103 protein-coding genes and 4 pseudogenes (2 of these 107 running past the window's edge) are annotated in these 113,033 nt (G+C 71.3%); 50 read left to right on the plus strand and 57 right to left on the minus strand.

All coding sequences use genetic code 11. The features are described 5' to 3' along the window. The 4 genes from OG823_RS01060 to OG823_RS01075 all read right to left on the minus strand — a co-directional run. Positions 1-108 carry the 5' portion of an STAS domain-containing protein gene (locus tag OG823_RS01060; protein ID WP_371476613.1) on the minus strand. The gene continues 309 nt to the left of window position 1, outside the view, so only the first 108 of its 417 coding nucleotides appear in the window; it begins with the start codon at positions 106-108; the stop codon falls past the left edge of the window. A 216-nt stretch (positions 109-324) separates the two neighbouring features. Beyond that, positions 325-732 (minus strand): DUF2267 domain-containing protein, encoded by a 408-nt coding sequence (locus tag OG823_RS01065; RefSeq protein ID WP_371476614.1) that lies wholly within the window; start codon positions 730-732, stop codon positions 325-327. Next, a complete protein-coding gene (locus OG823_RS01070) occupies positions 729-1,142 on the minus strand; it encodes a DUF2267 domain-containing protein (protein ID WP_371476616.1) in 414 nt (137 codons plus the stop codon). The genes OG823_RS01065 and OG823_RS01070 overlap by 4 nt, the downstream gene beginning before the upstream one ends. Positions 1,143-1,312: 170 nt before the next feature. Beyond that, positions 1,313-1,750, minus strand: coding sequence for an Hsp20/alpha crystallin family protein (locus OG823_RS01075; RefSeq protein ID WP_371476618.1), 438 nt, complete (start codon positions 1,748-1,750; stop codon positions 1,313-1,315). Between the two features lie 113 nt (positions 1,751-1,863). Between OG823_RS01075 and OG823_RS01080 the strand changes: the two genes are divergently transcribed. Both OG823_RS01080 and OG823_RS01085 read left to right on the plus strand, forming a co-directional pair. Continuing rightward, positions 1,864-2,547, plus strand: coding sequence for a type III effector protein (locus tag OG823_RS01080; RefSeq protein ID WP_371476620.1), 684 nt, complete (start codon positions 1,864-1,866; stop codon positions 2,545-2,547). Next, positions 2,522-2,764 carry a hypothetical protein gene (locus OG823_RS01085; protein WP_371476621.1) on the plus strand — a complete coding sequence of 81 codons (243 nt, stop codon included), beginning with the start codon at positions 2,522-2,524 and terminating at the stop codon, positions 2,762-2,764. Before OG823_RS01080 ends, OG823_RS01085 begins: the two co-directional genes overlap by 26 nt. Before the next feature lie 531 nt (positions 2,765-3,295). On the opposite strand, the gene OG823_RS01090 is transcribed toward OG823_RS01085, so the two are convergent. Together OG823_RS01090 and OG823_RS01095 are read right to left on the minus strand one after the other, a co-directional pair. Continuing rightward, on the minus strand, positions 3,296-3,670 hold the full coding sequence (locus OG823_RS01090) for an STAS domain-containing protein (protein ID WP_371476622.1): 375 nt from the start codon (positions 3,668-3,670) through the stop codon (positions 3,296-3,298). A 151-nt stretch (positions 3,671-3,821) separates the two neighbouring features. After that, positions 3,822-4,103, minus strand: coding sequence for a MerR family transcriptional regulator (locus OG823_RS01095; protein WP_371484264.1), 282 nt, complete (start codon positions 4,101-4,103; stop codon positions 3,822-3,824). Between the two features lie 1,235 nt (positions 4,104-5,338). On the opposite strand from OG823_RS01095, the gene ddaH reads away from it, so the two are divergent. Beyond that, entirely contained in the window at positions 5,339-6,178 is an 840-nt protein-coding gene (gene ddaH, locus OG823_RS01100; RefSeq protein ID WP_371476623.1) for a dimethylargininase, read from the plus strand. 114 nt (positions 6,179-6,292) lie between these two features. Continuing rightward, positions 6,293-7,318, plus strand: coding sequence for an iron-containing redox enzyme family protein (locus OG823_RS01105; protein ID WP_371476624.1), 1,026 nt, complete (start codon positions 6,293-6,295; stop codon positions 7,316-7,318). Between the two features lie 117 nt (positions 7,319-7,435). On the opposite strand, the gene OG823_RS01110 is transcribed toward OG823_RS01105, so the two are convergent. Beyond that, entirely contained in the window at positions 7,436-7,636 is a 201-nt protein-coding gene (locus OG823_RS01110) for a CDGSH iron-sulfur domain-containing protein (RefSeq protein ID WP_371476626.1), read from the minus strand. 22 nt (positions 7,637-7,658) lie between these two features. Next, positions 7,659-8,312 (minus strand): HemK2/MTQ2 family protein methyltransferase, encoded by a 654-nt coding sequence (locus OG823_RS01115; protein WP_371476628.1) that lies wholly within the window; start codon positions 8,310-8,312, stop codon positions 7,659-7,661. A 229-nt stretch (positions 8,313-8,541) separates the two neighbouring features. Here OG823_RS01115 and OG823_RS01120 point away from each other — a divergent pair. Both OG823_RS01120 and OG823_RS01125 read left to right on the plus strand, forming a co-directional pair. Beyond that, a pseudogene (locus OG823_RS01120) lies at positions 8,542-8,824 on the plus strand (catalase); the annotation flags it as partial. 696 nt (positions 8,825-9,520) lie between these two features. Then, positions 9,521-9,916 (plus strand): hypothetical protein, encoded by a 396-nt coding sequence (locus tag OG823_RS01125; protein ID WP_371476629.1) that lies wholly within the window; start codon positions 9,521-9,523, stop codon positions 9,914-9,916. Between the two features lie 76 nt (positions 9,917-9,992). Here the strand turns inward: OG823_RS01125 and OG823_RS01130 are convergent, their stop codons facing one another. Then, positions 9,993-10,973: a GlxA family transcriptional regulator gene (locus tag OG823_RS01130; protein ID WP_371476631.1), complete on the minus strand. Its 981-nt coding sequence runs from the start codon at positions 10,971-10,973 to the stop codon at positions 9,993-9,995. Positions 10,974-11,086: 113 nt separating this feature from the next. Between OG823_RS01130 and OG823_RS01135 the strand changes: the two genes are divergently transcribed. Further along, a complete protein-coding gene (locus OG823_RS01135; RefSeq protein ID WP_371476632.1) occupies positions 11,087-12,082 on the plus strand; it encodes an NADP-dependent oxidoreductase in 996 nt (331 codons plus the stop codon). 237 nt (positions 12,083-12,319) lie between these two features. Further along, a complete protein-coding gene (locus OG823_RS01140) occupies positions 12,320-12,766 on the plus strand; it encodes a heme-binding protein (protein WP_371476633.1) in 447 nt (148 codons plus the stop codon). A gap of 28 nt (positions 12,767-12,794) precedes the next feature. Here OG823_RS01140 and OG823_RS01145 read toward each other — a convergent pair whose 3' ends face one another. Beyond that, positions 12,795-13,445, minus strand: a complete 651-nt coding sequence (locus OG823_RS01145; RefSeq protein ID WP_371476634.1) for a TetR/AcrR family transcriptional regulator — start codon at positions 13,443-13,445, stop codon at positions 12,795-12,797. Positions 13,446-13,608: 163 nt separating this feature from the next. On the opposite strand from OG823_RS01145, the gene OG823_RS01150 reads away from it, so the two are divergent. Further along, positions 13,609-14,571 carry a zinc-dependent alcohol dehydrogenase family protein gene (locus OG823_RS01150; protein WP_371476635.1) on the plus strand — a complete coding sequence of 321 codons (963 nt, stop codon included), beginning with the start codon at positions 13,609-13,611 and terminating at the stop codon, positions 14,569-14,571. 196 nt (positions 14,572-14,767) lie between these two features. Here OG823_RS01150 and OG823_RS01155 read toward each other — a convergent pair whose 3' ends face one another. Further along, positions 14,768-16,045 carry a hypothetical protein gene (locus OG823_RS01155; protein ID WP_371476637.1) on the minus strand — a complete coding sequence of 426 codons (1,278 nt, stop codon included), beginning with the start codon at positions 16,043-16,045 and terminating at the stop codon, positions 14,768-14,770. A 317-nt stretch (positions 16,046-16,362) separates the two neighbouring features. Here OG823_RS01155 and OG823_RS01160 point away from each other — a divergent pair, with 317 nt between their 5' ends. After that, on the plus strand, positions 16,363-17,274 hold the full coding sequence (locus OG823_RS01160) for a S41 family peptidase (RefSeq protein WP_371476638.1): 912 nt from the start codon (positions 16,363-16,365) through the stop codon (positions 17,272-17,274). A gap of 68 nt (positions 17,275-17,342) precedes the next feature. Here OG823_RS01160 and OG823_RS01165 read toward each other — a convergent pair whose 3' ends face one another. The 4 genes from OG823_RS01165 to OG823_RS01180 all read right to left on the minus strand — a co-directional run bounded on the left by OG823_RS01165 (position 17,343) and on the right by OG823_RS01180 (position 20,943). Continuing rightward, entirely contained in the window at positions 17,343-17,699 is a 357-nt protein-coding gene (locus OG823_RS01165) for a hypothetical protein (protein WP_371476640.1), read from the minus strand. 8 nt (positions 17,700-17,707) lie between these two features. Continuing rightward, positions 17,708-17,890 (minus strand): hypothetical protein, encoded by a 183-nt coding sequence (locus tag OG823_RS01170; RefSeq protein ID WP_371476641.1) that lies wholly within the window; start codon positions 17,888-17,890, stop codon positions 17,708-17,710. Between the two features lie 70 nt (positions 17,891-17,960). Continuing rightward, entirely contained in the window at positions 17,961-18,839 is an 879-nt protein-coding gene (locus OG823_RS01175) for a hypothetical protein (protein WP_371476643.1), read from the minus strand. A gap of 361 nt (positions 18,840-19,200) precedes the next feature. Beyond that, on the minus strand, positions 19,201-20,943 hold the full coding sequence (locus OG823_RS01180) for a hypothetical protein (protein ID WP_371476645.1): 1,743 nt from the start codon (positions 20,941-20,943) through the stop codon (positions 19,201-19,203). A gap of 205 nt (positions 20,944-21,148) precedes the next feature. Between OG823_RS01180 and OG823_RS01185 the strand changes: the two genes are divergently transcribed. The 6 genes from OG823_RS01185 to OG823_RS01210 all read left to right on the plus strand — a co-directional run bounded on the left by OG823_RS01185 (position 21,149) and on the right by OG823_RS01210 (position 26,485). Further along, positions 21,149-21,568, plus strand: coding sequence for a hypothetical protein (locus tag OG823_RS01185; RefSeq protein ID WP_371476646.1), 420 nt, complete (start codon positions 21,149-21,151; stop codon positions 21,566-21,568). Between the two features lie 1,017 nt (positions 21,569-22,585). Further along, positions 22,586-23,221 (plus strand): dihydrofolate reductase family protein, encoded by a 636-nt coding sequence (locus tag OG823_RS01190; protein ID WP_371476647.1) that lies wholly within the window; start codon positions 22,586-22,588, stop codon positions 23,219-23,221. Between the two features lie 406 nt (positions 23,222-23,627). Beyond that, positions 23,628-24,296, plus strand: a complete 669-nt coding sequence (locus OG823_RS01195) for an NAD-dependent epimerase/dehydratase family protein (protein WP_371476649.1) — start codon at positions 23,628-23,630, stop codon at positions 24,294-24,296. Positions 24,297-24,416: 120 nt separating this feature from the next. After that, positions 24,417-25,109, plus strand: coding sequence for a hypothetical protein (locus tag OG823_RS01200; RefSeq protein WP_371476651.1), 693 nt, complete (start codon positions 24,417-24,419; stop codon positions 25,107-25,109). 127 nt (positions 25,110-25,236) lie between these two features. Beyond that, the gene (locus tag OG823_RS01205; RefSeq protein WP_371476652.1) at positions 25,237-25,617 is read left to right on the plus strand and encodes a hypothetical protein; all 381 of its coding nucleotides are present in this window, start codon (positions 25,237-25,239) and stop codon (positions 25,615-25,617) included. 286 nt (positions 25,618-25,903) lie between these two features. Then, on the plus strand, positions 25,904-26,485 hold the full coding sequence (locus OG823_RS01210; protein ID WP_371476653.1) for a hypothetical protein: 582 nt from the start codon (positions 25,904-25,906) through the stop codon (positions 26,483-26,485). A 137-nt stretch (positions 26,486-26,622) separates the two neighbouring features. Here OG823_RS01210 and OG823_RS01215 read toward each other — a convergent pair whose 3' ends face one another. Then, the gene (locus tag OG823_RS01215) at positions 26,623-27,093 is read right to left on the minus strand and encodes a hypothetical protein (protein WP_371476655.1); all 471 of its coding nucleotides are present in this window, start codon (positions 27,091-27,093) and stop codon (positions 26,623-26,625) included. 93 nt (positions 27,094-27,186) lie between these two features. Here OG823_RS01215 and OG823_RS01220 point away from each other — a divergent pair, with 93 nt between their 5' ends. From OG823_RS01220 to OG823_RS01230, 3 genes are all read left to right on the plus strand, one after another. Then, a complete protein-coding gene (locus OG823_RS01220) occupies positions 27,187-27,930 on the plus strand; it encodes an arabinofuranosidase catalytic domain-containing protein (RefSeq protein WP_371476657.1) in 744 nt (247 codons plus the stop codon). A gap of 397 nt (positions 27,931-28,327) precedes the next feature. After that, a complete protein-coding gene (locus OG823_RS01225) occupies positions 28,328-28,591 on the plus strand; it encodes a hypothetical protein (protein ID WP_371476658.1) in 264 nt (87 codons plus the stop codon). Between the two features lie 177 nt (positions 28,592-28,768). Beyond that, complete coding sequence (locus OG823_RS01230; RefSeq protein WP_371476660.1) at positions 28,769-30,514, plus strand: ricin-type beta-trefoil lectin domain protein; 1,746 nt, start codon at positions 28,769-28,771, stop codon at positions 30,512-30,514. Between the two features lie 301 nt (positions 30,515-30,815). On the opposite strand, the gene OG823_RS01235 is transcribed toward OG823_RS01230, so the two are convergent. Further along, complete coding sequence (locus tag OG823_RS01235) at positions 30,816-32,858, minus strand: SpoIIE family protein phosphatase (protein ID WP_371476662.1); 2,043 nt, start codon at positions 32,856-32,858, stop codon at positions 30,816-30,818. A 337-nt stretch (positions 32,859-33,195) separates the two neighbouring features. On the opposite strand from OG823_RS01235, the gene OG823_RS01240 reads away from it, so the two are divergent. After that, positions 33,196-33,840, plus strand: a complete 645-nt coding sequence (locus OG823_RS01240) for a LysE family translocator (RefSeq protein ID WP_371476663.1) — start codon at positions 33,196-33,198, stop codon at positions 33,838-33,840. Between the two features lie 104 nt (positions 33,841-33,944). On the opposite strand, the gene OG823_RS01245 is transcribed toward OG823_RS01240, so the two are convergent. Then, positions 33,945-35,189 carry a cytochrome P450 gene (locus OG823_RS01245; protein WP_371476665.1) on the minus strand — a complete coding sequence of 415 codons (1,245 nt, stop codon included), beginning with the start codon at positions 35,187-35,189 and terminating at the stop codon, positions 33,945-33,947. A 101-nt stretch (positions 35,190-35,290) separates the two neighbouring features. Between OG823_RS01245 and OG823_RS01250 the strand changes: the two genes are divergently transcribed. Further along, a complete protein-coding gene (locus OG823_RS01250; RefSeq protein ID WP_371476667.1) occupies positions 35,291-35,959 on the plus strand; it encodes a TetR/AcrR family transcriptional regulator in 669 nt (222 codons plus the stop codon). Positions 35,960-35,986: 27 nt separating this feature from the next. Here OG823_RS01250 and OG823_RS01255 read toward each other — a convergent pair. Together OG823_RS01255 and OG823_RS01260 are read right to left on the minus strand one after the other, a co-directional pair. Further along, positions 35,987-36,343 (minus strand): annotated as a pseudogene (locus tag OG823_RS01255) (Uma2 family endonuclease); the annotation flags it as partial. A gap of 280 nt (positions 36,344-36,623) precedes the next feature. Continuing rightward, on the minus strand, positions 36,624-38,189 hold the full coding sequence (locus OG823_RS01260; RefSeq protein ID WP_371476668.1) for an ATP-binding protein: 1,566 nt from the start codon (positions 38,187-38,189) through the stop codon (positions 36,624-36,626). A gap of 754 nt (positions 38,190-38,943) precedes the next feature. Here OG823_RS01260 and OG823_RS01265 point away from each other — a divergent pair. Then, positions 38,944-39,915 (plus strand): zinc-binding dehydrogenase, encoded by a 972-nt coding sequence (locus OG823_RS01265; RefSeq protein WP_371484266.1) that lies wholly within the window; start codon positions 38,944-38,946, stop codon positions 39,913-39,915. A 386-nt stretch (positions 39,916-40,301) separates the two neighbouring features. On the opposite strand, the gene OG823_RS01270 is transcribed toward OG823_RS01265, so the two are convergent. From OG823_RS01270 to OG823_RS01300, 7 genes are all read right to left on the minus strand, one after another. After that, positions 40,302-41,300 carry a polysaccharide deacetylase family protein gene (locus tag OG823_RS01270; RefSeq protein ID WP_371476670.1) on the minus strand — a complete coding sequence of 333 codons (999 nt, stop codon included), beginning with the start codon at positions 41,298-41,300 and terminating at the stop codon, positions 40,302-40,304. A gap of 603 nt (positions 41,301-41,903) precedes the next feature. Beyond that, positions 41,904-45,071: a lantibiotic dehydratase gene (locus tag OG823_RS01275; RefSeq protein ID WP_371476671.1), complete on the minus strand. Its 3,168-nt coding sequence runs from the start codon at positions 45,069-45,071 to the stop codon at positions 41,904-41,906. Further along, complete coding sequence (locus OG823_RS01280; RefSeq protein WP_371476672.1) at positions 45,068-46,390, minus strand: lanthionine synthetase C family protein; 1,323 nt, start codon at positions 46,388-46,390, stop codon at positions 45,068-45,070. The genes OG823_RS01275 and OG823_RS01280 overlap by 4 nt, the downstream gene beginning before the upstream one ends. Continuing rightward, a complete protein-coding gene (locus OG823_RS01285) occupies positions 46,390-46,773 on the minus strand; it encodes a hypothetical protein (protein ID WP_371476674.1) in 384 nt (127 codons plus the stop codon). The genes OG823_RS01280 and OG823_RS01285 overlap by 1 nt, the downstream gene beginning before the upstream one ends. A gap of 608 nt (positions 46,774-47,381) precedes the next feature. Beyond that, positions 47,382-49,052 (minus strand): ricin-type beta-trefoil lectin domain protein, encoded by a 1,671-nt coding sequence (locus OG823_RS01290; protein WP_371476675.1) that lies wholly within the window; start codon positions 49,050-49,052, stop codon positions 47,382-47,384. 430 nt (positions 49,053-49,482) lie between these two features. Next, positions 49,483-50,910 (minus strand): PP2C family protein-serine/threonine phosphatase, encoded by a 1,428-nt coding sequence (locus tag OG823_RS01295; protein ID WP_371476676.1) that lies wholly within the window; start codon positions 50,908-50,910, stop codon positions 49,483-49,485. 547 nt (positions 50,911-51,457) lie between these two features. After that, complete coding sequence (locus tag OG823_RS01300; RefSeq protein ID WP_371476678.1) at positions 51,458-51,919, minus strand: nuclear transport factor 2 family protein; 462 nt, start codon at positions 51,917-51,919, stop codon at positions 51,458-51,460. A gap of 104 nt (positions 51,920-52,023) precedes the next feature. Here OG823_RS01300 and OG823_RS01305 point away from each other — a divergent pair, with 104 nt between their 5' ends. Continuing rightward, on the plus strand, positions 52,024-52,614 hold the full coding sequence (locus tag OG823_RS01305) for a TetR/AcrR family transcriptional regulator (RefSeq protein WP_371476680.1): 591 nt from the start codon (positions 52,024-52,026) through the stop codon (positions 52,612-52,614). Positions 52,615-52,859: 245 nt separating this feature from the next. After that, positions 52,860-54,341 (plus strand): RICIN domain-containing protein, encoded by a 1,482-nt coding sequence (locus tag OG823_RS01310; RefSeq protein WP_371476682.1) that lies wholly within the window; start codon positions 52,860-52,862, stop codon positions 54,339-54,341. Between the two features lie 288 nt (positions 54,342-54,629). On the opposite strand, the gene OG823_RS01315 is transcribed toward OG823_RS01310, so the two are convergent. After that, on the minus strand, positions 54,630-55,526 hold the full coding sequence (locus tag OG823_RS01315) for a carbon-nitrogen hydrolase family protein (protein WP_371476684.1): 897 nt from the start codon (positions 55,524-55,526) through the stop codon (positions 54,630-54,632). Between the two features lie 362 nt (positions 55,527-55,888). Here OG823_RS01315 and OG823_RS01320 point away from each other — a divergent pair, with 362 nt between their 5' ends. Further along, positions 55,889-56,164, plus strand: a complete 276-nt coding sequence (locus OG823_RS01320) for a hypothetical protein (RefSeq protein WP_371476686.1) — start codon at positions 55,889-55,891, stop codon at positions 56,162-56,164. Between the two features lie 183 nt (positions 56,165-56,347). On the opposite strand, the gene OG823_RS01325 is transcribed toward OG823_RS01320, so the two are convergent. Continuing rightward, positions 56,348-56,629, minus strand: coding sequence for a hypothetical protein (locus tag OG823_RS01325; RefSeq protein ID WP_371476687.1), 282 nt, complete (start codon positions 56,627-56,629; stop codon positions 56,348-56,350). A 595-nt stretch (positions 56,630-57,224) separates the two neighbouring features. Between OG823_RS01325 and OG823_RS01330 the strand changes: the two genes are divergently transcribed. Further along, positions 57,225-59,018 carry an adenylyl cyclase gene (locus tag OG823_RS01330; protein WP_371476689.1) on the plus strand — a complete coding sequence of 598 codons (1,794 nt, stop codon included), beginning with the start codon at positions 57,225-57,227 and terminating at the stop codon, positions 59,016-59,018. Here OG823_RS01330 and OG823_RS01335 read toward each other — a convergent pair. The 3 genes from OG823_RS01335 to OG823_RS01345 form a co-directional block, all read right to left on the minus strand. Beyond that, positions 58,976-59,242 carry a hypothetical protein gene (locus OG823_RS01335; RefSeq protein ID WP_371476690.1) on the minus strand — a complete coding sequence of 89 codons (267 nt, stop codon included), beginning with the start codon at positions 59,240-59,242 and terminating at the stop codon, positions 58,976-58,978. The genes OG823_RS01330 and OG823_RS01335 overlap by 43 nt on opposite strands. A gap of 118 nt (positions 59,243-59,360) precedes the next feature. After that, complete coding sequence (locus OG823_RS01340; RefSeq protein ID WP_371476692.1) at positions 59,361-60,026, minus strand: hypothetical protein; 666 nt, start codon at positions 60,024-60,026, stop codon at positions 59,361-59,363. Positions 60,027-60,350: 324 nt separating this feature from the next. Then, positions 60,351-60,722 (minus strand): winged helix-turn-helix transcriptional regulator, encoded by a 372-nt coding sequence (locus tag OG823_RS01345; protein ID WP_371476693.1) that lies wholly within the window; start codon positions 60,720-60,722, stop codon positions 60,351-60,353. 92 nt (positions 60,723-60,814) lie between these two features. On the opposite strand from OG823_RS01345, the gene OG823_RS01350 reads away from it, so the two are divergent. Next, positions 60,815-61,654: an SDR family oxidoreductase gene (locus OG823_RS01350; protein ID WP_371476695.1), complete on the plus strand. Its 840-nt coding sequence runs from the start codon at positions 60,815-60,817 to the stop codon at positions 61,652-61,654. Positions 61,655-62,018: 364 nt separating this feature from the next. Here OG823_RS01350 and OG823_RS01355 read toward each other — a convergent pair whose 3' ends face one another. Further along, on the minus strand, positions 62,019-62,609 hold the full coding sequence (locus OG823_RS01355; protein ID WP_371476696.1) for a choice-of-anchor C family protein: 591 nt from the start codon (positions 62,607-62,609) through the stop codon (positions 62,019-62,021). A gap of 114 nt (positions 62,610-62,723) precedes the next feature. Here OG823_RS01355 and OG823_RS01360 point away from each other — a divergent pair, with 114 nt between their 5' ends. Further along, positions 62,724-62,870 carry a hypothetical protein gene (locus OG823_RS01360; protein ID WP_371476697.1) on the plus strand — a complete coding sequence of 49 codons (147 nt, stop codon included), beginning with the start codon at positions 62,724-62,726 and terminating at the stop codon, positions 62,868-62,870. Positions 62,871-63,223: 353 nt separating this feature from the next. On the opposite strand, the gene OG823_RS01365 is transcribed toward OG823_RS01360, so the two are convergent. Then, a complete protein-coding gene (locus OG823_RS01365; RefSeq protein WP_371476698.1) occupies positions 63,224-63,877 on the minus strand; it encodes an aminoglycoside phosphotransferase family protein in 654 nt (217 codons plus the stop codon). Positions 63,878-64,251: 374 nt separating this feature from the next. Here OG823_RS01365 and OG823_RS01370 point away from each other — a divergent pair, with 374 nt between their 5' ends. After that, the gene (locus tag OG823_RS01370; protein WP_371476699.1) at positions 64,252-64,716 is read left to right on the plus strand and encodes a DUF2199 domain-containing protein; all 465 of its coding nucleotides are present in this window, start codon (positions 64,252-64,254) and stop codon (positions 64,714-64,716) included. Positions 64,717-65,002: 286 nt separating this feature from the next. Here OG823_RS01370 and OG823_RS01375 read toward each other — a convergent pair whose 3' ends face one another. Continuing rightward, positions 65,003-65,440: a glutaredoxin domain-containing protein gene (locus OG823_RS01375; protein ID WP_371476701.1), complete on the minus strand. Its 438-nt coding sequence runs from the start codon at positions 65,438-65,440 to the stop codon at positions 65,003-65,005. Positions 65,441-65,685: 245 nt separating this feature from the next. Then, entirely contained in the window at positions 65,686-66,303 is a 618-nt protein-coding gene (gene thpR, locus OG823_RS01380) for an RNA 2',3'-cyclic phosphodiesterase (protein WP_371476703.1), read from the minus strand. Positions 66,304-66,764: 461 nt separating this feature from the next. Between thpR and OG823_RS01385 the strand changes: the two genes are divergently transcribed. Next, positions 66,765-67,040 carry a hypothetical protein gene (locus OG823_RS01385; RefSeq protein ID WP_371476704.1) on the plus strand — a complete coding sequence of 92 codons (276 nt, stop codon included), beginning with the start codon at positions 66,765-66,767 and terminating at the stop codon, positions 67,038-67,040. 211 nt (positions 67,041-67,251) lie between these two features. Here OG823_RS01385 and OG823_RS01390 read toward each other — a convergent pair whose 3' ends face one another. Genes OG823_RS01390 through OG823_RS01400 form a run of 3 tightly spaced genes read right to left on the minus strand, consistent with a single transcriptional unit; the run spans position 67,252 to position 72,343 of the window. Beyond that, entirely contained in the window at positions 67,252-67,740 is a 489-nt protein-coding gene (locus OG823_RS01390; protein ID WP_371476706.1) for a hypothetical protein, read from the minus strand. 5 nt (positions 67,741-67,745) lie between these two features. Continuing rightward, positions 67,746-71,624, minus strand: coding sequence for a DUF6531 domain-containing protein (locus OG823_RS01395; RefSeq protein ID WP_371476707.1), 3,879 nt, complete (start codon positions 71,622-71,624; stop codon positions 67,746-67,748). Then, entirely contained in the window at positions 71,621-72,343 is a 723-nt protein-coding gene (locus tag OG823_RS01400) for a WXG100 family type VII secretion target (protein WP_371476709.1), read from the minus strand. The genes OG823_RS01395 and OG823_RS01400 overlap by 4 nt, the downstream gene beginning before the upstream one ends. A 439-nt stretch (positions 72,344-72,782) precedes the next feature. On the opposite strand from OG823_RS01400, the gene OG823_RS01405 reads away from it, so the two are divergent. Continuing rightward, positions 72,783-73,340 (plus strand): DUF3291 domain-containing protein, encoded by a 558-nt coding sequence (locus tag OG823_RS01405; RefSeq protein ID WP_371476710.1) that lies wholly within the window; start codon positions 72,783-72,785, stop codon positions 73,338-73,340. A 326-nt stretch (positions 73,341-73,666) separates the two neighbouring features. Here the strand turns inward: OG823_RS01405 and OG823_RS01410 are convergent, their stop codons facing one another. Both OG823_RS01410 and OG823_RS01415 read right to left on the minus strand, forming a co-directional pair. After that, positions 73,667-74,341, minus strand: a complete 675-nt coding sequence (locus OG823_RS01410) for a carbohydrate-binding domain-containing protein (RefSeq protein WP_371476712.1) — start codon at positions 74,339-74,341, stop codon at positions 73,667-73,669. A 9-nt stretch (positions 74,342-74,350) separates the two neighbouring features. Next, positions 74,351-74,419: pseudogene (locus OG823_RS01415) on the minus strand (carbohydrate-binding domain-containing protein); the annotation flags it as partial. Here OG823_RS01415 and OG823_RS01420 point away from each other — a divergent pair. Continuing rightward, on the plus strand, positions 74,404-74,664 hold the full coding sequence (locus tag OG823_RS01420; protein WP_371476713.1) for a flavin reductase family protein: 261 nt from the start codon (positions 74,404-74,406) through the stop codon (positions 74,662-74,664). The pseudogene OG823_RS01415 and the gene OG823_RS01420 overlap by 16 nt on opposite strands. 112 nt (positions 74,665-74,776) lie before the next feature. Continuing rightward, positions 74,777-75,094: a hypothetical protein gene (locus OG823_RS01425; protein WP_371476714.1), complete on the plus strand. Its 318-nt coding sequence runs from the start codon at positions 74,777-74,779 to the stop codon at positions 75,092-75,094. Positions 75,095-75,308: 214 nt separating this feature from the next. On the opposite strand, the gene OG823_RS01430 is transcribed toward OG823_RS01425, so the two are convergent. The 4 genes and pseudogenes from OG823_RS01430 to OG823_RS01445 form a co-directional block, all read right to left on the minus strand. Further along, positions 75,309-75,599 carry a GlsB/YeaQ/YmgE family stress response membrane protein gene (locus tag OG823_RS01430; protein ID WP_371476716.1) on the minus strand — a complete coding sequence of 97 codons (291 nt, stop codon included), beginning with the start codon at positions 75,597-75,599 and terminating at the stop codon, positions 75,309-75,311. A 104-nt stretch (positions 75,600-75,703) separates the two neighbouring features. Then, the gene (locus OG823_RS01435; RefSeq protein ID WP_371476717.1) at positions 75,704-76,849 is read right to left on the minus strand and encodes an IS630 family transposase; all 1,146 of its coding nucleotides are present in this window, start codon (positions 76,847-76,849) and stop codon (positions 75,704-75,706) included. Next, positions 76,738-77,052, minus strand: a pseudogene (locus OG823_RS01440) (helix-turn-helix domain-containing protein); the annotation flags it as partial. The gene OG823_RS01435 and the pseudogene OG823_RS01440, both read right to left, overlap by 112 nt. Before the next feature lie 176 nt (positions 77,053-77,228). Continuing rightward, complete coding sequence (locus OG823_RS01445; protein WP_371476719.1) at positions 77,229-78,122, minus strand: hypothetical protein; 894 nt, start codon at positions 78,120-78,122, stop codon at positions 77,229-77,231. Positions 78,123-78,601: 479 nt separating this feature from the next. Between OG823_RS01445 and OG823_RS01450 the strand changes: the two genes are divergently transcribed. Then, positions 78,602-79,327, plus strand: a complete 726-nt coding sequence (locus OG823_RS01450) for a hypothetical protein (RefSeq protein WP_371476720.1) — start codon at positions 78,602-78,604, stop codon at positions 79,325-79,327. Positions 79,328-79,982: 655 nt separating this feature from the next. On the opposite strand, the gene OG823_RS01455 is transcribed toward OG823_RS01450, so the two are convergent. After that, positions 79,983-81,560 carry an MFS transporter gene (locus OG823_RS01455; RefSeq protein ID WP_371476722.1) on the minus strand — a complete coding sequence of 526 codons (1,578 nt, stop codon included), beginning with the start codon at positions 81,558-81,560 and terminating at the stop codon, positions 79,983-79,985. A gap of 96 nt (positions 81,561-81,656) precedes the next feature. Here OG823_RS01455 and OG823_RS01460 point away from each other — a divergent pair, with 96 nt between their 5' ends. From OG823_RS01460 to OG823_RS01475, 4 genes are all read left to right on the plus strand, one after another. Continuing rightward, positions 81,657-82,397 (plus strand): TetR/AcrR family transcriptional regulator, encoded by a 741-nt coding sequence (locus tag OG823_RS01460; protein WP_371476724.1) that lies wholly within the window; start codon positions 81,657-81,659, stop codon positions 82,395-82,397. Next, a complete protein-coding gene (locus OG823_RS01465) occupies positions 82,390-82,722 on the plus strand; it encodes a DUF6204 family protein (protein WP_371476726.1) in 333 nt (110 codons plus the stop codon). The genes OG823_RS01460 and OG823_RS01465 overlap by 8 nt, the downstream gene beginning before the upstream one ends. Before the next feature lie 236 nt (positions 82,723-82,958). Further along, positions 82,959-84,533: an adenosine deaminase gene (locus OG823_RS01470; protein WP_371476727.1), complete on the plus strand. Its 1,575-nt coding sequence runs from the start codon at positions 82,959-82,961 to the stop codon at positions 84,531-84,533. A 440-nt stretch (positions 84,534-84,973) separates the two neighbouring features. After that, positions 84,974-85,417, plus strand: coding sequence for a hypothetical protein (locus tag OG823_RS01475; RefSeq protein ID WP_371476729.1), 444 nt, complete (start codon positions 84,974-84,976; stop codon positions 85,415-85,417). A gap of 979 nt (positions 85,418-86,396) precedes the next feature. On the opposite strand, the gene OG823_RS01480 is transcribed toward OG823_RS01475, so the two are convergent. Continuing rightward, positions 86,397-86,834, minus strand: coding sequence for a hypothetical protein (locus tag OG823_RS01480; protein ID WP_371476731.1), 438 nt, complete (start codon positions 86,832-86,834; stop codon positions 86,397-86,399). A 523-nt stretch (positions 86,835-87,357) separates the two neighbouring features. Further along, a complete protein-coding gene (locus OG823_RS01485) occupies positions 87,358-87,732 on the minus strand; it encodes a hypothetical protein (RefSeq protein WP_371476732.1) in 375 nt (124 codons plus the stop codon). Between the two features lie 809 nt (positions 87,733-88,541). Between OG823_RS01485 and OG823_RS01490 the strand changes: the two genes are divergently transcribed. Further along, the gene (locus OG823_RS01490) at positions 88,542-89,348 is read left to right on the plus strand and encodes a hypothetical protein (RefSeq protein WP_371476733.1); all 807 of its coding nucleotides are present in this window, start codon (positions 88,542-88,544) and stop codon (positions 89,346-89,348) included. Between the two features lie 318 nt (positions 89,349-89,666). Here OG823_RS01490 and OG823_RS01495 read toward each other — a convergent pair whose 3' ends face one another. Further along, positions 89,667-90,407, minus strand: coding sequence for a class I SAM-dependent methyltransferase (locus tag OG823_RS01495; RefSeq protein WP_371476735.1), 741 nt, complete (start codon positions 90,405-90,407; stop codon positions 89,667-89,669). Between the two features lie 858 nt (positions 90,408-91,265). On the opposite strand from OG823_RS01495, the gene OG823_RS01500 reads away from it, so the two are divergent. Beyond that, positions 91,266-91,661, plus strand: coding sequence for a transglycosylase SLT domain-containing protein (locus tag OG823_RS01500; protein ID WP_371476737.1), 396 nt, complete (start codon positions 91,266-91,268; stop codon positions 91,659-91,661). Positions 91,662-91,942: 281 nt separating this feature from the next. On the opposite strand, the gene OG823_RS01505 is transcribed toward OG823_RS01500, so the two are convergent. Beyond that, a complete protein-coding gene (locus OG823_RS01505; RefSeq protein ID WP_371476739.1) occupies positions 91,943-92,785 on the minus strand; it encodes an alpha/beta fold hydrolase in 843 nt (280 codons plus the stop codon). 398 nt (positions 92,786-93,183) lie between these two features. Here OG823_RS01505 and OG823_RS01510 point away from each other — a divergent pair, with 398 nt between their 5' ends. The 3 genes from OG823_RS01510 to OG823_RS01520 all read left to right on the plus strand — a co-directional run bounded on the left by OG823_RS01510 (position 93,184) and on the right by OG823_RS01520 (position 95,707). Then, positions 93,184-93,570 carry a MerR family transcriptional regulator gene (locus OG823_RS01510; RefSeq protein ID WP_371476740.1) on the plus strand — a complete coding sequence of 129 codons (387 nt, stop codon included), beginning with the start codon at positions 93,184-93,186 and terminating at the stop codon, positions 93,568-93,570. Next, a complete protein-coding gene (locus OG823_RS01515) occupies positions 93,567-94,550 on the plus strand; it encodes an aldo/keto reductase (protein ID WP_371476741.1) in 984 nt (327 codons plus the stop codon). The genes OG823_RS01510 and OG823_RS01515 overlap by 4 nt, the downstream gene beginning before the upstream one ends. Before the next feature lie 761 nt (positions 94,551-95,311). Then, positions 95,312-95,707, plus strand: a complete 396-nt coding sequence (locus OG823_RS01520) for a hypothetical protein (RefSeq protein ID WP_371476743.1) — start codon at positions 95,312-95,314, stop codon at positions 95,705-95,707. Between the two features lie 229 nt (positions 95,708-95,936). Here the strand turns inward: OG823_RS01520 and OG823_RS01525 are convergent, their stop codons facing one another. The 3 genes from OG823_RS01525 to OG823_RS01535 form a co-directional block, all read right to left on the minus strand. Beyond that, positions 95,937-98,321 (minus strand): chitobiase/beta-hexosaminidase C-terminal domain-containing protein, encoded by a 2,385-nt coding sequence (locus tag OG823_RS01525; RefSeq protein ID WP_371476745.1) that lies wholly within the window; start codon positions 98,319-98,321, stop codon positions 95,937-95,939. Between the two features lie 424 nt (positions 98,322-98,745). Next, entirely contained in the window at positions 98,746-100,083 is a 1,338-nt protein-coding gene (locus OG823_RS01530) for a glycoside hydrolase family 16 protein (protein WP_371476746.1), read from the minus strand. 242 nt (positions 100,084-100,325) lie between these two features. Continuing rightward, complete coding sequence (locus OG823_RS01535; RefSeq protein ID WP_371476748.1) at positions 100,326-100,580, minus strand: hypothetical protein; 255 nt, start codon at positions 100,578-100,580, stop codon at positions 100,326-100,328. A gap of 639 nt (positions 100,581-101,219) precedes the next feature. On the opposite strand from OG823_RS01535, the gene OG823_RS01540 reads away from it, so the two are divergent. The 5 genes from OG823_RS01540 to OG823_RS01560 all read left to right on the plus strand — a co-directional run bounded on the left by OG823_RS01540 (position 101,220) and on the right by OG823_RS01560 (position 106,557). Then, a complete protein-coding gene (locus OG823_RS01540) occupies positions 101,220-102,515 on the plus strand; it encodes a glycoside hydrolase family 16 protein (protein WP_371476749.1) in 1,296 nt (431 codons plus the stop codon). 148 nt (positions 102,516-102,663) lie between these two features. Then, positions 102,664-103,569, plus strand: a complete 906-nt coding sequence (locus tag OG823_RS01545; protein ID WP_371476750.1) for a DUF5819 family protein — start codon at positions 102,664-102,666, stop codon at positions 103,567-103,569. A gap of 149 nt (positions 103,570-103,718) precedes the next feature. Further along, positions 103,719-104,852, plus strand: coding sequence for an HTTM domain-containing protein (locus tag OG823_RS01550; protein WP_371476752.1), 1,134 nt, complete (start codon positions 103,719-103,721; stop codon positions 104,850-104,852). Positions 104,853-105,154: 302 nt separating this feature from the next. Then, a complete protein-coding gene (locus OG823_RS01555) occupies positions 105,155-105,676 on the plus strand; it encodes a SigE family RNA polymerase sigma factor (RefSeq protein ID WP_371476754.1) in 522 nt (173 codons plus the stop codon). After that, entirely contained in the window at positions 105,673-106,557 is an 885-nt protein-coding gene (locus OG823_RS01560) for a hypothetical protein (RefSeq protein ID WP_371476756.1), read from the plus strand. The genes OG823_RS01555 and OG823_RS01560 overlap by 4 nt, the downstream gene beginning before the upstream one ends. Before the next feature lie 152 nt (positions 106,558-106,709). On the opposite strand, the gene OG823_RS01565 is transcribed toward OG823_RS01560, so the two are convergent. From OG823_RS01565 to OG823_RS01580, 4 genes are all read right to left on the minus strand, one after another. Beyond that, the gene (locus tag OG823_RS01565; protein WP_371476757.1) at positions 106,710-107,528 is read right to left on the minus strand and encodes an inositol monophosphatase; all 819 of its coding nucleotides are present in this window, start codon (positions 107,526-107,528) and stop codon (positions 106,710-106,712) included. A gap of 177 nt (positions 107,529-107,705) precedes the next feature. Further along, positions 107,706-109,427 (minus strand): dolichyl-phosphate-mannose--protein mannosyltransferase, encoded by a 1,722-nt coding sequence (locus tag OG823_RS01570; protein WP_371476759.1) that lies wholly within the window; start codon positions 109,425-109,427, stop codon positions 107,706-107,708. 88 nt (positions 109,428-109,515) lie between these two features. Beyond that, positions 109,516-109,908, minus strand: a complete 393-nt coding sequence (locus tag OG823_RS01575) for a hypothetical protein (protein WP_371476760.1) — start codon at positions 109,906-109,908, stop codon at positions 109,516-109,518. A gap of 11 nt (positions 109,909-109,919) precedes the next feature. Next, positions 109,920-110,429, minus strand: a complete 510-nt coding sequence (locus OG823_RS01580) for a SigE family RNA polymerase sigma factor (protein WP_371476761.1) — start codon at positions 110,427-110,429, stop codon at positions 109,920-109,922. A 562-nt stretch (positions 110,430-110,991) separates the two neighbouring features. Between OG823_RS01580 and OG823_RS01585 the strand changes: the two genes are divergently transcribed. Together OG823_RS01585 and OG823_RS01590 are read left to right on the plus strand one after the other, a co-directional pair. Next, complete coding sequence (locus OG823_RS01585; protein ID WP_371476762.1) at positions 110,992-111,867, plus strand: hypothetical protein; 876 nt, start codon at positions 110,992-110,994, stop codon at positions 111,865-111,867. Between the two features lie 738 nt (positions 111,868-112,605). Then, positions 112,606-113,033, plus strand: the 5' portion of a protein-coding gene (locus OG823_RS01590) for a hypothetical protein (RefSeq protein ID WP_371476763.1). Its footprint extends 97 nt past the window's final position; the window shows 428 of its 525 coding nt (coding positions 1-428); the start codon lies at positions 112,606-112,608; its stop codon lies off the right edge, out of view.

Genomic DNA, 113,033 nt, shown 5'->3' on the forward strand with positions numbered 1-113,033 from the left:
GTGCAGGTGTGGGGCGCCGTCGAGGTCGAGTTCGCCGGCGGCTTCCAGGATCGGCCCGGTGGGGCCGGTGCGGAGGGTGACCGAGAATGCGGGTTCGGTGGTGGGCATCGGGTGACTCCCTCCGGGTGTCTTCGGGGCGGACGCCGCCACCGTACGACGGCGCCGCTGTCGCGTCTCACGCGCCGTGGAGGGTGGTGCGGCGGGGCGGCTCTCCCGTGTCCAGGGACGCCGCCGTCCGCGCATCCGGGGCGCCGGCCTGCTCCTTTCGATCCAGCAGGGCAGCATTCGTCGGTCCGGTCGGGCGCCGCGGTGACGGCACGCGGGTCAGGCGGCGGTGGCGAGTTGGGCGCGGCCGAACAGGAGTGCGTAGCCGTTGGGTAGTGCGGCGAGGAGGCGGTCGGTGGGGCCGGGGCCGGTCAGGTCGGCGAGGGCGGTGAGGGCGGTGAGGGCGGTGGAGGTGTGCCAGCGGGCGGTGGGGGTGGTGGTGGCGAGGTGGGTGGCGACGGCTTCGACGAAGCCGGGTGCGGTGAGGGGCTGGGTGTGGGGGATGTGGTGGGTCAGGGGGGTGCGGGCTTCGGGGGGCAGTGCGGTGGCGAGGTGGCGGCGTTCGTCGTCGGCGAGTTGGGCGGCGAGGACGGTCAGGACGGCGGTCAGGACGGTTTCGGCCTGCCGCGCGTCCTCGTAGCGGCCGAGGGAGCGGATGTGGTCGAGGAGTTCGTCGTGGCGGGTCATGGCTGGGGTGACCTTTCCGAGGGGTCGGGGCGGCCGAAGAGGAGGTCGTAGCCCGGGGGGAGTTGGAGCAGGATTCGTGTGGTGAGGTCGTCGCCGGCGGCGTCCGCCACGACGCTGAGGACGGCGCCGATGTCCCAGGTGGCGGTGGTCTCGCTCGCGCCGGGGATCCAGGCGGCGGTGGCCCGTACGAACCGCTCGGCGTCGAGCGGTTGGGCGGCCTGCAGGGGGTTGAGGAGGACCAGGGCGAACGTCTCGGGCAGGCGGGCGGCGAGTTCGGCCCGGTCGTGGCCGGCGATGTGGGCACCGAGCAGGGCCAGGACGACACGGGCGGCCTGCTCCGCCTCGTGAGTCGTGGAGTATTCACCGCGTTCCTGGACCTGCGCCAGGAACGCCTCGCATCTAAGGGTCATCGCAACTGCCTCCCCGGATCAGAGGGCGGGTGGGCGCGGGCGAGCACGGGGTTTGTGCTGGGTCCGCCGGGCGGCGGTTGATGAGACAGGACGTCGGTGTCCTGGCTCGCCCGCGAGGTGCCGCCCTGCGCGGCCGGGGGCGGTGCGGCCGACAGGGCGGCAGTCCCGGGTCAGGCGCGGATCTGCTTGCGATCCGTGCTTCGGGCGGTGATGGAGATCTTGCGGGGCTTGGCCTTCTCCGCTACGGGGATGCGCAGGGTCAGTACGCCCGCGTCGTAGTCGGCGCTGATGCCCTCGGGGTCGAGCGTGTCGGAGAGCATCACCTGGCGGGAGAACACGCCCAGCGGTCGCTCCGAGAGTTCCATGCGCGCCCCCTCGGCCTCCGGGCGCGGACGCCGCTCGGCCTTGACGGTCAGCATGTTCCGCTCGACGTCGATGTCGATCGCCGACGGGTCCACCCCGGGCAGGTCGAACGCGATGACGTAGTCGTCGCCGGTCCGGTACGCGTCCAGCGGCATCGGGGCCGGTGTGCTCCACGTCCCGCTCCGGGCGAGGAACTGCTGAGTGAGACTGTCCAGCTCGCGGAAGGGATCGGTGCGCATCAACATCGCGAAACACCTCCAGTGGTCCAGGCAACCAAGGCCAATGCGCTTCACCTGACACCGTTGTAGCATGTCATTCATCCGATGACAAACCCCAAAGTCTCCGAAAGGGTGACAGCGTGAAGGAACGCCCGAACACCACCACCGCGGACCCCGCACAGTCCGGCGAACCCGCCTCGTTCCTCGCCGCCGCGGCCGCCCTCGACGCGATCGACACCGCCCTGCGCGCCGCCCAGAAGCCCACACCCCCAGGGCCCGGGCCCGGACGCGGCGACAACCCCGAACACGCCCTGGCCGCCCTCCTGCTCCTACGCGAACTGCGCACCCGACTCGCCGCCTGGGAAAGCCCCCTCGTCGAAAACGCCCGTGCCGCCGGCGCCACCTGGGCCGACCTCGCCCACCCCATGGGCGTCGCCAGCCGACAAGCAGCCGAGAACCGCTACCTGCGCCTGCGCCCCGGTACGGACGACGCCGCCACCGGCGCCCAACGCGTCAAGGACATCCGCGACCGCCGCGCCGCCGACCGGGCCATCACCGCCTGGGCCCGCGACAACGCCACCGACCTGCGCATCCTCGCCGCCCAGATCACCGCCCTCACCGACCTCCCCACCACCGCCCGCCCCCACCAGACCCGCATCCGCACCGCCCTCGGCCACCACGACGCCGCCCGACTCATCACCCCCCTCACCGACATCCGCCCCCACCTCGACCCCGACCGCCACGCCGACCTCACCGCCCGCCTCGACACCCTCACCACCCGCACCGAGCAGCTCTGCCATGACAGCAACCACAACCGCACCTGAAACCACTCACCCGAGCAGCCCCGGCCCCTCCCCCACCCCCGATGCCGCAGCTCGCCGGCGCCACCTGAAAGAACAACTGGCCCACACCGCAGCCCACCTGCAGGCCGAACTCAACGCGGCGATCACCGACATGGACCGATGCCTCGCCGAACTCCACGCCATCGAACAGCGCCTGGCAGCCGGGCACCTCGGCGGCAATCCCATCGGGCCGGCGTAGTCCGCCCCTCAGCTTCAGAGCTCGTCAGCGCCCCCTGTGCCGTCGCCGACGTCGGTGCAGTACTGCCGGCGAGCAGGCGTCCTGGTCCGATACGAGTCGGAGGCGCCGATACGGCTCGGAGCCGCTCGGCTACCCGCCGGTGGCCGCGTGGTGCGCCGAGAGCCGCCAGCGGGGCGGAGCGGGAGGTCGCGCTGCCTGCCCTGGCCGGGACCGGATAGTCATAGGAATCCTCCCGGCGGAAGCGGGCAGGCGACCGGCTGCCAGGGAAAACAGGGAAACGACGTACCGACGTGACGAGATCGCGATGAGCGCGGGCGACAAGATCGAGAGCACCGGCGGAGTCCTGCGCCAGTACTTCCCGATCTACTCACCACCTAAAACCGGGCGGTTTTGCAACGACCGTTGGAACCCGAGGTTCCGCGGTCGGGCCCCCACCGTGTGCGCGCTGCGATCCCCCGGGCGACCTCGCGCGGGAGTCGCCGATCAGTGTCGGCGAGGGGTCGACGTGAGGACGGGGTGCAGTACGGAGTGTCAGGGCGCCGGCTCGACGAGCGCGGCCGCATTCGGATGCACCCGCAGCACCTGGTCCACCCCGGTACGTTGGAACAGGGCAGTCACCCGGGCGGTCGGGTGCACGACGTGCAGCACCGCCCCAGCCCCTTGGACTCGCAAGTGAGCACGGATGACGGCGTTGAGACCGCCGGAGTCGCAGAACCTCACCCCGGTCAGGTCCAACACCAGCTCGCCGGCCGCCCTCGCCGCGGCCATCACCTCGGCCACCACCGCGTCCAGCACCCCGCCCGAATCCTGGTCCAACTCACCCACCGCTTCCAGCACCGGGACGCCCGGACCCGGGCGGGGTCGGACGCTGAACGTGGGTGGGTCGGCCTGCGTGGCAGCGGTCATCGGGTACGTCCCCTCCGCCACGGTGTTCGCGGCCGGCGGTGCGCCCGCGAACCGGACGCATCCGTCGGCCGGCGTTGCGGGGCGGATCTCTCACAGTAGTGCCCGCGCGACCCACTGTGGCCGCAGCGCGGACGATGGCTTCGGCCGGGTGTCAGGTGTCGGCGGCGGGCGTGGGTCCGCCTTCGGGTCGGCGTAGTAGTTCGTTGAGGCGCAGGGCTTCCTCGAGTTGGTCTTCGAGGATGACGATGCGGCAGGCGGCGTCGATGGCGGTGCCCTGGTCGACGAGGTCGCGCGCTCGCATCGCGATCCGCAGCTGGTAGCGGGAGAAGCGGCGGTGGCCGCCCTCCGAGCGCAGGGGGGTGATGAGTCCCTGCTCGCCGAGGGAGCGCAGGAAGCCGGCGGTGGTGCCGGTCATCTCCGCTGCGCGACCCATCGTGTAGGCGGGATAGTCGTCGTCGTCGAGAGTGTCAGGGGTGTGGGGTCGGATGGTGGTCGTGGTCACTGCACCTCTTCTTATGTGGGGTCGGGGACGCGGCGAGGGGCCCCGGCGCCATAGCGGCTCCGGGGCCCCGAAGGGATACATCACCATCTACCGGCCCTGGGCCGGTCCTTGTTTCCGCACTGCCCCGGGGGAAGGGGCATGCGGGGATCGCGTATGCGTGACCGGAAACCACCGTCCTTCGTAACTGGGGGGTCTGCGGTGTCCGCCCGGACTGAAGACCTCACGGGCCGGGCGATCCTGATGGCGCTCTGTCCCTCCGTTCATCCTCTGTGTGTACTGACCGAACTTCGAACTACTTCGGGTACTGCTGAACTACCAACTACCTCGTACTGCTCCGGCCCTCGCGGACCGTCCGGTCCGGCAGCCAGCCCCGTCGCCCGTCCCGCTCACCTGCTTTGGCTTAGAACCCCACTGCCAGACTCCCCGGCACGCGCGCCCGCAGCCCTGACGCCTTCACCGGGATACCTCGTACAACGACTGCCGATACCGCTCGACTTCACCTGCCGGGTACTGCACCTGCTCTTGCCGCGGTACCGCGTGTGGCGGCCCCTCATCACTGCGGGCCACCCGGCCCGGCCACCGATCCCGTCGCCGCACTTCACCAACCTGGCTTCAGAACCCTGCAACCGTGCCGACCTGCGAACCTCTCCCGCCAGTTCGTGTCTGGCGAGTACCTCTCGACTGCTCGCTACGAGAGAAACACTAGCCACGACACCATGCGATGTCTACTCCAACCAGTACAGATTTTTTCGTGTCCAACGCGAACGCAGTCTTCGCCCCGCGGCCGGGCCGACACGCTCGCAACGGAGGGCCACGCCGGCCCGCCCGCAACGCCGGCGATGAGCGCGACACCACGAGGGGAGCGGTCGATGGAAGGGCCACGGGCCGATCCTGCGATACGCGCACCCGAGCCGCACACAGAGGCATCCACTGCTCGCCGCCCTCATCGAAGCCGTCCGCGACCGCAACGAACACGTCCCTGGGACACCGGTCCGCCACTGATCTCCCGACCGACGCACGGCAGGCAGCGCTGATGGAATGCGTGCTCCTGGGCCCTGTCCTACCGTGATGCGGGAGAGAGAGCCTCACCGAGAGACGCGCCTTGCGCCGACAGCTCCCGACCCTTCGGCCGGGCCACAGGCTGGGCAAGCGGCAGGAGGACCACCATGGGCACGCAGTCCACCGAAGCCCGCGTCCGTCACTACCTCATGTGCCCTCCGACGTACTTCGACGTGGAGTACTCCATCAATCCCTGGATGGATCCTGGCCGCCGTCCCGACCGCAGCCGGGCCGCGCGCCAGTGGCAGGCACTGCAGGATGCGCTGTGCGCGCTCGGGCATGTGGTGGAGGTCGTGGACGCGGCGCCAGGACTGCCGGACATGGTGTTCGCCGCCAACGCCGCCGTTGTGATCGAGGGGCGGGTCCTCGTGGCGACCTTCCGTCACTCTCAGCGCGCCGGAGAATCGCCGGCTTTCGAGAAGTGGTTCCGGAGCCGGGGATTCGAGCAGGTGCGCTGCGCGGAGAACATCAACGAGGGTGAGGGCGACCACCTCCTGGCGGGAGGCGTCCTCCTCGCCGGAAACGGCCCACGCACCTCGGCGTCGGCCAACGCCGAGAGTCACCGGTACTTCGGCCTGCCGGTCGTGGGCCTCACCCTCGTCGACCCGCGCTTCTACCACCTGGACACCGCGCTCGCCGTCCTGGACGACGGCGACGTCATGTACTGGCCGGGGGCCTTCAGCGAGACCAGCCGCCGAGAGCTGCGGCGGCTCTTCCCCGACGCCCTGCTGGCGGCCGAGGACGACGCGGTCGCCTTCGGAATGAACGCCATCAGCGACGGCCGGCACGTCGTCCTGCCCGCCGCCGCGCATGCGCTCGCCGCCAAGCTCTCGGTACGGGGCTACCGCCCACTTCCGGTGGACCTCTGCGAACTGGGGAAGGCCGGCGGCGGCCCGAAGTGCTGCGTACTCGAGCTGCGCCGTCCACCCCCGCAAGCAGCCGCCTGAAGCACCACGCCCACCGGCTCCCGGTGGGTGGCCCGCGCAGAGGTCTGCTTCGCATCGGCCCCGGTGGGTAGGCGCGCGGTGACCGACGGATCAGGCCGATCAGGAGATTCACTCATGGGTGTCAGCACCGCAGCCTCCCAGCCGCATCTGCCCGGCGCCCGGGGGCCGCTCTCCCGCGCCGTGATCGAGCTGGTCACCTCCCAGGCACCCCCGTCCACGGCGCCGGTGCCCGCCGGTGCCCTGGATGACGGGTGGGACGAGGACCACCAGCTGGCCCTCTACCTCTGCTACGAACTGCACTACCGCGGCTTCGCAGGAGTGGACGCCGCCTGGGAGTGGGATCCCGGACTCCTGGGCCTGCGCGGGCAGCTGGAACAGGCGTTCCTCCGATCGCTGCGCGCCGAGCTCGGGAGCGTTCCGCCGCTGGCTGACCAGCTGCGCGAGCTCCTGGTGGAGCCCGTGGACGGCGACGGCCCCTCGTACTTCCTCCTGCGCGGAGGCCAACGCTGGCAGGTCCGCGAATACCTGGTCCACCGGTCCCTGTACCACCTCAAGGAGGCCGACCCCCAGGCCTGGGTGATCCCCCGCCTGCACGGCGCGGCCCAGGCTGCGCTGGTGGCGATCGAGTACGACGAGTACGGCGGAGGGCGCCCCGAGCGCGTCCACTCGCGGCTCTTCGCCGAGATGATGACGGACTTCGACCTGGAGCCGGGGTACGGCCACTACCTGGACGCCGTGCCCGCGCCCGCGCTGGCGGTGGTGAACCTGATGTCACTGTTCGCCCTGCACCGCGCGCACCGCGGGGCGCTGGTGGGGCAGTTCGCGGCAGTGGAGATCACCTCGTCCCCGGGCTCGGCCCGGCTGGCGGCAGCGTTCGAGCGCCTGGGCGCGGGGCCGGCCGGAACGGGGTTCTACCTGGAGCACGTCGAGGCGGACGCCGTGCACGAGCAGCTGGTGCGGCACGGAGTCATCGAGGCGCTGCTGAAGGACGAGCCGGAGCTCGAGGAGGACATCGCCTTCGGACTGGCCGCCTCCACATTGGCCGAGGAGCGCCTCGCCCGGCACCTCCTCAGCTGCTGGGAACAGCAGCGCAGCTCCCTGCTCGCACCGCTGGACGACGCTCCGGCGCTGCTGCCCTGACTGTCGACCGGCTGCCGCCACGCTCCAGCGCCCTGCTCACCCCGGGCGTAACGCGTCACGACGGCCCCGGGGGGAGCGCTGCAGAGTGGCGGCGCGGGTCCTGCGGCCGGGGCGGCCCTACTCGCCGCCGGCTCCGGCGCGCCGGTCGGTCGGCGGGAGGGAGCGACGGCGGTGGCTGGTGTCGCAGAAGGGGTAGCGGTGGCTGCGCCGGCACAGGCACAGCGCCACCACGGGGCGATCGCTCGTCACGGCCGTGCCGTCCGGGAGCACCACCTCCACGGGGCCCTCCACCAGGGCGGGGCCGATGTCGCCGGGCATGGTGACCCGAGTGGGTGGGCGGTCAGTGGGGCCGGACACCGCGGATCACCACCAGGTCCTCCTCGCGCTCGCCGGGGGCGACCAGGCCCTGCTCTTCGAGCCAGGTGGCCCGGCCGCTCATGACCGGGCCGAAGGGGATCCTTCGGCGGGCGATCACCTCGGCGTCGAGTCCGGCCTGCTTCAGTTCCGCGAGGGTTTCCTCGGTTCCGCAGAGAGAGGAGTGCACCATCAGCAGCGTTCCTCCCGGGGTGAGGACGGCGGGTGCCTGGCGGCAGATGCGGTCCAGCAGGGCGCGGCCGTCGTGCCCGGCGTCCCATGCGCGGGCGATGCCTCGGGTCGGCAGGGACGGTGCCGCCGCGGGAACGTAGGGCGGGTTGGAGACGACCAGGTCGAAGCGCCGGCGGCGTACCGGCTCCAGGAGGTCGCCGTGCAGCAGGTGGATCCGGCGACGGTTCAGCGCGCTGTTGAGCCATGCCGTCGCCAGTGCCCGACGGGAGATGTCGACGGCGGTCACCCGGGCACCGGTGCCGGCCGCGACCAGTGCCACCGCCCCGGTTCCCGTTCCGAGGTCCAGCACCTCGTCCCCGGGCCGCAGACGCTCGTGGGCGAGGCATTCGACCAGGAGTCGGGTGTCTTCCTGCGCCCGGTAGACACCGGGGGGTTTCATCAGCCTCATGCCTCGCGTCTGCCCCTCTCGCCGCGAGCGACACGTCACCGGCGTCGAGCCGGCCGGCCTCCGCTCCAACCCGGACAGCTGCCCCCACATCGCGGCCCGCCGCCCGGAGCCCGATGCCGAGGACACCCGGCCACCCTCGGAAGCGGAGCGGTGAAAGCCGAGCGTGTAGCGACTGTGTGATCGCGCACGCGGGCGCCGACCGGCCACCGGCCCCTCCTGCGGCGTGTCGCTGCGGGAGAAGATCACCCACTTCGACCACGAGCGGATCCCGGGCGGGTGGTGCACGCCCGGGGCGCCGCCGCCCGCGGTGTCTTCCGGGGCTACGGCACGGCCGGAGAGGTGTGCCGGGCGGCCTTCCTCGCGGACGGCGTCGAGGCCCCGGTGTTCGTGCGGTTCTCCACCGTCCTGGGCTCGCGCGGGTCCGCCGACACGGTACGCGACACCCGCGGCTTCGCGACGAAGTTCTATACCACCGGGGCGTGTTCGACCTCGTCGGCAACAACATCCCGGTGTCAGCTGGGGCCGGCCGGGACGGCGGGCTTGGGATGGGCAGCGTCCTCCGACCGTGGTTGGCCCGGTCGGCCGGCCGTGCTGTTGACCGAGCTGTTCCTGGAGAGCGGCCCGCTCGACCGCGAGTGGGCGGGCCCGGTCGTCGGCCTGAACGGGCACATCGACGGGCCGCCCGGAGACCGGGCGGTACGACGGACGACGATCAGTGCTCACAACGGCCAGTCTTCCAGCCCGGCGACTGCGGACTGGCGGCCCGTCAGCGGGCCTCGGCAGGAGCCCCGACCCGCAGGCGGAGAGGCAGGAAGGGCAGTGCCGGACACACAGTGGATTGCTAGGGTGACCACCAGTCAGGACGGCTCAACGATGGAGGATCCGTGAGCTCGCAGTCTGGAAGTGACCGACCCTACAGTGAGCCGCAATCTCCGCCTGTTCCACCCGTTCCTCCTCATCTCTCCGCTCCTCCTGGCGCGCCCGTCCCGCACCAGCCGAGGTGGGCATGGTGGGTGGTGGGGATCGCGGTCCCACTGGTCGGCGTCCTCGTCACCGTGCTCGCGAGCCGTCCCGGGGGCGGTCCCACGGCTACCCCTGGTGGTCCCGCCGGCCCGGCGTCCTCGGCGAACACACAGGTGGCTTCGAACGACCGGCCCCCACCATCGGCGACCAGGTCGGCAGAGGCCAGTCCGGCCCCACCGGCGCGGGTGTTCTTCGGACCGAAGGAGGTGGTGGTCGATCCGGCGGACAGCAGCTGGAGCACCGGCAACATCGTCCTGGACTCCGCACCGCCCTTCGGGACTACCGGCCCCGGGTCGGACGTGTCCATCGAGTGGGCCACCGGCACCCCCTCCCTCGGCAACTGGAGTTCCGGCCCGACGCTCGCCCCGTGGCCCGGTGACGGCCCGGACCCCGATGCGAGCCAGTGCGCCGAGCAGGTCCGCAAGCACGGCACCTACGACGGCGGCTCGATGCCGAAAGGCGCCCGCTTCTGCGTCCAGACCAGGGAAGGACGAACCGCCCTCCTCCGCGTCACGGTCAGCCCGATCGGCCGTACCCCCCTCCACCTCCAGATCACCGTATGGGACCTGCCCCAGGGCTAAGCCGGCCAGCGGGGACCGTTCCGGCACGACGATCGCTCCGCTGGACGACGGGTGGGGCGTGGTGACGGTCGGGTGGTCAGCGTGCCGTCATCGGCTCCGGTGCGGTGTGGGCGCGACGGTAGGCCAGCGGTGACAGGCCCAGGTACGTGTGGAAGTGCTTGCGCAGGGCGACGGGGTCGCCGAAGCCGCAGGCGGTGGCGACCCGTGCGACGGTCAGGTCGGTGGACTCCAGCAGCAGGCGCGCGTGTGCCAGCCGCCGCTGCGCCAGCCATTTCAGCGGGCTGCTGCCCACCTCGCCGCGGAACCGCCGGGTGAACGTGCGCACGCTCATGTGCGCGTGCTGGGCCATGTCCTCCAGTGTGACCGGCTCGGCCAGCCGGGCGAGCGCCCACTGCCGGGTCGCCGAAGTGGAACGGTCGGTGTCCTGCGGAACCGGATGCTCGATGAACTGCGCCTGCCCGCCCTCGCGCCACGGCGCCACCACGCAGCGCCGCGCGGCGGCCGAGGCCACCGCCGCCCCGTGGTCCAGACGGACCAGGTGCAGGCACAGGTCGATGCCGGCCGCTCCGCCGGCGGACGTCAGGACGCGTCCGTTGTCGACGAACAGCACGTCCGGATCGACCTCGACGTCGGGGAACAACCGCGCGAGCGCGTCACACAGCGCCCAGTGCGTGGTGGCCCGCCCACCGTCCAGCAGACCGGCCGCCGCGAGCAGGAAGGCCGAGGTGCACAGGCTGACGATGCGGGCCCGCGGCCCTATCCGGGCCAGCGCCGCGGCGAGTTCAGCAGGCAGCGCGCCGGTCGTGAGCAGGTGCTCGCCGGGCTCCTGCGTGGCGAGCACGACGGTGTCCGCGGTCTCCAGCAGCGACTCGTCGTGGTCGACGACGATCCGGTAGTCCTCGTGCGTGCGTACCGGCCGGCCGCCGAGGGAGCAGGTGCTGACGGAGTACAGACGAGTCCCGTCCGGTTCACAGGCCTCGTTGAACACCCGGGCCGGGATACCCAGGTCCAGCGGCAGGACTCCGTCGAGGGCGAGAACGGCGACACGATGTGGCATGGCTGGAATGGTACGACAGATGACCTCCCGGCCACTCATCCGCCTCCGGCAGCGCACGCCACTCTTGCTTTCACCGGGATCACCGTCCCGGCGAAGGAAACAGTGAGACGGACATGAGCGAGGACGACATGAGCGAGCACACCGTGAGCGAACACACCATGCGGGCTGTCACCGTCAGGGAGTTCGGCGGGCCGCAGGTGCTGACCGTCGAGGAGGTCGCACGCCCCGAGCCGTTGCCGACCGAGGTGCTGGTGCGGGTGCACGCGGCCGGCGTCAACCCGGTGGACTGGAAGACCCGCGAGGGACAGGGCATGGCGGGGCTGCAGACGTTCCCGCTGACCCTGGGCTGGGACGTCTCCGGCGTCGTCGAGGAGGTCGGCTTCGGCGTCACCACCCTCGCGCCCGGCGACGAGGTGTACGGCATGCCGTGGTTCCCGCGCGCCGCGAACGCCTACGCCGAGTACGTGACCGCCCCGGCCCGCCAGTGGGCCCGCAAGCCGGCCACCCTGGACCACGTGCACGCGGCGGCCGTGCCGCTGGCGGCGCTGACCGCCTGGCAGGCCCTGGTCGACACCGCCCACGTGCAGGCCGGCCGGCGCGTCCTCATCACGGCCGCCGCCGGCGGCGTGGGCCATTTCGCGGTCCAGTTCGCCCGGCACCTGGGCGCCCACGTGATCGCCACCGCCGGCGCCGCACGCCACCCGTGGCTCAAGGAGCTCGGCGCCGACGAGACCGTCGACTACACCACCACCCGCTTCGAGGACGCCATCGAGGACGTCGACGTCGTCGTCGACCTGGTGGGCGACGCCCATGACCGGACCAGCACCCGCTCGCTGAGGGTCCTGCGTCCGGGCGGTCTGCTGGTGGCCGTCCCGGCCGGTGTCTCCTCGGAACTGGCCGCGGCCGCCGAGGCGGCGGGAGTGCGGGTCACTCCGTTCCTGGTCGAGCCGGACGGCGCGGCGCTGACCACGATCGCGGGCCTGATCGACGCCGGCGAGGTCGCCGTCGAGGTGGCGCAGACGTTCCCGCTGGAGCAGGCCGGCGCGGCCCACACCCGGGGAGAGACCGGCCGCACCCGCGGCAAGCTGGTCCTCACCGTCGCCGACTGACCACCCTCACGAGAAGTTCGAAGTCGCAGCGAGTATCACGAGATCCCCCGCCACCAGGCGCGGCCCGGGCTCCGCGAGGAGCGGGTGCGCCACCTGGAGGACGCCGTCATCCTGTTCCGAGCCTCCGAGAAGGCCGTCCTCGCCCGCGTGGTCCCCACCCCGGCGTCACCGCTGCGGTGGCCGGCCCCGGGCCGCTTCATCCGCCAGCCGCACAGACACAGCGACGAAGGACCTTTCATGAACACCCACACACTCCGCAAATCGGCCCCCGCCTCGTCGGTCACCCAGGCCGCCGCCGGCGCACTCATCGCGGCGGTCCACACCGTCGCCGCCCGGATCGGCTTCACGGCGGCCGTCGCCGTCACCGACCAGGCAGGACATCTGAAGGCGTTCGACCGGGCCGACGAGGCGCCCTTCCTCACCGCCGAGGTCGCCCTCGACAAGGCCTGGACAGCGGCCTCCTTCCGCATCCCCACCCATACGTGGAACGACTACCTCGCCGACCCCCAGGTCGCACCACTGGCCGGCCACCCTCGCCTGACGGCCGTCGGCGGCGGCTATCCGATCTTGGAGAACGGCCGGTGCATCGGGGGGCTGGGAATCTCCGGCGGCAGCTACCAGCAGGACCGACAGGCCGCCGAGGAGGCCCTGACCGCCCTCGGGTTCGAGCTGTCCGGCCATTGACCGACCACCGGAGCCCCGGTCGGCCGCTCTACGGCGTGCTGGGCGAGCGGGTCAGCCGCAGGTGTGGCGCCGGCGGCAGCGAGGTGGGCGCTGCCGCCTCCGGTGCGGTGCGGAACGCCTCGATCACATAGGCGGCGAAGCGGCGGGAGGCCGTGACCCGGGCCGCACGCGGCGTGTCCTGGAGGCCCCGGTGGGCCATGAGCATGAGGACCAGGTCGTCGACGACGAAGTCGGAGCGCAGTTGGCCGGTCTTCTGGGCACGGCGGGCCAGCTCGCCGACGGCGCGCAGTGTCTGCTCCCGGTCGGCGGCGAAGTCCATGGCCTCGGGGAAGGCCGTCATGAAGGCGTCGGCGAATCCGCGGCTGTGCGCGTGGAGTTCGCAGATCCGCTCGACCAGGCTCCGGAATCCGTGCCACGGGTCCGACTCCGAGTCCGCAAGAGCGTCGCGAACGGCGCCCTGGCAGCTCCGACGCTGCTCGGCGAAGGTCTCCACGACCAGTGCCTGCTTGGTCGGGAAGTGCCGGTACAGCGTGGCGGGGCCGACGCCCGCATGCCGGGCGACCTCGCGCATGGGTGCGCTCAGGCCCTCGTCGCCGAACACCGCGCGAGCGGCGGCCAGGATGCGGGCCCGGTTGTCGCGGGTGTCGGAGCGCACGGTCCGAGGCAATTGGTCGGTCATCGTTTCTCACTTTAGCCAAACGGACGGGGCTGCCCGCTACGGTCCGATGGCGGTGCTGCCACCGCGTCCCGGTCCCTCACCGGTGCCGGCCGGCTTCCGGGGCCGGCTCGACGCCCTCGGCCGCGGCACCCGCGAACCGCCCCGCAACCGACCAGGAGCAGAGATGAAAGCAGTCGTGATCAGGACGTTCGGCGACCCCGAGGGCTTGGAGGTCGTCGATGTGCCCGCGCCCGTTCCCGCCCCGGGGCAGGTGCGGATCGCCACGGAGGCGATCGGGGTGGGCGGCGTGGACGCCGTGATCCGCCGGGGAACGCTCGCCGCCTACGGCTTCCGGGAGGGCCACCTCCTTGGCAGCGAGGTCGCGGGACGGGTCGCCGCGGTGGGAGCGGGCGTGGACGCCTCGTGGATCGGGCGGCGGGTGTGGGCGTTCACCGGCCTGTCCGGTGGGTACGCCGAGCAGGCCGTCGCCGCGGTTGAGCACGTCCTCGCACTGCCCGACGATCTGACCGGCGCCGACGCGGTGACCCTCGGCGGCTCCGGCGTGGTCGCCCACTTCGCCCTGGAACGGGCCCGCTTCACACCGGGAGAGACGGTGCTCGTCCGCGGTGCGGCGGGCAGCATCGGGATCACGGCGGTCCAGCTCGCCGCCAGGGGTGGCGCGAGCGCGGTGGCGGTCACCACCTCGTCGGCGGACCGTGGCGCCCGCCTGCGGGAGCTGGGCGCCACCCATGTCCTCGACCGCACCGGCGAGGGCGGCCCGGACGCACCGGTGGGCTTCGACGTGGTGATCGATGTCGTGGGAGGCCCCCAGCTCCCCCTTCTCCTGGACAGGCTGAACCCCAACGGGCGGTTCGTGGCTGTCGGTGTGGTGGGCGGGCAGCCGCCGGCGGACTTCGGCATGCGGCTGATGGACGCCTTCCGAAAGTCGTTGTCGTTCGCCACTTTCAGCTCTGACACCGTGCCCGGTCCGGACCGGCAGACCGTGCGGTCGGCCCAGTTCGCCGACGCTGCGCGCGGGGACCTGCGCACGGTCGTGCACGAGGTGTTGCCGCTGGACCAGGCGGCGCTGGCACACCACCGGATGGACGCGGGTGAGGTGTTCGGCAGAGTCGTGCTGGCGCCCTGAACCGGGCCTCGGGTGAACACGGACGTTCCACCGACCAGCGCGGCGCCACTCGGGTGAGGCCCGCCCCCCGGTGTACCGGAGCGGGCCTCACCGCTTCAAGCGCTCGCGCTGTGCCGCACCGGGGCACCAGCCGGCGTCTCGTCGCCGGTGGGCGGCCTCCGGGCCGTTCCCCACCGGCGGCGGGTCACCTGGCGGATCACTCGGCCGCCGTGAAGTACCCCGTGAGGTCGGCGATCGCGTGCGTCCAGCCGGAGTTGTTGTAGACGTCGAAGGCGCCACCGCCCAGCTTGGTGGTCACCGAGTTGGTCGTGGTCTGCCACGGCACGAAGTTGAGGTTCGAGGTGATCGGCTTGGCCTCGTCGTCCGCGAACACCGTGAAGTGGCCGTAGTCCGAGGGCGCGGTGGCCGTCACGTTGACCGCCACGGCCACGGCGTCGGCCGGAGCCCCGCCACCGGCGGCGATCCGGCGGCTGGAGAACGGCATGAGCTCCTGCGACGGGCGGCCTTCGTACAGGTTCGGGCGGGTGTCGTACAGCCGCACCGGCACCTTCAGGGCGCTGAAGAGCCCCTGGCCGCTCGGGCCGTAGAAACCCACGATGTCGACGATGACGTGCTGGGAACCGATGTGGTTGAAGACTTCGATCTTCCCGTCCGCGCCGACCGGAACGACCACCTGGTTCGGGACCGTCCGGCCCGGCTTGACGTTGAGGTTGGAGCCCCATTCCGGCCGCTGCCGGCCGGCCGGATAGACCGTCAGGAAGGTGTCCCCGGTGCCCCCGGTGGCGGTGACGTTGAGGATCACCGCCCGGGCGTCGGCGGTGCCCAGCTCCGGCTTGGCGACCTGGACCGTACGGACCCCGCCCTCGCCGATCGGGTTGCCGTCCGTACGGCTGTCGACCAGCCGCGTCGGGGGGAGCGAACCGTACTTGTCGGTCGCGCCCGGAGCGTAGTAGCCGACCACGTCGAGCACGACGTGGGTGTAGCTGCCGTTGTTGTAAATGTTGATCGCCGGGACGGTGCCCGGGGTGACCGCGACGGTGACCAGGTTGGCAACCGTCTGGTGGGGCGCGAAGTTGATGCTGGAGGTGGCCGGGACGGTGCCCGCGGTCGGATCGGCGGTCAGGGTCAGGTAGCCGTTGTCGGTGGCGTCGGCGACGGTCACGTTGACCAGAACCGCCGTCGCGTCGGCCGGCACCGCCGGGACGATCTGCGGCGGCATGTGGCCGACGACCTCGGCGAGCTCCGCCCGGTAGTTCTCCCCCGGGCTGAACGGGCCGTCCACGCCGCTCGGGTTCCAGTAGCTGTTGCGGGTGTCGAGCACCCGGGTCGGGGCCATCCCGACGAAGCCCGCCGGGGCGCTCGCCTCGACGGCGGCGGCGACCGGAGCCGCCTGCGCCTGGCCGACGGACAGCACGGGAGCGGTCAGGGTGATGGCCGCGAGCACGGCAAGGCTGGAGAAAGTACTGGTACGCATGGTGAGTTGTTCCCCCCTGGTGATGGCACCCTCCGGTCGCCGCCGGAGAGGTTCGTATCTGTATGACGTCTGGAACTCCCCCGGGTTGCAACCTGGTTCGGAGAAATTTCCGGGCGCCTGAACCGGGGCGGCGTCAGGCCGGACGGGAACAGCGTGCGACCTCCCGCTAGTTCGACGACCAGGCCCCGGTCCCGGTGTCGTCCTGGTCCTCGTCGTCCCGGCAGGGTTCGCGTCCGCGCTCGGCGGAGACTCACCGCCCTGATCGCCCGGCCGACGCCGGGGGCGCCGTGGACCGGGTCGTCTGATCTACTCCCCCCATGACCTCCACCACATCGCAACCTGCGGCGGACGCCGTCGCCGTCGTCGAGTCGATCGCCGCCCTGGTCTGCGAGAACTACGTCTTCCCCGAAGCCGCCCGGCAACTGGCGGCCCTGCTGCGGCGCCGGAGCGCCGAGGGCGGCTACCCAGCCGAATCCGCCCAGGAATTGGCCGAAGCGGTCACCGCCGACCTGCGGTCCGTCAACGGCGACCTGCACCTGGCCCTCAAGTACCACGCCGTGCCGGTGCCGCGTGAGCAGGGCGCAGCCGCACTCGCCGCGATGCGGAGGGAATTCGACGCCTCCCTGGGCGGTGTGCCGCGCGTGGAACTCCTCGACCGCGGCGTCGCGGTCCTGGAGCTCGCACCCAAGATGTTCCCGCTGGACTGGGCGGCGCAGCCGCTGGCCGCGGCGCTCTCACTGGTGGCACCCGCCCGCGCCCTCATCCTGGACCTGCGCCGAAACACCGGTGGCGACCCGGACACGGTCGCCTTCGTCTGCGGCTACCTGCTCGACGGCCGCACGCACCTCAACACCATGCTCTCGCGCCAGGGGGAGGTGGCCGAGCAGTCCTGGACGCCCCCGTTCGTGCCGGGCGCCCGCTTCGGCGGCAGCAAGCCGCTCTCCGTGCTGACGAGCGCGAACACCTTCTCCGCGGGCGAGGAACTCGCCTACGACCTGCAGCAGCTCGGGCGCGCCGAGGTCGTCGGGGAGGCCACCCGGGGCGGCGCGCACCCGCGCGAGGGCTGGACGGTGCACCCGCACCTGGAGCTCAGCGTGCCCGTCGCCCGCGCGGTCAACCCGGTCTCGGGCACCAACTGGGAGGGCACCGGCGTCCGGCCCGATGTGCTGTGCGACGCCGAAGCGGCGCTCGACCGCGCGCTGTCCCTGGCCGTGGCGCGCCTGACCTGAGTGAGCGGTAGGCGCCCGTACCGTCACGGGGCATCCTCCCGGAGTTTCGGTGGGATGCCCCGTGAGCTTCATGGGGACCGGGGCTCATCCTGTGCCCATGCGGGCTTGGGCAGGAAGTGGGGCCAGTCCGGACGGTCGACCCACTGGCTGGCGGTCCCGGCGAGGGCGTCCCAGCAGGCTGCGATGGTGCGGGGGTCGGGCGCGGCGGCCCTGGTCAGCTGGTGGAGGAGGATACCGCCGAGGTAGGTGGTGGCGGTGTACAGGGCGGTCTCGATCCGCCGGGCGCTCTCGGTGTCCGTGTTGGTCGGTGCGTCGGGGGCGTTGGTCGGTGCGTCGAGGGCGAGGAGCTTGTCGCGGTCCGCTCGGGCGTGCTGCTGGATGAAGGTGACGGCCGCTTGGACTTGCTCGGCGGTGGGTCCGGACACGGTTGTCCTCACTGCTCGGCGGTGCGGCGGTTGTGCGGCCGGCCGTGCTCGCCCAGGACGCGGTACAGCCGGAAGGGCGGCTGGCCGGCGACGACAGCGATGGCCGCCCGGCCTTCGGAGCGTGCGTCCTTCGCGATGTCCGCGGCGTTGCCGATGGCGGGCAATGACAGTAGCTGCGACAGTAGCTGCATCCCACCAGCTTGACGGGTTTTCAGGGTTTCCGCCCGGCGTTTCCTCCACCCCCGAAGGCTTCGGTGCGTCTCAGCTCCGCTGGGCTGCTGCCAGCCATCGTTCTGCGCGGCCCTGCTTGTCGGGGTCTCCGGAGCGGCGGGCGTGCGCCAGCAGTCGGGCACGCAGCGCTTCGGGCAGGCCGGCGACGTCCCGCTTCTGGCTCGGGCGGGTCTTCCAGCCCACCAGATGCCGTACGGCCCCGGCGTCGTGCCGCTCCTCGGCCCGCGGATCGGCCAGCCCGGCGAGCAGGTCGGCGATCGACACCCTGCCCAGCAGCTCGCCGGGCACACCTTCGTGGACGGGGTGGCCGGAGCAGCGGCCGCTGCCGGAGCCGTACCAGTCGAGCAGGGCCAGTACCCGCTCCACCGGGTCGGGGAAGGTCAGTTGCAGCCGGTCCGTGAGCTCCGCGAGCAATGCCGGGGAGGGCCTGCCGCCGGTGCGGGAGAGGTCGAGGATCCGGTTGGCGGTCCCCTCCAGCCCCGTGGGCATCGCGGCCAGCCAGTTGCGCTCCTCCTCGGCTCCCTCCTCCACTCGTAGCCGGTCGGCCTCGAACTGCCGCAGGGGCCCGGGCATGCCGTGCCCGGCCAGCCACGCCAGGAGCCGGCGGCCGTCAGCGAGGACGGCGTCGCTCTCCCACTGCCCCCACCTCAGTGTCGCCCCGTGGTGCAGCACGACGATCGCAAGCCGCCCACCGTCCCGGTCCGACACCTCGAAGCGGACGTCCCCGAGGCACATGCAGTGGAAGCCGGGCAGCGAGTCCACGGCCATGGCCCTCCGGAGCTCGGCCGACTCCGCCGGATCGGAGAGGTCGACCCGGTGCTCCCCGTCCACCCCGAGCCCGTTCACCGAGCTCACCCGCACCACGTGGGCCTGCTGCAGCACGCTGTCCAGCGCTGTCGTGCCGTTCAAGAACCGATCCCTCCCGACCGGGCCGCAGGTGAACGGCCCGCCCGATTCCACCGCAGCTCCCGGCTGCCTCGCAACCCGGTTCCCCCAAGCGCCCTGATTCCGGCTCCCACGCCGACAGGCGGACCCTCGGGGCAAGGCGAAGCCCTCCGTGAAGAGGGTGCCGCTGTCCGGGCCTTCCGGGCGCGAGGCCCGGAAGGCCCGGACGAACCTGTCCCAAAGGTGGAAGCAGCGCAGGGTCTCATCACGTCGGTCGTCGCGTCGGCCGGGCCCGAGCCGCCGGTCTCCGAGCGGCTCGACCGGGTGTCCTGGTTGCCGGTCGGCTCTACTGATCCGATCCGCTCTCAGGCTGCCGAGCTGTGCGTCAGCCGGCGGTGAAGTAGCCCGAGACGTCAGCGATCACGTCGGTACTCCCGACGTGGTTGGCGAAGATCACCCCGTCGCCGACGCTCGGCGTCACCGCGTTCGCGATCGTCTGGCCGGCGCTGAAGTTCAGGCTCGACGTCGTGGGGATCGGCCAGCCCGGGCCGGTACCGTAGACGGCCAGGAAGCTGCTGTCCGTCGCGTTCGTCACGGTGACGTTCAGCGCCGCACCGGTGACCCCGTACGGCGGGACTCCGTTCGCCCAGCGCCCGACCGTCAGCGCGATGGCACTGGGACCGAGCCTGCCCTGGAAACCGCCGGTCCCGTTGCGGGTGTCGAGAGCGCGGGCGGGTCCGGTGGGTACGAAGACGGATCCGGAGGCGGAGAAGTAGCCGCTGACATCGGCGACCAGGTCGACGGCGCCGATGTGGTTGTAGAGGTCGATCCTGCCGTCCACCACGGGGACGACGACCTGGTTCGGGATGCTCTCGCCGGGCGTGAAGTTGAGGTTCGACGCGGTGGGCCGGCCGGTACCGTGCGGGTACGCGGTGACGTAGCTCTCGTCGGTGGGGTTCGTGACGGTGACGTTAAGGATCACCGCGGTGACGCCTTCCGCCGGGACGCCGCCCCGGCCGGCCACCTGGACGGTGAGGGAGCTGTCGGGGCCGAGCTTGGCCTTGGCGGACCCGGTGCCCGCGCGGGTGTCCAGCAGACGGGCCGGGGTGGGCAGAGCGGTGTACCGGGAACCCGCGTCACCCGGGGTGTAGTAGGCGCTGACATCGGCGACCAGGTCGACGGTGCCGAGGTGGTTGTAGAAATCGATCCTGCCGTCCACGACCGGGACCGTCACCTGGTTCGGGATGGTCTCGCCGGGCGTGAAGTTGAGGTTCGACGCGGTGGGCCGGCCGGTACCGTGCGGGTACGCGGTGACGTGACTCGCCTCGGTGGGGTTGGTGACCGTGACGTTGAGGACGACGGCGCTGACTCCCGTGAGGGGCAGCCCGGCGCGGCCGGCCACCGTCAGGGTGAGCGTGCTGTCGGGGCCGAGCTTGGCCTTGGGGGCGCCGGTGCCCGCGCGGGTGTCCAGCAGACGGGCCGGACTCACCGGCACCAGGGTGCTGGGATCACCGAGATGGATGCTTCCGCCGTCGCCGACGTAGTTGATAGAGACCGGCTTGGTGAGCTTCTCCGGGAGGCCGTCCGCGGTCAGCTCCAGCAGGCCCTGGAGCAGCACGGACTTCACCGACGGCGCACCCGAGATGTAGAGGTCCACCATCCCCACACCGTCCGGCCAGTTCGAACTGTCGGTCACCGGGAAGTCGTGGGCCGGAAGGTCCAGCGTCAGGGAGCCGTCGCCGTTCACCACCCAGCGACGACCGGCCGCCCGGTCCGTGACACTGCCGGCGAAGTAGTAGCTCCTGACCGACAGCCGCTGTGCGAGCTGCTGGGCGGAGTAGCCGGAGTCGGCGACGGACTGCGCCGATATGGTCAGGCCCAGCTTCACGTTCTTGGCGCCTTGCGCGTCAGCGCCGAACTGGACCCGGCACAGCGCTCCGGCATCATCGCCGGCCTGCACCTTCAACGGCTGCGTCTGCCAGTCGAACCACGTGTTGACGGGCTGGTCGCACTGCGCGCTGTTCAGGTAGATGTGCGCCTGGTCGGCAGCGGCCGACTGCAACGGCAGCGCCCCCGCGACGACCAGAACGCCGGTGCCGACGACCACGGCGCTTCGCAAGCTCTTCATGTGACCCCCCCTACACTGCCTCGCGGGCAGCGGAAACCTACGACCGGCGCGATCAGATCCGCCCGGAGAGAGGCCGGCGCTCCACGCCGGCCGAACGGATCATATGCCTACCACCCAAGGCAGACCTGACGCCGCTTGTTCCGCGCCGGTCGGGGAGAACGGGAACTCCTTTGCGCCGGAGGTCCATGGTTGCGATGGTTCGGGCATGTCCGCACGAAACCGACGGCTGCCCCGCCACCTCGCATGGCCACTGACGACCACCGACGTCCGCGACGCTCTCGGCCCCCTGACGGACGAGGTGAGAAAGGTGCGCTTCCTCACCGGCCTGGGGGCCGACAGGACCGAGCCGCCCCTCGTCCTGGGCGTCGAGTGGCTCGCCCCGCGGCCCGGCAACTACGCCGGTGGCACCCACCCGGACTCTGTGGGCTTCTACATCGACATCTGGCCCGTCAACAGCGGCGACCGGGGCTCCGCACGCACACTTCTACGAACACAGGCCCTGCCGCAACTGCACGAATGGATCACCGGGGCCCTGCACGCCGACGACACCTGGCGCCGACGCACGCACCTGCACCACTGGCACTTCACCGACGGCCACCTCAGCCGTAGCGATGAACCGTCCTGACGCCGGCAACCGGCCCAACGGCGATGTCGAACGTGCAGAACGCACCGGCCGACAAGCTGGTCCGGGGCGGCTTCCTGCTGGCCCTCCGGACGGCGCAGCCGGTCGCCCTTCGACGAGCACACCCGGCCGCAGTGGGGTTTGCCTCGTACAACGGCGTCCAGGAAGGGGCGGGTGGCTGCGGCGCCGGTGTTCGGGCTCCTGGTGCGGCCAAGGGCGCCGACTGTCGAGGGCGCGGGAGGCAGGTACAGGGGACCGTCCATGAAAGGGCGCAGCCACCGAGCAGGAGCCCGGCCGCTGATGGCCGGGCGACGAACAGATGCGCGTCGGCCGCCGACCGGGGCGCTCTGCTCCGCGGCCTTCAGTCGCTCCTCCAACTGCCCTACCCGGCTGGAGAGTTCCGGACGGCGGCGGTCAGCACGCCCTGCCCGTCGACGATGTCGATGGTGGTGGTGCGGGTGCCGTAGCCGAAGGCGGCGTGCCGGTACTGGGCCATCGGAGCGATGTGCGGTGCATCCGGGTCCCAGTCGTAGCGCCACTCACTCTTCAGGTCGCCCTGGGCGGCGGTCAGGGCCTGGTCGAAGGCGTCGGTGACGAGTCCGGAGGCCAGGCGCCCGACCCGGCTACGGCCATCGCCGAGCAGGCCGCGCTCCTGGCCGCGCCGCCCACGTCGAGGACCTGGTCCGACGCGGACCGACCACCCCGGTCCGGCACCCGATCGGCACCCGGGCCAGGCCGCCGTACGGCTGACGGAACCTCAGAGGTCGCCCGGGTGAAGGACGGGGGCGGGTCGGGCTCCAAAGTGTCCGGGCCGCCCTCACCAGTGCTCGGCCTGTGACGCTGTCTCGTGCGGCCTGGCCGCCCAGGTGTCGGGGCGGGCTTCGGCGTGGCCGCCGAGGTATCGGCCCACCTCCTGGGTGACCATCGAGGTGACCGGCCGGGCGGCGGCGCAGCGATGCGGCCGTCCGTCCCGCCCCGTCTTGATCCCCGACAGGACAACCGACTCACCGGGAGCACACCATGGGCCTCATTCACATCGAGCTGTTCACCACCCTCGACCACGTCGGGCAGGCGCCCGGCGGTCCGGACGAAGACCCGGAGGGCTTCCCCTTCGGCGGCTGGCAGGCCCCCCTGATGGACGACGTAGCCGGGGCACAGGTCGACGCCGCGTACGAGGGCACGGACGCCCTCCTGCTCGGCCGACGCACGTACGACATCTTCGCCGCCTACTGGCCGCAGGTCGAGGACAACCCCTTCGCCACGCTCTTCAACAGCATCCCGAAGTACGTGGCCTCCCGCGGCACGCCCGACCTCCCGTGGGCGAAGTCCACGCAACTCGGACCGGACCTGCCCGGTGCGGTGCGCGAGATCCGCGACCGGCACCAGCACGTGAAGGTCGTCGGAAGCCTCGACCTGGTGCAGACCCTCCTACGCGAGAAGCTGTTCGACCGCCTGGACCTCTGGGTCCACCCGATCGTCCTCGGCATCGGGAAGAAGGTGTTCGACGAAGGCGCGGTCCCCACCAACGTCACGCTGCTCGAGCCGCCCGTCGCCAGTCCTCGCGGCACCGTCCTCCTGCGCTACGGGCTGGCCGACGGCATCCCCGCCACCGGCGACATGAGCGCGCCCCGCCGCGACGCCGGGGGCGAGGGCTGAGGCCGACGGGGCTCGACCGAGAGCGGGCCGGGCACCGACGTGTCCCGCCCGCCCCCGGATGCTTCGACCGGTGACGTCGTGTCGTGTGACCAGGCCGCCCAGGTAACGGCTCAGGTCTCGGGCCGGCCATCAAGGTGAGCGCCTTCGGTCCCACTGGTACGACGGTCCGGCCATCGCCGGGAGCGGCAGTGAGCCGGCGGCGGAACGGCTCGCTCTCGCCTGGCCGCAGCGTGCTCCGGACCGGCAACCCGTGGCGTCGCAGCAGACCAGCCCGGCCCATGGAGGTGGCCGCTTCCCTGCGACAGATGCTCGCCACCCTCACCGCGGGCGCGCTCGCCCGCACCACACTCCGACCCCTCCCCTTCCGTCCCCTCCCCTCCCCATCTCCCACCCCCCTGGAGCAGCTGTGCGCGTCATCGTCTTCGGAGCGTCCGGAATGGTCGGGCACGGCGCACTGCGCGCCTGCCTCCTCGACGACACCGTCACCGAGGTCCTCGCCGTGGTCCGCCGCCCGCTCCCGCTGACCCACGCCAAGCTGCGGCAGATCGTCCACACCGACTTCACCGACTACAGCGCCGTCCAGGACCGGTTCAAGGACCTGGACGCCTGCCTCTTCTGCCTCGGCGTCTCCGCCGTCGGACGCGGCGAGAAGGAGTACACCCGCATCACCCATGACTACACACTCGCCGCCGCCCGCGCCCTGCACGCCGCGAGCCCCTCACTGACGTTCGTCTACGTCTCCGGCGAAGGCACGGACAGCACCGGCAGGAGCCGCCAGATGTGGGCCCGCGTCAAAGGCCGCACCGAGAACGACCTGCTCGCCATGCCGATGACCGCGTACATGTTCCGCCCCGGCTTCATCCAGCCGGCCGACGGCGCCGCCTCCCGAACCTCCCTCTACCGCGCCCTGTACGGCCTCACCGCCGGCCTGTACCCCCTCCTGCGGCGCGCCTTCCCCCGACACGTGACCGACACCCGCAGCGTCGGACACGCCATGCTCGCCGCCACCCGACAGAACGGCGCCGGCCCCACGGTGCTGCGCAACCCCGACATCAACCGCCTCGCCGCCGGCTGACGACCGTCCGGGCTCCGGAGCGTAGGCCGTCACCGAAGTGGCGCCCGCTTCGCGGACTAGGCTATGAAGGTCCCTCACGAGGGCCGCGATCACGTGGCCCGCACACACGGGGGACGTCACGTGAGGCCCATCGACAGAAGTCGCAGCACAACGGTCCTGGCCGCTCTGACCGCGGTCGGCATGCTCGCCCTGACCGCCTGCAGCGGCGGCGGGTCCGGATCGAACAACGCGGCCGCCGCACCCGTCACCACCCCGACGGCCACACCGACCGCCACCGCGATCAGCGCGCCCACCGTCACGGCCCCCTCGATCACGGCGGCCGCACCGACGAGTTCCTCGGCCGCACCGGCACCGGCGGTTTCCGGCCCCGCCCCGGGCACCACCGTCAAGATCGGCGACGCCGTCCGGCTCCCGTTCTCCTTCGGGGGCTCCGAGGGCGCCATCGCGCTCACGGTCACCTCGATCGAGAAGGGCGACCCGGCCGATCTCGCCTCGCTGAAGCTCGACGACAACACCAAGGGCCTGGTGCCGTACTACATCCACTACAAGGTCACCAACATCGGCGACACCGACCTCTCGTTCACCAACCTCAGCCACATCAAGGGCCTGCTCGCGAACGGCACCGAGGCCCCGGACCTGATGGTCTTCGGGACCTTCGCCAGGTGCAACGACGGCTCGATGCCCAACGAGTTCACCAACGGCAAGTCCGCCGACTTCTGCATACCGACGATGTCCCCCACGACGTCCAGGGTCGCGGCCGTCGAATACTGGGACGACCCGTACACGCTCGACAACGGCATCATCTGGAAATGATCCACGAGGAGACCGTCGTCGAAGGCTGGTGCCCGGGCACCTCAGCGGTGCGGCCGGACCACGGAGCGGCGGCCGGTCGCGGCACGGCCGCCACTCCGGTCGGCGGTGGACCCGCGAAGATGGGCGCATGACTGAACCGCCCGTCTTCGAACCCCGTCCGCTGAACGCCTCCGAGCGAGCTGTGCTGGAACACCTCCTGGCGGCCGACTTCCCCGGTGCCCCGGCGTTGCGCGGCCGGCTGGAGCGGACCGAGGTGGTGGGCACCTGGGGAGCCGGGTCGGTGAGCGTCGACCTTCGGGTGCGCGGGCTGGTCCAGGATCCAGCCGCGACGCACACGCTCCTGCCGGTCGGCGCCGGCGTCTACGACCGCTCCGGCGAGTACATCGGCGATCTGCTGCTGTGGGCCGAGGGCGGCACGGCACTGTCGGCGCTGGAGTACTCCTGGGTCACCGACGAGATGCCGACTTCCCTCCCGTCCGTCGACCAGATCCGACTCGCGGTCCAGTGACCTCTCGGGTGCCGGTCGAACTGTCTTGAGACGGGCCGGTGCCCCGGGTGCTTCGCCTCGGCGAGGCCCTTCCCTCTCGACCTGAAGCGTCCGCGCGGGCCGACCTCCGGCCCGTGAGGGTCCCTGCGGACGGCACCCGGGCGACAGCAGCGTGGCACCGAAGCCCCGGCCCGGTCCGCCTCCCGAAACCATGTGACGGACGGCCGGACTCCTGTGCTCTAATGCGCTGTCACACCGTCCACGCACGACCTACGTGCAACCTCAGAAGCGGGAGCAGCACCGGCCGATGAACGCTGAATGCCCCCAGTGCGCCGAGTCCGACCAGACCGTGAACGTGCCGCACGCGTTGGCCGATGCCGTCCACCCGCTCGGGGAGCCGGAGCGCGGCCGGCTCCTGCCGCCGCCACCCCCGCCGCCGACAGCAGCGGCCGGGCACAGCAAGCCCGCCATCGCGCTCTACGCCGTGGCAGGCGTGATCACCGTCCTCTGGCTGATGAACATGGCCAACGGCCTCCCGGACCTGGAGGACGCGGACACCTCCTACCGCATGGGCTACCTCCTCGGCCCGCTGGTCTTCTCCGTACCGTTGGCGCTGGCCGGGCTGGTCGTCCAACTGGCGACGAAGCAGCGGCGGATCCGGCTCGCCGGGGACAGTGCCGGGGCGTGGCACACGGCCTGGGAACGACGTCACTGGGTTTGGCAGACGGCCTGGCTGTGCCGACGGTGCCGAGTGGCGTTCTTCCCGCACGGGGCGATCAGCCCGGACTACCCCGCCTCGCCGGCCATAGCGGTGGCACAGCTTCCGACCTGGGTGACCACGACGGCCGAGCGCGCGTTCGGCGTACCGGAGTCCGCCGCTCCCCGCTGAACCCGCACCGGCCGGAAGATCCCGCAGCGTGTCCTCCCCCGCCCGCGCGACCGCCGGGCTGCTCGGACGTGGCGGAACCGTCAGGCGGGAGGCACGAGGACGGTCGCCGTGCCGGCGCAGCGGTGGGCGCACCCCGATCACGGCAGCGTGGCCGCCTTGCGCAGCAGCACCGACTGTTCGCGGGTGTTGCGGCTGAGGCGGGCGGCGAGTTCGAGTTCGGCCCGGGCCTCGCCGGTCCGGCCGAGCCGGAGCAGCAGTTCGCCGCGCACGCTCGGGAGCAGGTGCGAGCCCGAGAGCCGGTCGGTGGCGACCGGTTCGTCGACGATGGCGAGCGCCTGCTGCGGCCCGGTCGCCATCGCGACGGCGACCGCCCGGTTGAGCTCGACGACGGCGGAGGGGGCCACCCGGCCCAGCCCCTCGTAGAGCAGCACGATCCACTCCCAGTCGGTCCGCGCCGCCGAGGGGGCCGTCGCATGGCAGGCGGCGATCGGCGCCTGCAGCCCGTAGGGCCCCAGGCCGCGTCCGGCGGCGGCCCGGCCGATCGCGGGCCAGGCCGCGGCGGATGCGGAGCGGTCCCACAGGCGCCGGTACTGGTCCTTGAGCAGCACCGGTTCGCCGTCCGGGCCGGTGCGGGCGGCTGCGGGCGGGAAAGCGCGCTGCCGTCAGTTCACACGTGGGTCGAGGCGGACCTCGAAAGCGGCATGTTCCAGGGAAACAACGGCTCCAACACCGCGAACACCGGAGACAAGAGTGCGTTCGTGACGGCCGTGCTGAAGAACGACGGGCAGACCACCTACGCCCTCAAGGGCGGCGACTCACAGTCCGGCGGCCTGACGACCTGGTGGAACGGCGCGCTCCCGACCCGCCCCGGCTACCGACCCATGCACCAGGAGGGCGGCATCATCCTGGGCACCGGCGGCGACAACAGCAACTGGAACAGGGGCACCTTCTTCGAAGGCGTCATGGTCGCCGGACTCCCGTCCGGCACCACAGAGAACGCGGTGCAGGCGAACATCGTCTCGGTCGGCTACTCCGGTGAGACCAACGTCCCCAACGGCCCGCAGGGCCGGATCACCGGACCGGGCGGCAAGTGCGCCGACGTCGCCGGCGACGACACCGCCGTGAACGGGGCGGCCGTCCGCCTGTGGGACTGCCAGAACTACGCCGAGGACCAGTACTGGACCCAGCAGTCCGCCGGCTCGCTCAGCACCATCGGCCGCTGCCTCGACATCACCGGCAACGAGACGACCAACGGCACCCTGGTCGAGCTGTGGGACTGCAACGGCGGCGCCAACCAGGTCTGGAAGCAACAGTCGAACGGCTCACTCCTCAACCCCCGGTCCGGCCGCTGCCTCGACTCACCCAACGCCTCCACAGCCAACGGCACCCGCCTGGAGATCTGGGACTGCAACGGGACGAGCGCGCAGACGTTCACCCTCCACTGAGCCCCGCACGGCGCAGCGCCGGCGTGGATCCCGGAAGGCCGTCCCGCGGGTCCACGGCGGCGCTGCGCCGTGCATCGTCTCGATGCTTCTCAAAGTCATGTGCATCGACGCGGCGTCAGCAGCAATCGGCAGCTCCAGGGCCGGGTGTGTCCGGTGGACTCCCCGTACAGGGACGCCGGAAAGCGCTGCGCTGGTCACCTCGGGGACAGGAAATGGGTCGGGGCGTCCCGGTCAACCGGTGGGTCTGCGGTACCAGTGGGCTCGTCATACCGGTTGGAGATGGGGTCCGGCGGCTGTCGTGGATGTGGTGCGCCGCAGGTGGCGGGTGGAGGAGGACTTCCAGCTCGCCGAAGGAGTTGCCGGCTTGACCAGGGCCAGACCACCTGCCGGAACTCCTATGCGCTGGACCCGGATCAGCATGGTCGCCGGCACCGTCCTCGCCGTCACGCGCGCCCGCACCGCCGCCGCGGCACCCTCGGGCCACCGGCTCATCCCGCCCCGCGTCCGCGAGGTCCTGCGATTGCTCCGGATCACCGCCCTGCCCCGCCCGCGACGCGACCGCGCCCACGTCCTGCACTGGTCCCCCTGGCGCCACCACCAACACCAGGGCGCCCGAGCCCACCGCCGCTGGAACAACATCCCTGCCACAGCAACCACTTGACCAGCAACGGCGACCCGCCAACCAACGAACTACAGCCGCCGCGTCAGTCCGGAGCTGAACGGATCTGTTTGATTGAGTTCACCTTGGTAGATGTATTGACACTCAATCGAACACTAGGGCTCAATACGGAACAGCATGAACCCTCGAACGTGAAGTGATTCGACTCGAAGGAGAGTCATGTACAAGCGCGCGCTCGTCGCGACGGTTGCCCTGGCGTCGTCTCTGTTCATATCCACCCTGTCGGGCTCGACGCCCGCGCAAGCCCAGGACAACGGTGCGTCGCTGACGCCGCCGATGGGGTGGAGCAGCTGGAGCTCCATCAGAAGCAGCCCGACCGAGGCCAAGATCAAGGCCCAGGCTCAGGCGATGCACGACTCGGGCCTGATGTCTGCGGGTTACAAGTACATCAACCTGGACGACTACTACATCAAGAACCCCGGCACCACCGTCGATCAGTACGGTCGCTGGGTCGTCGACAGCGGCAAGTTCCCGGACGGTATGAAGAACCTGGGCGACTTCATCCACGGCCTGGGTGAGAAGTTCGGCATGTACGTGACGCCGGGCGTCTCGAAGGCGGCGTACGACCAGAACACCCCGATCGAGGGCACGTCGTACCACGCACGGGACATCGTCTCGAGCACGTCGACCTTCGAGTCGAACTACGGGGGGTGGGGCAATGTCATGTACTTCATCGACTACAACAAGAACCCCACCGCGGCACAGGCGTTCGTGAACTCATGGGCGAACCTGTTCGCCTCCTACGGGGTCGACTACATCAAGATCGACGGCGTGCACACCAGCGACCAGAACGACGTCATCGCCTGGTCGAAGGCGCTGAACCAGACCGGCCGCACCATCCACTACGGCCTGTCGAACACCCTGGACATCAACAACATCAAGACCTGGCAGCAGTACGCCAACAGCTGGCGGACGGGAGGTGACATCGAGTGCTACTGCTCGACCCTCACCAACTGGAGCAACGTCGGGCCGCGTTGGGCGAACCTGGCTCAGTGGGGGCAGTACGCCGCTCCGGGTGGCTGGAACGACCCGGACTCGATCGAGGTCGGCAACGGTGACCACAATGGTCTGACCGTGAACGAGCGGCAGAGCGTGATCACTCTGTGGGCGATCACGCGGTCGGTGATGATGCTGGGGAGCGACCTGACCAACCTGGACGCCGGTGACCTCAACATGCTGAAGAACGCCGAGGTGACCAACGTCAACCAGACCGACTCCGTGGTGGCCAGCCAGATCTCGAACAACAACGATCTGCAGGTGTGGGCCACGAAGCAGAAGAACCCGGACGGCAGCTACACGGTGGCGTTGTTCAACCGTTCCGACCGGGCCGGCAACGAGACGGTGACGGCCAACTTCTCCGACCTCGGGTTCAGCGGTTCCGCCACGGTGCGCAACCTCTGGGGCAAGTCGAACGAGACCCTCACCAACTCCGTCAGCCGGAGCCTGGCCCCGCACGAGTCCGCGTTGTTCAAGGTCACCCCGTCCGGCTCCTCGACTCCGGTCGGCGGCGACCTGACCAGTGGCCTCTCCGGCCGCTGTGCCGACGACCCGAACAGCACCCTGGTGAACGGCACCCAGCTGGACGTGTGGGACTGCAACGGCGGCGCCAACCAGAAGATCACCTACAGCTCCTCGGCCAAGACGCTGAAGGTGCTGGGCAAGTGCTTCGACGCCCACGGCGGCGCTACCACCGCCGGTACGCACGTTGAGATCTACGACTGCAACGGCGGCACCAACCAGCAGTGGAACGTCAACTCCAACGGCACGATCACCGGCGGTCCGTCCGGGCTCTGCCTCGACGTCACCGGGGCCACCAACCCCAACGGCGCCGGCCTGGAATTGTGGAATTGCACCGGAGGCGCCAACCAGAAGTGGACCCTCGGGTCCGGCGTCAAGGTGGCCTGACGAACCGAGTCGTGACCATCGTTCCTGATTGAACGGGCTGTTCGCACGGACCGACTCCTGGTCCGTGCGAACAGCCGGGTCTCTGGACAAGTGGGGCTGCTGAGAGGCGTCTTGGAAACCGCCGTCGGGGCTTTCCCCTTGATCGAGGACACCGGGTGTCATGCGCGATGGCCGGCGTAGTTGATCGCTGTTCGTAGGTGATCGGGCTCTGCCGGCCGAGGGCGCAGTGCCGCCGTCTGGTGTTGTAGCGACCGGTTGAACCCAAGGACGGTGGTCATGGCGGGCGCGGCCCCCCGGCCCGTCAGCCGGCTCCACCGCCCTCCAGGAGCTGTTCCGTCCAGATGGTCTTGCCGGCCGCCGTGTACCGGCTGCCCCAGCGGTGGGCGAGCTGCGCCACGAGGAACAGGCCGCGGCCGCCCTCGTCGACGAGCTGCGCCCGGCGCAGATGCGGCTGCGTCTGGCTCGGGTCGGAGACTTCGCAGATCAACACGCGGTCCTTGATCAGCCGCAGCCCGACCGGACCGCCTGCATACCGGATCGAGTTCGTGACCAGCTCGCTGACGATCAGCTCGGTGGTGAAGACGAGATCCTCCAGTCCCCAGGCGCTCAGCTGGTCCGAGGCGAGTTCGCGTGCCCGCCCGACGAGGGAGGGGTCGGCGGGCAGCTCCCAGACGGCCGTGGCATCGGCGGGCACCTCCCTGACCCGTACCACGAGCAGTGCCAGGTCCTCGTCCGGCGGCTCGTTCGACAGGGTGCCCAGGATGCCGCGTCCGATCTCGGTGACCGGCAGGCCGCTGTCGGCGCCGTCCCGCACACCCGCCCTGACCGCCTCCAGCTGCCGCCGCGACCGGTCGGTTCCCTCGGCGAGCGCCCCGCCGTAGAAGGCCAGTACATCGCCGGGCTCCAGGCACAGTTCGACGGTTTCGAACGGCTGGCCGCCGGTGCCCAGGACCGGCCCGGGGCGGTACGTGCTCGTGGCGCTCCCGGTGTGTCCCCTGGCGGCCAGCACGGGCGGTGGGTGGCCGGCCCCGGCCAGCACGCAGGTCCGGGACACCGGGTCGTACGTGGCGTAGAGACAGGTGGCGCCGGTCAGCGCGCTCGGCGCGCTCGCGTCGGGCTCCTGGCGGTCGTCGTCCTCGATGAAACGCACCACGAGGTCGTCGAGGTGCGCCAGCAGTTCGTCCGGACCGAGGTCGAGATCGGCCAGGGTCTGCACGGCCGAGCGCAGACGCCCCATCGCGGCCGTGGCGTCGAGGCCGTGTCCGGCCACCGTTCCCATCACGAACGCGAGCCGCGTCGACGGAAGTTGGATGACGTCGAACCAGCTTCCGCCGATGGCCTCGGTCGTGGCGGCGCGGAGGTGGGCACCGGAGGTCTCGGCGCCGGTGACGTCCATGACGGGCCTCGGCAGGAGACTGCGCTGCAGGATTTCCGCCGTACGTCGCTCACGGGTGTACCGGCGGGCGTTGTCCATGCTGAGAGAGGCCCGGGAGCCGATCTCCTCGGCGAGAACCGCGTCCTCCTGGTCGAACGGGCGGCGCTCCGCGGTACGCCACAGAACCAGGGCGCCGAGGACCGAGCCACGGGCCTGCAGCGGAACCAGCATGAACGAGGCGGCCTGCGGCGGAAGGATCAGCCGTACGCGCTCCTCCTCACCCGCGATCACCCCGCGCAGCTCATGGAGGTCGGGGAGGAACACCGCCGCTCCCCCGCGCAGGTGGACGCTCTCGATGCTCTGGAGCCGGACGGTGTCGCCCACGGCGTAGCTCCCCGCCGGCCACCGGCCGTCGGAGGCCCTGACGGCGACGCGTCGCAGCGGCGCTCCGGTGACGAGCTCTCCCGGCTCTTCGCCGCGCAGCACGGGTTCGGTGAGATCGACAGCCACGAGGTCGGCGAACGCGGGGACGAGCACCGCCGCCAGTTGCTCGGCGCCGCGTGCCATGTCGAGGGAGCTGCCGATCTCCGCGGCGGCCGCGTTGAGCAGCGCCAGCCGCTCGGCGGCACGCTGGTCCGCCGGCGGCGAGGGCGCCGCCCGGCGGACGTCACCGGCGACGGCGACCGGTACGGGATGATCCGGATCGGAGGGACGCAGGCGCAGCAGGACGCGCGCCGACGAGCCCTCCATCAGGCTGATGATGTCGACGTCGGCCTCCAGCCGTCCGCCGTCCAGCATCAGCAGCCGGGCCCGGGCGCTGCGCCGGGCACCTCCTACGGATCCGGCGACGAGGCGGGCCCACAGGCCGGGGTCCTCGAAGAGCAGTTCCGCGTCGAGCTGATCCGCTCCGCGACCACCGATCGCGCCATGAGCACCCAGCAGCGCCGCGGCCGAACGCGTGCACGTCAAGACCTTGCCTGCTGCGTCGAGTACCAGAACCGCCGTGGGGAAGTCTGCCGCCGCGACGGGTTCTCCCGGGCCGTTGTCGCTCACTCGTGTCTCACTCCGGCAGGATCGAGAGCGCTCCTTCGTCTCATTGAACACGTCACGCGAGGCCGGCGCGCGCCGGTGGCGGACATCACGCGGGCAGGGGGACAGCGGCGCCCCGGGGCACTGGGCACTGGGCACTGGGCACGGCTTCGTAGGCGGGGACCTTCGTGGGCGAGGACCGTCTCCGGCCCCGGCGGCACAGCTCTGGGGCCCCCGGGGGCAGTCTTGCGGGTGGCCGACGCTATGGTCACGTGGTATGGGAACCGCAACGGCATTCTGGTCGTTCGCCGTGGTCGTGGGTCTACTGACCCTCACCCCCGGCCTAGACACCGCCCTCATCCTGCGGACGGCCGCCGCCGGCCGCCGCCGCGAAGCCTGGGGCGTCGTCCTGGGCATACAGACGGGCACGATGACCTGGGGGGCCCTGAGCTCCCTCGGCGTCACCGCCCTGCTCGCGGCCTCGCATGCCGCCTACGACACGGTGCGCCTGGTGGGTGCCGCGTACCTGCTGTGGATGGGCGCGCGGATGCTGTGGACAAGCATGCGGCGCGGCCATGGCGTGGCGGAACCCACCGCCGAGGAGGAGCGCCCCGCGCCGACCTCCGGGCTGTTCCCGGGCTGGCGGCGCGGGGCGCTGACGAACCTGCTCAACCCCAAGATCGGTGTCTTCTACGTCGCCGTGCTGCCCCAGTTCATTCCGGCGAACGCTCCTCACCTGGCCATGGGTGTGGCGCTGACCTGTGTGCATGTCGTGGAGGGCCTGCTCTGGTCGGCGACGCTGGTGGCATTCGCCCAGGTCCTGCGCGGGTGGCTGCGGCGTCCCGTCGCGCAGCGGGTGTTGGACCGGATCACCGGCACCGTCATCGTCGGCTTCGGTGTCAAACTCGCGATCGGGGACTGACTGCGCAGGGTCCGACCGCGCGCGACAAGGCTACCCACCACCAGCCGTGCCGCGCTGACAGGACGAGCGATGGCAGGCCGTCGACGCCCGGGCCCTCCGGTCCCTCAGTCGGCGATCCGCACCGGCAGGCTGCGCACGCCCCTGAGCAGAACGCTCGGGCGGCGTTCGAGGTCTGCCGGATCGGCGGCCAGGGTGAGGCCGGGGCAGCGTTCGAACAGGGCGCGGATGGCCGTCGCGGCCTCGGCACGGGCCAGCGGGGCACCGAGGCAGTGATGGATGCCGTGACCGAAGCCGAGCTGACCGGCCGACCTGCGCCGGATGTCGAACCGGTCGGGGTCGGGGAAGTGACGGGGATCCCTGGAGGCGGCGGCAAGCGACACGAGCACGCAGTCGCCCGCCTCGACCAGGGTGCCGCCGATCTCCACGGGCTCGGCCGCGAACCGGAAGGCAGCGGCACCGACAGGGCCGTCGTAGCGGAGCATCTCCTCGATCGCGCCGTCGATGAGGGCCGGGTCCGCGCGCAGGGCGGCGAGCTGGTCGGGATGGGTGAGAAGAGCGAGCACCCCGCCCGAAATGAGGTTGACCGTCGTTTCGTGGCCCGCGACGAGCAACAGGAAGGCCATACCGAGGAGTTCCTCGGACGAGAGCGGCGCCGACGCCGGCTCCGGCGCCCCGCCTGCGGGTGTCGCAGCGCCTGCGGGTGTCGCGGCGGCGACGAGGGCACTGAGCAGGTCGTCGCCGGGGTTCGCCCGCTTGTCCTCGATGAGGGCGGCAAAGTAGCCCGTCATGCCGGCGACCGCTGCCTCGGCCGCCTCCGCCGAGGTGGGTGCGACGATCTCGCTCGACCAGCCGTGGAAGGTGCCGTGGTCGGCGGACGGTACCCCGAGCAGTTCGCAGATGACGGTCAGCGGGAGCGTCAGGGCGAAGGAGCCGACGAGATCGGCGGATCCGGTGCTGACCACGGTGTCGAGCAGGCCGTCGACCAGACGGTCGGCGAGTTCCTCGATCCGGGGACGCAGCGCCTCGATCCGGCCGGGGGTGAACTCGCGGGCGACGAGAGCCCGCAGCCGGGTGTGCTGGGGCGCGTCGGTCTGGAGCATGTTGAGGCCGATTGCGTGGCCACCGTCCGCCGTCCATGAGGAGGAGAAGCGGATGTCGTTGCGCAGTCGGGGATCGGTGAGGGCGGCGCGGGCCTCGTCCCGGGCCACGATCAGCCACACCTCACCCGATCCGGGGACGAGGACGCGGTGCACCGGCCCCTTCTCACGGAGCGCGGCGTAGACCGGATACGGATCGACGGCGACGTCGAGGCCCGCCGGGGCCAGGTCCTGAAGTGTCGTTATTTTCACGGCAGTTCCCTCCGGTCAGCAAAACGGACACTCTTGTCCGTTTCATCGTCCGACCGTACCAGGAAACGGGGACCCCTCCCCGATGGGAGTAGCGTCTCCCCATGACCACCGACGGAGCCGAGCCCCCCAGTCGACGGCGCGACGCTCGTCGCAACCGCGAACTGCTGATCGTCGCCGCCCACGAGGTGTACGGCGAGCAGGGCGTCGACGCGCCGCTCAACGTCATCGCCCGACGCGCCGGCTTCGGCAACGCCACGCTCTACCGCCACTTCCCCGACCGGGCGGCGCTGGCCGAAGCGGTGTTCCGCGACACCCTCGCCGCCATCACGGAAGCGGGCGAGCAGGCCCGCCTCGCCACCGACCCCTGGAGCGGCCTCACCGGCTACCTCGACCAGGTCTTCACCCTGCTCGCCACCGACCGGGGGGCCGGCGACCTGATGACGACGGGCCTGGCGGGCCTGCCCTCACTGGATGCCCTGCACCCGCACAACCGGGAGACGACCGCGATCCTGATCGGCCGGGCACAGGCGGACGGAACGGTGCGTGGCGACGTCACGCCCGAGGATCTGCTGCTGGCACTGGCCGCACTCGGCCGAACCGCCCCGGCGCTGGAAGCCGTGGCGCCCGGCGCCTGGCGCCGCAGCCTCGCCCTGCTCCTCGACGGCTTCCGCACACCGACGGCCCCACCGCTCCCCGCACCCCCGCTCACGAGTACTCAGCTCGGAAGCTTCCTGCAGGAACTGGGCAGGCGCACCCGCACGACCACCTGACCCTCCCCGGGTCGGCGGGCCCGACGGTCAGCACCGGCCGGTGTCGAGCTGCAGGTCGAACGGTGCGGGGAGGTGAACCGGGGTGCCGAAGGGGTGCGGTCCGTGCACAGCCTGGTACCCCAGGCGGCCCGGTTCGGAGAACACGGTGCACTCGCACTGCTGCCGGTCCACCAGCAGGTAGACCGGGGCGCCGTCCTGGCCGTACCGGCGCCGCTTGGTGGTCCGGTCCGTCTCACGGTTCGAGGGCGAGGTGACTTCCACCAGCAGCAGGGTCTGGTCCGACAGCAGCGCACCCTCGGTCTTCGAGGCCAGCTCGGCCGGCACCACCGCCAGGTCCGGAGTGAACCAGTTCTCGGAGCCCGGCAGATCGAGATTCCCGGAGCCTGCTCATGGACGCGTCTTCTGTGCTCCCGCCCGATTCTCCTCCGGCCCCCGCCGCTCGTGGTACGCCCCGAGGGGCGTTTTCACCATGTCGAGGCTGATGTTCACCGCAGTACCGGCGGTAGCCGACCGATCAGCCGGCCACCGCCGGTACTGCGGACACCCTTCGGAGGCCGCCGGAAGCTACCGGGGTAACGGCGAGCACGGCTCGACCACGGCGGCCCTCGCCGAAGCCCGCCCAGGATCTCCGGGCACGGGGCGGGCAGGCCGTCCGCCGCCGTGCTCAGTCGTGCGAGCGAACCAGAACCGTTCGAGCGGGAGGTGTCGGTGAGCCCGGCAGTTTCACGGTGGCCACCGCACCGCCCGTCGTCCCGTCCGGTCCGGGCGCCGCGGAAGCGAGTGACACCTCGCCGCCGACGTCGCGGACCGCCTGGGCGACGATCGCCAGTCCGAGACCGGAGCCGGGCAGTTGCCTCGCGAAGGGCGAACGCCAGAACCGGTCGAACACGTGCGGCATGTCGTCGGGGGCGATGCCCGGCCCGTGATCACGAACCGTGAGAATGCCGGCTGTCAGCGAGACATCGACGGCTCCGCCGACCGGGCTGAACTTCACCGCGTTGTCGAGGAGGTTGACCACGGCCCGCTCCATGGTGTGCGCATCCGCTCGCACGTACCAGGGTTGAAGGTCGACGTCGAACACCAGGGAAGGCCCACTCAGCCTTGCTCGGTCCAGCGCGCGGGAGACGACGTCGTGCAGCCCCAGCGCCGCGGCGCACGTGGCGCCCGCGGCCGGCGCGGGACGGGAGAGAACCAGCAGATCGCCGATGAGGGTCGACAGCTCCAGCATCTGAGCCTTCATGTTGACGAAGAGCCGTGCCCGCGTGCTCTCGGGCAACGGCCGCCCGGTCTCCTCGCTGCGGACCAGGAGGTCTACGTTGGTGCGCAGGGAGGTCAACGGTGTACGGAGCTCGTGTCCGGCGTCCGCGATGAGCTGCGACTGGCTGTCGCGGGAGTTCGCCAGTGCGGTGCTCATGGCGTTGAACGATCGGCCGAGGCGGGCGATCTCGTCCCCTCCCGACACCGCGATGGTCGTGCCCGGTTCCTGCGTCCGTGCGATGTGCTCGGCAGCCCGGGTGAGGCGGTCGACCGGTCGCAGGGCGGTGCGGGCGATCCACAACGCACCGGCGGCGGATGCCGCGATGACGAGGGCCGCCGCACCGGCCGCGATGAAGGCGAGCCGGGACAGGGCGTCCTGCACCGGTTCCAGAGGCTGGGAGAGAGCCACGGCCGCGGTGGTGCGGGCCCCGTTGAACACGACGGGGCCGTAGCTGACGACGTACACCCGAACGGCCTCACCGTCCGTCAGCCGCCCGTGCCTGGAGCGGGAGTCCGCGCCCGCTCCGGACGTGCCACTCCTCGCGACCGACAAGTCCTCCGGAACGACCTTCACGGCCCGCGCGTCACTCTGCGGGCAGGAGGTCCCATCGGCGAAGATCACCGTCGGGACGGTGTCGCTGGTCGTCCACGGCTGCGCGACGGCCCCCTGGCACCAGTCGTTGAGGGCCCTGAGCCGGGCTTGCGGGGGTGTGTGGGCGTTGGGTGCCCAGGCGTGCGCCAACGTCTTGTCCACCTGGGTCGTCATCTCGTTGCCGGCGACGAGCCACCCGGTCAGCGCGCTCATCACCACGGCCAGGGACACCGCGGTCGCCGTGAACAACGCCAACCTGCCGCGCAGGGTCATCCGGCCGAACCACCGGCCGTACCGACGGAACCCCGTAGAAGCGGTGCCCCCTGCTCCGCCTCCCGGGGATGAGTCGCCCACCGGCGCCCTCGACATCGTTTCGGTCATCGCTGCTGCCTCCCCCGACGTTCGCGCGTACTTGTCCGAATGGAGCAGCCGGCCGGGCCGCTGACCGATGGAACCCGACGGCGCCAGGCGCTCTGGACCACCCCCGCCCAGGCCCCGCGCCGTGTCATGGGGATGTCGGTGGGTCAGAAGCACGCTGTGCAGGCGGTTCCACGCCGTCCGCCGGCGACTCGGCGAGCTGTGGAGCAGGCAGGGAACCCGGAGGGCTGCTGATCATGACACCACGGTCGGGCCGCAAGCTGAGAGTTGTCTGACAGTCAGCTGAGACGTTCCTCAACGGTCGGGTCCTGGCCGTAGCGGGTCCGTCCCGGAGCTCCGCGACCGGGTTCACCACGCGCGGAGTCGTCCCGCGCTTCGGCGCTTGACCTCAAGTCGGCTTGAAGTTCTACCTTGGGGCCATGAACCTCACCGACGCCGAACCGGCCTACTTCCAGACGCAGCGTCCGGGCCGCCTCGCGACCCTCGCGGACGACGGCAGCTGCAGAACGACGCGGTCTGCCACCACGCCGCGGCAGCGACCACGCCAGTGCCGGACTGATCCGGATCCGCCCTCGCACGATCTTCACCTGGGGCATCGAACCCGACGCCGCCGGTATGACGCGTCGATCCGCAGGATTCGACGCCGAGGGCCGGAACCGCGTGTGGTGAGCCGCAGGAAGGTGGCCTCGACTCTGCTTGAGGTCCGGACATCAGTGATGTCGGAGTCGTCAGTCAACCGGACAGGAGAGTGATCGGCATGCGGATGGTGCAGGCGGTGCGTTTCGGGGGTCCGGAGGTTCTGGTTCCGGGCGAGGCGCCGGAGCCGGTCGTCGGACCGGGACAGGTGATGGTCGAGGTGTCCGTGGTGGGCATCACGTTCGTCGAGACGCAGATTCGCCGTGGCGTCGACCAATGGCATGTCAAACCCGACCTGCCGTACGTGCCGGGTGGCATGGTCGCCGGCCGGGTGAGCGCGATCGGGGAGGGGGCGGATCCGAGCTGGATCGGTCGGCTCGTTCTGGCCGACGCCGGGGCGACGGGTGCCTTCGCCGAGCGGGTGGCGGCCGATGCGGAGGTCCTGATCCCGGTGCCTGAAGGGCTGGGCTTGCGCGAGGCCGCGGCCCTGCACACGGACGGCAGCACCGCGACCGGCCTGGTCGAGGGAGCCCGGATCGCTTCCGGGGAGTGGGTGCTGGTCGAGGCGGCGGCCGGCGGTGTCGGCAATCTGCTGGTCCAGCTGGCGCAGGCAGCCGGCGCCAGGGTGATCGGGATGGCCCGCGGGGCGCGGAAGCTCGACGTGATCCGTGGCCTGGGCGCCGAGGCCGCCGTCGACTACTCCGCACCGGACTGGACCGAGCAGGTCCTCCGGGCGACCGGCGGCGCGGGAGTCGACGTCGTGTTCGACGGCGTGGGCGGGGAGATCGGCCGGGCCGCGTTCGAGCTGACGGCCCGCCATGGCCGATTCTCCGTGCACGGGGCCTCCAGTGGCCGGCTGACAGTGATCGATCCTGCGCAGGCGCAGCGGCGCGAGGTCGAAGTGATCGGAATCGAGCAGCTGTACGGCTTCCGGCCCCGGATGCGCCGGTGGGCCGAACAGGTGATGGCAGAGGCGGTCGCGGGCCGAGTTCGGCCGATCATCGGACAGACCTTCCCGCTGGAGCACGCCGCGGACGCGCACGCCGCGATCGAGAGCCGGAGCGCTCTGGGCAAGACCCTGCTCCTGATCTGAGTTCACACCGGTATCTGCAGGACGCCCTGGCCGTCATCACCCTTGCCCACGACGAGGGGCGAGGGACGGACGGGGCGGGCGGGGCGGGCCGCGCCCTGGGTGTGTCGGGCGCGGGCGCGACGGGTCGCCCCGGTTGGAAATCGACGGCGTGCAACCAGGGTGGCACGCGGCGCGGCGTGATCCTGGGGTGACAGGCCGCAGCGCGGGCCGATTGCCTCGCCGTCGCTGCCGTCGCGACGGCGGCGTTCTGCTGCCGCGCTGTCCGGCCTTCGCGCCGGGGGTGGCGGCGTCGACCCGGACGGCGTGTCCACGAACGGCCGACCGGCTCGGCGCGGCGGTGGTGAGCCGCCGCGCCGAGCCGGTGCGGGGTTACGCGGGTACGGCGGTCAGGCGGCGGCGCAGGTGACGGTGGGCCAGGTCCAGCTGCCGTTGGCCTGGATGGTGACGCCCCAGGTGTTTCCGCTCCCGTTGGGCTTGGCGGTGAGGACCTGGCTGCTGGGGTAGCCGGCGGTGATGTTCCAGGTGGAGAGGACCTTCTCCGGGGAGGGAACGTTCATGGTGACGGTCCAGTTGGTGGAGCCGGTGACCGCGACGTTGAGGTTGTAGCGGTCGCTCCACTGCTGGCCGGCGGAGATGACGGCGGTGCAGCTGCCACCGGATCCGCCACCGCCCGTCCCGCCGCCCGTGCTGTCGGGGGCGACCGCGCGGCCGGTCGCCGGGGAGATCATGCCCGCGCACAGGCCGCGGGCGGCCAGGCCCTGCGCGATGCGCGGGATCGCGGCGAGCGTGTTGGCCGGCCACTCGTGCATCAGGATGATCTGGCCGTTGGTGAGCCGGGCGTTGGCCTGCACGATCGCGTCGGTGCCGGCGCCGTTCCAGTCCTGCGAGTCGACGTCCCAGATGACCTGCGTGAGGCCGTACTTGGCCTCCACGGCCTGCAGCGTCGCGTTGGTCTCACCGTAGGGCGGTCGGAAGAGCTTGGGGGTGCCGCCGCCGGCACCGGCGATCGCCTGCTGGGTCCGGGAGACCTCCGAGTCGATCTGCGCCTGGCTCTCCTGGATCAGGTGCGGGTGGGTGTAGCTGTGGTTTCCGACCCACATGCCGGCGTTGATCTCGGCCTGGACCTGGGCCGGGTAGGCGGCGGCGTACTGGCCCTCGTTGAACATGGTGGCGCGCAGCCCGTTCTGCTTGAGCGCGTTGAGCAGGCCCGGCGTGTGGTCGTTGGACGGCCCGTCGTCGAAGGTGAGTCCGACGTACCCGCTGCAGGTGGCGGCGTGCGACGGGGTGGCGTTGACGGTCGAGGTGACGGCGCCCGCCAAGGCGAGTGCGGCGACGGCCAGTCCCGCGACCAGGGAGCGTAGCGACAGATGGCGTGTGGTTCGCATGCGGGGTGGATTCTCCTTCTGCCGGGTGCCGTTCGACCCGAGGCCGGGCGGCATCCGGCGATCGTGGGACCAGGGATCCCGGATCTCTGACACGGTGCGGATGCGCATGGGGGAACGTGAACGTACGGACGTGGGTGCGTGGGGGAACGTACGGACGTAGGTGGGGGGGAACGTGCGGACGTGGGTGCGTGGGGGTCGGTCGGCAGCGCGGATGACGGGATCTCAGGTTCAGCAGTCATCCGGTCGCATGATGATCAGTGAGTGCGGGTGGCTCGCGCAGCGCGCGGCCGGGGTCGGCCGGGGTCGTGCGATCGCCGGACGGACGACCGGGTCCTGGTGGTGACCCGGAGCGACTGTGGCTGAGGACTGTCAACGGCGAACAGTGTCGATCCGGGCCATCGGAGTGTCAATACTTTCGACGATTCAAGCGAAATTATCGGTCCACTCAAGTGCCCTGCAGCTGCGGAGACTTGCTGCTGGAGCGCATGATCGCCCGATCGAGCCGGAGCTCCGGGCGGACAAGAGGCTTCGGCGACGCGATCGAACTGGAAGGCAGCCCGTCGAAACTTTCGAAGAACGGATGATCTTCCTTGCCCGGCGAGGTCACCCGGCTCGCGAGGCCAGGCTCTGCCGAGTGCGGCAGAGCAGTTCCAGCACCACGTTCTCCGTCGTACGGTCCGGGCCCAGCAGGCGGTTGCAGTGCAGGTGGACGTAGCTGTCGCACAGGTGGAGCAGCGACGTGCCGAGCAGTCGACGGCGGCCCAGGTCGGTGAGCCGGCCGGCGACGTCCTCCAGTCGGCGGCGGCGCTCGGCGAGGATCCCGCCGATGCCGGGAGGGGGCGGGCTGCGCAGCAGCTCGCAGAACTCCGCCTTGCGCGTGCGGTACTCGGCGCCCGCGAGGCGCCCTCCCCTGGTCCTTCGCCGGTAGAAGGACAGCCGGTCGTGTTCATCCAGACCGAGGCTCGCCAGCAGGTCGTCGATGCTGAGCAGGGCCGGCGCCAGGTCGTCGATCCGGGCCTGCCCGGTGCGGCCGGGGGACGGCGGGTTCAGGGACGGCAGGTCCAGGGAGAGCAGGTCGAGGACGGCGTGGCTGTCCGCGGTGTAGAGCTGCTCGGTGGCGTCCATGGCGGCGAGACCGCCGTAGCGTTCGACCTCCCGGTCGTAGACGTCGAAGCCGAACCGCGACAGGTACCCGTCCGCCAGCAGGGCGCCGGCCCAGTCGCCGAGGGTGGGGATGAGCCGGTCGGGGTCACCTCGCAGGCGCAGCCGCAGGTGGGGGTCGGGGTCCGCGTAGCGCAGGAAGATGCGGCGGTCCGTCTGCGGCGCCAGTGCGATGACGAGGTCCCGGACGCTGCCGACGAGCAGCGAGTCCTCCTCCTGCCGGTCGCCGTAGAGCTTGAGGTAGGTCCAGTCGCTGCCCGGCGGGCGCAGCCGGTTCGCCCGGGCGACCGGGGTGCGGACGGGACGAGCCGGCGGGGTGGGAGGAGCGGCGGCACGGCGGATCATGGAGACGACGAACTCCACCGTGTGGGGCCCGGTCGGCCCGGCGGCCCAGGCGTGGCCGAGGCCGGGTAGGGCTTCCTGGAGGATCACGGCGCCGCCGGGCGGCAGGTGGTTCAGGGCTCGGCGGACCTCCTCGGCGTGGGAGCGCGCGGTGACGTCGATGAGAAGGCGGTGGTCCGCGGCCTCGTCGCTGCTCGTCAGATACGTGTGGCGGGGCACCTGCCAGCGCTGGCACCAGGCGTCGAACCCGGCCGGGAAGCGGTCCGGATGCCTGGTGAGTTTCTGCGCCAGAGCGTGGTCGATGCGCCACTGGGCCGGGCGCAGGACGACCGGGCCGCAGGTGAGGCGTGGCAGGTAGGGAAAGCTGCGGGCCGGTCCCCAGTCGAAGCCGACGAGCTGGGCGGTGCCGTCGCGGCTCATGTCGGCGAGGAAGCGGCAGACGGCGGGGGCCCGACTGTGGTTGAGCATGTGACCGGCGCAGACCGCGACCTCCCGGACGGCCTCCGTGCCGTCGTCCCAGACCAGGGCGAATCTGCCGTCGGTGATCCGGACCGAGAGTTCGTCGAGGGGGATGTAGCGGGCGGGCCCGTCCGCGGCGCTGGTCCGGATGCCGACCTCGTGGTCGCGGACGGTGGGCCGCACGACGACGTTGGCCGAGCGGGTCTTCTCGGGACGGTAGACCAGTTCGGCGAGGATGCGTCCGGGGTCCAGGGCCTGTTCGGCGTCGACGAGGTCGGTGAGGGCGGGTACGGCTCCGGGGAGCATGCCCGCGAACCGGCCGAGGTTCCGTCCGGCGGCTCCGGCGCCGATGTTGGCGCCCACCACGAGCCGGAAGTCGCCCGCGTCGACGGCGGCGGGTGACGGGGCGGCGAGCGTGGCGTAGAGGTCGAGTGAGACGGGCAGTCGGGCCGGGGTGGCGTCCCGGAGGGTGAGCCGGTCGATGGTGTCCTGGTCGAGGTCGACCGCGCTCAGGTGGTCGTGGAGCGCCTCGGTGGCGAGGCGGAGCAGGGTGTCGGCCCGCGTGGTGTCGGCGGGTACGGCCGGGGCGGTCCGGGACGGCGTGCCGAGGCCGGCGACGGGATCGAGGAGTTCGAGGACGGGCACGTCTCGGTCGGTTCCGTAGCGGGCCTCGAACGCGCGCCGGTACGCCGTGATGTGCGGCGGTCCGTGCGGGAAGGGGGTGAGCCGGAGCAGCAGTTCGGCCGCCCGGACGGCGGCGTCGGCGACCTTGCGGGACACCTGGCCGGCCGCGAGGGGCAGCGCCGTGTCGACCTGGAGGGGTGTGGCCGTGTCGAGACCGGTGACTCGGCGGGCGTGGTCGGCGAGCATCGGGAACGAGGCGGCGCCGACGTCGGGGGGTTGTTTCTCCCAGTCCCGGATCGCGGCGAGCAGCGCGTCGAGCTCGGCGTGGGCGGCGGCGGCCGCAGGGATCCGGCCGAGGTGGTCGAGCACGTGTCCGGCGGGGTCGAGGTGGGTCAGTGGCGGGTGCAGGTCCGTCAGGAGAAAGGCGTGCTGCCACAGGTGGAACAGCAGGTCGTCGACCTTGTCGGGGGTCGCTCCGGGGATGGTCCGGACGAGGTCGGCGGCGAGGTCGGGGTAGGCGATGGGGGTACGGGCGAGAGCGAGGGCGCGGGTGGCGGCGCCGGTGGCGCGGATGGTCACGTTGGCGCCACCGGTGGCCGTGTGGGGTGCCTCGACGCCGCTCAGGGTGATCCGTCCGGCGCGGTGCAGTACGGCCGGGTTCGCGACGACCCGCGTCGCCCGCCGGATCCCGGGGGTCGATTCGAGGGTGGTGACGAGGTGCAGGAGGGCGTGCATGTCGAGGCGGGCGTGGACGTCGGGTGGCTGGTCCGCGAGGCGGATGTCGGTGAGCGGCCCCCAGCGTCCGAGGGCGGCGCCGGCGCTGACCCCGAACGGGGTGGGGCGGGTGCTGAGGCGGATGAGGTAGCGCAGGGCGCTCGACTCGAGGCGCCGCCGGTCGCGTTCGGTGCGGGCCGGCCGCTGAAGTGCGCCCGCCAGGGTCAGCGAGGAGACGACGAGGGCACGCCGGGCGGCCTCGTTGTCGCGCACCCGTGTGGTGGCGGGTGCGGCGGTGACGGCGTCGGCCGCGGGGTAGTCCGTGACGGGCAGGATCGGGGTGCGGATCATGACGAAGTCGAGCGCGCGGTAGAGCCCCGGGGCGGCGGCGTGCCGTTGCGCGGCGCCGGGCGCGCGGGAGGCGTCGGGCGCGCGGGAGGCGTCGGGCGGGCGGGAGGCGTCGGCGGTCATGACAGGAGGAAGAGCCGGTCCCAGGCGGGTGGCTCGGGAGTGGCGGCGGCCAGGAGGGCGAGAGCGATCCCGGGGACGCCTTCGAGCAGGCCGATCCGGTCCTCGCGCGTGCCGTCGGATTCGATGCTGCGGTAGCCGAAGCGCGACCGGGGCCGGTACGCGCCGAGCAGCTGGCCGACGAGACGGCGTGCGCCCGCGCCGATCTCCTCGTCGCCGCTCTCGGCGGCGAAACGGAGGGTGACCTGTAGGAGGCCCGCGACGCCGTGGCAGAAGCCGGGCGAGTCGATGCGCCTCCAGGGGACCGGTCGTCCCAGGACGGCCCGCAGGGCGGCCGTGGCCGCATCGGTGAGCCCGGGGTCGTCCAGCGCGGTACCGGCCAACCACAGGGCACGGGCGACGCCGGGGCTGCCGTAGCACCAGGCGTCGCGGGCGGACGACGGCGCGGGGGCCCCCTCGCCGAGGGCGACGACCGCCGGGTACGCGCCGCCGCGGGCGGTGTCGACGTGCTGCGCGGCGAGCCAGGACGCGGCCCGGCGGATCGCCTCGGTGTGCCCCGCGACGGCCGGGCCGTCGGCATGGGCGAGGGAGAGCAGCGCGAGCGGGCCGGTGATGCCGTGGGCCAGACCGCAGTTGGCGACCGCGGACGGGTACCGCTCGCGCATTCCCTCGTCGGCGATGAGCGCGTGGGGGGTGTGCCAGGCGGGGATCCCGCCGACGTCCCGGCACAGGTCGACCAGCCGGCCGAGCAGGGTGCTCAGCGCACGGTCCCGGCTCGGGCCGGGCGGCCGGGAGTGGAGGTACGCGGCCACCCCGGTCCACCCCGAGACGAGGTCGAAGGCGCCGAAGGCGAGGCCCTGCCTGCCGAGGGTGGGAAGGCGCGGGGGAATTCGGGCGTACAGGTTGTCGTCGATGTCGCCGAGCAGGGTCCGGTAGCGTTCCCCGTCGTTCGCCAGGTATGCGGTGGTGAACGCCATGCCGGCGAGGCCGGCGAAGAGCCCCAAACCTGCCACGGGCTCCCTCGCGGTGGTGGCGACGGCGCGGGCGAGGTGGTGGTGCGCCACGGAGTCCCAGCCCTCGCCGGGCAGGCATCGGTCGAGGTGTCCGAAGGCCAGGGCGAGGCCGCAGGTGCCCTGTGCGGTGCTGTGGGACGTCCAGCGCGGACGCCCGTGGGGCGGGGTCGTCCTGGCCGTGTCTTCGACGATGTCGGGATCCCGCAGCCGGGACAGCACGTCCACGGCCGTGTCCCGTACCGTGGCGGCGCTCTGCGCGTCACGGACGACCGGCCGCCAGGTGGCCGCCTTCCATGCCGTCGTCGCCATCAGCCTTCCCGAGGGGTCCGCTCGACGCGGCGGATGACCTGCTCTCCGACGGCCTTGCGGGCGATCCCGTCGGTGCGGACCTGACTGACCTCCAGGATGTAGTGGTCCTCGAAGAGTTGGGCCACGCACGCGCCCCCGGTGTCGTCGCCGTCGCACTCCGAGGTGCACGAGCCACACGTCGCGCAGGTCTCGGTCCCGCCGCAGTCGCCCTCACAGGTGCTGGCGCAGCTGTTGGTGCACTCCCCGCCGCAGGTGCTGGCACAGCTGTCGGTGTCGGCCACCGTGATGGCGAACCTGTCGACCGCCTTCGTGACCATCTTGACGCGGATGTCCAGATCGAACTGGTCGTCGCTGATCGCGGCTCTTACTTGCCTGTCGTTCATGGCGTAACCCTCTGAGATCGGTTGCCGTTCATCTCACCGGGCCTTGGTGACCCGGTCACCGAGTTCACCCGGCCACCGGGTCGGGTGACGGCTGAAGGCGGCAGAGCCGCGGCGGCCCGTGCACCTGTACCGGCGCAGGCGTCGTCCGGGCCCGATCTGCCCTCGCGCTGCCGAGCGGCGACTGAAAGGCTCACTCGTTTCCACTATGGCAGCTCGGGCGGGGGCTGCAACCACGGGTCCCGGCGGTGTCGGGCCAGCCCGGCGCAGGGGCTGTTCCGTCGGGACCGGCTCACTCCGTCCCGCGGGTCACCTGCCTCGTCCACCCGGCACTTGCGCGGCTCCGCACGGGGTCCGAGCAGGGCGTGCGGGCACCTGCACGCGTCGCCGACTCGGCGGGCGGCCGGCGGTTCCGACGGTTCGACTCATCCGGCGGCGCTCCCGGCAGGTGCGCGGACCGGTCTCACTGCCGGTGCGCGGACCGGTCTCGCCGCCGGTGCGTCCGCCGAGGGTGGGCTGCTGCGGAGCGGAGGTGCCCCGCAGCAGCCCACGACCGCGCCGTCAACGCAGGTCCGGCACCTCGCCGTGCACGGCCGAGGTCCCGCTCACTCTCAGGCCAGGGAGAACTTCTGGGCGCCGGAGCCGTTGCAGTCCCAGATCTGCAGCCGGGTTCCGTTCGCGGTGGCGCCCGACGGCGAGTCGATGCACCGGCCGCTGGTGGGATTCGACAGCGAACCGTCGGTGTTGGCAACCCAGTTCTGGTAGCCGCCGCCGTTGCACGTGGCCAGCTGGAGCTGGGTGCCCGCGGCGCTGTTGCCGCCGGCGATGTCCAGGCACTTGCCGAGCGTGCGCAGGGTCTGGCCGCTCCAGGTCCACTTCTGGTCGAGTGAGGTCGCCTGCTGGCAGTCCCAGAGCTGGACCGCGGTGCCGTCGCCGCCGGTGTCCTCACCCGCCACGTCCACGCACTTGCCGCCCGGTGCGTAGATCGGAGTGCCGATGGAGAACTTCTGGGCGCCGGAGCCGTTGCAGTCCCAGATCTGCAGCCGGGTACCGTTCGCGGTGGCAGCCGACGGCGAGTCGATGCACCGGCCGCTGGCCGGGTTCCGCAGCGAGCCGTCGCTCTGCCGCACCCATGACTGGTAGCCACCGGTGTTGCACGTGGCGAGTTGCAGCTTCGTACCTGCGGCGCTGTTGCCGCCGACGATGTCCAGGCACTTGCCGAGGGTCTGCAGGGTCTGGCCGCTCCAGGTCCAGTGCTGGTCCTTGGCCCCCGACTGGCAGTCCCACAGCTGCACCGCCGTGCCGTCGCCGCCGGTGTCGTCACCTGCCACGTCCACGCACTTGCCGCCCGGACCGGTGATCGACTGGCCCGTCACCGAACCACCGCCGCCGCCACCACCGGAGCCGGGACCCTTGTTGTACACGGCCACCGAGTCGACGACCAGCTTGCCGCCCGAGACCGTGGCCGCGTTCGGGCCCCCGCCGAAGGCGTCCGGGAAGCCGCCGCCGATCGCCAGGTCGTAGATGATGAAGAACGGGTGGTCGATCGCGTCGGACCAGGTCGTCGGGTCCACCTGGTTGGCGTTGACGGTGAAGAAGTTGTTCCCGTCGAGGTAGAACCGGATCTGCTCCGGTGACACCGAGCGGTCGATCTCCGCCGCGTAGTCGTGGAAGCCGCTCTGGCAGCCCGAACAGGCACGCTCGCCCGAGCCGATGCCGGTCGACTCGTTGCACGGACCGCCCGGGTTCACGCCGCAGTGGATCGTACTGAAGACGGAACCGCGGCCGTTGATGTCCTCCATGATGTCGACCTCGCCGGACTTCGGCCAGGTCACACCGTCGCGCAGAGGTGCGCCGAGCATCCAGAACGCCGGCCAGTACCCGGCACCGTTGGCGGTGTTGACGTTCGGCTGCTGCAGGACGGACTCGATACGCACGACTCCGCCCGCCGGGGCGCCGAAGGACGCCGACTGGGTCTCCACCCGCCCGGAGGTCCATCCGCCCCGCGGGTCGGAACCGGAATGCAGGGCCTGGAGCACCAGATGACCCTGGCCGTCGTAGTAGACGTTCGAGGTGCTGCTGGTCATGGTCTCGATCTCACCGGTGCCGAAGTTGCTGCCCGGCCCGGTGTCGTACTTCCACAGGCTCTGATCGATACCGGTCCCGGACCCACCGTTGAAGTCGTCGCTCCAGGTGAGCGAGAAGCCCGACGGTGCCGGGGGCACCGCCGCCTCGGTGTTCGCCGTCCCGCTCACGGTGGCCGCCACCGTGAGCGCGACCACGGGTATCAATGAGAGCGCTCTCTTCCACGCGCGGCGCCCTGGCCGTGCACTGAGAAATGTCATGCATGCAGCATGCCGATCAGCCATCCGTTCAACAAGAAGCCCGGCGCATTCATCTTCCGGGAGCCCCAGCGAACGCACCCCACGCATCAGCACGCGTCAGCCCGCGTCAGCACGGACACGGTGGGAGCTCACGCTCATCAGAGCTCTTTACCGGCACATGAGTTGGCGCTACTGAGTCTGCGTCAGCCGATGAGGAAGCGGTCGAACGGGACCAGCGCGTCGTGGCCGGGCTCGCGCAGGCCGGCCGCCTCCCGCTCGGCCCGTTGTTCGCCGCACGCGGGGTGGCGCAGGGGCGGCGGTGCGGTCGTTTCGACCCGGCACCCCCGGAGGGGTCGACTCTCCTCGGCCCGCTGAGCAGTTGTCCGGGTCAGCCGGCGGTGGGCGCGGCGCGGAGCGTGGCGGCCACGATGGTGGTGTCGTCGCGCTGCCAGTCGGCGCCGTGCTGTTCGACGGCGAGATACAGCGCTCGCACCGCCTCGGCGGGAGGCGTGCCGTGCGGGAGCCCTCGGACGCAGTCGCCGGCCGCTTCCTCGCCGAACTGCGTACCGGTCGGGCTCCTGGCCTCGGTGATGCCGTCCGTGGTCACCACCACGAGGTCGCCCGGTACGAAGCGGGTGGTCCTGGCCTGCCAGGGCTCGGTGGTCCCCGGTATCAGTGAGCTGACCAGCGGACCCGTCGTCGCCAGGCGTTCCAGGGCGCCGTCGCGCCGTCGAAGCAGGGGTTCCTCGTGCCCGGCGTTGAGCCACTGCAGCGAGCCGGTACGGGGGTCGATCCGGATCAGGGCCAGCGTGCTGAAGCGCTCCTCCTCGTCCGCCAGCATCGACCAGGCGGCGAAGGCGGCCGCCTCCAGGCCGAGCCCCAGCCGCAGCGCGGTGACCACCGCGCCCTTGAGCTGCACGGCGAGCAGTCCGGCCTGGACGCCGTGTCCGGAGACGTCACCGAGGATCAGCGCGGTGCTGTCGTCGGGCAGGGCGATGGTGTCGAAGTAGTCGCCCGCGAGGATCCCCTCCGCCGCGACCATCTCGCCGCACGCGCTCACGCCGGGACCGGCCGTGCCCTGGGCGGTCAGGATGCGGTTCAGCCCGAGCGCCGACTCGCCGTTCTGCTCCAGCGCCTCCTGGTCGCGGCGGGACTCCCAGTGCAGCTCCCGCAGCCGCAGGTGCAGGCGTTCGGCATCCTCCGAGAGCCGGGCCGGCCACCCCGGCACCGGGTTCGGCGCGGGCGTGTCCGGCGGATCGGTCGCCGTCCGCCGAAGCTGCTGTTCGAGGGAGGACAGCGGCAGGATGATGCGGCGCGAAACCCGGTGCGAGATGACCAGCGCCGACAGCAGCAGTGCCCCGGTGGACGCGGCGGAGTAGAGCAGGAAGATGTCACGGTCGTCGGCCGCGTCGGCCCGCACGTGCGCCCGCACCTCGTTGATCAGTGCGTCCGTGGCAGCGGCGACGTTCTCGATCCGCTGCAGCGGGGCATCGCCGGTCCGGGGGTCAGCGGCCAGCCAGGAGTCCACGGCCAGACCGAGCCGTTGGGCGGGCTGCTTCAGCCCGGGGTAGGGGTCGAGCAGGAGGATCAGCTCCGACGAGCGGTCGCGGACCTCCTGGCCCTGGTACCACCAGGAGCCGGCATGGGTCGCGGGGAGCCGGTCGGTCGTGTTCAGGAAGCGCAGCTGGTGCTCGTGCACCGAGTCCATCAGCTCGCCGAGCTTGTCCTTGCCCGGCTCCAGATGACTGTTCAGCGCGTCAGCGCTGCGCTCCAGCCGGGTGTGGATCAGGTATCCGCCCATGGCCACGCCGGCCACCAGCAGCAGGATGACCAGCAGGCACCAGTACAGGGCCGCTCGCGGGGACGCAGGCCGTCGATGACCGGTGGGGGCGGGGATGAACGGTGGGAGGCCGATGACGGAGTTCCTGATCCTTCCGGGCGCCGTGCGCGCGCGTGGAGCCGTTCGCTGCGGTGCGTGCTCCACGTCTGCGCCCAGGGCGATAGCGCGGTCACATCCGGTCCTGTCGCATCCCCCTCCCACCAGCGTCACAGGCCGGTCGACAGTTGTCAGGGGGCCGAAGGTCACATCTCCGGAGGACGACATGGCACTTCCGGCCTGACCTCGCCCGAACACGCCCTGTCGAGCGGTGAGCCGCAAGCGACCGCACCGTGAGCCGCAGGGCCGAGGCCGGAGGCACCCGACCCGGCACCGGCACCGGGCCCGGCGGCAGCGGCACGCTCTCCCGCAGCCACCGATGATCTCCCGCACACTCACCGTGCGCTCGCGGAACGCGGCCTGGAACTGCTTCAGTGGCGGTGGACCGCCCGGCGGCCCGCCCCGTGGCCGGGCCGCCGGGCAGCTCTCAGGCGGAGCGCCCGCGCAGCGCGGCCGTGTCGAAGACGACCGTGGATTCCACCACCAGGCCGCCCACCAGCCGCATCCGGTCGACGCCCTCCCAGACGGCGGTCCGGCCGTCCACCGTGGCGGTGGCCTCCCAGCCGATGAAGACCACGCTCCCGCTCCGAGCGTGAGCGGTCACCCGCAACCGCAGGTCGGGAAAGCGTTCCAGGGTGCCGGCCACCTGAGCCTGCCAGTGGTCGAGGCCGACGATCGGCTCGGGGCGACCGGGCCAGTGCAGCACGATCTCGGGGTGGCTCAGGGTGCCCAGCGAGGCCGGGTCCGGCTCCGCCCAGAACGCGGACCAGCGGTCGGCGAAGTCGGCCGCACCGGTGCTCGCGGTTTTGGGGTCGCTCGGGTCGCTTCGGCCCGTGCGGGTGGTGCTCGTGGCCGACGCGGCCGGTTCCTGGGACTGGGTGTCTGTCATGAGCTGTCCTCTCCCCCAGTGGGAAGCTAGTTGCATACCGGCAGTACGTACTTGCGGTATGGAACTTACGTACCGTTAGTATCTGGTGTCAAGAGGAGGCAGCAGTGGCCAGAAGGACCCAGGCGGACCGCTCGGAGAACACCACCGGAGAGATCGTCGACGCGGCGATCACCCTCTTCGGCCGGGAGGGCTACGCCGCCGTGTCGATCGACGGGATCGCCCGCGCGGCGGGCGTCACCAAGGGCGCGGTCTACCACCACTTCGACGGCAAGACCGCACTCCTGCGGGCCGCCTTCGTCCACCAGGAGCAGCGCCGCGCGCAGCAGTTGGCCGCAGCTGCCGCCGGATCGCCGGACGCGCTGACCGCCGTCCGGGCCGGCTGTGCGGCCTTCCTGCGCACCTGCCTGGACCCCGCGGTACGGCGGATCCTGCTGCTCGACGGGCCGGCCGTGCTCGGGTGGGAGAGCATCCGCGCGATCGAGGCCGAGTACAGCGTCGCGCTGCTTCGCCGGGGTCTCGCCAACGCCACGGCCGAAGGCCGGCTGCGGGCCGGCGACCTCGAGATCCGCACGCACCTGCTGCTCGGCGCCCTCTGCGAAGCGGGCATGCTGCTCGCCCGGGCCTCCGACTCGGAGGCCGCGCTGGCCGGCGTCACCCGCGAGGTCGACGCGCTGCTGGAGGCCTTCGCGACGTAGGCGGGTGTTGGGTCAGGCGCCCGGGGACACGGCGCCGGCGTCACCCTGGCAACCGGCCCTCGAAACGCGGGGCGGAGGTGGCCGCCCGGCCGGCCGGAGGACACGGCGACCCGGTCATGTGCGGTTTGTTTGATTTTCTGTCGAATATGTTGACTCTCGTGCGCAGATCGCCCACGCTCCGGACTGACAACGATGTCCGGCGGCCTTCCGGGGAACTTCGGAAGGCGCGAGGGAAGGCGGGAACCATGTCAAAAGTGATCTTCGGCCCCGGGGTACCACTGCTGCGCTGGGCATGCGCCGTTCTCCTGGCCGTTGTGGCGGTCCTCCTGTCGCCGCCGCTCGACGCGCGCGCGGCGACGGTCAGCACGTTCGCGCCCGGAGCGGCCTGGAACGACCAGAACGGCAACCAGCTCCAGATGCACGGTCTGGGCATCGTGAAATCCGGCGGCACCTGGTACGGCTTCGGCGAGGACAAGAACGGCGGCGAGTCGGCGGGCGACGCGCCCTTCCGCTCGATCCCCTGCTTCTCCTCCACCGACCTGCGGAACTGGACCTTCAGGAGCAGCGCCCTGCCCCGCCAGGCCGGTGGCGACCTCGGGCCCGACCGCGTCGTGGAACGGCCGAAGGTCGTCTACAACGCCTCGACGTCGACGTACGTGATGTACCTCCACATCGACGACCCCACGTACGCGGAGGCGAAGGTCGGGGTGGCGACCAGTGCCACGCCCTGCGGTCCCTACACCTACCGGGGCAGCTTCCGGCCGCTGGGGTTCGAGAGTCGTGACGAGAGCCTGTTCCAGGACACCGACGGAAGCGCCTACCTGCTCACCGAGGACCGGGCGCACGGCCTGCGCGTCGAGCGACTCTCCTCCGACTACCTCTCGGTGGCCTCCGGTGTCGCCCTGCTGCCCGGCTACGAGTCACCGGCGATGATGAAGTCCGGCGGCCGCTACTTCATCCTGGGCTCGCACCTGACCGGCTGGAACACCAACGACAACGTCTACGCGAGCGCCACCTCGCTCGGCGGCCCCTGGACGCCGTTCACGAACTTCGCGCCCGCCGGGACGGCGACCTACAACACCCAGACGGCGAACATCATCCAGGTCAGCGGGTCGGCGGGCACCACGTACGTCTACGCCGGCGACCGCTGGAACCCCGCAGACCTCGGAAGTTCCCGGATGGTCTGGCTGCCGATCACGGTCTCCGGACCGACGCTGAACGTCGGGTGGTTCGGCTCCTGGTCGCTGGACGTGTCGGCCGGCACCTGGTCGGCCGACTCCTCGGTGCCGGGGGAAGGGAACCACGTCCTCACCGGCGTGGGCAGCGGCCAGGTCGTCGACGTGAACGGCGCCTCGGCGGACGACGGCGCAGCCGTCGTCCAGTGGCCCGCGAACGGCGGGGCGAACCAGACCTGGAACCTGCGCCGCGCGTACGGCAACGTGTTCAGCGTGGTCAGCGCGAAGAGCGGCAAGTGCCTCGACGTCTCGGGCGCGTCAACCGCTCCCGGCGGGGCCCTCGTCCAGTGGACGTGCTCGGGGGCGGCGAACCAGCTCTGGGCCTTCGACGCGGTCGGCGACTACGCCTCACCCTCGAACACCTCCTACGTGCTCCGGAGCATGAGCAGCGGACTCGTCGTCGACGTCCCCGACCACTCCACGAGCGCCGGCACGGCGCTGGACCAGTGGAGCGGCAACGGCGGGGCGAACCAGGTGTGGCGCGTCTCCTGACGCCCCGCCCGGTACGGACGAACGCGCGTCCCGGTCCGGACCGGTCCGGGACGCCTGCTCCACGCACGGTCCCGGCGGTACGGTCCGGGTGCGGCGGCCGGGGTGCGGCGGCCGGGGCCGGGGTCGGGGCCGGGCCGAAAGCCGTCCGGGCCGGGACGCGACACAAGCCGAGGCGGCGGCCGTGACCTGCGCCTGCGCGCCGACACCCGGAACTCACCAGGGCGGTCCGTGTCGGGGCGGGCAGGCTCACCGGTTCCCCGGAGCAGAACTCGCCGTCGGGCCCGTGAATCAGAACGCGGTGCGGCTGCCGCTCCTGGGGTCGTCGGCGGCGCGGTGGTCGGTGTAGAGGCCGGCGCGGGCGCGCCGGCGCCAAGGCCTGGCGTAGCGGAGGGCGATGTCGATGTCCGGGTCGGTGGAGTGGAGGTCGAGGTCGGTGATCGCGAGGGCGGGTCGGTTGTGGGCGGGGGCGCGGGTGAGCCAGCGACCCCCGGGGGCGACGATGCCGGCGGGGGCGCCGGCGGCGAATTGGGCGGCGACGGCGTAGCCGAGCCAGTAGTTGTAGAGGGTGCCGTAGGCCTGGGCGACGGTGGCGCGGGCGGGGTCGTCGACCATGACCGACAGCAGGACGCAGTCGACGTCCAAGCGTTCGTACTCGGCGAAGAGGGCGGGGAAGTTCGCCTCGATGCAGATCGCGAGGCCGAAGCGGACGCCGTCCACGTCGAAGACCGTGGGTTCGGGCCGGCCGGGGGTGTAGAGATAGGACAGTTCGGTGTGCGACAGGTACCGCTTGTCGTACCTGTCGACGAGGCGGCCTTGGTCGGAGACGACGTAGAGGCTGTTGTGCGGACGCGCCGGCGGGGTGAGCGGGTGGAGCGAGCCGAAGACCGTCCACAGGCCCAGCTCGCCGGCAAGGGCCGCGATCCGCTCCGCCTCCTCGCGCAGGACCTCCCACCCGGCGCCGGACCAGTCCGCAGGCGCCAGGGTGCCGTCGGGGCCGGCCGCCACCACCCGCTTGTGCGGGTAGACGAGAGCCCCCTCCGGGAACTGCACCAGCCGCGCGCCCGCCCCGGCCGCCTCGACCATCAGGGCCCGGATCTCCTCCCCCGCCGCACGGACCGCTCCCCGGTCCCCCGGATCCTCCGGCACCGTGCTCTGCGCCACCGCCAACCGCAATGTCCTCACCATCCGGTGACCGTACCCGGCACGGCCAGGCCGCCGCCCGGCGCCCGCCGGGCGGTCACCCGCACGTGTCCCAGCCTCGGCTGCGACGCGGGCGGGCCCGGATTCCGTCCGGAGAGATCGGCATGGTCCACCGACCAGGCCGAGACGCCACCGCCACCGCCACCGCCACCGCCACCGCCACCGCCACCGCCACCGCTTGATCGTTTCTACTGCGGCGGCGGTCACCGCAACCGCCGGCAGCGGAGGCTTCCGGTCCTGGTCAAGCGGCTGCGGGGCCGGACGGACACCGGCATCGCTCCTCCTCGCCGGCCTGGGATTTCTGGACGGGCCGGTTGGCCGGGCCGCAGAAGGGAACGATGGTTGGTATGCAAACGCAATGGGTGCACCAGTTCCGGGACCGCCCGGACGCCAAGGACGTCGAGACCCTGATCCCGGTCGAGGAGTTGAACCGGCCCCGCCAGATTCTCGCCCGCGAGCGCGAGGGTGCCGAGGGCCTGGTCGACGGATACATCCTGCAGAGCCTCAACGGACGCTCGCGTACCGCTGTCTACACCTGGGTGCGAGCCGGTCCTCCGGAGCCGGTCGCCGAGTACCTGCTGGACCTCCTGGCCGAGGTCTATCCCCGGGGAAAGGCCCGGTAGGCCGGCCAGGCCACCCCGGCCGGCTGCCCTGCCCACCCCGGCCGCCGGCCGGGACCGCCCCGAGGCAGGGCGGAAGACCTCACAGCCAGGCAGCTCGGTCCGTGATTCACCCTGGGCGTCGAGACCGAGGACGAACACGGCCCACCGCCGCGTCGACGAGGCCGCAGCGGCGGGCCGTCCGTTTCAGGGCCGGACGAGGAGGTCGTGAATCCGATCGGCGAGGGCGGCGGCGTCGTGGTCGATGGCGGCGGAGTGCACGCCCGGCGTCTTCTCCCGCTCGGTCTCCGGCACGTCCACGTCACCCTTGCCGAACGGCGCGTACTCGGCCTCGGTCCCGTGCTTCTCGTGGGTGGCGTTGAGCTCGTCGACGAGGGTATCGATGCCCCTGAGCAGGAACGGCAGCGCGGCTTCGACGCGTTGGCCGCCGGTGGACTGCGCGATGCGCACCGGAACCCTGATCTCCACGTCCGGGCTCCTGGGGGAAGAGGTTTCAGGACCTGCGTGGTGATCGACTACGCGATGCCCGACCACCACCGCGCTGCTCCACTGCTCCCTTGCTCCTTGCCCCGCCGCTCCGTCGCCCCGTCGCCCCGTCGCTCGGGCGCGGACGTGATCCGGTGGCCGTTCCCACGGAGAGCGCTCCCGCGCGGTGACCGGATCAGCGCCTGCCGGTGGCCGCGACCCGTCCGGGGCGTCCGACCTTCCCCTCCCCGGCACCCCGACGTCCGCCGTGCCCCACGCTCCGTCGTCCCGACCCACCGCCTCGGCCCTGCCACTGCACCCGCCACTGCACCCGCCACTGCACCCGCCACTGCACCCGCTACTGCACCTGCTTCCACCTGCGACAACGGCACCATTGCGGCCGACAGGCCGTCAGAAGACGGCCCGGCCCCACCGGTAGAGCCGCGAGACTGATCCGATGCTCCACCGTCACAGGTGATCCGGAGTCATTGACGCCGCACGGTCCCGGTGATTCACTTCCCAGCGCGGGAGAGCGCTCTCAAGCCGTGGGGAACCTGCCCCGGGCCCTCCCCGTCCATCCACCACGCCTGGGAGATTCATGTCTGTCACCCCGCCCCGCCGGACCGTGCTCCGCGCCGCCGCGGTCGCCGCCGCACTGCCCGTGGTCGGCAGCCTTTCGAGCGGCGCGGCCCACGCCGCGTCGGAATCCCGCGGGACCACCGGGCTGGGCGCCAACGTCCTGGTCTTCGACCCCTCCATGGGCGACGCGGCGATCCAGGCTCAGGTCGACGCCGTGTTCAAGATCCAGGAGTCCAACCAGTTCGGCACCGAGCGCCACGTCCTGGCGTTCAAGCCGGGCACCTACACCGTCGACGTCAACGTCGGCTTCTACACGCACGTGCTCGGCCTCGGCGAGAGCCCCGACGACGTCGTGATCAACGGTCACGTCACCTCCGACGCACAGTGGTTCGAGGGCAACGGCACCCAGAACTTCTGGCGGGCCGCCGAGAACCTGTGCATCGTCCCGCCGGACGGCCTGGAGCGCTGGGCGGTCTCCCAGGCGGCCCCGATGCGCCGCACCCACGTCAAGGGCAACATGACCCTGTGGCCCAGCCCGCCCGGCAACCGCTGGTCCAGCGGCGGCTTCCTCGCCGACAGCCTGGTGGACGGCCAGGTCGAGTCGGGTTCGCAGCAGCAGTGGCTGTCCCGCAACGACACCTTCGGCAGCTGGACCGGATCCAACTGGAACATGGTCTTCGTCGGCACCCAGGGCGCCCCCGCCCAGAGCTTCCCCGCGCCTCCGATGACGACGGTCGACCGCACCCCCGTCATACGGGAGAAGCCGTTCCTCACCGTGGACGCCCGCGGCTCCTACCAGGTCTTCGTCCCCGCCCTGCGCCGTGACTCCACCGGGACCACCTGGGCCGCCGGCAAGGCCGCCGGGCACAGCATCCCGCTGTCCCGCTTCCACGTGGCCAAGCCGGGCGACTCCGCCAAGACCCTCAACCACGCTCTCTCCGAGGGCCAGCACCTGCTGTTCACCCCGGGCATCTACCCGCTCTCCGCCCCGCTGCGGGTGTCCCGACCCGGGACCGTCATCCTCGGCCTGGGCCTGGCCACCCTCCAGGCCGTCAAGGGCAACTCGCTCGTCGAGGTCGACGACGTCGACGACGTCACAGTCGCCGGGGTGCTCCTGGAGACCGCCTCCGCAGGCTCCCGCGTCCTGCTCAGCGTCGGCGACGGCCACAGCCGGAAGGACCACTCCGCCCGCCCCACCGCGCTCTTCGACGTCTTCGTGCGCGTCGGCGGTTTCGTGCCCGGCGGCACCGAGGTCGGCATCCGGATCGACAGCAACGACGTGATCGTCGACCACGTCTGGATCTGGCGCGCCGACCACGGTCTCGACGGCAGCGTCGGCTGGGCGGTCAACCCCGCCGGCACCGGCCTCCTCGTCAACGGCGACCGGGTCACCGTGTACGGCCTGTTCGTCGAGCACTTCCAGAAGTACGAGGTGCACTGGAAGGGCGAGCACGGCCGCACCTACTTCTTCCAGAACGAGCACCCCTACGACGTCCCCACCCAGTCCGCCTGGAGCCACGGCGCCACCCGCGGCTACGCCGCGTACAAGGTCGCCGACTCCGTCCGCAACCATCGGGCCTGGGGCTTGGGCAGCTACTGCTTCTTCAACCTGCAGGCCGACATCTACACCGACCGGGCCTACGAGATCCCCGACACCCCCGGGGTCGTCCTCACCGACCTGATGACCGTCTGCCTCAACGGCGCCGGTGGCGGAGGCATCCTGCACTGCGCCAACAACAGCGGTGACCCGGTGCAGAACGGGTTCGGCACCTACTTCATGAAGGGGTACTCGAACGGCGTCGCGACCTCCTGACGCACGACGGGGGCGGTGGCCGGTCCTCCCGGCACCGCCCCCGTCGGCACGTGGAATCGCCGACCGTCGCCGGCGCCTCGACGGGCGATGCCGGCCTTCAGGGCGTCCTCGAAGGGGATCGGCAGCTCGGCCGGATCGGTCACACCGGGGAGCATGGGAAGGGCGTGGCTTCCGGGCGTCGTCGCGCACGACTTCAGCACCACCGCGAGGCCGGTCACGGACATCTGCCTCGCCGCCACCTCTTGCAGAGCGTGGGTGAGCCACCGGATCGTCTCCCGGACCGCGGTCCTCGCCACCGGCGATCACGGAGGAGGCGGCCGCGAGGTGCTCGGAGCGGGATGTTCAGACGCCTGGAACAGCGTCCTTCGCATCGGTGTGCCAGTTGGTGACGATCGGCTTGTCGACCTTGACGGTGCCGACGGGAATGCTCGCGGGGTTCTGGTCCGCATCGCCGATTCCGATGATGACGTCCTTGAACTCGACGGCCTGATTGTCGTTGGTGCTCTTCGGGTTGATCCCCGCATAGGCGACCGCGGAGCCGGTGAGCGTGATCGGCCGGCCCACGGCCTGCTCGGCGTTGCCGGCCTCGATGCCGCCCGAGCCGAAGGCGATGACCGGGTGCACGCCGGACAGGACGCAGGTGATGCCGGGCTTGGCCTTGGCGGCGATCTGGATGTAGCCGCCGGCCTGGGTCTCCGACTTCGCGCTGAACGTGAGGTCGTTGGCGCCGCAGGCCTGGCCGTAACCGGTTTTGTCTCCAGAGCCAGAGCCAGAGCCAGAGCCAGAGCCAGAGCCAGAGACGGAGGCGGAGGCGGCCGCAGGCTTCGCCGACGTGGCCGGCGCGGCGGTCGTGGACGCTGCGGCAGAAGGAGCGGTTGACGCGGCGACAGCACTCGTGGGAGCGGCGCCCTTCGCGGAGGCCGGGTCACTGTTGTCCGGACCGCAGGCGGTGGCCGTTACCGCGAGCGCGGTGGCCGCGAGTGCGACGAGAGCGATTCGTGAGCGCATGGGATGTGCCAACTTCCTTATGTCGAAGGTCTTCAGGCTAGGGCCTCCTTGATCACCGGCTTGTACGTGAGATGTCCCGATCATGTCTCAAGCCATGCTGGGACGGCCGGGCGGCCGGCCCGCGCTGCAGGGGCCCGGGCCGGCCGCCGTACACGGGACCCTGCAGCCGGACTCGAGCGGCCGGTCGGACGGGGCCAGGCTTCCGGATCCCCCGTCAACTCCCAAGGGGCGCAGGCGCGGCCAGAGGGCGCTCCTGGATCAGGGCGAAGCTCCGGCTCAGCTGGTCGTCCATCGCGTCGCGGAGGTGCACCAGCGGCTACCGTGCTAACCCGCGCTGTCTGACGACAGCCGCCGAGTGATCCGGTCGAACAGCTCCGTCAGCGGCTCGCCGAGGTCCGCGCCGAACTCGGTCAGCCCGTAGGTGACCTGGGGCGGTGTCGTCGGCTCGACCTCCCGCCAGACCAGGCCGTCCTGAACCAGCGCGCGCAGTGTCTGGGCGAGCATCTTCTCGCTGATGCCCTGAATGCTCTCGCGCAGCTCGTAGAACCGGAGGCTGTTGCTCCGCAAGGAGATCAACACCCAGATGCCCCACCTGCTGGTCACATGGTCGACCACATCACGCGCGGGGCAGTCGGTGTGAAACACGTCATACCGCTTCCCCGACTCGGCCTGTCCATGCTGCACGCTTGCCCCCATGTCATGAGCTTACCTCGGGGTATGTCCTTACCAAACGTTAGTCCCTACTCCTAGCGTGAAGGCCACGGAGAACATCTGACAAGGAGCTGATCGTGATCGTTGCAACCGGGGCTACCGGGAATGTCGGCCTGCCGTTGACTCAGGCACTGGTCGAGGCGGGCCAGCAGGTGACCGCTGTGTCGCGGCACCCGGCGGCGGTGCCGAAGGGCGTCCGCCACCTGGTGGCCGACCTGGCCGAGCCGGCCGGCCTCAAGCCCGCGCTGACCGGGGCGAAGTCGCTGTTCCTGCTGCTGTCCGGCGGCCTGCACGCCACCGGAGCCAACCCCGCCGACATCATCGGCGAAGCTGCGGCCGGCGGGGTCCGCCGGGTCGTCCTGCTCTCCACGCTGGGCGTGGCGACCAGGCCCTCCGGCCGCACGCGGATCGCGATGCGCGCGCTGGAGGACACACTGCGGGAGTCCGGCCTGGAGTGGACCATCCTGCGACCGGGCGGCTTCGCGTCCAACGCTCTGTGGTGGGCCGACTCCGTCCGCGCGCAACAGGTCGTGGCCGCACCCTTCGGCGACGTCGGGGTGCCGATCATCGACCCGGCGGACATCGCCGCGGTCGCCGCGGCCTGCCTGCTGGACGACCGGCACACCGGCGCCGTCTACGAGCTGACCGGCCCGGAGGTGATCACTCCGCGTCAGCAGGCGGCAGCCATCGCCGCCGCGCTGGGCTCGCCGGTGAGGTTTCACGAGCTCACTCGCCACGAGGCCAAGACGGTCATGACCCAGAGCATGCCGGCGGAGCTCGCCGACGACACTCTGGAGATCCTTGGTTCTCCGAGCCCGGCCGAACTGCGCGTCAGTCCGGACGTCCAGCGGGTCCTCGGCCGCGCCCCGCGCCCCTTCGCCGACTGGGCCGCCCGCCATGTCGCCGCGTTCCGGTAAGACCGGTCTCCGCCGCTACAACTGCCTACGGGCTCGGCGGTCCACTGCTGACGGTCGAGAAACCTGACGGCGTTCTGCAGTTCGGTCTCGACGCCGCCGTTGGTCGTGGCGGTCCTGCCCGTACGCGCCTCGACGGTGCTCTTCCTCCTACACCTGGGCACCGGCTTTCTCAGCGGCCTCGGCCTCGATCCGGGTCCAGGCGACGCGCAGTTCGGCCGGGCGCATCTCGCGGCGATCGAGTCCGGCGGGCAGGCCGGATCGCCGGAGCGCGAGCGGCCGGCCCCGAGCCGGCTGGGCGAGCGCCAGGTGGGCTCGCCCAGCCGGCCTGCCCTCCTGGACCCGCTCAGCCGGCCTGACGCTTCGGTCAGCCGTTGCCGCAGGGCGGGCAGGGGGCGCAGCGTTCGATCCGGACGTCGTCGATGACCGGACCGTATGCGCTCGGCGTCGTGCTGGCGAAGGAGATGGCGGTGGACGGATTGGCTGCCTGGAAGGTGAACTGCCGGTTGACATAACCCATGTTCGTGCGCGTCTTACCGGTGGTGTCGAAGGAGAAGTCCTGGAAGTTCTGCCCGTCGATGAGGACGCTGCCACTCTTGAGGACCGGAGTGCTCTGGGGGTTCCCGGCCAGAGCGTAGGTGACGGTGTAGGTCGCACCGGGGAGGGTGGTGAAGGTCTGGGTCACCTCACCGGCATTGCTGCCGTTGAGGTCGATGGACTGGTCCCCCTCCGCCGCCTGCCAGAAGCCGGCCCCGATCAGGTCGACGCTGCCTGCGGTGACGTGCCACGGTCCGATGTCCTGCCCCGCGGTCAGATCGGTGAACCCGTTGACCGTCGCCCTCGGGTGTTCGAAGCTGCCGTCGTCGAAGCGACTGACGGTCTGAGCCGAGGCCGTGGCCCCGGTGCCGGCGAGCATGACGGAGATGGCGGCGACAACACAGGCGCGCATGGCGAGCATGGTTTTTCCTCTCGAATGGCTTCCGTCACACCGAGATAGTGTGCCCACGAATAAGATAGGGAGGTCAAAGGGGAGGATAAAGACCCCTGCGGAAACACATACAATCAGGCCATCATGACCGGCCGCGAAGGAGCCCAACTCGGGCACTGGATCGCGGACGTGTGCGCGGACGTGTGCGCGGACGAGCAGTGCGGCCTCGCCGGCCTCGCCACCGGACTGATCCCCGACCCCGACGCCTGCTGCGCAGACGGCTCCTCCTGATCGCCGCCAGCCGCCAGCCGCCGGCCACGGACCGGGCTGGTGAACCCTTGATCGACTTTCAGGAGTGCCTGCCCGGTGAGGTCTGCCCTTCTCTGCCTCGGAGCCGGCGGTCCAGGAACTCGATCAGTCCCGTTTCCGAACGCAGCAACCGCTCGTGTTGCTCAGGGGGAAGGGATGCGAGGGCATCGACCAGAACCCGCTTCCGCGGGATGTGAACCATGTTTCCGGAGTAGATCCTGCAAGTTGAGCACCAGGCGAACCCGATGCAGCGCTCGAACATGGAGGACTCGGGCGGATAGAAGCGGTACTGGTACGAGCGGACGGGCGTCCCGCATGCGGCGCAGATCCGGCGTTCACCGTCCGGAGCGGACCAGTCGCTCCCGACCTTGCGCCAGTGCTGCCGCCCGGCCGGTGCTCTTCAAGTCGTCATGTCCAGCATTCTGCCCGACCGAGCCTGCATCGCACAGCCATCCGTGCAAGTCTCGGCCATCGAGCAGTCGGTCGCCGGGCTCCGCAAGCAGTTCCCTCACCGTGCCCCCGCAGGTGGCCAGCAGGCGGCGGTCGGCCGGGTCGGCCAGCAGCGGCGACAAGCGGGGAAGGTGTTCGAGCATCGCGGCGGCGGTGTCAGCCAGGAGCGGCAGGCCCTTGGGAGCCGGCAGGGCGACCAGACGGGACAGGAGTTCGGAGAGGATCTGCAGCGCGGCCGTGCCCTCGGCCACGCTCGCGAGCGAGCGGTTGCCGTCGAGGCGCTCCAGCAGCATCGTTCCGGTGTCGGGATCGTTCTCCAGCAGGCGGACCGCGTCGCGGCCGGCCCACGCGCGCGCAGGGCGAGCGGCTCGCCGCGGGTCTCCTCGTCCACCGGTTGGAGCTCGAGTACCGCCGCGGTGGCATCCGCCCGCACGACTGGCAGCACCAGCGCGACCGCCCCGTGAGCCGGAGGGCCGTCCGGTCGCAGGCCCCAGCGGTCCAGAAACCCCTCCGCCAGGGCGGGCAGGGCAGCGACCCATGCCTGACCGGCCTCACCGCGGTGGGCGGCGGCCAGCGCCCTGGGGACCCGGATCCGATGACGCGGTGACTCGGCGATCATGGCGCTCCTGCTTCGACACCGGCAGTACCCCATGGAGCCTGATGACGTCTCACGTAGGCCAGTACTGCCAGTTCTACCAGTTCTGCCAGTCGGCCAGTTCTGCCAGGCCGCCCAGCCGCCCAGCCGCCCAGCCGCCCAGCCGCCCAATCGTGCTTGCTCGAACCAGTGACGGCAGAGGAGCTCCACCTGCTCGCCGTGCTGTGACCTCGGCAGGAGGGTCACCGCGTCGGGCTCCCGCAGGTGTACTTCCCCGGCCCCGAAAGCATGTCCGACCAGCTTGTTAGGCTCAGCATCATGTCTGCCGATCACCACCACACCTGCGCGTGCTGCGCAGAACACCAGGACGGCCCGCCGCTGTCCTACGGAAGTCCGGCTCCGGCGGGCTGGAAGGCTCGTTACTCCTGGCGCCGGGACAGTGGGCTGACCGCCGACCAGTGCGTGATCAAGGGTCGGGACTTCTTCGTCCACGGCCTGATCGAGATACCGGTGCGTGACAGTGGCGACACGTTCTCCTGGGGTGTCTGGGCCTCCTTGAGCGAGGAGAACTTCGCCCGAACGCACGACCGGTGGGACTACCCGGCACGCGACCAGGAGCCCCCGTACTTCGGCTGGCTCTCCACCGAGTTGCCCGTGTATCAGCACTCCACCATCCAGCTCAAGACCCACGTCCACACCCGCGCCGTTGGTCAGCGTCCGCTGATCGAGCTGGAGCCCACCGACCACCCCTCTCGATCGAGCAGCGCGAAGGCATCACCTTGAGCCGCGTGCGGGAACTCGCGGACCTGCTCCTCCGAGGCTGACGGTTTCCGCTCCGGACGCGGTCAGAGAGCAGGCCGCGGGCTTCACGAGGTCTACGCACCACTGGACCGCCCGGCCGGGCAGCGCCCGGGCCGTTGAGGCGCAGGTGCCGGGCGGGCCGGAGCGCGAGCCTCCCGCCCGGGCCGACCGCCGGAACGTGCTCAGGTTCGACCGGCGACGGCGGCGGGGAACCGGGCAACGACGTCGGTGCGGGAGTTGCGGCCGGTGACCTCGATCCCGCTGCCCGTCACAGGGACGAGCCGAGCTGCCCGCGCACCCACCGCGGATCGGGGTTGACGTGGGCCTGGCCTGCCACCACGACGGTGGGCACGGTCTCGTTGCCGTCGTTGGCCGCTCTCACCCTCGCCGCCCCGTCCGGATCGCTCCAGATGTCGACCCAGTGCACCTGGCGGGCGCTGCGGCCCAACCGGATCCGCAGGCGCAGGCAGTACTTGCAGCCCGCCCGCCAGTAGACGATCGGCCGGCCGTCGACCTCGCTCCGGCGCTGTGCCTCGACCGCCCCGATCGACCGTGGGAAGGCCAGCGGCGAATGGAGACCGGCGAGCAGGACGAACCCCAGCCACATGGCGACGGCAACGCTCGGAGAGTCCCTGACGACCAGCATGGCCGCAAGGAGTGAACCGGCGGCGGCGAACGATGTGGGCAAGATCCAGGCGCGCGTCATAGTGGCGCAGACTACCGGCAGCCACGGACCAGCACGGCGCGATCACGGGCTGGGGCCGCTGCCGGCTGCTGGGGCGGCCTGTCAGAGCTTCGGTAGCGTCCGGTGGATCGGATCCCTTCCGGGCCGCTCCACCAGCGTCCGGGCGACGTGGAGCACGGTGGCAGCCCGCAATCGGCTGCCGAATTGAGCGACGGAATCCGGGAACAGAGCCCGAAAAACGGGCGAAAACCGTGCTCGCCTGCGGGCTACGGCTCGGTGAGAGCGCCGTCGCCCACGGCCCGGACGGCGGTGCCCAGTCGCCACGCCTCGATGTCCCGGTAGCGGATCGGGCCGGGGCCACGCCCGATGTTGCTGCCGACCAGGTGGAGACGTTCGGTCCACCACTGCCGGCCCACGAACCCGGTGAGCCCGGCCGCGGCCTGCGGCACGCTGGTGGGATCGTCGCGGCGGGACCGTGCCAGGGTCAGATGGGGACGCAGCGGGCGGTCCCCGAACTCGATCCCGCAGGATCTGACCAGGGCCCGGACGTCCGCGGCGAGGATCTGCAGTCCCTCCAGGTCGCCGTCGATCCCGCTCCACAGCAGTCGCTGGTCGAAGTGGCCGCCGCCCCGCAGGCCCAGCTGCAGAGCGGGGTGCGACGCGGCCCGACCGGCCAGCGCCGACCGCAGCAGCGGCACTGCCGTGGATGGCAGCTCGCCGAGAAATGCCAGGGTGACGTGCCAGTCCTCGATCCGGTTCCACCGGAGCTGCGGGTACGTGGCGTAAGCGGGCTGCAGGGCCCGGGCCAGTTCATCCTTGGCGTCGTCGGGCGGAGCCAGTGCCACGAAGACGCGCAGGGTCGAAGGCTCGGGGTGATCGTCCACGAGAGGGGAGGTTAGCCCAAACGCAGCTCGGCTGCGCTCCCAGGGCACGGACGGGCGCCAGGCCCCCTGCCCGGCCGCACCCGCCCGCGCCGGGGAAGCAGGACCGCCGAGCCCGGTGGAGACGGCCTGGGCACCCGAGCAGCGGCGCAGCACACCGAAGGGGCGCAGCGAGGAGATCACCGCCCTCTCCTCGCCCGAGGACGCCGGCGGCCCGGCGGTGGCCGGGCGGTGGCCGGGCAGGGCATTGCCGCGGTCCGGCGACATCGCCGTAGGGCCGGCCGTCCCGCACCGGACCGGCGCCCTCAGCCCCGGAGGCGACGGAACTCCAGGGAGCGGTGTCAGGCCCTCCGAGCCCTGACCTAACTGCTCAGCCGTCCCGCTGAGCTGCGGCTTGTCCCCACCCCTCGCATCCGTCCCTTGATCGGCTGGTTGGCCGGGTGGGAGGCGGGAAGGTGGTTGGTATGCCAACGCAGTGGGTGCACCAGTTCCGGGACTGCCCTGATGCCGAGGACATCGAGGTTCTGGTCACGGTCGCGGCGCTGGACCGGCCTCGGCAGATCCTGGCCCGCGAACGCGAGGGCGCCGGCGGCGTGGTCGACGGGTACGTCCTCCAGAGCATCGACGGGCGCTCGCGCACCGCCGTCTACACCTGGGTGCAGGCAGGCGACCCGGACTCGGTGACCGAGTACCTGCTGGAGCTCCTCGCCGAGGTCTGCCCGGGCGAGAGGGCCCAGTAGTCAGGGTCGTCGTCGGTCGAGGGCCGTCACGACGTCTGTGGGGAGGAGCAGCGCCGCGAGGAGCGCGATTGCGGCACCCGGGTCGTGGCCAGGGCGTTCGCGGGGGCCCGCGCAGACCCCGCCCCCGCCCCCGGCCGCGGCCGCGACCGCCCCGCCGGACCGGGCGCGGCCGAGTGTCGGCGCTTGGCGGGCGCCCTGACGAGGTTCAGGTTCAGAGCATGAAGTCGTAGTAGTCGTCGGGGCCGGTGAGGACGGCCTGGAAGTAGAGGGGTTCGCCGTCAGTGTCGAGAGGGACCTCGTGTCCGGTGGTCCGGGTCAGCCCGAGCGAGAGTTTGGGGAGCACCCAGTGGCTGGGTTCGCTGTGCAGGACGGTCAGACCGAGGTCCTTCAGCTGCTCGACCAGTTGAAGGGCGGGGGTCCGAAAGACGTCGAGGCCGCGGAAGCTGACGTTGATGGTCTCCGGCCCCGGTTCGGGGTTCCACACCTCGGCGGCCCGGAGGGTCGTACCGCGCTGCATGTGGAAGACGATCTCGAACTGGGGGTGGAGTGCGGTGACCCTCATGGGTCGGAAGGTGCTGGTGGAGCCCTCGTTGGACACCTTGGTGCGGCCGAGCTCCGCAGCAGCCTGCTTGACCGCCTCGGCGGGCATGCCAAGGGGGAATCCGGTGATGCCGTTCGGCGGGTCGAGTTCGATGTCCATGCCGGTCATTTTAGGAGGCACGTGCGGATCTTCCATCCATGGGACGACAGGTACTTCTGGAAGGACTTGTTGTTCGGGAGGGAGTCGACCATCTCCTTGATCGCGGCGTCGTACTTGGTGCCGTGGATCTTGCGGATCATGCCGATGTCCATCTTCATGGCGACGTCGAACTTTCCCTGGGCTATCAGGCTGCGCTGTTTGGCGCGCCAGGCGATGCCCTCGGCACTGGAGCCGGTGCTGATGAAGTCGCGGTGGTCGTCGTAGTCCATCCGGATGGCGGGGCCGGGACCGTAGCCCAGCTTGGCGCCGCCGATGGCGACGTAGGAGTCGCGGGCGGGTATGTGGTTCCGCTCGTAACTGTTGGTGTCGCTGCCGTCGGTCCAGTTGCTCGGCCGCAGGGTGTAGTGGGAGCCGCCCCACCCGACGGGCTGTCTGGGGGTGCCGGCGAGGCCCAGCGGGTCGATCCAGTACAGCGGGTTGGGCACGTAGGCGTGGGGGTTGGGGCCCGCGTCCAGGCCGAGCGGGTCGGTGCTCAGGTATCGGCCGGTGGACGGGTCGTAGTAGCGGAAGTGGTTGTACTCCAGGCCCGACTCGGCGTCGTGGTACTGGCCGGGTCGGCCCAGCGGGCAGCCTCGCGGGTCGGTGTGATTCCGCCGGCCCCAGAGGTCCGCGTCGCCCGTCCACACGACCCGGCCGTCGAGTGCGACCAGTTCGGTGGGAGTGTCCACGAGGTCCGTGACGATGGCGTAGAACTGCTCGTCGACCGTCGTCCCGCCGGGGCCGGCGGCACGCTCGCTCTGGGCCACGGGCGCGGACCGGCCGGGCTGCCAGTCCCAGGTGAGGGTGCGCCGACTGCCGTCGGCCGCCGACTCGTGTTGTTCGATCAGCTGAACGCCGTCCCAGGCGAAGGCGACGGCCTCCGTCCGGTGGCCGTCCTCGCCCAACCGCCATTTGCCCGTCCGACGTCCGAGGGGGTCGTAGCCGTACTCCCATGACCCGTGGTCCGGGGAGTCGACCCGCACCAGTTGGTCCTCCTCGTTCCAACCGTAGGACCACTGCCTGCGCTGCCCGGACAGGGTGCGTACCAGCCGCCGCACCAGGCGGCCGCGGTCGTCGTACTCGTAGGCCGCGCGGCCGGCGGTGCGCAGCAGTGAGCCGGTGTAGGTGCGGTCGCCGGTGGTGGAGCTGTCGGGTGTGCGGGTGTCCTGGGCGTGAGTGATGTTGCCGAGGCCGTCGTAGGCGTAGGTCTCGTTCCAGCTGTCGGCGCTGACGCGGGTGACGCGGCCGGCGGGGGTGAGGGTGAAGGCGCGGTTGCCGCGCAGGCGGTCGGTGATGGCGGCGGGCATGCCGTCGGGGCGGTAGGTGTAGGTGCGTTCCTGCTGGTTGGTGAAGGGGTTGCTGCTGTCCGGGGTGGTGTCCTTGGCCCAGATGGACTGGGCGGTGAGACGGTTCTGGGTGTCCCAGGTCTGGGTGAGGGCGGCCTGGGTCCCGAGGTAGCGGGTGGTTTCGCGGCCGGCGGCGTCGTGGGTGAAGGTGAGGGTGCTGAGGGGGTTGGTGAGAGTGGCGGGCCGGCTGTTGGCGTCGTAGGTCCAGGTGGAGACGATGCCGGTGGGGGTGGTGCGGGTGGTGCGGCGGCCGAGCGGGTCGTAGGTCGAGGTGGTGGTACGGCCGTTGGTGGTCTCGGTGAGGACACGGCCGACGGCGTCGTGGGTGTACTCCAGGATGCCGTGGGGATTGTGGGTGCGGGTCAGGCAGCCGCGGTGGTCGTAGGCCAGGGTGGTCAGGGAGCCGTCATGGTTGCGGCGGCCGGTGAGTCGGCCGTTGAGGTCGTAGCTGAAGTCGGTGGTGCGGCCGGCCGGGTCCGTGATCTGCAGGAGTTGGTCCGCGGCGTCGAGTCGGTAGGTCAGGGTGCGGTCGTTGAAGTCGCTCTCGCCGACCAGGTGGCCGGCCGGGTCGTAGCGGTACTGCCAGCGGGCGCCGTTGGTGCTGACGGCGAGGAGTTGCAGCTCGGTGTCGTATTCGAAGTGCTGCTCCTCGCCGTCGGGCAGCGTGCGGGCCGCGAAGCGTCCGAACGCGCCGATGGTGAAGCGGGTGGTGGCGCCGGCCTGGTCGCGTTGGAGGAGGACGTTGCCTTCGGGGTCGTGCTCCCAGCTCTCGCGGGTGCCGTCGGGGTGGAGGCGTTCGGTGACCTGGCCCTCGGTGTTCCTGACGAGGGTGGTGGTCGCCCCGAGGGCGTCGGTGATGGTGGCGAGGCGGCCGAACGCGTCGTAGGTCGCGCTGGTGGTGTGGCCGAGCGGGTCGGTGACCGCGGTGGTGAGGCCCGCCGGGTTGCTGTCGATGTGCTGGGTCTGCCCGAGGGGGTCGGTGACGGCGGTCAGGCGGCCGTGGGGGTCGTACCGGCGGGTGGTGGTGGCGCCTGTGGCGTCGGTTGTGGTGAGCAGGTTGCCGTTCGCGTCGTAGCCGAACGCCGCGACGGGCGAGCCGCTCTGGGTGATGGCGGCGATCTGTCCCAGCTGGGTGTAGTTCAACTCGATGACGGTGCCGGCGGGTTCGGTGATCCGGACGGGGGCGCCGTGCTCGTCCAGGTCGAACAGGGTGGTGCGGCCGATCTCGTCGGTGCGGGACACGGGCCGGCCGAGGTCGTCGTAGGCGGTCGTGGTGCGGTGGCCCAGGGGATCGACGGTGGCGGTGACGTGGTGCCGCTCGTCGTAGTGGAATTGAGTGGTGTGGCCGAGGCTGTCGGTGACCGTGGTCACCCCCGCGACGGTGTCGTAGTGGAAGGCGGCGGACAGGATTCCGTGCTGCCCGATGCCGCTCACGACCCGGCCGCTGTCGTCGTAGGCGTACTCGTAGCTCTCACCGTTGCGGTCGATCCACGCGGTGATCCGGCTCTGGTCGTCGTACTCGTAGATGTACGGCAGGCCGGAGGAGTTGACGATCCCGGCCAGGTTCCCGTCGGGGTAGTACTGGTAGCCGACCACGGTGGTGCCCCGCCCGTGGTCGGTGCCGTCCAGCAGCCGCAGGCCCTCCACCCTCGGTCCGGCCTCGGTGGGGAGCGTGTCGACGGCCACCCGGTAGCCGCCGCTGTGGCGGATCTCGGTGAGAAGGCCGGCTTCGTCGCGCGCGAAGTCGATGCGGTGGCCGTTGCGGTCCGACAGTCCCGCGAGCGGACGGATCTCGCCCACCCGCCACGCTCCGGCAGCGGCTGCGGGGAAGTGGTGGGTCCAGCCCCGGTCCGGGTCCTCGATCCGCATCTCTCCCGACTGCGGCTCCCACGTCAGCGGCCAGCGGGCGCCCCCTGTGGGCGCCGTCGAACGCCCGGAGCCGTCGGGGTGCGGGTAGTGAAGGATCTGGGCGTCGTCACCGGCGAAGTGGACGCCGTCCGCGTCGATCTCGATGCGCTGGTCCAGCGTGGACGCCCAGCCGGGCCCGAAGAGGCGCCCTCCGACGTAGTGCGACGCGTACGCCCGGCGCAGCACGAGCGGGAGGATGCCGGCCAGTGCCAGGTCCGTCTCCGACGTGATCATCTGGCCGGAGACGACGTCGACGGGGTCGCCCGCGGTGTGGCAGCCGATGTTGCCGTCGACGCCCTGCCCGCGCTTGCTGCCGCGGCCCAGCGGACGCTCGCCCTTGCCGCGCCCACCACGCCCACCACCACTGCCGGCGTGCACCTGGTGGGGAACGCCCTTCTTCTCCCCACCGAGGATCTTCTCCAGGTCCTTGGCGTGCTTGCCGTCGGCCTCGCGGGTGTCGTGGGCGACCTTCTTCAGGTTGTCGCCGGCCTTGCGGTAGAAGCCCTTCAGCGCCTTCCCGGCGTCCTCCGCCAGGGTCTTGCCGAGCTTCTGCGCGCCGTGTTCCAGCGCCTTGACGATCTGGTTGCTCATTCGAAGCTCACCCCCGCGATCCTGGACTGGAACGTCTGCGCGTGCCCGGCCACCGTCTCGGCGTGCTGGTGCATCGTCTGCGCGTGCGACTCCAGCGCCGCCGGATCGATCCGGAACCCCGTACCGCCCCCGCCGCCCGACACCCCGAGCGCCGACTCCGCACCCTTGAACACCAACCCGGCCACCGCGCCCGCCACCACGTCCACCAACGGGTTGATCGCCGCCTCGATCACCTGCCCGATCACGTACTGCTCCAACTGCTGCTCCAGAGCGTTGACCAGCCGCTTGCCGGCCTCCTCGATCGCGATCACCGCCGCCTCCGCCAGACCGAACGTCGCCACCGCCGCCGCCTGGTCCGCCACCAACGCCACCGCCAGCACCACCAGCTCGGCGATCGTCTCGATCTTCATCGCCACGATCACCCCCGCCGCCACGTCCAACGCCGTCGCCACCACATGGCACGCCTGCACCAGCTCGTTGAAGTGCGCGTCCGACACCTGCGACCACTTGGCCAGCAACGCCTCGTAGGACGCCCCCTCGTACGCCTCACCCAACGCATGGATCGTCGCCGTCGAATCCCGGTGCGCCGACTCCACGCTCTCCGCGAACTCCCTCACGTGCGAAGCGAACTCACGCACCTTGTCCTCGTTCACCGTCGGCCAGTTGATGCCGATGAACGACAACAACGAGACCACCTCGCCCGGCAACTCGATCGCCATGCGATACCTCCCCCGTAACGGCATGTTCCGCGTAGACCGTAGTCCATCGCGCCACTCCCCCGGTAGGCAGGAAGTCCGCACGGCGTCCGGGCCGCCCGGGCGACTCCGGGCTCGGACTCCCGACACGAGACGCTTCTCTCGTAGGCGTCCGGGTGTCGCCCGGGCGGTGCACCGGAAAGAAGATCTTGGTCGACCCGCCCACGCCCCCGCGATGACCGGTGCAGGAGGCCACGTGGACAGCGAAATCGCAACTTCGACAGGGCCCGCGGAGGCAGCTACCTTCACCTTGGCCTCGGCGATCGCCCACGGTCGCAACGGAGTTCATTCAGGCTGAGCCACCCGTGACGGGATGAGTCGGTCACGCCCCACGAATCCTCACCCCCCTGCGCAGGCCACCGAACCGGGCCCACACCGGGCACCCGACATCAGGGAGAGACGCATGCCCCACCTCGCGCTGTACACATTCGGCGTCCTGAAGTCACCCCTCGCCGATCCCGCACCTCTCACCCGCGAATTCCATCACAGCGGTGAGGCCGTCTACCGGAGGATCAGCCGGCACCCCGGGTACCTCGCTCGCGCTGAACCGGTGGACGGCGACCGGGGCACACTCTTCGACCTGGACTGGGGTGCATGGGGAGAGTTCGCCGTACCGGCCTGGTACGGCAAGGGCAGGGCGGTGGAAACCACCGCCCTGGCCGCGACCCTCTCACTCTGGACCGACCTGCGCCCCGCCTTCGACGCCGTCTACAGCGGTCTGCACCGTGAGGCGCTGAACAGGCGTTACGACTGGTTCGAGAGGACAGGACACCCGAGTTACGTGTTCTGGTGGGTCTCCGACGGCGTGACACCCACCTGGCAGGACGGGGTTTCCAGGCTGGAACACCTCCATGACCACGGCTCCGCGCCGCACGCCTTCACCTTCCACCACTCGTTCGCCCCGGACGGGACTCCGACCAGGATCAGGGGCATCGGGCCGACGAGCGACCAGGTTCGCTGACAAGGAAGTGTCGGGAAGCGGCGCGGCCCGTACGTCACGGCCGCTTCAGCAACCCTCCAGGGCCGTACCGGCGGTGCGGAGCACGCACGGCCACTGCTCCGGTGGAAGCGCTCGGCCTGTTCACCACGCGGTACTCACAGCGGTACGCACCTGGATGCACAGCGAGACCTTGACAGGCACGAACTCCGCCGTGGCGCTCGACTTTTGACGCTGCGTCACATCTGACCCGCGGGGCCGCCCCCGCCCGGGGCCCGGCCGCTCGAACGCCGCAGGCCGGGCGTTCGGAGCGGACACAGGCCGGGCGTTCGGAGCGGAACGGGCAGGGATCAGATTGCGGGGACCTCGACCCAGAAACGGGTGTCGTTGCTGAGGTTCGCGCCGTTCGCTTCGATCCGGCCCTTGATCCAGTACACCGCGTCGCGGTAGTCGGCGATGTCCTTCGTGTTCGGGTTGCTCAGCCCCGAGGCGCCGTTGCGGTGTCCCGCGAACCAGGTGTTCAGGCCGTAGTGGTTCTGGTCCTGATGCAGGCAGGTGAGGTCGGCGCCGAAGTCGCTGGTGAGCACCTGCCCGTTGTTCCACTGCCCGGCGTTCTGGCCGCCGAAGCGGGCGCAGCCGGAGTGCAGCATGAGCCAGTTCTGCTTGAAGACACTGAAGTTGGCCGAGTCCCCGCTCTTACCGTCCCCGTACGGGTAGTCGGTGCTCATCCGATCGCTCTCCAGCATCGCGATCGCCAGGTCGAGCGAGGTCGCACCGGCCCCGCTCAGCTGGCCCTTGCGGGCGCCGAGGCCGCCCACCGCGTAGCTGCCGCACCACAGCCCCGGGGGACAGGCGGCCGTGCCGTCGCCGCTTCCGCCGCCCGCCTGGTCGGCCTTCCCGTACCGGACCACACAGGACTTGCCGTTCTCCCAGCCCCAACCGTCGCCGTCCGGGTCGGTGGCGGAGCCCTGCGCGCAGTACGGGTAACCGTTGGGGGCCACGATGTCCGCGCGGCTGCCGCGCACGACGCAGGACTTGCCGTTCTCCCAGCCCCAACCGTCGCCGTCCGGGTCGGTGGCTGAGCCCTGTGCGCAGTACGGGTAACCGCCGGCCGCAGCCTGCGCGACGGGGGCCGCGCATCGACGGCTGCACCGCCTGGATCGAGTGCGACGTGGAGAGCAGCCTCCCGGCCGGCGACCACCTCGCGATCAGGGGCCGGGTGCGACGGCTCTCCGCGGCGGACGGCGACCGGAGGCCGTTGGTCTTCCACCAGGGGCGCCTGGTGCAGCTGGACCGCTCCCGCCTCGGCCACGCCCCCACCCGTCGCTTCGACTGGTGGGACGCCTGAGCGCGCCCGGGTAAGCCCGAGTACACCCGACCCCCGCCTCTCCCCGCCCGTCGTCGACGTCCACGGCGACCGCGCCCTCGCCGAGGTCCCCGCCGCCATCGAGGTCCGCACCGTGCTGGACGACGTCGAGGTCGACGTCACGTCCTGCACCCGGATCCTCTACCGCGCGGAGCGACGCGAGGGCCGGTGGCTCATCGTCTCCGTCGACCCCGTCTACGAGCGCGACACCCTGGTCACCAGCCTGCCGGGCACCCACCTCACCGTGGACGCGGACGACCTGGTGGCCTTCCGACCCTCCTACCGCATGCTGGCCTACGTCCTGAGCCGACGCGGCTACCGCATCGGGGACGACCTCTACGGCGACGACCAGCCCCGGGCCGCCGCCGAACTACATGCCACGGCCCTTGCCTGGACCCGGGCCCGGACCTGAGCGAACACCCCCGGGCGCTCCCCAGGACGGACGGCCGACCGACCGACGTGGCAAGAACAGGCGGGACACGACGCGGCGGCGGGTCGGCCAACCCGCGCCCGCGGAGTCGGACGCCGAGGGCGACGGCGACAGCCGCGGCCGGAGGTGGACAGCGAAACGGCTCCCCCTCAAGAGAAGAGGAGGAGCCGCTTCCGTCGGCCGGGGGCCGGAACACTCAGGCGTGGCGGTGGTGGTGATGGTGCTGGTGCTTGTTGCCCGTGACCAGCCGGTAGACGGCGAGGAGTATGACCGAGCCGACGATCGCGGCGATCCAGGTGGAGAGGTCGAAGAAGCCGTCGATGGAGTCGACGCCGAAGATGACCTTCCCGAGCCAACCGCCCAACAGGCCACCCGCGATCCCGATGAGGATCGTGACGATGACGCCCCCCGGGTCCTTACCCGGCATCAACGCCTTCGCGATGAAGCCCGCGAACAGTCCGATCAAGATCCAGGCAATGACGCCCATGCGCTTCTCCTACCTCGATGAGTAAAGCCGGTGTCAGTCCTCGTCTTCACCGCGCCGGGAATCCCAAACCCCCGAATCCGGCCTCGGCGTCAACGACCTGATCGTCACAGGGCGTCCCGGCCGCTCGGCCGGGCGGACACGGTCGGCGCCGAGCGCGACCCACCCCCGTCCACGACAAACCGCGCTGTCCGCCGCCGACGGCGGGCTCGTGGCGGTCTTCGGTGCCCGGATACTCGCCGAAATCGGCGCGGGGCCGGCCGACGGTCAAGCGCACGCGCACCTTGCATCCTCCAGGGCCCGCATGACTGCTCGACATCGGCCGCACCGGTTCCGCAACCGCCGACCGCAGATCGCCGTCCTCTCCGAGCGGGAGGAACAATGATGGAGGAACGCACGCTGCACGACGCGCGGCAGGACTCGCGCGACCGATGGGGATGCCTGCTGACGTACTCCTCCAGCTTGTCGATAAGGTCGCCGCGGCCAGCGAAGTCGCCGTGCCGCAGAACGCGGCGGGTCAGGGCGGAGAAGAACAGCTCGACCTGGTTGTGCCAGGAAGCGTGCGGCGGGGTCCGGCGGACGTGCCAGCGCGGGTGCGCGGCCAGCCAGGTGCTGGTGTGCCTGGCGGTGTGGGAGGAGCCGTTGTCGAGCACAACGTGTATCTCCTTTCCGGGTGCGATCGCCCGGTCGAGCTGATCCAGGAAGGCGGTGAAAGTCAGCGCGTCGTTGCGGCGGATCACCTCGGTGAGGACCTCGCCGGTGCGGACGTCCAGAGCGGCGACGAGCGAGGCGGTGCCGTGGCGTCGATACTCGAACTCCTGTCGAGCTGGCTCCCCGGGGCAGGCCGGCCGCCCAGGATGACGGCGCGAGCGGGCGGCGATCGCGGTCTTCTCGTCGATGGACAGGATGACCGCGCCCTCGGGCGGGTCGAGGTAGAGGGCGCACACGGCGGCGGCGCGCTGCCAGAAGTCAGGGGTGTCCCGGCGGATAAGCCAGCCGCGGACCCTGTGCGGCTTCAGATCCAGACCGGCCAGGATCCGGCCGACCTGGGAGGCGGAGACCGACGCGAAGCAGGTGTCGGCCACCTTCCGGGCGATGGTCCGGTGTGACCAGGTCGCCTCCGGACGCGGTGGCAACTGGTCGCAGTGGCCACGATCGCCACCCGCACCTCGGGCCCGTACGACCTCGGCCGTCCTGACCGGTCGGCATCGCGCAGCCCGTCCATGCCTCGGGCCGCGAAACGCCCGCGCCACTTGCGCACCGTGTTCACGCTCACCCCCAACTCCCGGGCGATGGACCCATTCGTGAGCCCGTCCGTCGCCGCGAGCTCGATCGTGGCCCGCAACACCGCTCGCACCTCGGACTTCGCCGAGGCCGCCCTCCGCGCCAACCGCTCGCGGACGTTCGTCTCCAGCACCACCGAGACCGCCGTCGCCGCCTGCCGTTCACCCTCCACGGCCAACGATCATCAGGGGTCGGTGCCACCGACAGGGTGGACTGTGCCAAAGACCCCCGGGATCGCTGCAGCTTCGTATGCGCCACTCCGCCAGCGAGCGACGGCCACAAGTGGCTGCCATCACGGCACAGACCGGCCCGGCCGTCTTGGTCTCCCGGCTCCCGGCCGCCCCGGGGTCAAGCCTCGGAGTTCGGAAGCCGCCAGTCGAAGGGCATCAGATCCCGCTCCCAGGCGGGCGATCCGACCAATGCGTCAGCGGCCTCGGGCGCGCGCAGAAGACAGCGGTGGCGCAACAGCTCGCGTCGTTCACCTGATGTCAGGAGCCTCTCCTCGGGGCTGAGATCCTCCGGGTGGCCGGGGTGCAGGTCGGCACTGCCGTCGATAGGGCGGTCCCCCGCAACGTTGAGACGATCGCCGGCCGGGGTCCGGTAGTCGAGGCGGAAGTCGGTACGCCACTGGGAATTGCTACCCCAGCCCTGGGACAGGTCTACCGTCGGCCGGTGGCGGCGCCGGAAAGCCCAGTACAGCGGTGAGCGGTCCGCGACGCCGCGCTGGGCGTGCCTGATGCCGGCGCGGATCCGCACGCCAGCCCGGCTGAACAGCAACTGGCCCAGCATCAGGCCAGGCCAGAGGATCTCGGTGATCTCGATCCGCGCGTGCGGGTCATCGGCCTGTTCAACTTCGACAATTTCGTGGAGGAACGGGTCGAAGGCATCGCCGTCCTCGCACGGTGTCATGCCGAGCGAGGTGAACACGTCGAGGTATTGCCACTCTGAGGGGAAGGGCCGCGGGTCCGGAAAGCCGGGCCTGTCGGAGGAAGGCTGGAAAGCGAGCAGCAACCGGTCGCTGACCCGGTGCAGAGCATAAAGCTCCCACACGAGTTCCTGCCCGATGGGCTCCGTGCCCTTTCCGGTCCACCATGAGCCGTCTTCGGCCGCTGTGGCCAGCCAGGCACGGTAGCCGCCCTGGGCCCGATCGAGCCACGGCACGACGATCTTCTCGTACGGCTCCATCCCCTCGTACTGCTCCAGGGCCTCGTACAGTTCCCGCGCATCCACCCCGTAGGACATGCCAGGAGCCTACGGGAGGCACAGGCAGCGTCTGAGCAGAGGCCCGACCCGGACGACGACTATGGAGACCGATGTTCTACGAACGCACTCCACTCAAGGCGACGCGGTCAACAGCCATCAACGAACTTCCGCGGAGTAGCACTACCTGCTGACCGAGCTCCCGCTCATCGCCGCGTACAGCTGCGCCTTCCCCCTGGGCTTCATCCTGGCCACACTCTTCCTCCGCCCCCCCGCGACGGCGAACCCGCTCTGATGCGGCGTCTGCCCGCTCCTCCGCGGGGCGGAGAGACCGGACCCGAAGGATCGCACCCGGCCCTGCCGTCACTGCGCTTCGTTGACGGCCGACGTATGCAGGACTGTCGGCCCCGGCCCGTACGCCGGCACCGAATCGGACGGTGTCCGGCCGGAAGTGCTGCCTGGTGCACGACGAGCCGCACGACTGCCGTACAACACTCCTCGTCTTGAACGATAATGCTCGGATGAACGATCCGGCGGCGCCGTGCGCCCCCACAGGGCCCCTCGCCCGAACGGCCGACCAATTGGCCGACGGCGTCACGCGCCTGATCCGCCGGGCCACCTTCTGGGGCGCCGGCTACGCGCTGCTGACTCTGGCAGTGCTGAACACGATGGCGCTGCTCGGACCACTGCAGCTGATGCCGGTGACCATCATGGTGGCACTGGCCATAGCCGGAATGGCTTCGATCCCGACGCTGGGCCTGGTCGACCACGCAGCCGAACGGCTGCGCTCGGCCTCCCACCCGCCGGTCGACAAGCCGGGCAGCTGGGGCGTGGGCACCCTGTTCCTGCTGCTCCTGTTGGCGGCTTCGACCGCGCTGGTCGTCGAGCAGGCCCGGATAAGTCTCACCGTCACCGCACCGATCACCGCCACCCTCGACAACTGCGACCGGACGGGCAGGAACATCGACTGCTCCGGCAGCTGGACCGTCGCCGGCACCACCTACTCCAGCGACCGCCTGATACCCGCAGACAACCTGACCGCGGGCGACACGGTTACCGTCCTCTACGCTCCCGACGACCCCGGCTACGTCCGCATCCCCGGCCAGTGGGCGAGCCCCGGCGGGATCCTCGGAGCCCTCGGCCTCCCCCTCGCGATCGTCCTGCTGACCAGGGTGCTCCCCCGCGAACGTCACCGCCGCCTGGCCTACCTGGCGGCCTGCACCCAGCGTGACGCCCCGTCCGCCTGACCGTCTGACGTTAGCGGCCTGCCGGCGGCTGACGCGGTCGGCCGCGTCGGTGGCGGAGAATGCGGTCACCACGTCCGGGGCCCCGGCGAGGGCGATCTCCCATTCGTCCCTCCCATCCAGGCTCGCCACGAGATCCGCCCCGGCTCCGGCGCCGGGGCTGCCGGGCTGCCGGGCTGCCGGGCTGCCGGACGGAGCATCAGGTTCTCCCGGCGCCGAATCCTCTGCGGCGACCCGCGCCTCTTGTGTGCATGCCGACAGACGTCGGACACGGGATCGGAGGTAGTTGTGATCATCGGAATCGGTATCGCCGTAGCCCTGGCGTTGCTCTGCTCCTGCGTGGTCGCTCGGTCGCCCTCATCCCGGCGGTCGGACCGGTCGGCCTGATCCTCCTGCCGGTCGGTCTGCTCGCTCTGCGGGGCTGTCCGACGTGCTGGACGATCGGACCGGCGCAGACCGTCTCGCGGGGCCGCCTCCAGCGCTCCTGCGAGGACGGCCGGTACAAGGTGACCATGGCCACCCACGACGGACACGGGGGCAGCTGATCCGGCCTGACCTGCGACAGGTGCCCTCGGGCGGTCGTTTCGGGCCCGCCGGCCCAATGGCGAGCACGAGCGCCGCCCCGACCACGACGGGACGGCGTGGCGGACCGGCCCGATCACCCTGACCTGACGGATGGAGCGTGCTCCGCCGCAGCCGGCCGACCGACGGCCGGTCCGGTCGTCCCGGCCGGCCGGGTCCGGCCGTCGGCCCCGGCCGGGCGGAGCAGCGCCGCCACCAGGACGGCCGCGACGGCCAGGGCAGCGGCGGCACAGCGCAGCGCGAGGTGCAGCCCGTCGACGAACGCCGCGTCGACGGCCTCGCGCAGGGCCGGCGGCAGGGCGGTGCCCGGGCCCGTTCCGGTGGCTGGTCCGGTCGGCAGCCGTCGACCGTCCGGCGGGACGCCGAGCCGGTCGAGCGAGGCGGTCAGGGCGCTGGTCAGGCGGCTGGTGAGCACTGCTCCCAGGACCACCACGCCGACCACGCCGCCGAGTTCGCGCAGCGTGTTGACGGTCGCGGAGGCCATTCCGGCCCGGATCGGGTCGACGCGTTGCATGACCGTGATCGACACCGGTGTGAAGGTCATTCCCATGCCGAGGCCCATGGCCAGCAGAACCCACAGGTACTGCTGGTAGTGGGCGTGCTCGCCGTAGACCGACAGGCCCGTGAGGGAGGCTGCGCACAGCGTCAGGCCCGTCACCAGTGGCAGCCGGGGACCGTGGCGGGCCGTGAGCGCGCCCGCCAGCGGTGCGGCGACGACGATCATCGCGGTCATCGGCAGTCCGGCGAACCCGGCGTCCGAGGGCGCCCAGCCCATCACGTCCTGCATCAGCAGCGGCAGGAAGAAGGCCGCGCCGAACATCCCGAAACTCACCGTGAAGCCGCTCACGGCGACCGCCAGGAGCCCGGGGTCGCGGAAGAAGTGCAGGTCCAGCATGGGATCGGTGACGCGCAGTTCGACGAGGACGAAGAGCGGCAGCAGGACGGCGGCAGCGCAGGCGGCCGCCGCCACGCCGGTGTCGGTCCAGCCGCGGGTCGGTCCCTCGATGAGGGCGTAGACCAGGGTGCCGAGGCCGAGTGCGGAGAGCGCCTGCCCCGCGAGGTCCAGCCGCCGGGCCCGGGTGGCGAACTCGGGGAGTGCCCGGGCCGCCAGCAGCAGCCCGGCGACGCCGACGGGGACGTTGATCCAGAACACGCCGGACCAGCCGAACGCCTCCACCGTCGGGCCGCCGATGACGGGGCCGAGCGCCAGGCCGAGCGCGGAGACGCCGGACCAGACGCCGACCGCCCGGGCCCGCTCCCGCTCGTCGGTGAAGACGTGCCGCAGGATCGAGAGGCTGCCGGGGGTGAGCAGCGCGGCCCCGAGTCCTTGCAGGGTGCGGGCGGCGATCAGCTGTCCGGTCGACCAGGACAGCGCCGCCGCCGCGGATCCGGCGGTGAACAGCGCGAGGCCGGCGAGGAAGATCCGTCGGCGGCCGTAGCGGTCGCCGAGGGTGCCGCCGGTGAGCAGCAGGGCGGCGTAGACGAGGCTGTAGCCCTCGACGACCCACTGCAGTGCGCCGACGTCGGCGTGCAGTTGCCGGCCGATCCGGGGCAGCGCGTTGTTGACGACGACGTTGTCGAGCATCGCCATGAACATGGTGGCGCACAGGGTGGCGAGTACCAGCCTCTTGCGCCTGGGGGTCAACTCCTCCATCACTCTCCCTAACAGTGTTAGTCGGCTTTCGGTGCCGCTAGACTGCCTCTAACAGTGTTAGATGGCAAGTGGGATTTCCCGGAGCGGAGACAGCCGATGGCGGACGACGGTGCGGAGACGGCCCAGCAGCCCGGGCTGACCCCGGAGGTGATCGCCCAGGCCGCCCTGCGCGTGCTGGAGCGCGAAGGCATCGACGGACTCTCGATGCGCAAGGTCGGCGCCGAACTCGGCGTGAAGGCCGCCTCCCTCTACTGGCACGTCCGCAACAAGGAACAACTGCTGGACCTGCTGACCGACGCGCTGATGGCCGACGCCGAGCCTCCGCCCCGCGAGGGGTCCTGGCGCGACCAGCTGCGTGCGTACAGCGAGCTGCACCGCCGGCATCTGCTCGGCAAGCGCGACGCCGCCAAGGTCACCGCGGGCCGGCTGGCCCCCGGCCCGCACATGCTGCGCCTGATGGAGGACCAGCTCGGCAGGCTCCGCGAGGCCGGGTTCTCCGACCGGGACGCCGCCCTGGCCGGCTACCTGCTCGGCCTCTACGTGCACGGCTTCGTACTCCAGGAGCAGTCCCCCATCTCGGCGTCCGAGGCCGCGGGGGCGGGCCGCCGCGAGGTCGCCGCGGCGGCGGGGGATCAGTTCCGCCGACTACCCGCGGCGGACTTCCCCAACGTCGTCGCCCTCGCCGACGCGCTCACCGAACCGTCCATGGACGCCCGGTTCGACTTCGGCCTCGAACGCCTCCTCGACGGCCTGGCCGCGCTGCTGACCGAACCCCGGACCGGCCCCGCCGCTCCACCCCCGAGCGAGAACCACAAGGAGAACACCACCCATGAGTGAACGCACCTACCGCGTCATCGTCCGCGGCGTCTTCGCGGACCTGGACGAGACCCGCCGCGCCGACCTGCTCGCCACCGCCGACCAGCACGACATCCTCAACGCCGCGTTCACCGAGGAGGGCACCCTCATCTATGACCGCTCGCTGCGGACCTTCTCCTTCCGCTGCGTGGTCCGGCAGCCCGGTGACGGCGACGAGGAGACGGCGCTCGGCCACGCCTGCGACCGGGCGACCACCGTCCTCGCCGGGCGCGGCATCGGCCACGGGCCGTTGCGCGGCAGCGCCACCAGCCTGGACGACATGAAGATCCGACGGCCCCGGCGCTGACCGCCGCGACCCACCCGCCGCCCCCGGCACGCCCCGGCCTCCGGCCGCCGGGAAAACCCGCACGGCGACGCCACGCAACAGCGCCACGGCGCAGCGGGTGGGCCCGGACGGACGAACGGGGGTTCGTACGTGCGCGTCCCACCAGAGCCACCCACCGCTCGCCCGTCCGGGTGGAGTGTCCGGGACAGGCGCCGAAGGTACCGGCCGACGCGGCGATCGCCCGCGAGCATACGGCCATGATCACGCTACGTCGTACCACCGTCGCCGCGGTCGCCGCCTGTGCCGCGCTGCTCGCACCCCTGCTCCCTGCCGCCGCCCAGGCGGCGCCGCTGCCCGTCGGCACGGCCATGGGCGGCGACGCCGAGCACCGGGTGAACGCCTTCCTGAACACCGTCCGGGACGACCCGCAGGCGCTCCAGCGCTTCCTGTACGACCTGCCCAAGGGCGGCGACCTGCACAACCACCTCTCCGGCGCGGTCTCCACCGAGTTGCTGATCCAGCTCGCCGCCGAGGACGGGCTCTGCATCGACACCGCGACTCTCACCGCGCAGGTGGCGCCCTGCTCCGCGACCGCCCGTCCGGCCGCCGACGCGGTCTCCGACCAGGCGTTCCGTCAGGAGGTGATCCGGGCCTGGTCGATGCAGGACTTCGTCCCCGGCGCCGAATCCGGCCACGACCACTTCTTCGCCACCTTCGGAAAGTTCGGCGAGGCCAGCTGGCGCCACCCCGGCCGGATGCTCTCCGAGGTCACCGACACCATGGCCGCCCAGCATCAGAGCTACCTGGAGACCATGCTCACCCCGGCTTCGTCGAGCGGTGCCGCGCTCGCCGCGAAGGTCGGCTTCGACCCCGACTTCGCCGCGATGCGCGAGAAGCTGCTCGCCGACGGCGGCATGGCACAGGTGGTGGCCGACGCCCGGGCCGAGGCCGACCGCATGTTCGCCGAGTACCGGGCCACCGCGAACTGCGAGAGCGACCGGCCTGCCCCGGGATGCACCGTCTCCGTCCGGCTCATCTCCCAGGCCTCGCGCGCCTCGACATCGGCCCGGGTGTTCACCCAGCTGATGCTCGGCATGGAACTGGCCAGTCAGGACGACCGGTTCGTCGCGGTCAACCTCGTCCAGCCCGAGGACTACCCGGCCTCGCTGGAGAACTACGACCTGCAGATGCAGATGCTGGACTTCCTGCACCCGCTCTACCCCAAGGCCCACATCACCCTGCACGCCGGCGAGTTGGTACCCGGGCTGGTCAAGCCCGAGGACCTGCGCTTCCACATCCGGGAGGCGGTGCTGACCGGCCACGCCGAGCGGATCGGCCACGGCGTGGACGTCGTGCACGAGGACGACTCCGCCGATCTGCTGAGGACCCTCGCGGAGCGACACACCCTGATCGAGGTGCCGCTGACCAGCAACGAGCAGATCCTCCAGGTCTCCGGCCCGGAGCACCCGTTCCCGCTCTACCGGCGGCACGGCGTACCTACCGCGCTGGCCACCGACGACCCCGGGGTCTCGCGCGGCGACATCACCGAGGAGTACCAGAAGGCCACCACCCGCTACGACCTCGGCTACCGGGACCTGAAGGACCTGGCCCGGAACTCGTTGGAGTACGGCTTCCTGCCCGGTCGCAGCCTCTGGCGGGACCGCGACCACTTCGAGCCGGCGCCGCAGTGCGCGGCCGACGTGCTCGGCGGCGCCCACCCGAGCGCGGGCTGTGAGGCCCTGCTGGCGGCCAGCCCCAAGGCCGAGCAGGAGTGGCAGCAGGAGTGCGGCTTCCGGGACTTCGAGGCGGCCGTCCTGCAGCGCGGAGCCTGACCGCAGGGCGCCGGGGCCCGCGCGCAACGGGCGGGCGCCGGCGGCCCGGCTGCGAGTACAGGGGCGGCGTCGAACGTCGAGTCGGACTGGATACCGGAGGAACTGCGAGAGATGGTAGGGAGTTTCATCACACGGACGACCGGCTCAGCAGCTCTCCTCGACGTAGAGCAGAATCAGACCGTCGCCGGAGACATATTCGTACGTTGCCAGTGCGCCGGTCGGCGATCTCCACACGCTTGCCGCTGTGGGCGCGCGGTCCGCACCGATGAAGCCAAGGCGATCCGTATGTCCTCGCACTGACACCCGCTGACCGGTCGACGGTTGTGCATGCCGACTCGATCGACCTACAATCCTCCGAGTTGGAAAGCTGACGTCGGGTCAATTCCGATTTGCGACTCGACTCCTTTCCTCTCATCAATTCCATCGGGGGAACAATGAAGATGTCCGCAATAGCCGCCAGGCGCCCGTTCTCGCGCGCCCTCGCCGTCGGGGTCACCGGCGCGACTGCGCTGACGCTGGGGATGTCGTCCGCGTCCGCGGGCCAGGCGCAGCTCAGTCGGAACCTTCGCCTGACCGACAGTCCGGCTCCGGGCGCGTCTGCTTCGATGACCAGGATCATCGACCTGGACGCGGGCAACTACAGCTGGAGCGTGTCCCTCGACAACGGCCAGGTGAGCTACGTCGACAGCCTCGGCAACCGGAGCCTCTACCTGGCTGAAGGCACCTACACGTGGACCTGCACCATCAGCTCGCCCTGGGCCGGCTCCTACCAGGACACCTGCACCCTCGACAAGGGGATCGGTCCGGCGAAGGTCCAGTCGAACCTGTTCAGCATTCCGGCCACCGGCGACTACCACCTCATCAGTTACCTGTTCAAGGACTGATTCCCACGCGCGCAGAATGTGGGGCGGGCCGCGGAACCGGCCACCGCCCACCGCTTGCGTAGGACTGTTCCCGCGTGCCCGTCATGGTGACAGGGGAGCTGATGCGGTCGGGCAGGGCGGCGTCGGGTTGCGGGGCTGGGGAATGGACGGACCTGGCCGCATATGCTCGCCCCTGTGCCCCGTCATCCGAAGAAGCCCCGCCGGTTGGTCGCCGACGGGCGCGCATACCTGTGGACGCTCCGCCACCGCCACCGCGTGCTCGGCGGCGGCCGGTCCGCGCAGTGCCGGGAGACTCTGACGCTGTATCCGCAGCCCGCCGGCACCGGTGGCGCGCTGCGGATCGTCTTCACGGAGGATTCGGACCGGTACGTCCCGGGCGGGTTCCCCCTGGGCTCCGGGGACGTGGGCCACGTTCATGGCGGCTCCCTGAACCTGCACGAACCGGGCGCCGTCCGGGCCCTGCTCGACGCGGCGTCGGCCGCCGGATGGCAGCCGGGAGAGCGACGGCCCGTGGAGATCGACGGCTGGTCCCTGGTGAAGGCGGCGTCGGCCGCGCGATCCGGGGACGCCGGAGCGGCTCCGGTCGGGAGAGTGTCCGCAACACGGTCGAGCGACTCTCCCTTGCCGACGCCGGCACCCTGAGCACTGCCGAGATCGCCTTCCCCGCCATGCTGATCCGCCGGCACGGCCACCGGCAGCCACGACCGGCAGGTATCCATGCGGGCGAAGACGTGCTCGACCGGGCGCGGAGCTGTTCGTGGTCGTGGTTGTGCTCGGCCTGCCATCCGGTGAGCTTGCCGCCGTCGGGCGGCGGTGCAGGATGACGAGGCCGGTGCCGGGTGGCCGCCGTCGGCGATGATGGTGGTCCGTCCGACGGAGGCTCAGGCTCCGGACCCACAGCTTTGTTCAGGGCCGCAGTGCCCGAGGTGATCACCATCCACCGACAGTGGCTGCCCTGCTCAACCCTGCGGGGCGTGGGTCAGGATCCCGGCCGCATCGCGGCGGCGCGGGTCGCGATGGTCCGATCCACCGTCCCCTGCAGGTCGGCCTCGCCCTGTCCCGTCCCGACCCGTGTGCTGAAGTCCAGCACGACGCCGATCGTCCAGCTGTCCGCCCAGGCACACATCGGGATGTCGCTCGACGACTCCGATCCACGCAGGGTCACCACGGTGCAGCGCAGCACCATCGTCGTGTCGTGCGACGCGTAGGTCCGGGCGGTGGCCAGGGTGAGTGTGCTTGCGCCCGAGTCTGTCATCGGTGCCGCCCGCAGGGCCTGGTCTGCCTGGCCCTCCAGGTCCTGCGGGTAGGGCCGCGGGTAGTTGACGCCGGCGAAGTAGAACGGCTTGTTGATGTCGTACCCAGCCGCGACGGCGGTAGCCGAGCGCTCGGCGAAGAGCGAGGCCAACTGCACACCCATGCGCTCCGCGAGTCCCTCTCGGGTCTGTTTTCCGGCGGCGCCGACGGCCTGCGGGACAGTCAGTTCGTGCTGGGGAGGGACGCCGGGCGCGAGCACACCAGGTTCGTCGACCGCCCGAGGGCTGGTCGCAGCAGCGGTTCCGGTTTCGGTGCCGGTTCCAGTGGCCGAGCAGCCGGCCGCGAATGCGGCCAGCACAGCAAGAACAGTTGTCGGCCGGTATCTGCGCACTCGTCGAACTCCCTGGTCGGTCGAACCGGTCCCCTCACCGGAACAGCATCTCGCCGACCCGTGATCAGCACGACACCGACCACCCGTGGTATCGAAGCCGAGGATGTCGAAGGCCGCCTGAGTCCTCGGACGGATACCGGTGCTCGGAATGATCGTAGCGCCGATGACGATCGTGCAGGCCAAGAAGGACGTCAACGACAATGACATGGGGACACCCGTAGAGACGTGGACGGCGGGCCGGCCCGGAGGCCCGGTGCGGCCAAGGAGAGACTGCGAGGCTTCGTGTGCGGGAGCCTCAGACGTCCCCCAGGCGACGGTAGATGTCCTGCAGAGCCTCCGCGGCGTCGTTCACGGCCTTGGCGGTGTCGCTGTGCGGACCGGGAACGACCGAGAGCATGATCCAGTCGGCTCCGTGGCAGCCCTGGGTCCTGGCCATCGTGATCCTCCCGTCCTGGGTCTCGAGCTCGCGGAAGCCGCCCGGGCCGAGGGCGGGCATGTCCTCGAAGGTGAAGGCAGGTGACAAGGACGGGGTTTCGGCGGACTCCCGGTCGTGCCGGTCCTCGGCGACGAGGGCGCAGCGGCGCTCCGGTGACATGGTGGTGTTCGGCCCCGGCAGCTCCCGGGTGAAGGAGACTCCGATGCCGCCCAGGCCGTTGTCGGTACTGGTCATGCACCCGCCGGAGCTCAGTTCCGGCCCGGTGCCGCCCTGTTCGGTGCGAAGGAGCCGGTACTCGGGACGGACGAGCGGATCCGGTCGCGCGCCGTCCAGTGTGTAGCCGGGCGCGTACCGGGTGAGGAAGTCGGGCCCCAGGAGCGTGCAGAGGTCGGCGCCGTCCTCCGGGAGGATGGCGTCGGCCGGCAGCGGGCGCTTGGTGACCGTGGCGGACGGGCCGGAGTCGTCGGGGGCGCCGGTCGTGATCGAGCAGCCGGAGCCGGTGATTACGGCCGCGCCCAGCAGGGCGACCAGGGACGCCCGGCGTAGGTGGTGGTGTGCGATGAGTTGTTCCCCCGTGCTGTCCCACTGCGTGTCATGGCCGGCGCCGTCCAGTTTCCATGATCCGTAGCAGCGGTCCAGAGTCGGGGGCCGAGGTGCGGCACGCGGTCGCGGGGCCGTCGTCTCACCGGGCCCTCGCTTCCCGGTCCCCCGGCGGATCGGCCGCCGCGTTGCGGCCGAAGATCCGTGCCGGGGAGGCGGAGCAGCTTCTCCCCCGGCACGGACCGGTCGCACCGGCCCGGTCGCGGCCCGGCGGGTCGCCGGCGCCGGAGCTCAGCGGCGATCCTGCCCAGGATGCTCGCGGTCACGCCCGGGCTCGGCTCCTGTGCCGGGATCTGCGGCAGGTGCAGCCGTCCGAGAGATGCCCGCCCGCCCGGAGCCGGCCGGGCACCCCTGGTGCGACATTTCCCACAAACCTCACACGGAGGCTCGATGAGCCGTAGATTCGCTGCACGACTGGTGACTGACGACGCGTGGGAGTAATTGTGGGAAACGGGAACACCTTCGGTGCGAACGCCGGTGTGGGATCGACGATCGCCCTGCTGGAGGCCCAGCTGCCCGCCGTGCTGGAGCGACGGCTCCGGGTAGAGGCGGAGCTCGCGGCCGTCACCGCCGAGGAGGAGGCGGTGACCAGGGCGCTGGAAGGCCTGCGCCTGCTGTCCGACGTTCCTGTGGACGGCGGGGGCGAGCCCCACGGCATCGCATCGCTGCCGCCGGCAGCAGCAGCGCCGACGCCGACGCCGACCGAGGCTCTGCCCGCACCGGATTCGGCGGCCGGGCACAGTGCCCCGTCGGCGACGCCCGCGCCGGACGCGCCTACCGCGCCGACGGCCGGGACGAGGGCGGCCGCCAAGAAGGCCCCCGCGAGGAAGCCGGTCCCGGCGAAGAACGCCGCGCCCGCGCCCGACGCGAAGGTACCGGCCCCCCGCGCGAGGAAGAGCGCCAAGAGGGCGGCGGTGACCACCGAGCCCAAGGCCGCTTCGAAGCGGGTATCCACTGCCGGGAAGACCGAGTCCGTGCCCACGGCCCCTACCGGCGGCAAGGCCCCCGTCAAGGAGGCCGCGCCGCAGGCCGCCGGCGCCCGTCGACGGCAGGTGGCGGACGCGGACAGCGTGCTGGGGCTGCTGTCCGCGGCGACCGGCCCGCTGCGCGCCCGTGAGGTGACCGAGCTGCTGGGCCTGGACACCCTCGACGCCAACGTCAACGCGATCCGCACCCGGCTGGAGCGCCTTACGAAGGACGGCCGTGCGCAGCGTTCCGGGCGCGGCCTGTACACCTCCGTGGCGGGCTGACAGGTCGGTCCCAAGGCCCCGCACACCCGGTGTGCGGGGCCGCCCTGCCTGCGCCCCGTCCAGGCGTGTGCCTGGGCGGGGCGCCGCCGTCACCGGCGGCCGGCGGCGCCCGGTGGCGGCGTACACCCGGTACGTCTCGACGGCGCCCCCTCCCCGCCGGCCCCGGCGCGTGCTGCGCCACCCGCACCTGCACCGCCTGCACCTGCACCTCAACCCCGCGCGCCGCGCCGCGCCGCGCCACAGCGGATCTGTCCCCGGGTGGCTTTCCCCGTGATCCCGCCCTCCGGTGAACGCGGCAGCCCGTGGAAGGAGGCACGCTCAGCCGCCCGGCCGGTTGTCCCCTGCCACCGCGACCACGAACCACTGGGCCGGCAGCGCGACCGGTGTACCGTCCGGGTGGCACTCACTCATCGCGAGGCCGGTCTCGCCCTGGTCGAGGACCTCCAACCCGGCGCCGTGCAGCAGCTCGGCCAGTTCCCCCGGGGCGACCTCGGCTGGGCGCAACTGGTGCTTGCGGACCTGCCGGAGCTTCTCCGGCGGGCCACCGGGCCGTTCGGCGACCTGCTGGAGCACCGTCTTGGCGGCGGCGGTCGGCTCGACCACGAAGCCCCGGCCGTGCCGCCCGAGCAGCAGGGCGACGGCGGCCGCGACCGGCGCCCGGTCGTCCGGGTCGCTCTGGTGAAGCACTGCCCGCAGGTAGACGTTGGCGTCGCCGAGTCGTTCGCCCAGGCGCCGCACCTCCACCAGGTCGGTCAGGTTGAGCTGTTGGAACTCCGCCACCGCGTCGCGGTCCGCCCTACGAGCGTGTGCCACGGCCGAGGCAGACAGGTCGACGCCCACCGCGCGCGGGAAGTGCCCGGCCAGGTAGCGGGTCTGGGTGCCGTTGCCGCAGCCCAGGTCGACGATCGGCAACGTGCGATCGACGTGGGCCGCGAACAGCGCGCAGTGCGGGCCCGCCGTCAGCAACGGCTCGGCGTCCCAGAACGGCTCGCCCGGCTCGCCCGTGTTCTCGGCCCAGAAGCCCTCCCAGGCGCGTGCGTAGCGCTCCGAAACACTCATCAGCAGGTCTCTCCCGTGTCCAGTGGCAGCGAACACCAGCCTCCATACCGGCGCCTGCACCGGCGGAAACCACCCAGCCGGATCCTTCACACCACGTTCGACCCCGCGCCGGTAAACCACCGGATCGGTGAGCCCCGACGGGCTCGCCTTGACGATCAATCCCCCCGGACAGCCTGCTGCGACCGGCCTCCTGCCGCGACGGACGGCAGCCGGCAGTCCGGACCGGCCCCGGGTGGCCGAGCAGATCGCCGCCCGGGGCGGACCTCGGCCAGCGGCTCCACCAGGTCCTGCGTCACCGGGCCGGGTCGCCGCTCTGCACCCCGGCGGCGGCAGCGGTGCGCCGCTGCCCGTCGGCACTCCGGCAGGACATACCCGTCGATCAGGCCGACGGAGCCGCACCAATGGCTGCGCGCGAGGGGGCGATCGGCTCACTGCGGGTTCAAGCCGTGAACGCTTCGAGTGACATGGGCGGGTGCGGCGCGGTGAGGGTCCTCACAGGCCGAAGGGCACTACGACGGTTAGTAGGAGTCGTCGGCGCCCGCTGCGCGCGCCGACCCACCGCCTCCCCCGATGGACATCGGGCCAGGTCACGGCCCTCCACCCCGACCCAGGGCAACGCTCTCGACGCTCGGAACGCACGGCGGGGCGACGACTGCTCCACGACGGCGGGTCGTAGCAGGGGGGTCTTGGCCGGGGCGTCGCGTCGCGTTAACAATTGCGGAGTCGATGGCCGCGCCGGCCCTGTCCGCCAGGCGCAGGCTCACCGCCGCATCCCGCCCGAGACCCTTCGAGCCCCTGTCCGGCTCACGGTCACCAACGGACGGGACGCGGCCCAACCCGATTGAGGTCTTCTTCTTCATGCCCGCTTTCAAGCTTCGTATGCGCACCTCCGCCGCCGTTCTCGCCGGAGCCGCCGGCCTCACCGCACTCGGCGCCGGCCTGCTCCCCGCCACCGCCAACGCCGCCACCGCCTCCCCCCAGACCCTCGCCGCCCAGATCGTCCCCGCCGGCCAACTCGCCTCCTTCAACCAGATCATCTCCCACGAATCCGGCTGGAACATCCACGCCACCAACGCCTCCTCCGGCGCCTACGGCCTCGCCCAAGCCCTGCCCGGCTCCAAGATGGCCTCCGCCGGCGCCGACTGGAAGACCAACCCCAGCACCCAGATCAAATGGGCCCTCGGCTACATGGACTCCCGCTACGGCAGCCCCAACGCCGCCTGGACCTTCTGGCAGACCCACCACTGGTACTAAAAACCACCCCACCCCACCGGCCAGGACCACACCCCCAGCGCCCCAGGCGCCGGACAGGGAACCCAGGGGCGCACGAGGCGGCCCGGCACACCACCCCGTGCCGGGCCGCCTCGACCCGTACCAGGGGCACTCCCGACCAGGTCGCGCCCAAGGCCGCCCGGGACCGGGACCGCTGCGAGCACCCGCCGGGCGCAGACCGCCCCGGGTCGGCTCGGTCAACGCGCCGTGAACGGCGCGTCCCTCTCGGCGACCGCAGCGGCCGGTGCTCGGCGGGCTGTCCGCTAGCCGAGCGTGAGCATCGCCTCGGTGATCTCGCCGGCCGCCGCGTCGGGGATCGCAGTGGCGGCCTCCTCGAGGACGAGCAGCCGTGCCCCGGGGATCTCGCGCGCGATCGCCTCGCCGTTGCCGACGGGGAAGAAGCGGTCGCGGCGCCCGTGGACGACGAGCGTGGGGACCCCGATCTCGGGCAGGCGCCCGCGCCAGCGGGGCCGGCAGTCGAGCCTGGCGAACACCAGGCGCATCTGGTTGGCCATCTGGACCGTGGGTGCGGTGCCGGGCGTGCGGTCCCAGACGCGCGCAGCGACCACGCGCGCGGCGACGGGATCGTCGCCGAGGATCTCCGCTCCGGCGGCGGCGAACTCCGCAACCGCCTCGCGGTCGCTCCAATCGGGCATCGGACGCGCGAACAGCCGGCTCATCGTCGCCCGGTCATGGTCGGGGAGGTCATCGTCGGGCGGGCCGGGGGCAACCGCGCGGGTGCCGACCAGGGTGAGCGCCGAGAACGCGCCCGGATGGTCGAGCACGGCCACCTGGGCGACCATCCCTCCGACCCCGATGCCCGCCAGGTGCGCGGGCCCGCCGCCGAGCGCCTCGGCGAGGGCGGCCGCATCGGCGGCGAGGCCGCGCAGGGTGTAGGCGGGCGCCTCCGGATCCGTCGTCGTCGACTCCCCGCTGTCGCGCAGGTCGTAGCGCACCACCCGGCGCCCGCCGGCGGCGAGGCGCTCGCACAGCGTGTCGGGCCAGGAGAGCATCGTCGTCCCGCCCGCGAGCAACACGAGAGACGCGTCGTCGTCGCCGAACGACTCGATACCCAAGGAGATCTCATTGATGTTGACAGTGGTCATCGGATCACCGGAAGACGTCGTGGGTCAGGCTCGCCGCGGTCGATGTCGAGATCACGTTCCGCCGTTCTCGATACCGGTCGGCCGATTGACGGGTACGGCCGCCGTTGATCATCTGCGGTGGAGCCTGAAGATCTCGTGGTGGCCGCGGGTCACAGCGTAGCGCCCGCCCACCGGCAGGCGGCTCCCGACGTTCTGACGAGCCGGACCGGATACCTGTTGGCTGGATTCACCCTCCCGGTGCGCACCCACGCCTTCCTCACGCTCACGCCGGGTGCCCGCTCCGGACCCCTCGGCGGACGAGCTCAACCGGCCGGGCTCGGGCGCACGTCCACCCTCCGACTGCGCTCCGGCTCGGCTTCCTTGACCTGGAGCGCGCTCCAGGTGGGAGAGTCGTCGTCATGACGGACATGCTCTCTCCCGCCGAGGTCGTGAAACGGTCCGGCTTCAGCATCGACACCCTGCGCTACTACGAGCGCATCGGACTGCTCGACCGGATCACGCGCAGCACCGGCGGGCGGCGGCAGTTCAACGAGGACCACGTCGAATGGCTGGGCGTGCTGCGCTGCCTGCGCGACACCGGCATGCCCATCGCCGAGATGCGGCGCTACACCGCCGCCGCCCGCGAGGGTGACCGCACGCTGGAGGAGCGACTCGCGCTGCTCACCGGGCACGCCGCCCAGGTCCAGCACACCCTGGCCGAACTACTGCGCCAGCAGACGCACTTGAACGAGAAGATCGCCTGGTACCAGGCGCAGATCGACATCACCCAGGGGGAGTCCGCATGACCGGAACGGCGCGCACACTCGGCAACAGCGGCATCGAGGTCGGCCCGATCGGCGTCGGCTGCTGGGCCATCGGTGGCCCGCTGCACGCCGGTGGCGAGCAGTTCGGTTGGGGCACGGTGGACGACGCGCAGTCGACGGCCGCCCTGCACCGCGCCTTCGACCTCGGCGCGACCTTCTTCGACACCGCGGACAACTACGGTGCGGGCCACAGTGAGTCCGTCCTCGGCCGCGCCTTCGAGGGCCGCCGCGACCAGGTCGTCATCGCCACCAAGTGGGGCAACACCTTCGACGAGGCCACCGGCGAGGCCACCGGCCAGGACGCCACCCCCGCCCACCTGCGCACAGCCGTCGACGCCAGCCTGCGCCGTCTGGGAACCGACTACGTCGACCTCTACCAGTTCCACATCGCCCAGGCCCCGTTGCCCGTCGCCCTCGACCTGGTCGACACCCTGGAGGACCTGGTCGCCGCCGGCAAGATCCGCGCCTACGCCTGGTCCACCGACGACGCCGCCAACGCCGAGGGCTTCGCGGCGAAGGCCCCGCACTGCGCCGCGGTCCAGCACGACTTCTCCGTCCTCAACCCGGCGCCGGAGATGGTCGCCGTGGTCGAGTCCCTCGGCCTGGCCTCCATCGCCCGCGGCCCGCTGGCCATGGGTCTGCTCTCGGGCAAGTACCACGACGGCAGGCGCGTGGCCGCCGACGACGTCCGCGCCCAGGGCCACCCGTGGATCCCCTACTTCGGCCCCGACGGCTCCGGCAGCCGCGAGTGGCTCACCCGCATCGACGCCGTACGCGACGTCCTCACCTCCGACGGCCGCACGCTCGCCCAGGGCGCCCTGGCGTGGCTGCTGGCCCGCACACCCGCCGTCATCCCCATCCCCGGCTGCCGCACCGTTGCCCAGGTCGAGGGGAACCTGGCCGTCCGCTCGCCGCTCCCCCCGGACGAGTTCGCCCAGGTGGAGTCCCTGCTCCGGGGATGACTCCGTCCGGCCACCGCCGTGACACCGCTCGGCCCGGCCGTCGAGGCCCGGTGATCCGAGCCCAGCCGATCCGATCTCCCGTGGTCATGTGGCGTCGCTGGTCAGGGCGTCGTGAGAGGCCCCCCGCTGCCCGTCACGAACACCTCGGGGCTCCCGTCGAACGAGGTGGCCCTGCCTGGTCGCGTGTGAGGACCACGCTCCCCGGTCGGCGCACCGAGTGCCCAAGGGGCAGCTGTCCGGGCTGAGTTGCGGAACCTTGCCGTCCGTGCTGTCGTGGTTGGTGGAGCCGCTCCCAGAAACGACCGCAGATCGGTGGACGTCTGTCATCGCCGTCGCGATCAGGATTTCAGGCACTCCGAGCCCCGCTGCGACGCTCGACTCCCCTTCACACGAGCACGGCGTGCCATTGAGACGGGAGAAGTCACATGAGCATCAGAAGGATCCGCACCCGGAGAGGTGTGTCGGTCGACCGGCGGTCGCGCCGGTCCGTCGGTGCCGCATTCGCTGCCCTGATCGTCGCCGCCGGAACGTTGGTGGCCGTTCCTGCCGCACACGCCACCACTCAGTTGGTGCACCCGGCCCTTCCCTACGGCCCCTACACGTGCGCGCCCAGTCTCGTCTGGCGGGAGGCCACACCGAGCGACCTGGTCTGCGTGCCTCCGGCTACGCGGGCGAGGGCCCTGCAGGACAACGCCGCGGCCGCGTCGCGCGTCCAGCCGGGTGGCGGCCCCTACGGCCCGGACACGTGCAGGCAAGGGTACGTGTGGCGCGAATCGCGGCCTTCGGACCACGTCTGCGTCAATCCCAGCACTCGCACCTACACCCGCACCGAGAACGAGAACGCCGTCTACGGCTACGCGGACCCGACGGGCCTTCCCGCAAACGGCACCTCTGCCCGATGGGACGGCCAACTGCACGTCTGGGGATCCGGATTCACCGGGAACGGAGCCGTCGCGATCTGGGGCTACTACCCCGACACGCATGCGTACGTCCAGGGCAGCGTTCCGGTACGAGCGGACGGTAGCGGCTACCTGGACAAGTTGGTGACCCGAAATTCGACCCCCCTCTCCTACCGGTCGATGTACGTCCTCACCGTCGACCCCTACACGGGCCTGGTCCGCAACGCGGGATCGGTCGCGGCGGCCAACTTCCTGTGACGCCGAGGTCACGTGGTGCTCGGTCGTCGAGCCGTTCCTGCGGATGTCGCCCGGTCGGCCGGAGGCGGAGAGAGCTGCCGACCGACCTGGACCGACCAGCCATCAGGGCAGATCCGCAGAGAGGCCGGCACATCCGCCGAAGGCGGTCGGCCGCGGAGGACACAGTGCTCCGGCCGCCCCCACGCAGTGGGGAGGGCCGGAGCTTCAGCGTGTGGGACTACTCGTCACGTCACGGGTAGGAGACCACGTTGCTGGGCGTGGAGTCGGTCGGGGTCAGAGCCCCGGTGTCGTTGATGACATGGGTGATGCTGCCCTGGTTGCCGAGCGAGACGCTGAGCAGATCGTGGAACTTCACCCCGGCGTTGTTCGGTACCTCGAACGAGTGGTACGCGTTCACTGCCGGATTGACGTTGAAGTAGCAGTAGCTCCCCAGGCCCCACGCCTCGTGCGAGGTGACGCCGCTGCCCACCTTGTAGGCCGCGTAGCCGTTGGTGCCGCTGGGGCCGATCCAGGCGGCCTGGTTGGGCACGTCGTACGGCATCTCGTTCTGGAAGAAGATGGTCTTGCCGCCCTGGCCGTTCCAGGTGACCTCGTACTTCTGGTAGTGCTCCACGAAGAGGCCGGTGGCCTCGACGTTGTTGCCGTTGACGATCACTCCGTTGTCGGCGGTGTTGGTGGTCCAGCCGACGGTGCCCGCGTTGCCGTGGTCGGCCCGCCAGGCCCAGATGTGGTCGATGATCGCGTTGCTGCTGTTGACGATCAGGCTGGCCGTCGCCTTGCCCGCGACCTGACCACCGATGCGGAAGAACACGTCCTGGATGGTGGTCGGGTTGGCGGCATGCGCGGCGCTCGACCCGGAGGGGCCGACGGTCAGCAGCGCGGCCGAGTTGGTGGTGCCGGCGTCGAAGAGCAGGCCCTTGAGCCGGACCCCGTCCACGTCGGCGACCTGCATGGCGTTGACGCCGTTGTCGGGCACGAAGGTCGGGTAGCCGATGCCGAGCACGACCGTGTTGGCCCGGGTGACGTTCAGCGTCTGGTTGAGGTGGTAGACACCCGGGGTGACGAAGAGGTTGCAGCCCTGGGCGAGCGCGTTGTTGATGGTGGCGGCGGTGTCCCCCGCCTTGACCACGTAGAACTGGCTCATCGGCTGCGAGGTGCCGGGGGTGCTGCCGGCGGCCCAGCTCGGCCCGGAGGCGTTGGTGCGCAGAGACGGCAGGAACACCCGGTACTTGCCGGTGGAGTCGAGGTAGAGGTAGGGGACGTCACGGGAGACCGGGGTGGTCGCCAGCACCGTCTCGGGGGGCGCCGGGAAGGTGTTGGCCGGGGCGCCGGTGACGCCGGAGAAGACCATGTTCCAGACGCCGCCGTCCCAGCTGCCGAGGCTGCTGTCGCGGGTGTACCACTGCTGCTGCGAGCTGGACTCCATACGGCCGGAGACCTTGGTGTCGGCCACGTAGCCGCCGCTGGCCCAGCCGTAGCTGGCCGGCTCCAGGTCCAGGCTGCCGTGCACGTCGATCCGGCGGAGCGGTGCGGCCTGCGCCACCGCCCAGCGGTCGTCGCCCCCGACCGGGTTGATCGCCAGGTTCTCCGCCGAGCGCCAGAAGTTCTGGGTGGCGTTGCCGGCGTCGCTCGCGTTGAAGGCGTCCACGGTGATGTTGCCGTTGATGGTCACGTCGTCCGGGTTCTGGCCCAGACCCGCGACGGACGTGTAGTAGCCGACGTTGTCGTTGACGTTGTAGGTGCCCGGCTTGAAGAGGTCCGCCACCCGGTTCTCGGAGAACTGCGCCGTCGCCGTGTCCTTCAACAAGTTGAAGTGGGAGTCCAGTTGGGCCTGGATGGTGGCAGCGGACATGCTCGGGTCGTAGATGTGCACGTTCGGGCCGAAGTTCGGGATGTCCGACTGGCCGGTGCACGCGCCCGTGCCGGTGCTGATGGTGTACGTGGCACTGGCCACTGCCGAGTTGGTCAGGCCCGACGCGATGGCGATGGCGCTGACGGTGGCGGTGCTGGAGACCGTGATCGGTCCGGTGTACTGCGTCGACGATGCCGTCGGCGTGGTGCCGTTGGTCGTGTAGCGGATGGTGGCGCCCGCGGTGGCGTCGCTGATGGTCACCGTCTGCGCCGAGCTGAAGGTGCCGCCCGCCGGACTGAAGGTCGGCGTGGCCGCCGCGCCGGTTCCGCCGCCGCCGGTGGTCCCGCCCGTGCCGCCGCCGGTGGTGACGGTGTAGGCGAACTGCGGGGTGTCGTACTGGGCCCCGCTCTTCTCGTAGGTGAACCAGTAGGTCAGAGCGTTGCCGGTGGCCAGACCGGACACCGTCTGTGTCCAGACCCCCGCACTGTTGGCCATCCGGAGGTTCTGCTGGTTGGCGCTGTTCACCAGGTAGTGCACGTCCACGTAGGCGGCAGCGGTCGTCGGCTTGAACGAGATGAGGACCTGGGTGCCGCTCGGCTGGGACACGCTCTGCGTGTAGTCGGCGGACGCGGCCACGGCACTGGTGCCGACGGTCAGCCCGAGCATGCCGGCGAAGGCCAGCACGAGGGCCGCGACCAGGGTCACGACCCGTCTTCTGCCGTCGCGCCCGGGGAGAAGCTGCTGAAGGGTGGTTCTGCGCATGGAACCCGTGATTCCTTTCCTACGACGGCTCACGATCGCCGCGGATGGGGGCATTCGGATACCGACTCTGATTGCCGAGTCGCCGATGTCCATTTCAATTCAAGAGGCCAGATAATTCGCCCGTGCGTATCATTTGATATCGAGTTCACGACCGTCAAGAGAAGGCGTATTTTTTTCCTCGAATATGCAGCGCAGATATGCGGAGGCAAGGACGGATGTCCATCCCCGTGGTTTTCACGGGGTGGACGTCCGCCGCTGTGGGCACGCCACGACAGCCGGGTCGGCCGCACCTTCGCATTCGCATTCCGTCGCCCGGAAATGCGTAACCCACTGGACCCGAGCGGTTCGGGAGATCTCTCCCGGAAGTCGGCCGGGGAGGCGGACGGCACCGGACATCGTGGTGCGCATCTCGCCGCTGCTGGTGCTAGCTCTGGGTGTAGGTGTAGTGCGGGGAGTCGTACTGGGCACCGCTCTTCTCGTAGGTGAACCAGTAGGAGACGGTGTTTCCGGCGGACAGGTTGCCGACGGTCTGCGTCCAGGTGCCGGCGTTGTTGGTCATCCGGAAGTTCTGCTGGTTGGCGTTGTTGACCAGGTAGTGGACGTCCACGTACGCGGCCGCGGTGGTCGGCTTGAAGGTGATCTGCGCCTGGGTGGCGTTCACCCGCACGGCGGCCGCGGTGCCGTCGGCCGTGGTGCCGCCCGAACCGCCGGTCGGCGTGCTGGTGGGCGTGCTCGTCGGCGTGCTGGTGGGGGTGCTCGTCGGCGTGCCGGTGGATCCGCCGCCGGCGGCCTTCTGGTAGACGGCGAACCAGTCCACGCTCATCCCGGCCCCGGAGGTGATGCTCGCCGAGGGCGAGGTGCAGCCGCAGACCTTGTTGGGGTAGGAGCCGCCGACGGCGAGGTCGAAGATGGCGAAGAAGCCGTGGTCCACCGCCGCCTGCCAGGTGGCGACGGAGACCTGGTTCTCGTTGACGGTGTACGTGAGCGTGTTGTCCAGGTAGAACCGCAGCTGCTCGGCCGCCGGGTTGGTGCGGTCCACGATCACCGAGTAGGTGTGGAAGGAGGTCTGGCAGCCGGGGCAGGACTGGAGCCCGCTGCTGATCCCGTCCGGGTCGTGGCACTCCCCGGCCCAGGCTCCGCAGTGGAAGGTGGTCGAGTGCTGGCTGAGGGCGTTGACGTCCTCCATGACGTCGAGTTCGCCGATGTTGGGCCAGTTGGTGGCACCGACCGGGCGAGCGTCCGCGCCCATCGCCCAGAAGGCGGGCCAGTATCCCAGTCCGCTCTGCGGGTTCGGCTGCTGGATGGATGCGCTCAGCTCCATCTCACCGCCGGCCGGGGCCTGGAAGTCGGTGCGCCGGGTCTCCACCCGGCCCGAGGTCCACTGCCCGGCGGCGTCCTTGATCGGCTTGATGACCATGTGGCCCGAGCCGTCCTGGTAGACGTTGGCGGTGGAGTTCGTCGCCGTCTCGATCTCGCCGGTTCCCCAGTTCGCCGCCGCGCCGGGATAGTTGTACGAGGTGCCGATGTCGTAGAGCCAGTTGGCCGTGTTGAGGCCGGATCCCGAGGCGCCGTTGAAGTCGTCGCTGAAGGCCGTGGTCCAGCCTGCGGGCGCCGCGGGGACCGCGGCCGCCGCCGAGGTGGCCCCGGTGAACATCGTCAGCAGCCCGGCCACCACGGCCATGGCCGCCGAGGCGGCGATGGCTCCACGCCCGTACTGCCGCTGCTCTGTCGCCGGTCTCGAGATGTGGGGGTTCCTGTTCATCGTGTCTTCCGAGCCTCTCTGGGTGGGGGTGAGGTTGTCGCCTGGCGCCGTGCCGCCCTCGGTCGAGGGCGCGTGCAGCCGAGCCGCGTCGAGTCGGCCGGGCAGGAACCGCGGCTCACGGATGCCGTTCCTGTTCACGTCGCTTCGAGCTGGATCGGTCCGCGTGCACGTGTGGCTTCGTGCGGGCAGGCCGGAGCCGGCCCGGCGGCTGATGCCGTTCGCCGCCGGGACCGGAAGGTCGGCTAGTCGAAGGGGTCGAGAACGAGGCTCGCCTGCTGGGGGCTGACGTCGCGCACCGGTGACTCGTGGTTGCCGACGTCGTCGAAGGCGAAGGCAGAGGAGTTCCCGTGGGCGGCCGCGGAGTTCGTCCTGATCGAGGTGACGATCTGGGCGGCACCGGGCTGCGACCCACCGTGCGCGTGGTCGGATGGTGCCGCCGACGCGCTTGCGCCCTGGGCGAGGCCGGACGTTCCCGCGAAGGCGAGCATGGGCGACACGACCGGGGTCGTGACGCGGTGACGGGGGCCGCCCCGCGGAGAGGCGCGCTGAAGGGTGGTTCTGCGCATGGACGTGAATCCTCTCACCCTCCTTCACCTAGTGAAGGAAGGAAGGAGCGGGTTGGACGATGGTGTGCGCATGCTCGATCCCAGAGGGCCCGCTCGTCCGTGCCGCAGCCTTTGATTGAACTATTGAGAGCGCTTTCAACCAAAGGACTGATGGACTGCATGTCCAGAGGAGTGTCAGCGCGGTCGCGCTCATGCGTCAAGGACCTTGGCTGTGTTCACTTCTTGAACTGATGGCCCGCCAGCAAGGGGTCAGGGTCGCGGAGAAGCGAAGCCTCCTCGACCACCGGTCGACTCGACGGACGGCGGGCCACCCGCGAGCCCGGCACCCCGCAGGGTCCGCCCGACGACCCGCCGCCGGGCGAGCACCTCCGGCGAGTGGAGCCCGAACTGGGAAGTACTGCAAGCACCTTGACGTGCTCCGGCCCGAGGGTGCTAGCATCCCGCGCTGAGAGCGCTCTCAAGCATTGCACTCACGAACGGATATTCGCTGAGTGCTGTCCGCGATCCCCCACCCCGGACGGAGTGTTCCTGATGACGGAACAGCAGCACGTATTCGCCAGGAGCCGACGAGTGCCTTCGCGACGCCGCATGACCGCCCTCGCCGTCGCAGCCATCGGTGTGCTGGCGCTGATTACGACGGGCGCGAGCGGCAACGCGTCCGCCACCCAGACCACCGCGTTGCAACCGGCTGCCCTGCAACCCGCCGCCGCGCCGGCCGCGGTGCCGGCCGCACCGGCAGGCTTCACCACCACCTGGAGCGACGACTTCAACGGTGCTTCCGGAACCGGCATCGACTCGGCCTGGAAGTACGACACCGGCGCCGGCAGCACTTTCGGCACCGGCGAGATCGAGACGATGACCAACAGCACCGCCAACGTCTACCAGGACGGAAACGGGCACCTGGTGCTCAAGGCGCTGCACTCCGGCACCGATCCAGCCGGCGGGTGGACATCAGGCCGGGTCGAGACCCAGGCCGCGACCTTCGGCGCACCCGCCGGCGGCGTCGTGGAGATGGTCTCCGCGATCCAGCAGCCCAATCTCACCACCGCCAACGGGGCCGGTTACTGGCCCGCGTTCTGGATGCTGGGATCGACACTGCGTACCGGCACGACGTGGCCGGGCTCGGGCGAGGTGGACATCCTGGAGGACGTCAACAGTCGCAGCTCCGTCTTCGGCACGCTGCACTGCGGCGTCAACCCGGGCGGCCCGTGCAACGAGAGCACCGGCATCGGCAGCGGTGAGCACGCCTGTACCGGCTGCCAGACCGGCTACCACACCTACGCCGTGCAGATCGACCGCTCCGTCTCCCCGGAGCAGATCCGCTGGTACCTGGACGGGACCAACTACTTCACCGTCAAGGCCAACCAGGTCGACGCCACGACCTGGGCCAACGCGGTGGACCACCCGTTCTTCATCATCTACGACCTCGCCATGGGCGGCGGGTTCCCCTCGGCCTTCGGCGGGGGCCCCAACGCCAACACCGTCTCCGGCGGACAGATGAACGTCGACTGGGTCGCGGTCTACAACAAGGCACCCGGCGGCACCACGACCGGCGGCACGACCGGCGGCGGGACCACGACCGGCGGTTCGGGCGGCACCACGGCCGACGGCACCGCGGCCGCCGTGCGGGTGAACGCCACCCAGGCGCAGATCACCTTCAAGCCGACCACCGCGGCCGCGTACGTGGACGTCCACTACCTGGTCAACAACGCCAACCAGCAGAACCTCCGGATGACCAACAACGCCGGCACGTGGACGCAGACCGTCGGCAACCTGTCCGCCGGAAACACCGTCACCTACTGGTTCACCTACGAGAAGAGCGGTGCCCAGTACGACTCCCCGCACTACACCTACACCCAGAGCTAGCACCGGGAGAACGGCAGCGGGCGGTGCCGCACGGCGCCGTCCGCAGGCCGTGTCAGCACGCCACCAGGGCGAGGAACGGCCACGTCCGCGCTCTCGCGGTCCACGCACGGCGCGCGGCGGCCGGCTCAGGGGAAGCAAGGAGCACGACATGGCAGCGAGCGACCACGGCTCGGGGGCCGGGCACCGGGTCGTCCCGCGTGCGACGCCCGCCTCCCGGAACAGCCCCGCAGCACCGGACGGACCGGCGCCGCGGGCCGTAGCGGCGGGGCCGGGGCCGGAAGCCGCAGCGGGTGAGCCGTCCCCCGAAGGAGCCGCCGGTACGGGCGGAGCAGGCGAGGAGGGCGCGACCGGGGGCCCGGCGACCGCGACGATCCTCCCGGAGGGCGCCCCGGCCGGACAAGGCGCGGAGCCGGCAGCGCCGCCGCCCTGGTCGCCGGGCGCCCGCCTGGTGCTGGGCGCAGCCCTCGTCGTCGTGGTGGGAGCCGTCCTCTACCACCTGGGCGCGGTCTTCCTCTTTCTCGCCCCGCCCAACGAGCTCTCACTCAAGTACCAGCAGGAGATCAACGCTCACATCTATCCGGAGTTCGACCAGAACTGGCAGCTCTTCGCGCCCAACCCGCTCCAGGCCGACATCCATGTCCAGGTGCGGGTGCAGACGCTGGATTCGGGCGGCGCCCGCGCCGAGCCCGACTGGGCCGACCTGACCGCGTCGGACCTCGCGGCCGTCAAGCACAACCCCGCCCCTTCGCATCTCGACCAGAACATGCTGCGGCGGGGCTGGGACTACTACACCACCTGGCACAGCCAGCAGGACGAGACACCGACGGGCAGCGGCGCACCGCTCTCGGAGCAGTACCTGAAGCGGCTGGCGCTCCAGCGTGTCGGCGCGCGGTGGCAGGGCAGCCCGATCGTCGGGGTGCAGCTGCGATCCGCCACCTGGCAGGTGCCCGGACCGCCCTGGACGGGTCCGGCCCCAGTGGGAGCGCCGGAGTACCGGACCCTCGGCTGGTGGGCCGTCAGCCCCCAGGACTACGCCGGACTGGGAGCGGCCTGATGCCCGTACCGACCCCACCGCCCGCTCGGGTCGGTCCCGGCGGCGCCCGCGGTCCGGCTTCTCGGGTCGGTCCCGGCGGCGCCCGCGGTCCGGCTGCTTCCGTGGGGGCCGCCGCGCCCGAACGCGCCGAGACGACCGCGGTGCGAGCGGTGTTCGCCCGCACCCTCGCCCCCTATCAGGCGGCCGTGGTGCGCATCGGTGTCGCCTTCACCTTCTGCGCCTTCCTGCTGCGGGAATGGCCGCTGCGGCGGGAGCTCTACGGTGACCGGACGGCCTGGAGCCTGGATCTGGCCCGTCAGATGCTGGCGGGCAACCACGCCTTCACGCTCCTGGCCTGGTCCGACAGCCGGGTGTGGTTCGAGTTCGTCTACACGCTCGCCATCGTGGTCGGTGCCCTGCTGCTGGTCGGCTGGCGCACCCGCTTGACGTCCGTGCTCTTCATGCTGCTGGTGCTCTCCCTGGAGAACCGCGCGGCGCTCCTCGGCGACGGAGGCGACAACGTCGTCCACCTCCTCGCCATCTACCTGGCCTTCACGCGCTGCGGCACGGTCTGGTCACTGGACGCGCGCCGGGTGCGCCGCCACGCCGCCTCCGGGTCCGATCCGTGGGGAGCGGCGTTGTGGCTCGCCGCCGGAGCGGCGCTGGCCGTGAGCTGGGCGACCGGCGTGCCGGCCCCCGGCGTGCTCGGGTTCGGCTCCCACTCCTGGGGGCTGCTCCTGTGGCCGTCCTGGGCGGTGACCGGAGTGCACCACGCGCTCCGTGTCCGGCGTTCGCGTGGCGAGGCGGCGGCAGTCTCCGAGGCCCTCGCCAACCTGGTCCACAACTCGGCCATGCTGGTCATCGCCGTCCAGGTGTGCCTCATCTACGCCACGGCGGGCTGGTACAAGATCCAGGGATCCCTCTGGCAGAACGGCAGCGCGGTCTACTACCCGCTGCATCTCCCGTACTTCGCCCCCTGGCCCGAACTGGCACCCGTGCTCTCCGGCAACAGCACACTGGTCCTGTTGCTCACCTACGGAACAGTGATGGTCCAGGTCTCCTTCCCCTTTCTCGTCTTCAACCGCCGGATCAAGAACGTGCTCCTGATCCTGATGATCGCCGAGCACATCGGCATCGCCGTCATCCTGGGTCTGCCCTTCTTCTCGCTGGCGATGATCACCGCCGACGCCGTCTTTCTGCCCACCGGCTTCCTGCGGCGGGTGGAGGCGCTGGGCGCGGCCTGCTTCGCCGGGCCGGTGAGGACGCGACCGCGGCCGGACACTGCCACCGCGCCCGCGCCGTAGCGGACGAGCGGTCCCGGGCTGCCGGCCGACGAAGTGGCCGCGCCGCCGAGCAGGGCGATGCGGCCGGTCACGACCGGCGGTGCCGTGGCTCGGTCGTCCACGAGCTGGACGTCGCGACTCCACCGTCGGCGCCGGTCCGCCGCACCTGGGCGTGGCGCGGCGATCGGGTGGTAACGCTTGGGTCACGAACGCCCTTCGCGTGCAGCAGCGCCGGGGTACCCCACGTCAGGTCGGTGACAGAAGCCAGAGCGGCTTCAGGACGGGGGCGGTCATGCTGAGGGAGCACGTACGGAGGGTCGCTGATGCGCGGCAGTGACGTCGAGGATTTCACGTCGTTCGTCCAGGCGCGGTCGGCGGCGCTGTTCAGGACCGCGTTGCTTCTCACCGGGGAGCGCCATGCGGCCGACGATCTCGTGCAGTCCACGCTGGAGAAGGTCTACCGGCATTGGCGACGGGTCCGCTCCGCGGACGTGCCCGAGGCCTACGCGCGCAGGATCCTGGTGAATCTCGCCAACGACCGCTGGCGCAGGCAGCGCGGGCACGCGGAGACACCGCTCCATGACGACGCCGGTGGTGAGCGGGTCGATCCGTACAAGGGCGTCGACGCGCGGGACGAGCTGATGCGCACGCTCCAGGAACTGCCGACCAGCATGCGAACCGTACTGGTGCTGCGGTACTTCGAGGAGCTCAGCGACGCGGAGATCGCCGGTCTGATGAACACTTCGGCCAGTACGGTGCGGTCCCAGGCGAGCCGCGGACTGGCGAAACTCCGGTCGGCCGTCGCCCGGAACACCCGTCACACACCCTCGGGAGGGGCCGCATGAAGGACTTCGACCTGGAGGGCGAACTGACCGCGGCCATGCAGGACCGGGCGGATCGGTTCCCTCCCCGTACGTACGAGGTGGACGCGCTCGTCGCGACGGTCAGGCGTCGCCGTCGCCGCCTCGCGGCGGGTGCGGTTGCCGCTCTGACCGTGCTGGCGATGAGCGCCGGGTTCGCGAGTCAGCTGGGGCACGACCGCGGATCGCCCACGGTGCAGGTCCCCTCCCGCCCGGTGCCCTCGCCGACCACCTCACCGTCGAGCACCTCGTCTCCCCGGCCCCCTGCCGAGCCGTCGGAGACGACGCGGGCGCTCTATCTCGCCGCCCTGCGCTATCAGGATCCGGCGACCCGTGCCGAGGTGGACCTCGACAGGGTGGCGGCCCTGTTCGCCGACGCCGACGCGTACCGGCGGATCTGGGGTACCGACTCGCGCGGGGTGACCTGTGGAGTGGCAGTCGACGGTGTGCTGGCCGCCGGCGAGATCCGGCTGTACCAGGGAGCCCAGCCGCTCGGTCAGGTCGCCTCACTCACCTTTGACGGTGCTTCGGGCACCGTGCGCTCGCTGACCTGCACGCCCGACACCGCACGGGGTCAGGGTGACGACCCGAGCGTCAACGGCTTCTACGGCGGCCTGGTGACGGCCGCCAAGGCCGGTGACCCCTCGGTGCGTCCGACCCTCGCCGAGCGGTTCCTGAGCGCGAGGTTGCGATCCGCAGGGGGCGCCACCGCCGGCACCTGCTTCACCGACACCCCCAGGTTCTGGCTCGCGGACAATCCCTCCTCGGGAACCCTCCGCCACGGGTGGAGCATGACGCTCAGTGACAGTCGGAGATTCCCGATCGACCTCGACGAGCACGGAGAGATCGACACCGCGTGCGAGTGAGGACAACGTGCGCGCGGGCCCCTCTCGTACGGCGGCCGGCCGGTTCCCCGGCCGCCACCACGAGTCCGGCCACCGGCCCGCCGTCGCGCTCGTCCACCCTCCGGGCGACGGCGGCCCGGGCGCGGCGTGGCAGGACCGCGCAGCCTTCGTGCTCACGGGAGCCGATCGCCGCACCGGCCTCGGCCGCGGATGATCGACATCAGTGATTCGTGGGTCTGCGCGTCGGCGGCCACCAGCAGGCCGCGACCCGCCTCACCGACCGGTGCGCCGTCGATCCCGGTGACAACGCAGCCGGCTGCCCGGCACAGGGCGATTCCGGCGGCGAAGTGCACGCTCCCGGTCAGGTCGCCACCATCGGTGACGTACGCGGCGCGCCTGCCGGTGGCGACCCAGGCCAGGGCCAACGTCGTGGAGAGGACCCTGGGCCGGAAGCGCTCGACGAACTCGGGCCGGCCCAGGAGGTCCACGGCTCGGAATCCGGGCGCGCTCGGGAACGGCGGATCGAGGTTGACGTCCACCAGGCGGGTGGCCGACGAGGGCGCCAACCGCTCGTCGACCCCGTCGTGCCGCACCCAGGCGCTCTCACCGTCGGTGAAGAAGACCTCGTCGTTGAACGGGTCGGCCACGGCCGCCGCTCCGTCGCGCAGCGCTACGTTGACGGCCACCAGCATGGTGGCGGCCGCGTAGTTCAGCGTGCCGCACAGGGGATCCACCAGCCACTGGCGTACAGCGTCGGCCGCACCCTGCTGCCCGCCCTCCTCGCCGAGGATCGCGTCATCGGGGCGGGCAGCACGGATGACGCCGAGGATCGCCTTCTCCGCTTCCACGTCGGCGGCGGTGGCGAAGTCCCCCGCTCCCTTGTCGATGCGGGCGAGCTGACGGCCGTACAGGCGGCGCACCACGTCCGCCCCGGCAGATGCGCCGACTGTGGCGAGCTCGGCATCGTCGGAACCCGCGGATGAGCTGATCATGCCGGGCAGAATATCGAGGCGGAGCACCGACCCGGCGGGTCAGGACAACGATGGCTCGTAACCGCGTAGTTCACGGCGAACCTCCGAGGCCACTCCGCCCGGCAGGGAAGGACGTGAGGCCGGCCCATGGCCGCCCCGACAGGACGGCGGGGCGACAGGACGGCGGGGCGACAGGGCTCAGTACCAGCTGTCGAGCCACAACCTGGCGCGCCAGTCGGCGTACGGGATGCTCTGCCCCGTGTAGATCGGAAGGAAGTGGACGAAGTTCCAGCCGATGAGCAGGACGAGCGCCCCTGCCACCACCGCACCCCGGACGCGGCGCCCCTCGCTCGCCCCCGGCGGCCCCGGCAGGGCTCCCAGCATCATCGTCACGGCCAGGCTCAGGTACGGCACGAAGGCGACCGCGTAGAAGGAGAAGATCGTGCGGTCCTGGTAGAGGAACCAGGGCAGGTAGCCGGCCCCCACCCCGCACAGGACGGCGCCGGAGCGCCAGTCGCGCCGCAGCGCCCATCGGTGGAGCAGGTACACGAGCGCGCAGCAGGCCGACCACCACAGGAGCGGTGTTCCGAGGGCGAGGATCGTCTGCGAGCAGGCGGTGGCGGCGTGGCAGCCGGCCGTGCCGGGCTCCGCCTGCGTGTAGTGGAACAGCACGGGACGGCCGAGGACCAGCCAGCTCCAGGGGTTCGACTCGTACGCGTGGGGTGTGTGCAGCCCCACGTTGAACTGGTAAACCTCGTACTCGTAGTGCCACAGGCTGCGGAGCGGGGCCGGGATCCACGACCAGGTGCCGCCGCGGCCGTCCGCCCAGTGCCGCCCGTACCCCTGGTCGGACCGGAACCAGCCGGTCCAGGTCGCCAGGTACACCAGGGCGGCGACCGCGGCGAGGGAGAGCGCCGACCAGCAGTCCCTGCGCAGCACCGCGCGGTAGGGGCGACGCGCGCCCGCGGTGCGGCGGGCGCCGGCGTCCCACAGCAGGGTGAGGACGAGGAAGGAAGCCAGGAAGTACAGGCCGTTCCACTTGACCGAGGCCGACAGTCCGAGGAAGAGCCCGGCCGCGAGGCGCCAGGGCCGCGGGCCCGTCCCGGCGCGGGCGCCGGTGTGCCCGTCCGGGTGTGCCCGGCCGAGCCCGTCGACCGGCAGGGCGGCCGCGAGCCGGGCCCGCGTGCGGTCCCGGTCGACGAGCAGGGACCCGAACGCCGCCAGGGCGAAAACCATCACGACGAGGTCGAGCAGCGCCGTGCGGCTCATCACGTAGTGCAGGCCGTCCACCGCCATCAGGGCCCCGGCCAGGCATCCCAGCAGGGTCGAACGGAACAGACGGCGCCCCGTGCGGCACAGCATCAGCACCGACAGGGTGCCCAGAGCCGCCGTCATGAAGCGCCAGCCGAACGGGCCGAGTCCGAACATCCACTCGCCGAGGGCGATCACCCACTTGCCCGTCGGCGGGTGCGCGACGAACGCCCCGGAGTCGGACAGCGGGATCACCTGGGGGCTGCCGAGGATCTGCGGGTCGGAGGCCAGGTGGTCCGGCCAGCTGCCCTCGTAGCCGAGCCGCAGCAGGGACCAGGCGTCCTTGGCGTAGTACGTCTCGTCGAAGACGACCGCCCGCGGGCTGCCCAGGCGCCAGAAGCGCGGCAGCCCGGCGAGGAGCGTGACCAGCAGCGGCCCGCCCCAGCCGGACCACCGCGCCAGCCGGTGCGCCGCCGCCGGGGACAGTCCGAGCGTGTGCCGCATCCGCGATCCGGGTTCGGGAAACGGCGCCACCAGGCGGTCGCGCACGGAGAGGTGCGGGCGCGCGACGTACCCGGCGCGGTGCAGTTGCCGCTCCCAGGGGGTCGGCCGGCGGTCGGCCACCTGCCGGGGCAGGCCGGCGGAGGCGGTCGCGTTCTCGGGGATCACGAAGGGGGCCTTCTCCTCGTGGAGGGCGGGACGAACGATGATCGGGTGCGCGGCGGGCGACGGGTCGTCCCGCCGGCCGGGGAGGTCCTCATCCGCCGGGGCTCCCGGCACCCGTCCGGGTGGCCGGGATCCGGCCCGGCCCCGTGACCGGCCCGGGCGTCGACGGGCGGTGCGGCGCCGACGCCCCCTCCGCGGGGGCGGCCGGGCGGCCCGGCGACGTCATCGTCGCCGACTCGGCGGAGACGACGGGACGAGGCCGAGGACCGGGGGGCCCGCCCCGGGGGAAGGAACTCGCCAGGACCAGCAGCGCGACGCAGAGTCCGGTGGCGGTCAGCACCGACCCTGCGGCCGCCCATGCCGTCCGGACCCGGTACCGGGCGCGCACGCCGGCGCGCAGACGGTCCCGGTGGCGGTCCTCGTACGACACCTCCTCCAGCCCGTCGCGCATCATTCGCGCCAGGTCCTGCTCGAATTGATCCATGGCTCCCCTTCTCACTCGACCGGGCCGACCGCCTCGGCCAGCAGCTGCCGCAACCGTGCGACGCCACGGGCCGTGAGCGACCGGGCGGTACCCAGCGGGCACCCCAGCACCTCCGCGACCTGCCCCTCGGGCAGGTCCTGGTAGTAGCGCAGCACCACCGCGGCCCGCTGCCGCGCCGGAAGCAACGCCAGCACGGCCTCCAACCCGGTCCGTTCGTCCACGGCCGCGGCCTCGTCCGCCGAGCCGGGCGGGTCGGGCAGCCGGCCGACGGGCTGCTCGCCCCACCAGCGGCGCCGTGCCGAGCGGGCCGCGGCACGGGCCAGGACCTTGCGTACGTACGCCTCCGGCGCCTGCTCGGCCACCCTCGGCCAGGCGAACCACAGCTTGACGAGCGACTCCTGCAGCAGGTCCTCGGCCCGGTGCCGGTCCCCGCCGGTGAGCAGCCGCGCCAGGTGGAGCAGCGCCGACCAGCGAGCCGCCACGAAGCGGTCGAACTCGTCGGCCCGCAACTGCCCCGTCACCCTCGGTCCCCTTGCCTCCCCGCCGGACGTGCCGGCCCCTGTCGCGGAGCCGAGGGCGGCGCACGCGTCATCGATCACGCGCGCCGCCGTACGACCGCGTCCCTGTACCCCTGATAAGACGCTGGACCCCGCTCCGCTATGCACCCCGGCCCTGTGTCCTGGGTCACACCGGCCGGCCGTGGCGGCGCCCGAGCCGCGGACGACCGCGCTCGTACGCCGACCGCCGACCGCCGACCCGCCACCGTGCCAGCGAGCCGCCCGGCTCCGGTGATCCAAGGACCCCACCCGACCCGTCCACTGATCGCGGCTCCCGGGGCGGTCCCAGCGCCGTCCGCGACGAGGACACGAACAGACCCGTCTACGGGCACGTCACACCATGCGTACGTACGATCACCCTATGCAATGGTGATCATGTGGGTCGAGTCCGGCCGCAGGCCGGTGGCTATGCGTCGGTCGTGACCGTCGCCGGGCGTGATCGCCGCGTCCGCCCTCCTTCTGAGGGCGGCTCGGACCGTGGAGGAGGCCGTCCGAAGGCCTCCCCCGCCACCTAGGAGGAACAGCTGTGAAGGTTCGTTTCGGTAGAAGCCGTGGCCGGGTGCTCGCGGTCGCCGCACTGGCCGCGATCGTCGCCTCGACCGTCCCGGGAGCGGCGCCCGCGTCCGCGGCCACGGGATCGGACGGGTCCGGGCTCGCGGACGCGATCACGTCCTTCGTCACCTCCACGCTCTCGGGCGTGGCCCAGGCGACCGACGGCGGCGCGGCACGTTCGGAGCACTGGGGCGTGATCACCCGCAACACCATCGGCTCCCCCGTCGCGGCCCTGCGCAACGGCCCCTACGGCTCGTACGGCGGAACCGGCGACGCCTCCGAGCCGCCCTACGGGACCGGCAGCCTCGGCATCGAGGTCGCGGACAACTCCACCTCGCAGAGCCCGGGCGCCGAGAAGGTCGACTTCGGCAACGAGGTCGACTTCTACGGCGATTCAGTGCTGGACCTGGAGCAGGTCGGCTTCCACGTCTTCCAGACCAGCGAGAACGTCAGCAACGGCGGCCCCACCAACCTGCCGGGCATCAGGTTCGAGATCGACCCCAACGTCGGCACCGGCCAGAGCGACAACTACTCCGTGCTCGTATGGCAGCCCGACGCCGTCCCGGTCGCCTCCCTGAACCGCTGGAGCCCCTACCTCGACGCCACCACGAGCGGCACGTGGTACCTCACCGGCGGCGAGACCTCCTGCACCCAGGGCACCCCCTGCACCTTCACGGGTCTGAAGCAGTCCCTCGACGACGGCGGCAACGCCCCGACGATCCTCACCGCCTCGATCAGCAAGGGCCGCGACCACCTGTGGGTCGGCGCCGTGGACGGCCTCCGGATCAACGACGACATCTACGACTTCGAAGCCGGCGGCGTCAACGCCCGACGCGTCGGACGCGGCTGACGCACGATCTCGACCGGGCGGCGCTACGCGCACCGTCCGACACCACCTCCGGGCGGCCCTCCTGCGGAGAGGGCCGCCCGGAGGCGCGACACCAGGAGCTCACCCGCCGCCCGGGGCCCGTCCTTCGTCGAAGTACCCGACCCAGGTATGCCCGGCCGTGTCGTCGCGACGTGTTCGATCCCGTCGCCGAGAACGGCCTCGGCGACGACCTGTCCTGCCGAGTCGATGACTCGGGCGTTTGGCTCCACCCCGTCCGGGGGTACCGGCCGGAAGGGTGGCGGTGATCCCCGCCGGGCCGGGGCGCCCGCCGAAGGTCGGGTTCGCATCCCGGTACGGCATCCCAGGCACTCTCTGTTTCCGCAGGTCACCAGGGGTGGGATGGTTCCACCGTTGCAGGTTCAGCGACGGCTGTTGTGGTGCATCCCCGACGTCCTCGAAGCTCTGGGTGTCGCACCGGCCGCGGCGGAACACCCGCCCCGGCAACGACACGGCGACGACACCCACCCTGAACTCGTCCACCCGGGCACCCCTGTGCCCCGGCACCCGGAGTGCGGACCTACCCGCACTGCGTTCCGGGCCGAGGACACGGAGACGCCCTCTTGTCCGATCGGGCGGTCGGGCGGTCGGGCCCTCGTGTCCTCGGATCGGACACGGACGGGGTGGCGACAAGTCGGCAGGCGCGCTCGGCGGGAATCCGAACGAGCGCGACCACATACGGACCAGAGAAGGAACACGCACATGAACGGCAACCCCCTCACACACCGTCGTCCGGGACACCGCGCGGCCGTCGCCGCCGCTCTCGTCCTGGCGGTCGGCTTCGGCATCTCGGCGCAGATGTCGGCGCAGGCGGCCGTCCACGCCCCCGCGCAGGTGTCCGCCGCCGCATCGGGGTCGGTCAGCGGCACGAACGGCCAGTCGGTGACCCGGGTCGCCGACTTCTACGGCGCGTACATCGACGCGAAGGGCGACTACGAGGACCCGGACGGCACCCTCGCCACGGCGCTGCGCGCGCACTACCTGACACCCGAGTTCGCCGAGCGGCTGGCGGCCTGGGAGGAGGAGAACGGGGCGGACGGCGTCCTGCGTGCCCAGAACGTCCCGGCGCGGTGGACGGTGACCGACAACGGCGCCGTGGGCAACAGCCACGAGGTCGTCGTCACCCTGAC

The sequence above is a fragment of the Kitasatospora sp. NBC_00315 genome, assembly GCF_041435095.1.
Classification (GTDB): domain Bacteria; phylum Actinomycetota; class Actinomycetes; order Streptomycetales; family Streptomycetaceae; genus Kitasatospora.

Excerpts from the sequence above, each read along its gene's own strand:
- OG823_RS01065 (WP_371476614.1), bottom strand. The coding sequence starts at position 732 with ATGACCCGCCACGACGAACTCCTCGACCACATCCGCTCCCTCGGCCGC.
- OG823_RS01070 (WP_371476616.1), bottom strand. The coding sequence starts at position 1,142 with ATGACCCTTAGATGCGAGGCGTTCCTGGCGCAGGTCCAGGAACGCGGT.
- OG823_RS01075 (WP_371476618.1), bottom strand. The coding sequence starts at position 1,750 with ATGTTGATGCGCACCGATCCCTTCCGCGAGCTGGACAGTCTCACTCAG.
- OG823_RS01085 (WP_371476621.1), top strand. The coding sequence starts at position 2,522 with ATGACAGCAACCACAACCGCACCTGAAACCACTCACCCGAGCAGCCCC.
- OG823_RS01090 (WP_371476622.1), bottom strand. The coding sequence starts at position 3,670 with ATGACCGCTGCCACGCAGGCCGACCCACCCACGTTCAGCGTCCGACCC.
- OG823_RS01095 (WP_371484264.1), bottom strand. The coding sequence starts at position 4,103 with ATGGGTCGCGCAGCGGAGATGACCGGCACCACCGCCGGCTTCCTGCGC.
- ddaH (WP_371476623.1), top strand. The coding sequence starts at position 5,339 with ATGGGCACGCAGTCCACCGAAGCCCGCGTCCGTCACTACCTCATGTGC.
- OG823_RS01105 (WP_371476624.1), top strand. The coding sequence starts at position 6,293 with ATGGGTGTCAGCACCGCAGCCTCCCAGCCGCATCTGCCCGGCGCCCGG.
- OG823_RS01110 (WP_371476626.1), bottom strand. The coding sequence starts at position 7,636 with ATGCCCGGCGACATCGGCCCCGCCCTGGTGGAGGGCCCCGTGGAGGTG.
- OG823_RS01115 (WP_371476628.1), bottom strand. The coding sequence starts at position 8,312 with ATGAGGCTGATGAAACCCCCCGGTGTCTACCGGGCGCAGGAAGACACC.
- OG823_RS01130 (WP_371476631.1), bottom strand. The coding sequence starts at position 10,973 with ATGCCACATCGTGTCGCCGTTCTCGCCCTCGACGGAGTCCTGCCGCTG.
- OG823_RS01135 (WP_371476632.1), top strand. The coding sequence starts at position 11,087 with ATGAGCGAGGACGACATGAGCGAGCACACCGTGAGCGAACACACCATG.
- OG823_RS01140 (WP_371476633.1), top strand. The coding sequence starts at position 12,320 with ATGAACACCCACACACTCCGCAAATCGGCCCCCGCCTCGTCGGTCACC.
- OG823_RS01145 (WP_371476634.1), bottom strand. The coding sequence starts at position 13,445 with ATGACCGACCAATTGCCTCGGACCGTGCGCTCCGACACCCGCGACAAC.
- OG823_RS01150 (WP_371476635.1), top strand. The coding sequence starts at position 13,609 with ATGAAAGCAGTCGTGATCAGGACGTTCGGCGACCCCGAGGGCTTGGAG.
- OG823_RS01155 (WP_371476637.1), bottom strand. The coding sequence starts at position 16,045 with ATGCGTACCAGTACTTTCTCCAGCCTTGCCGTGCTCGCGGCCATCACC.
- OG823_RS01160 (WP_371476638.1), top strand. The coding sequence starts at position 16,363 with ATGACCTCCACCACATCGCAACCTGCGGCGGACGCCGTCGCCGTCGTC.
- OG823_RS01170 (WP_371476641.1), bottom strand. The coding sequence starts at position 17,890 with ATGCAGCTACTGTCGCAGCTACTGTCATTGCCCGCCATCGGCAACGCC.
- OG823_RS01180 (WP_371476645.1), bottom strand. The coding sequence starts at position 20,943 with ATGAAGAGCTTGCGAAGCGCCGTGGTCGTCGGCACCGGCGTTCTGGTC.
- OG823_RS01185 (WP_371476646.1), top strand. The coding sequence starts at position 21,149 with ATGTCCGCACGAAACCGACGGCTGCCCCGCCACCTCGCATGGCCACTG.
- OG823_RS01190 (WP_371476647.1), top strand. The coding sequence starts at position 22,586 with ATGGGCCTCATTCACATCGAGCTGTTCACCACCCTCGACCACGTCGGG.
- OG823_RS01205 (WP_371476652.1), top strand. The coding sequence starts at position 25,237 with ATGACTGAACCGCCCGTCTTCGAACCCCGTCCGCTGAACGCCTCCGAG.
- OG823_RS01210 (WP_371476653.1), top strand. The coding sequence starts at position 25,904 with ATGAACGCTGAATGCCCCCAGTGCGCCGAGTCCGACCAGACCGTGAAC.
- OG823_RS01220 (WP_371476657.1), top strand. The coding sequence starts at position 27,187 with ATGTTCCAGGGAAACAACGGCTCCAACACCGCGAACACCGGAGACAAG.
- OG823_RS01225 (WP_371476658.1), top strand. The coding sequence starts at position 28,328 with ATGCGCTGGACCCGGATCAGCATGGTCGCCGGCACCGTCCTCGCCGTC.
- OG823_RS01230 (WP_371476660.1), top strand. The coding sequence starts at position 28,769 with ATGTACAAGCGCGCGCTCGTCGCGACGGTTGCCCTGGCGTCGTCTCTG.
- OG823_RS01240 (WP_371476663.1), top strand. The coding sequence starts at position 33,196 with ATGGGAACCGCAACGGCATTCTGGTCGTTCGCCGTGGTCGTGGGTCTA.
- OG823_RS01250 (WP_371476667.1), top strand. The coding sequence starts at position 35,291 with ATGACCACCGACGGAGCCGAGCCCCCCAGTCGACGGCGCGACGCTCGT.
- OG823_RS01260 (WP_371476668.1), bottom strand. The coding sequence starts at position 38,189 with ATGACCGAAACGATGTCGAGGGCGCCGGTGGGCGACTCATCCCCGGGA.
- OG823_RS01265 (WP_371484266.1), top strand. The coding sequence starts at position 38,944 with ATGCGGATGGTGCAGGCGGTGCGTTTCGGGGGTCCGGAGGTTCTGGTT.
- OG823_RS01270 (WP_371476670.1), bottom strand. The coding sequence starts at position 41,300 with ATGCGAACCACACGCCATCTGTCGCTACGCTCCCTGGTCGCGGGACTG.
- OG823_RS01275 (WP_371476671.1), bottom strand. The coding sequence starts at position 45,071 with ATGACCGCCGACGCCTCCCGCCCGCCCGACGCCTCCCGCGCGCCCGAC.
- OG823_RS01280 (WP_371476672.1), bottom strand. The coding sequence starts at position 46,390 with ATGGCGACGACGGCATGGAAGGCGGCCACCTGGCGGCCGGTCGTCCGT.
- OG823_RS01285 (WP_371476674.1), bottom strand. The coding sequence starts at position 46,773 with ATGAACGACAGGCAAGTAAGAGCCGCGATCAGCGACGACCAGTTCGAT.
- OG823_RS01300 (WP_371476678.1), bottom strand. The coding sequence starts at position 51,919 with ATGACAGACACCCAGTCCCAGGAACCGGCCGCGTCGGCCACGAGCACC.
- OG823_RS01310 (WP_371476682.1), top strand. The coding sequence starts at position 52,860 with ATGTCAAAAGTGATCTTCGGCCCCGGGGTACCACTGCTGCGCTGGGCA.
- OG823_RS01315 (WP_371476684.1), bottom strand. The coding sequence starts at position 55,526 with ATGGTGAGGACATTGCGGTTGGCGGTGGCGCAGAGCACGGTGCCGGAG.
- OG823_RS01320 (WP_371476686.1), top strand. The coding sequence starts at position 55,889 with ATGCAAACGCAATGGGTGCACCAGTTCCGGGACCGCCCGGACGCCAAG.
- OG823_RS01330 (WP_371476689.1), top strand. The coding sequence starts at position 57,225 with ATGTCTGTCACCCCGCCCCGCCGGACCGTGCTCCGCGCCGCCGCGGTC.
- OG823_RS01335 (WP_371476690.1), bottom strand. The coding sequence starts at position 59,242 with ATGTCCGTGACCGGCCTCGCGGTGGTGCTGAAGTCGTGCGCGACGACG.
- OG823_RS01340 (WP_371476692.1), bottom strand. The coding sequence starts at position 60,026 with ATGCGCTCACGAATCGCTCTCGTCGCACTCGCGGCCACCGCGCTCGCG.
- OG823_RS01345 (WP_371476693.1), bottom strand. The coding sequence starts at position 60,722 with ATGGGGGCAAGCGTGCAGCATGGACAGGCCGAGTCGGGGAAGCGGTAT.
- OG823_RS01355 (WP_371476696.1), bottom strand. The coding sequence starts at position 62,609 with ATGCTCGCCATGCGCGCCTGTGTTGTCGCCGCCATCTCCGTCATGCTC.
- OG823_RS01360 (WP_371476697.1), top strand. The coding sequence starts at position 62,724 with ATGACCGGCCGCGAAGGAGCCCAACTCGGGCACTGGATCGCGGACGTG.
- OG823_RS01365 (WP_371476698.1), bottom strand. The coding sequence starts at position 63,877 with ATGGGTCGCTGCCCTGCCCGCCCTGGCGGAGGGGTTTCTGGACCGCTG.
- OG823_RS01370 (WP_371476699.1), top strand. The coding sequence starts at position 64,252 with ATGTCTGCCGATCACCACCACACCTGCGCGTGCTGCGCAGAACACCAG.
- OG823_RS01375 (WP_371476701.1), bottom strand. The coding sequence starts at position 65,440 with ATGACGCGCGCCTGGATCTTGCCCACATCGTTCGCCGCCGCCGGTTCA.
- OG823_RS01385 (WP_371476704.1), top strand. The coding sequence starts at position 66,765 with ATGCCAACGCAGTGGGTGCACCAGTTCCGGGACTGCCCTGATGCCGAG.
- OG823_RS01390 (WP_371476706.1), bottom strand. The coding sequence starts at position 67,740 with ATGGACATCGAACTCGACCCGCCGAACGGCATCACCGGATTCCCCCTT.
- OG823_RS01395 (WP_371476707.1), bottom strand. The coding sequence starts at position 71,624 with ATGAGCAACCAGATCGTCAAGGCGCTGGAACACGGCGCGCAGAAGCTC.
- OG823_RS01400 (WP_371476709.1), bottom strand. The coding sequence starts at position 72,343 with ATGGCGATCGAGTTGCCGGGCGAGGTGGTCTCGTTGTTGTCGTTCATC.
- OG823_RS01405 (WP_371476710.1), top strand. The coding sequence starts at position 72,783 with ATGCCCCACCTCGCGCTGTACACATTCGGCGTCCTGAAGTCACCCCTC.
- OG823_RS01430 (WP_371476716.1), bottom strand. The coding sequence starts at position 75,599 with ATGGGCGTCATTGCCTGGATCTTGATCGGACTGTTCGCGGGCTTCATC.
- OG823_RS01445 (WP_371476719.1), bottom strand. The coding sequence starts at position 78,122 with ATGTCCTACGGGGTGGATGCGCGGGAACTGTACGAGGCCCTGGAGCAG.
- OG823_RS01450 (WP_371476720.1), top strand. The coding sequence starts at position 78,602 with ATGAACGATCCGGCGGCGCCGTGCGCCCCCACAGGGCCCCTCGCCCGA.
- OG823_RS01455 (WP_371476722.1), bottom strand. The coding sequence starts at position 81,560 with ATGGAGGAGTTGACCCCCAGGCGCAAGAGGCTGGTACTCGCCACCCTG.
- OG823_RS01460 (WP_371476724.1), top strand. The coding sequence starts at position 81,657 with ATGGCGGACGACGGTGCGGAGACGGCCCAGCAGCCCGGGCTGACCCCG.
- OG823_RS01465 (WP_371476726.1), top strand. The coding sequence starts at position 82,390 with ATGAGTGAACGCACCTACCGCGTCATCGTCCGCGGCGTCTTCGCGGAC.
- OG823_RS01470 (WP_371476727.1), top strand. The coding sequence starts at position 82,959 with ATGATCACGCTACGTCGTACCACCGTCGCCGCGGTCGCCGCCTGTGCC.
- OG823_RS01475 (WP_371476729.1), top strand. The coding sequence starts at position 84,974 with ATGTCCGCAATAGCCGCCAGGCGCCCGTTCTCGCGCGCCCTCGCCGTC.
- OG823_RS01480 (WP_371476731.1), bottom strand. The coding sequence starts at position 86,834 with ATGGGTGTGCAGTTGGCCTCGCTCTTCGCCGAGCGCTCGGCTACCGCC.
- OG823_RS01485 (WP_371476732.1), bottom strand. The coding sequence starts at position 87,732 with ATGACCAGTACCGACAACGGCCTGGGCGGCATCGGAGTCTCCTTCACC.
- OG823_RS01495 (WP_371476735.1), bottom strand. The coding sequence starts at position 90,407 with ATGAGTGTTTCGGAGCGCTACGCACGCGCCTGGGAGGGCTTCTGGGCC.
- OG823_RS01500 (WP_371476737.1), top strand. The coding sequence starts at position 91,266 with ATGCCCGCTTTCAAGCTTCGTATGCGCACCTCCGCCGCCGTTCTCGCC.
- OG823_RS01505 (WP_371476739.1), bottom strand. The coding sequence starts at position 92,785 with ATGACCACTGTCAACATCAATGAGATCTCCTTGGGTATCGAGTCGTTC.
- OG823_RS01510 (WP_371476740.1), top strand. The coding sequence starts at position 93,184 with ATGACGGACATGCTCTCTCCCGCCGAGGTCGTGAAACGGTCCGGCTTC.
- OG823_RS01515 (WP_371476741.1), top strand. The coding sequence starts at position 93,567 with ATGACCGGAACGGCGCGCACACTCGGCAACAGCGGCATCGAGGTCGGC.
- OG823_RS01525 (WP_371476745.1), bottom strand. The coding sequence starts at position 98,321 with ATGCGCAGAACCACCCTTCAGCAGCTTCTCCCCGGGCGCGACGGCAGA.
- OG823_RS01530 (WP_371476746.1), bottom strand. The coding sequence starts at position 100,083 with ATGAACAGGAACCCCCACATCTCGAGACCGGCGACAGAGCAGCGGCAG.
- OG823_RS01545 (WP_371476750.1), top strand. The coding sequence starts at position 102,664 with ATGGCAGCGAGCGACCACGGCTCGGGGGCCGGGCACCGGGTCGTCCCG.
- OG823_RS01555 (WP_371476754.1), top strand. The coding sequence starts at position 105,155 with ATGCGCGGCAGTGACGTCGAGGATTTCACGTCGTTCGTCCAGGCGCGG.
- OG823_RS01560 (WP_371476756.1), top strand. The coding sequence starts at position 105,673 with ATGAAGGACTTCGACCTGGAGGGCGAACTGACCGCGGCCATGCAGGAC.
- OG823_RS01565 (WP_371476757.1), bottom strand. The coding sequence starts at position 107,528 with ATGATCAGCTCATCCGCGGGTTCCGACGATGCCGAGCTCGCCACAGTC.
- OG823_RS01575 (WP_371476760.1), bottom strand. The coding sequence starts at position 109,908 with ATGGATCAATTCGAGCAGGACCTGGCGCGAATGATGCGCGACGGGCTG.